The following is a 115343-nucleotide window of genomic DNA, read 5'->3' on the forward strand; positions in this document are numbered from 1 at the left end:
ACCTGGTGGTCACCACCTGGTGGTCACCGCGCCTGCCTGTGACCGCCGGGCTGTGACTGGACCTGGCTGTCCCCGCCCGCCTGTTACCAGCTGGCTGTCGCCGCGCCTGGCTGCTGTCGCCGGGCTGTGACTGGACCTGGCTGTCCCCGCCCGCCTGTCACCACTTGGCTGTGACCGCAGTTGCCTGTCACGACGCCTGGCTGTTATCACCTGCCTGTGACCACTTGCCTGTGACTGCCGGGCTGTGACTGCGCCTGGCTGTCACTACTTGCTTGTGACCGTGTTTGGCTGTTGCCATCTGCGTGTTACCACTTGGCTGTGTCCGTGTTTGGCTGTGACCAGTTGGTTGTTGCTGTGTCTGGTGTTACCAGACTTCGTCGGGCAGCCATTGTGGGTGGCGCCATACTCCGGCGAGGACGGGTCCGGTCTCGAGGAGGTCTGGTGGGGGTGCCGCCGGTAGCTGTGGTCCGATGTAGAGGGGGTCGATCCGTATGTCGTTGATTCCCAGGGGTGCCAGCAGCGCGGCCAGGGCGGGCCGGGACAGCCGGATCCAGTGCTGGGTGTTGCCCAGTGCGGCGCGGAGTGCTTCTGGGCCGGTGAAGGCGAGGCCGACTCGTTCCTGCCCGGCGCCCGGCCGGGCCGTGCGGACGGCGGTGAACGCGCCGCCGTGCGCGTTGACCCGTACCGGGACGAACAGGAGTTTGTCCACTATGTCACGTCTCGAGGCAGAACTCGTTGAGGGGGTAGCCGACGTGGCGGTCTTCGGTGGGCAGGAATCCCAGGACCTTGTCGCCGGGCTTGAGTTCGGTGCTGTTCAGGACGGTCCCGCCGGGGCCCAGCACCCGTACGTGCCAGTCGTCCTGGAGGATCAGGTTGACTTCGCGGCCGTCGGGGGAGACGGCGTTGACGGAGATCAGGGGCCTGGTTTCGATTTTGACGCGGCCGACGGTGACCAGGCGGGTGCGGCCCTGGACGTCGGCGGCGACGATTTTGCTGCCGGCTTTGAGTTCGCTGAGGTAGTTGGTGCGTCCGTTGTTGGCCAGGGTGTAGGAGTGGATGGCGCCGGCGTTGACCCGGAAGGGGCGGGTGGGCATGTAGGGCAGGGGGTGCGTTTCGCTGACGCACAGGATCATGCCCTTGGAGTGTGATCCGACCAGGATGCCTTCGTCTTTGCGGAAGTAGGTGCAGGTGTCCACGCACGCCCGCTCGCCCATGCCGACGTGTTCGGTGCTCACGATCTGGAGCTCGACCAGGTGCAGGTCGGGGGTTTCGGCTTCTACGACGGCTTTGAGGGCGGTGGCGTCGCCGACGTTGCGCGGTGCCATCATGACGCCGTCGGAGCCGTGTTCCAGGACCCCGAAGATGATCTCGGCTTCTTCGACGTCGGCGGCTACCGTGATCAGGCTGCCCTTGGATCCGGCGGACGCGGCGATGACGATCTCGAGGGGGATCTTGGTGGGGTCGCGGAACAGCAGCAGGCTGAAGCGTTCGGTGCGCGCGGACTGGCAGGCGTCTTCCAGTGATGCGGCGTCGGTGATCTCCACGAACCGGCCGAATTCCAGTTCGGGGTGTTCCAGGGCCAGTTCGGCGGTGGTTATCGCGTGGAAGGCGGGGTCCACGATGACGACGGTCGCCTCGCCGAAGTCTTCCGGGAGCGGCCTGCCGCGGGGGAAGAGGACTTTGGTGACGGTGGGGGGCAGGCCTGCCAGGGCGGCGGTGTCGGCGGCGACGACGCCGTCGATGCGCTGGTGCAGTGCCTCCTGGACGATGGCGTTCTTGGCCTCGGTCAGGTCCCGGATGTCCAGCCAACTGAGCTTCATGGTGTGAGGGCTCCTTCAGGTCACTGACTGTGGATGAGGTCGGCCAGTTTCGCGGCCATGGCACCGGGGTCGGGTGCCATAAAGACGTTGCGGCCCATGGCCACCCCGGCGATGCCCGAGCCGAGTGCTTCGGCGACGTAGGACAGGACCTGCCCCTCGTCGTCGTTGTGCGGGCCGCCGACGGTGATGATGGGGATGGGCGCGCAGGCGGCGATCTCTTTCATCTGCGCGACGGAGCCGGCGTAGGGGGTTTTCACCAGGTCGGCTCCCAGGTCGGCGGCCAGGCTCACCGCGTGCGCGATCAGGGCCGGGTCGTGGGGGTCGCTGATCCTTGGACCGCGGGGATACATCATCGCCAGCAGTGGCACGTTCCACCGGTCGCAGGCCTCGGCGACGTTCGCCAGGTCGGCGATCTGGCGCTGTTCGCCGTCCGATCCCAGGTTGACGTGGACGCTGACCGCGTCCGCGCCCAGCCGCAGGCTTTCCTCGACGCCGGCGACCAGGTACTTGGCGTCGGGGTCGGGGGCGTGCACGGTGCTGGCGCTGAGGTGGACGATGAGCGCGGTGCGGGTGAAGCAGGCGGGGTCGATGTGCCGCAGGCTGCCCTTGTGCAGGACGACGGCGTCGACTCTGTTGGCGGCCAGCTGTCCCACGAGCGCGTTGAGTCCCTGGCTGCCGGTGATCGGTCCCTGGCTCACCGAATGGTCCAGCGGCACGATCAGCAGCCGTTCACCATCGTTGCGGTACAGGCGCCGCAGGCGGAGCTGCCTGCCGAACGCGCCGTTGGAGATCATGGGGTTTCCTCATTCCTGCGTGCCGGTCCTTGGACCAACCCTGAGGAGGGCGGATATCTTCGGGATCTCGTCCGTATATCGCGGCCCCGGCGCACCGATATCGGCCAGAAACATCGGCGGACAAGACTCGTGGGCAACCCGGTGAGAAAGGTGTCCACACGTGACGACCATGAAGATTGACGGGCATGACCTGAGCATCGGCCAGACCGTGGCCGCCGCGTCCCGCGAAGGGTCCGTTTTCTCGGTCTCGAAGGACGCGTTGAACGCGATGAACGCATCGCGGGACCTGAAGCTTGAGATCCTGAAAACCGGCAAGCCCATTTACGGGGTGACCACGGGCTTCGGTGACAGCGTCAACCGGCAGATCTCGCCGGAGAAGACCGCGCGGCTGCAGAACGAACTGATCCGCTACCACCTCAACGGAACCGGCCCGCTGGCATCGGACGAGGTGGTGCGGGCCACGCTGCTGATCCGCGCCAACTGCCTGGCCCGGGGCAACTCCGGGGTCAGCACCCCGGTGGTGGAGCGGCTCCTGGACTTCCTCGAGCACGACATCCTCCCCGCGATTCCCGAGCGCGGCTCGGTCGGCGCCAGCGGAGACCTCGTCCCGCTGTGCTACCTGGCGTCCGCGCTGACCGGTGAGGGCAGGGTGCGCTACCGCGGCGAGGTGCGCCAGGCCGCCGACGTGCTGTCCCAGCTGGGACTCGAGCCGGTGCTGCTGGAGGCCAAGGACGGCCTCGCCCTGATCAACGGCACCTCCTTCAGCGCCGCGTTCGCGGTGCTGAACACCGAGGCGGCGGCCCAGCTCGCCGAGGTCGCCGACATCTGCACCGCCCTGGCCAGTGAGGGCATGCTCGGCAACCGCGGCCACTACGCCCCCTTCATCCACGACCACAAGCCGCACCGGGGCCAGCGCGCCAGCGCCGCACTGATCCACGACCTCCTTCAGGGCTCGGCCCTGGCGATGACCTACGACCAGGTCGTCGACCTCAACGGCCCGCTCGAGGGGCGCCACTACCAGAAGCTGACCCGCAGCATCCAGGACCGCTACTCGCTGCGCTGCGCCCCGCATGTCACCGGAGTGCTGCGGGACATGCTCGAGTGGGTCCGCACCTGGATGACGGTGGAGATCAACTCCTCCAGCGACAACCCGCTGTTCGAGCCGTCCACGGGCAACGTGTACAGCGGCGGCAACTTCTACGGCGGGCATGTGGTGACCGCGATGGACTCGCTGAAGACCGCTGTCGCCGGGATCGCGGACCTGCTGGACCGTCAGCTCGCGCTGCTGGTGGATGAGAAGTTCAACAACGGTCTCACCCCGAACCTGATCGCCCGGGTGGAGGACGATGACACCGAGGCCGGGCTGCAGCACGGTTTCAAGGGCATGCAGATCGCGTGCTCGGCGCTGACCGCGGAGGCGCTGAAGAACGCGGGCCCGGCCAGCACGTTCTCCCGCTCCACCGAGGCCCACAACCAGGACAAGGTCAGCATGGCCCCGATCGCGGCGCGTGATGCGCGCACCATCATCGAGCTGACCCGTGAGGTCGCGGCCATCCATCTCCTGGCCGCCTGCCAGGCGGTGGAGCTGCGCGGTGTGGAGGAGATGAGCCCGCGTACCAGGGCGGTGCACGCCCGTATCCGCAAGGAGGTTCCCTTCGCCGCGAAGGACCGCCAGATGGACGGCGACATCGCCGCGGTCGTGGAGATGATCTCCTCGGGCGCGCTCACCGAGGCCGCGGCGGGATCCGGCCTGTGACCCGCCCCCCGAACACCACCGCAGCACCGGCCACCGCGGCACAGGCCACCGGCGGGCCGGCCACCGGCGGACCGGCCGGGGCGGCGGGCAAGCTGACCACCGGCGGTCCCAGTGGCAGCGGGCTGCCGGCCATCGGTGACTGGAGCAGCTTCGACGAGCTGCGCGCCCGCCAGGACGAGCGGATCGCACCCGCGCTCCATCACGCCCGTAATTCGCCGTTCTACGACAAGCGCCTGGAGCCCGGGCAGGGCCTGGCCCAGCTGGGCCTGACCACCAAGGCGGACCTGCGCGAGAGTTACCCCTTCAACATGCTCGCCGTGCCCAGGGAGCGCCTGGCCACCTACCACGAGTCCAGCGGCAGCACCGGCAACCCCACCCCCGCCTACTTCACCGAGGCCGAGTGGGCGGATCTGGCCGACCGGTTCGTCCGCAAGACCGTCCCCATCGGCCCCACGGACACCCTGCTCGTACGCATCCCCTACGGGCTGGTCCTGGCCGGGCACATGGCCCACTGGGCGGCCATGCGCAGCGGCGCGACGGTGGTGCCCGGCGACTGCCGCTCACTGGCGGTGCCCTACTCGCGGGTGGTGCGCCTGCTGCACGATCTCGAGGTGACGCTGACCTGGTCGACGCCGAGCGAGAGCCTCATCTGGGTCGCGGCGGCCAAGGCCGCCGGCTACAGCCCCGGCTCCTTTCCCGCGCTGCGGGCGCTGTACGTGGCGGGCGAGCCGATCAGCAGCGCGCGGCGCCGCCGGATCGAGGAGATCTGGGGCGCCCTGGTCATCGAGGAGTACGGCTGCACCGAGGTCGGCCCGCTGGGCAGCGACTGCCCCTACGGGCGGATGCACTTCTGGGCCGACCGGGTGCTGCCGGAGATCTACGACCCCCAGTCCGGGCAGATCACCCCCGAGGGCACCGGGCAACTGGTCATCACCCCGCTGTACCGCGAGGCGATGCCGCTGCTGCGCTACAACCTCGAGGACGTGGTGGACCTGCGCTACGAGGACTGCCCGTGCGACTGGAAACTGCCGACGGTACGGGTTCTGGGCCGGCTCGGCCAGGGCTACACGGTCGGCGGGAGGCGGCTGGGGCAGATCCAGGTGGAGGAGCTCGTCTTCCGTCTCCCGGCGGCGCACGGTGTGCTGTTCTGGCGGGCCAGGGCCGAGCCGGAGCGTCTTGTCGTCCAGATCGAGGTACCCGGCCCGGGCAGCCAGGAGGCCTGCGCCACGCTTGCCGCCTCCATCGAGGCGGAGCTGGGGGTGCGCTGCGCGGTGAGCGCGGTGCCCGAGGGCACGCTCGTGCCCGGCGAGCTGCTGGCCGAACGGCTGGACGCCATGAAGCCGCGCAAGCTGTTCGGGCCCGGCGAAAACTGGGAGCAGGCCATTGTCCGGGGCTGACACCAGGGGGACCGTGAGGGCGCCGCGGGCCACGGCGCCGGCCCGGGCACGGTCCTCGCACCGGTGAACAGGACGGGCGGCCGGCCGTTCACCACCCGCGGTGCGCGCCGCACCCTCTTCCACCGGCCGGCGATCTCGGCCACTTCCCGGCGCTGAACCCCGCCCCGCGAACGCCAGGCCGCCCCCGCCACCCGGCGGGCGGGCGGGGTGGGCGCGGCGCCCACCGGCCCCGCCACCACACAGATCGCGGGGCCCTTGGGGGTTCACCGACACGGGAACAGAGGCTGCGGGCCGCCCCTGATGGCCCGGCCCGGGGGCGCGGAGCCTCCTGCGGACCGGCGCCTGTGCAGCCCCGGACCTCTCCTTACGCCCTCCCAGGGCCCTGGGGGAGAAAGGGGAGCGGCAAGGGCGCCCGGTGGCCCCGGACCTCTTCCCCTGCACCTTCCGGGGCTTGGGGCAGACGGGCAGACGGGCAGACGGGGAGTGAAGATCCCTGCCCGCCGCGGGCGGCGGGAGCGGGCCGGTACATCGCCGCCGTGGTCATCGGCGCCCACGGGCCGAACCGGTCGCCTCCTGCGCCGGCAGGCCGCGGATCCACGCCCGCGACCCGCACAGCTTCGCGCAGCCCGGCGGGCCGTTGGCGAGGCGGGCAAGCCCCTCATGCCGGAGCGCGGGGTGTGCGGGGTGCATCGACCGGTGGCCCGCCCCGCCCCCGCCTCGCCCGGCGCGGCAACCTGGGCATCGTGCTGCGCGAACACGGTCCGGGCCTACGAGGCGGCCACCCGCGACACCCGTGGGCATCACCGCCGTGCCCCCGCCCGGCCGCGCTCGCACCGCGCCGTCATCGCCGCCCCCGTTCCCCGGGGGCGGGCGGGCGGCCTTGTCCTGCCCCTCACCCGGCGGCGCCGGCCACCGGCCCCGCCCGGGGTGATCACCGGCGTGCATCCCGGCCCCGGGCCGCTCCGCGCACCACCCCCCGGACGCCCCTTGGAAGACCTGGAGGAGCCCGGGACGCTGTGCACAGCGTCCCGGCGTACCAGGGCCGGGCTGGGGCGGCCACGGCCGGCCGGCGCACCAGCCCCCTGGCCGCGCGCTGAGGCCGCCGGGTTCGAACCCGGCCGGCCGGGCCGGTCCTTCGGGGCGGGGCAGGGGGCTGCTCTTCGCCCGTCCCCCCGGGGGCGCGGTGCACCGGCTGCTCACGGACCCCGCCGACGCCCCCCCCTTTTTTTGGTGCGGGAAGCGTGCTGTGCGGGGGCCCGACGAACCGGACGGCCCGGGCCGCCGGACTCCGCCGGGCCCCGCCGGGCCCCGCCCCGTACCGCACCGCGTGAGTGGCCCGGCGCGGAATGTGGTGTTCCCCCCGGGCCTGTGGGCCTGATCGGATCATCCGCCTCAAACGGGGGATGGGCCCGGGCGCCCGCCGTTGGCAGAGTCCTTCGCATCCCGACAAACAACCGGGCCTGGGAGGACTGAGGATGACGACAGGCAAGAGCATCGCGAACCCAGCGGCGGCCGAACTCTCCGGACGGCTGCGCGGACGGGTCCTGCAGCCGGGAGAAGAGGACTTCGCCCTGGAGCGGGAGGGGTTCAATCTGATCACCGAGCACGACCCGGACCTGATCGCGGTCGTGGCCGATGCCGCGGACGTGCGCGAGGCCGTGGCGTTCGCCGCCGCCCGCAGGATGCCGATCTCGGTCCAGGCCACGGGCCACGGTCCCTCCACCGCCGCGGACGGCGGGCTGCTGATCAGCACCCGCCGGCTGCGGGGCGTGAGCATCGACCCCGTCACCAGGACCGCCAGGGTCCAGGGCGGCACCCAGTGGTACGAAGTGATCCAGGCGGCCGCGGAGTACGGCCTGGCCCCGCTCAGCGGGTCCTCCCCGCTCACCGGAGTGATCGGATACACCCTGGGCGGCGGGCTCGGGCTGATGGCGCGCGCGTACGGCTACGCCGCCGACAAGGTCACCGCCATCGACATCGTCACCGCCGACGGGCGCGCGCACCGGGCCACCGCGGACCACGAGAGGGACCTGTTCTGGGCCGTGCGCGGCGGCAAGGGCAACTTCGGCGTCGTCACCGCCCTGGAGTTCGAACTGGTACCGGTGTCGCGGCTGTACGGCGGCGGGCTGTTCTTCGCGGGCGAGGCAACCGCGGACGTACTGCACGCCTGGCGCCACTGGACGGCGTCCCTGCCCGAGGACATGACCTCCTCGCTGGCACTGCTGCGGTTACCGGACATCGAACGGGTCCCGGACTTCCTGCGCGGCCGGCTGACCGTGCACGTGCGCATCGCCTACCTGGGCTCCGCCAAGGACGGGGAGAAGCTGCTCGCGCCGCTGCGCGCGGCGGGCCCGCTGATCGTCGACACCCTGGCCGAGATCCCGTACACCAGGTCCGGGGAGATCCACAACGACCCCACCGAGCCGATTCCCTACAACGAGCGCTCCATGATGCTGCGCGTACTCGACGAGGCGGCGGTGGACAGGCTCCTGGAGCTGGCCGGGCCGGGGGCCGACTGCATCGATCTGACCGTCGAACTGCGGCAGCTGGGCGGCGCGGTGGGCCGCGCGCCCCGCCTGCCCAACGCTGTCGACCACCGGGACGCGGCGTTCGTGCTCTCCACCGTCTCGCTGCCCGACGACCGCCCCCCGCTGGTGGTGGACGGCATGGCGCCGTGGGGCACCGGGCGCCGCTACCTCAACTTTCTGGCCAGCCCCGACACCGCCTCTCTCGCCGAGAGCGGCTACGAGCCGGCCACCTACGCCCGCCTGGCCCGGATCAAGGCCCACGTCGACCCGCACAACCTCTTCCGCTTCAACCACAACATCGCGCCCGCTCCGCTCACAGCCTGACGTCCACACCACCACCCCAAGGGCCGTGACCGGGCCCGGGGCGCCCGCATCGCCGGGAGCGACAAGGGGGGCGGGCAGCTCCGCCGGCGCTCAGCAGCGGCGATATCCAGCCGATAGGCCGCCCTGGAAAGCTGGGCGGGGAGACTTCAACCTTTGACCCCCTTTGGGTCGAATCAGGAGGACGTCAATGAAACGACGCGATGTGATGAAGGGCATGGCGGGCGCCGCCGCGATCGCCGCCGTGCCGGTCGCCGCCATCCAGGCGGGCAACAGCTGGGTCGGCGCCCACGAGGGCGCGCAGGAGGCGGCGCACGAGCACGACCGGGCGGCCGCCGGGCAGCAGGACCTGTACACCGAGACGTACAAGGGCCGCACGATCGCCGTGTCCCAGACCGCCGGAACGGTGCATATCGACGACAAGCCGTTGCACCTCATGAAGCTGGGCGAGCACGGCTACCTCAGCGCGATGTGCCACTACCGGATCGAGCCGACCCCGCTGGCCGCCGGCCGGCGGGCCGTCGATGAGCTGCGCGGCGCGAACCTGCTCCCCGCCGCCACCCACCACGCCTGAGCCGGCCTCCGCAGAGCCCGAAGAGATAAGAGAGAAGAGATCTCATGGTTCCCGTCCGCAAGAACCATCTCAACATGACCGCCGAGGAGAAGAGACGTTTCATCCGCGCGGTGCGCCGGGTGAAGGATCTCGGCATCTACGACGAGCTGGTCCGGATCCACATCCAGATCAACTCGGGCGACTACCTCGACAAGGACGGGGGCGTCGGCAAGCGCTGGGGCCATATGGGCCCGGGCCTGTTCCCGTGGCACCGCCAGTACCTGCTGATCCTCGAAAGGGCGCTCCAGCGGGTCGACCCCACCGTCACCATCCCGTACTGGGACTGGACCAAGGACCAGTCCCTGGACTCGCCCTTGTGGGCCGACACGTTCATGGGCGGGAACGGACGGCCCGGTGACCGCAAGGTCATGACCGGACCTTTCGCCCGCTGCAACGGCTGGAAGCTCAACGTCAGCGTGGTGCCGGTCGGCGATGAGCACCCGGCGTTCAACGGCAACTACACCGCGGACGACCGGGACTTCCTGGTCCGCGACATAGGCACCGTGAACCCCGCCCTGCCCACGGTCAAGGAGCTCGAGGACACCCTCGCGCTCACCACCTACGACACTCCGCCCTACAACTACACCTCCGGCTACGGGAGTGAGACGCAGTCCCTGCGCAACCACCTGGAGGGATACGCGAAGTTCGACTGGGAGGCGAACCTCGGCAAGCTGCACGGCGCCGGCCACACGTGGATGGGCGGCCACATGCTGTACATCGGCTCGCCGAACGACCCCATCTTCTTCATGCACCACTGCTTCATCGACAAGCTCTGGACGATCTGGCAGAAGGCGCACCCCGACGTCCCGCAGTACCTCCCGGTGACCGAACACCCCGATGTTCCCTCACTGAACACCAAGCTCGCGCCCTGGTACTCGATGACACCCGCCGATCTGCTGGATCATTCAAAGTTCTACCGCTACGAATAAGAATTCCGTAGAGCAGAAAAGGCGACCGCTGTTCGAAGTCCTGCCGTAACGCAAATATAGTTGTGCCAGCATTTCCGTAGTGTCAACATAGTTGCCATCGGCATTTCCGTTAATGCCGATGGCAACTATATTGATGTAGCAAGTGGGTTTGTCCTTGCGTTTTTTGCGCACGTAATTGCCGGGGGTAATTAGATATGCGTGATGACTACGTTTTCCGGATACTTGGTCCGCTGCTCGTGACGAACGGCGACGAACAGATTGAAATCAGCGGGATCCGCAGGCAGAAGTTATTGGCCGCGCTGCTTCTCCAGGCGAACCAGGTCGTGCCCCTTGGCCGGCTCGTCGATGCGATGTGGGACGAAAAACCTCCCGAGTCCGCCGACGGACAGATCCGCATCTGCGTCTCCGGTCTTCGCCGCCTGCTGCGGGGGCGAGAACGGGACAGCGTGATCGAGACGCATCCCTCCTGCTACCGCATCAGGGTGCACGACGACGAGGCGCTGGACCTCTTCCAGTTCGAGAAGCTGGTCGCCCAGGGGCGGGCCATGGTCCGCGACAACCAGCTGGAGCGTGCCGAGGCTCTGCTGAAGTCCGCGCTCGCGTTATGGCGCGGCCCGGTCGCGGCGGGCCTGGACAGCAGGGCGCTTCTGTCCCTCGTCGTCAAACTCAACGAGGACCGCCTCACGGTGCGCGAGGAGTACTTCGACGTGGCACTGAAACTGGGCCGCCACCAGCAGATCATCGGTGACCTGACCGGCTTCGTCACCGAGAACCCTTTCCGGGAACGTGCCTGCGCCCAGCTGATGCTGGCGCTGTACCACTCGGGCCGCCAGGCTGACGCCCTGGAAACCTTCCGCGCCGTCAGGATGCGGTTCTCCGAGGACCTCGGCATCGAACCGGCGCAGGACCTGCACGTCCTGCACCAGTCGATCCTGGTCGGCGAACTCGCCTCGCTGACCTCCCTTCCCCGCGACGTCCCCGCGCCGCGGCCGGCTCGCTCACACGGGCACAAGGGCCGCCCCGCCAGCGTCGCCCTGCTCGCACGGACCTCACCGAGCACCGTCATGCCCGACCCGCTGGAGCAACTGCGCCTGGAGAACGACCTGCTGCGCATCGAACGCGACGGGCTCCGCAAGATCCTGTCGCTGTGGCTGAACTCGTAGCAGGACAATCCGCGACCATGAGCCTGTGGGGCCATTGGCCCTGAGGCATTGCCGGTGTCCTGACTGCTCCTGGCCCCTGCGGGCCAGGAGCACCAGGCACCGGTGCCGCCGGGCCCGGTGCCGCCGGGCCCGGGGCCGCCGGATCACCCCTTTGGCGTGTCCAGGATCTCCCCGGCGCCGGCGGCCGTGCCGCACCCGCAGCGCAGGGTTCCCCCGGGTCCTGAGGCCGCCGCTTCAGGGTGGCCGGCGGGGCCGGGGCCGCACGCAAGCGGAGGATCAGGACCGGCGGACCCGGCGGTCACCCGGCGCACCTGCGCGCCGGCAGCTGCGCCAGGTGCGCCCACAGCCAGGAAATGACCGGGCTCGTGGTGCCTGCCCGGACGGCGGGGTGGTGGAGTGCGGGCCGGGCTGGTCGATGCGCTCACGCCGCCCGGTTCGGCGCTCGAAGCGCTGCCCGTCTCCGGCGAGGCGAGCCTTTCCGCCTCGCACCCGGACCGCCTCGCGGTGTGAACCGGCCCGAGGTCAACTGGGCCGGCCGGCCCGGCCGGGGCTCTGGCCGGGGACCGACCGTACGCCCCCGGTCTTTGCCGGCACCGGTCCCGGCACCGGCCCCGGCCGGTGCCGGGACCGGGACCGGAGGGCCTTCCTCGCCTTGCACTTCAGTACTTTCATGGTCCGCCGGTGCTGCGGCACGCAGGGTCGCCGGCCCCGGCGGTACCCGCCCGGCCTCACCGGCCTGCACCGGGCCGGGCGGGTGGCCGGTGTGCTGTGTGCCGGTGTCGGCCTTGCCGCCGGTGGACCGGGGAGGGGGGAGCGGGGGAGGGGGGTCAGGCTTGTTGCTGTGCCTGGGCGGGCGGGAGCAGCAGAGCGAGCAGGCCCGCGAGGAGCGGGAGTATCGCGACGACGGCGAGCGCGCTGGTGAGGTCCATGTGCTCGGAGAGTGTTCCGGCGGTGGCGGAGCCGATGCCGCCGCCGACGAAGAAGAGGAGGTTGAGCACGCCCATCGCGCCGCCGCGCTGGAGGGGCTCCAGGCGGCTGGAGAGCACGGCGGTGGTGATCACCTGGGTGACGGCGAACGTCGCCATGCCCATGGAGGTGCCGACGAGCATGACGACGATGCCGCCCTCGACGATGCCGACGATTCCCAGGAACACCGCGGAGCTCAGGGCGGCCCCGGCCAGCAGTATGCTGCCGCCCTTGGTCACTGTGAGCTTGCTGGCCACCCGTGCGAACACCGCGCCGACGACCGCGCCGGGCAGCAGCCAGGCCCCGATCATGAAGACGCTCCAGCCGTACTTCACCGTGAGGATCTGCGGCACCGCGTACATCGCGGCGAACAGTCCGGCGTACCCGCCGAGGCCGACCAGGGCCGCGGTCAGGAACGTGCGGTCGGTGGCCAGTTGCCGCGGTACGAAACCATCGGGCCGCCTGCCGATGTGCATCACCAGGCCCGCCACCGACAGCACTCCCAGTGCCGCCAGTGTGATGACCAGGGGGGTGGCCAGGTCCAGTGAGGAGGCCTGGATGAGCAGGAGCAGCGAGGTCGCGCCGGTGCCCAGGAGTATCCCGCCGACCAGGTCGGTGGCTTTGCCGAAGCCGGGGCGGGTGGCGGCCAGTTCCAGGCAGAAGGGCACCAGCAGCAGGGAGAGCGCCGGCAGGACGAGGGTGAGCCGCCAGTGCATCCAGTCGGTGACCATCCCTCCCATGAGGGTGGCGATGGAGGAGAAGAGGGCCATGGAGGCCCCGAAGATGCCGAGGATTTTGGCGCGTTGGGCGGGGGCGGCCGCGGAGGCCAGGGTCAGGGCGCTGGAGGTGATGGCGCCGGAGCCCGCCGCCTGAACGAACCGGCCCGCGATCAGGGTGCCGAAGTTGGGGGCCAGGAGGCACAGCGCCGCGCCGACGGCCAGGAATATGGAGCCCACCAGGAGGGTGTTGCGTACACCCCATTTCTCGGAGAGCCGTCCGAAGAACGCGGTGCCCACGCCGAGCGCCAGGGCGTGGGCGGTCAGTACCCAGCCGGCGACGGCGGGGCGGACCTCCATCGCCTGGGCGACATCGGGCAGTGCCACGCCCGCGGCGGTCACTCCGAAGATCACGGGGCCGAACAGGGCTCCCAGCCTCAGCCCGGTCGCTCCCGCGCCCAGTGCGCTCTGCGGCGGGGCTTGCACCGCGGTGTTGGTCGTCATCGAGACTATGTCCTTCCAGATTCTGGATTGTGGCGGGCTCGGCTTCGCCGGGTGGTCACAAGCTCTTCGCGCGCGGCACGATGTTGTGGTTGAACCGGAAAAGGTTGTCCGGGTCGTACCGGGCCTTGATCTCGCCGAGGCGCGCATAGGTGGCGGGGCCGTAACCGTGCTCGGCCAGCTGGGCTGTGTGCGGGCCGGCGAGGAAGTTGAGATAGCGCCGGCCCGTTCCCCGGTGCGCCATCCCCTCCACGACAAGGTCCGGGCGCCCGCCGGGCAGTTGGAGTGTGGCCAGGCAGAACGCGGCCTCGCGGTGGTCGACCGCGCCGGCCACCGCGGGCGGCCGGCCCAGCGCGCCGCCCATGTGCCGCAGCTCGACCATGATGTCGGTGCAGTTGCTGGCGGGGCCCGCGAGGGCTAGCAGGTCCTTCGCGGCGTCCTGGCCCAGCTCACGCAGCATCAGGGAGCGCTCGTTGTAGGGGATGGGGAAGGCGGGGTCGTTGTGGATGTCCGCGAAGCGGGTGTAGGGCATCGGCGCGAGCGTGTCCACCATCGCCGGCGCGCTCGCCCGCAGGGGCGCCACCAGGCGTTCGCCTTCATCGCCCGGTCCCAGGTGGGCGATGCGGATGTGGACCACGAGCTTGCCCCGCAGGAACTGCGGGATGGGCTCCATGTCCGGCATCCGCAAAAAGGCCAGCGAGGAGCCCATCTCCTCGGGAACGGACGCGGTCCACGACCGCCAGGCGTCAAGGACCTCGGCGGCGAACTCGCCGGGGAAGAACAGCCCGCCGCCGTAGAAGTGGGGTACGGGCACGAGAGCGAACTCGATGGCGCTGACCACCCCGAAGTTGCCCTTGCCGCCGCGCAGCGCCCAGAACAGGTCCGTGTTGTGCTCCGCGGTGGCGGTGCGCGGCCGCCCGTCGGGGGTGACGACGTCGATGGCGGTGACCTGGTCGGCGGCGAAGCCGTGCTTGCGGGAGAGCAGGCCCAGCCCGCCGCCGAGGGTGTAGCCGACCACGCCCACCAGCGGCGAGGAACCGTTGAGCGGGGCGAGGCCGTGCGCGGCGGCCGCTTCGACGACGTGGTGCCACTGCGTGCCGGCCTCTGCCCGGGCGGTCCTGGTCAGGGGGTCGATCGTCACTTTGGTCATCCGGCGCGTGTTGATGAGCAGTCCGGTCCCCTCGGCGGCGGCCGAGGGGCCGTGACCGGTCGCCTGGACCGCGACGGGCATACCGGTTTCGGCCGCGAAGGTGACGGCTTTGCGTATCTCCGCGGCGTCCAGCACGCCGGCGACCATCTGGGGCCGGTGCTGCAGTACCTGGTTGAACCCGGCGGCCTCGGCCGCGTATCCCTCATCCCCGGGTCCAAGGACCGGGCCCGCGAGGCGTTGGGCGAGCTTGTGCACCGCTGCGGACGTGAACATGCATCAGCCCTCCAAGGCGGACCCACTCGGGTCGCTGATCACACTTCCAGTGCCGGGCCTTTCGACCAATCCCTCTATTGGGGGGAGGATGGGTCTCAGCGGTCGCGGTGTGCGCGAGCGGACCCACCGGACGCAGGACCGGACGCAGGACCGGGTGCAGGACCGGGTGCAGGACCGGACGCAGGACCGGACGCAGGACCGGGTGCAGGGCCGGGTGCAGGGCCGGGTGCAGGATTGGGTGCAGGATTGGGTGCAGGGTGCCCCGGCATGTCGCCCAGGACGCGCAGCAGTTCGACCAGTTGCCTCAGCCGGCGCTCGCCCAGCAGGTCCTCCACCCGCGCGTGCAGCTGACCGGCCTCCTCCAGGGCCGCGGCCAGATGATCGCGGCCACTGCCGGTGAGCGCGACGATGCGGCGCCTGCGATTGGCCGGGTCCATCTCCTTGGTCACCAGGCCACGCGCCTCCAGGCGGTCCAGCAGGGACGTGAGCGTGGAACGGTCGATCGCCGCCAGCGCCCCCAGCGCCGACTGGTCCATGCTGCCGTGGTCGTCCAGGGCGAGCAGCACCCCGAACTGAGGATTGGTCAGGTCGGGGAGGCGCTGCTGCCACAGTGCCGTCCACGCCTGAGCGGCCCGGCGCAGCTGATGCGGCAGCGCCTCTTCCAGTTGCGGCCGGGGGCGGGGGCTTGTGTTCGTCATGACACCCAGTATATTCAGTACAAGGATATTCCGTACACGGAAGGTGGTGGGTGGGGTGCGATGCGGCTGATCGTGGGAATGACCGGCGCCACAGGCGCGGTGCTGGGCGTACGGCTGCTCACCGAGCTGCGCGGGAACCCTCAGGTGGAGACACACCTGGTGCTCAGCCGCTGGGCGCGCGCCACAGTGGAACTGGAGACCGGGCTGAGCGCGCGCGAGGTGGCCGCGCTGGCGGACGTCACCTACTCGCCCGACGACCAGGGAGCGGCGATCTCCTCCGGCTCCTTCCCCACCGACGGCATGGTGATCATCCCGTGCAGCATGAAGACGCTGGCCGGCATCCGCGCCGGGTACGCCGAAGGGCTCATGGCCCGCGCCGCCGACGTCACGCTCAAGGAGCGGCGCCGCATGGTCCTGGTGCCACGGGAGACCCCGCTCAGTGAAATCCATCTGGAGAACATGCTCGCGCTGGCCCGCATGGGCGCCGCGATCGTGCCGCCGATGCCCGCCTTCTACAACCACCCCCACACGGTGGAGGACATCGTCGACCACATCGTCGCCCGGGTTCTGGACCAGTTCGGGATCCAGAGTGCCGCGGCCCGGCGCTGGGAGGGCTTCGCGCGGGCCACGGCCGCCCGGCCGGGCCCCCAGGCCGACATCACCCCGGTACATCACCACGGCATGGAACAAAGGAGCGCCCGTTCATGACCCGCCCCGCCACCCGCCCCGCCACCCGGTTCGGCGATCTTCGCAGCTACCTCGACGCGCTGGACGCTCTGGGCGACCTCAAGCGCATCCACCGCAGCGTGAGCGCCGACCTGGAGGCCGCCGCGATCAGCCGCCTCTCCTGTGAACGCCAGTCACCCGCCCCGCTGTTCGAGAACGTGGCGGGCGTCGCGCCCGGCTTCCGGCTGCTCGGCGCGCCCGCCGCGCTCAGTGCCGCGCCGGGCAGGCCGCTGGCCCGCGTCGCCCTGTCCGTGGGGCTGCCCGCCGAGACCACCGCCGCCGAGCTGGTCGACCATCTGGCCCGCACCCGCGACGTGGCGCCCGTACCACCCAAACTCATCGCGCGTCAGGATGCGGCCTGCAAAGAGAATGTGCTCCTGGGCGAGGATGCCACCCTCGATCTTTTCCCGGTGCCCCAGATCCACGAGTTCGACGGCGGACGCTATCCCAACACCTGGGGAATCATCGTCGCCAAGACCCCCGACGGCCGGTGGACCAACTGGTCCATCGCCCGGATCATGCTGATCGACGGCAAGCACATGACCGGCCTGGTGATACCGGCGCAGCACATCGGCATGATCTGGCAGGAGTGGGCCGAGCTGGGTCAGCCCATGCCCTACGCGCTGGTACAGGGCGGAGACCCGGCGATCCCCTTCGTCGGGGGCATCCCCCTGCCCAGGGGAGTCGACGAGGCCGGGTACATCGGGGCGCTGTACGGCCAGCCGCTCGAGGTCGTGCGCTGCGAGACGGTGGACCTGGACGTGCCGGCAAGCGCGGAGATCGTCATCGAGGGGCACCTGTCCGTGGGCCGCGACGCGCGGGAGGGGCCCTTCGGCGAGTTCGCCGGCTACGCCTCCACCCACACCTCGATGCAGCCGGTGTACACGGTCGAAGCCATCACCCACCGCAACGACCCCATCTGGCCGCTGGTGGCCGAGGGGCGGCCGGTGGATGAGTTCCACACCGTCACCGGTGTCGGCCAGGCGGCCGAGGTACTGGCGGAGCTGCGGGCCGCCGAACTGCCCGTCACCACCGCCTGGTCACCGCTGCGCGCGGCATCGCACTGGATGGTGGTCACCGTCCCCCGGGACTGGCGCCAGATGCTGCCCGGTGTCGACTCGGCCGAGCTCACGCACCGGATCGGCACCGTGCTCTCCCAGTCCCACTCGGGGCGTGCCACGGCGGCCACCTTCGTCCTGGACGATGACATCGACCCGGCCGACGACACGGACCTGTTGTGGGCTCTGGCCACCCGCATCCATCCCCTTGACCGTGCGGAGGCGTGGTACGGCTTCGTCCACCCCCTGCTGAACTGCTACACCGGGGAAGAACGCGCCGCCCAGAGCGGCCCCATCGTCTTCCACGACGGGCTGCTGCCCGTCTCGGGCGAGGGCCGCCTCGCGCACAGCTCCTTCGCCGAGGCCTACCCGGCGGCGATCCGCCGCCAGGTCCTTGACCACTGGGACGACTGAGCACTGCGCAGGCACCGCTCCTGCGGCCGGCCCGGCGCACGCGACGACGCGTGCGGGGCCGGCCCGGCCCCACAACCCCGCCCCCCCCCGGAGCGCATCGGGATCCGGGCGGCGCCGTGGCCGTGCCGTGCCCCCGCACCACCACCCGAGGCCCGGCGCGCACGCGGTGCGGGGCCCCTGCCGAACCTGGACGGAACACGTGAACACTGAGCAGCAGCACAAGAAGCACGAGGTGCCACCGGAAGCTGTCCGCGGGGCCCTTCGCCCGCAGCGCAAGGAGCCCGGACACCGGGACGAGCAGGTGGCCCCGCCGCTGAGCGCACAGGAACGGGGCATCAGCGGCGCCCCGCCCCGCGCCGTCCCCGTCCTGGCCCCCGTCGGGACCGACCTGCCCCGCCGCCGGATCGCGCGCCTGCCCCCCGGCGCCGCTCCTGCCCTGCGCAAGGACATCGCCCAGTGAGAACCGCCCTGGTCATCGGAGCCGGTCTGATCGGCACATCGGCCGCCCTGACCCTCGCCTCACGCGGCGTCAGTGTCCATCTGGCCGACCACAACCCGGACAGGGCCCGCACCGCGGCAGCCCTGGGCGCCGGCAGTGACGAGCCGCCGCCCGGCCGTGTCGACCTCGCGATCATCGCCGTACCGCCCGCGCACACCGCCACCGTCCTCGCCAAGGCCATGCGCGCCCACACCGCGCGCGGCTACCTCGACGTGGCCAGCGTCAAGGGCGGCCCCCGGCGCGAGCTGGAGGACCTGGGCCTCGATCTCCGTACGTACATCGGTACGCACCCGATGGCAGGCAAGGAGAGTTCGGGCCCGCTCGCGGCGACCGCCGATCTCTTCGAGGGCCGCCCCTGGGTGCTCACCCCGACGCCGGACACCGACACCGAAGTGCTCAACCTCGCCCTGGAACTTCTCGCGCTGTGCCGCGCCGTGCCGGTGGTCATGGACGCCGATGCCCACGACCGGGCCGTCGCCCTGGTCTCGCACACCCCCCAGCTCATCTCCTCGATGCTCGCCGCACGGCTGGAAACGGCGGACGAGACGGTCGTACGGCTCTGCGGCCAGGGCATCCGCGACGTCACCCGCATCGCGGCCTCCGAGCCCCGGATGTGGATCGAGATCCTGTCGGCCAACCCGGGCCCCGTCGCCGACGTACTGGCGGGCGTGGCCGCCGACCTGGAGGACACCGTCGAGTCACTGCGCGCCCTGCAGTCCGCGGACGAGGCCAAGCGGCGCGGCGGCGCCGCGGGCATCGAGGACGTCCTGCGCCGGGGCAACGCCGGCCGGGTGCGGGTGCCCGGCAAGCACGGCGAGGCCCCCGCCGCCTACGAGACGGTGGCGGTCCTCATCAGCGACCAGCCGGGCGAGCTGGCGCGGATCTTCGCGGACGCCGGACGTGCCGGGGTCAACATCGAAGACGTCCGCATCGACCACGCGACGGGGCAGCAGGCGGGTCTCGTGCAGCTCATGGTGGGGCCCGCGGCGGCCACCGCCCTGAGCGCAGCCCTGAGCGAACGCGGCTGGTCGATCCGCCGGTGACGGCACCGGCGACGCCGGCAACGGGACGCCTCCCGCCGGCCCGTGCTCCAGCCGGTGCTCCAGCCGGTGCTCACCCCTGCCGCACGCGCCCGCGCCCCGGTCATCGCGAGGGCGCATGACGCTCACGACGGGCGGCGCCCGGCAGGGGTGAGGAGGATTCATGGGTGAGGAACAGCTTGGTCAGCTTGACGCGGCTGTTGATGTCGAGCTTGGAGAACACGCGCCGCAGATGGCTGTCGACGGTGTGAGGCGACAAGAACAGCATGCTCGCCGCCGCCTTGTTGCTCCTGCCGTCGGCGATCGCCCGTACGACACGAAGCTCCGCACCGGTCAGGCTTGCCCAGCCGGAGGTGAGCCTCTCCGCGCCCGGCGCACGCACCTGGCTCTCGCCCGCAGGACGAAGCCTCTTCTGTACGCGGGTGATGTCGCCCCGCGCACCGCAGTCCACGTAGAGATCAAGAGCGGACTCCAGGAGCCAGATCGCCCGGTCCCTGTTCCCGCTGTCCTGCTCCAGTTGTGCCGCGTCCTCCAGGGCGATGCCCCGGGCCAGCGGACGCCCGGCGCGCCGGTAGTGCTCCACGGCGCGCAGCAGAGCAGCGGTATCGCGGCGCAGCAGCCCCTCGGCATGTTCGGCGCCCCCTGCCAGCGACGCCACACCCGGGTTGCGCCCGGCGATGTCGCGGGCGCACCGGGCCGCCCGTGCGGCCCGCGCATCATCTCCCGTCTGCCCGGCCAGGCGCACGACCATGGCCGCCGCCGTCGGCGCTTCGCTGAAGAGCAGAGCGTGGGGCGTGAGCGGCCCGTTGGCGTCGATCAGCCTCGAAGCCGCCTCGGCGCCGCGCCCGCAGGCTGCCTGGAACTGTGCAAGCGCCCAGTCCAGGCCGGTCTCATCGCCCACCGCGCCGTCGCCCACCGCGCTGTTGGCCACCGGCCGCCCGGCCAGGTGCAGGTGTTCGCCGGCGGCGGCGATGTCGCCGCGATGCAGGTCGATGCGGGCCAGCACCACGCGCGCCGCTACGCACTCCGCGCCGGCCGGCCGGCCGGGTGGCGCCAGCGCGGCCTGGGCCTGCGCCCGCGCTTCATCGAGGCGACCGGCCGCCATCAGGACCTCGGCGCGCTGAGCGTGCCACAGCGGTGGTGGCAGGGCCTCGCCGAGCCTGTGCGACTCCCGCTCGATCGCGGCGCACAGGGCTGTCGCCTCCTCACACCGGTCGGCTGCCACCAGAGCGCGGACCATCCACGTCCACAACGGACGCTCACCCGTGCCCGCCGCCCGGACATCGGAACCGGAGCCGGAGCCGGAGCCCGTGTGACGAGCGGTGAGGTGCCACGGCGCGGTGCCCGGCCGCTCATGTGCGGGCGCACCCGCGTGGGCGGCACCGTTCCTCCCCCGTGCCGTATCGGCGAGCATGTCCTTGAGCGCGGCACGGTCCGCCTCGCCGATGTCCTGGCGTGCCGGCGTCTGCTGAAGATGTGCCGCCGACAGGTCGTGGCGGCCGGCCTCACCCAGCCCCCGTGCGACCTCGAGCACCAGCTGCTCCCCGGCCCCGGCCCCGGTACCGGGGCGCACGGTAATGCCCGCGAGGCGACTGGCCTGAACGCCGCGCCCCGCCCCGGTGAGCAGGCGCAGGGCGCGGGCCAGCGTCCGCGGCGCCTGCTCGAACGTATCTCCCAGCGACGCGATGGCCCGGGCCAGGACAGTGTCCTGGCCGCCTGCCGGCTGCTGTGATCTCACCGGCGCGCAGAGAGCAGGTCGTGTGCCCGGCCGCTTCGCCGGGGCGCCGGCCGCGGCCACCGGCGCCGCCAACTGCGGACCCCGCGACGCGTCATGGCGCAGCGCTTCGCCGATCACCTCGTGGAGGAACGTCAGCTGCGCACCGTTCTTGCGCATCAGCCCTGCCCGCACCGCCTCCTCGACGCAGGCGGACAGGTGGGGGACCGGCTCGCCGAGCACCGCGGCCGCCTCCTCGACCGTGAACGTCGGGCCCCTCTTCCCGCCGAGCGCCAAAAGACGGCGCATCGCAGGCGGTACTTCCTCGAGCAGGCGCTCGACAGCGCCAAGGACGCCCCGGGGAAGGCTGTTGGCCACCACTGAGGCCCTGCCGTCGACGATGAGTACCGCTCCCGCTTCCCTGAGCGCGCCGAGCAGGCTCTTCACCAGCCACGGGTTGCCCCCGCAGCGAGCCGCCCAGCCGAGCACGGAGGAATCCGGCTCGGCCCCCAGCACGCCGGCACACAACTGGGCCACCGCCTCGTTGTCCAGCGGCCCCAGGTGAAGCCGCACCGCGCAATGGTCGATCAGCGAGCCGATGGCGTGCTGGGTGAGTGAGGGGGCGGGAGCCGGCCGGCGCGCGAGCAGCCACATGACCGGCGAGGAGACAAGCGAGTGCACCAGGCCCCGCAGAGCCAGAGCGCTGACCTCGTCGGCCTGGTGGACATCGTCCAGAACGATCAGCAGCGGGCGCCTGCGCGCCGCGTTGTCCACCAGCGGGCCAAGGCGGTCCACCAGCCAGAAAGGATTGCTGTCCGGGCGCATCAGCTCATCGCATGCGGATTCACCGGGCATCACGTGCCGCAGGAAACTGATCAGCAAGCCGATGGGGGCGGGCTGATCGATCCCGCCCGCCCGCCCCGCAACCACCGCAAGACCGCGTTCGGCCCCCTTCTGGGCCGTCGCCGTCAACAGCCGGGTCCTGCCGATGCCGATCGGCCCCTCAACCACGACACAGCCACCGGCGCCCCGCACGGTGGCGTCCAGATGACCGGCCAGCACCGACAGTGTCTGTTCACGCCCTACCAGCGCATTCATGATTACCCCCGTTTTTTGGCAGCGAATGCTCCACCGCGCGACAGGTGCATGGACCGGGCAGCGGGCAACGATCAGCGGTGTGATGGCGCAAGCGCGCCATATTCCGACGCGGTTGATCAACATTGCTCGGCGGATCAGCGGTGCACAGACGCCACAGCCTGGCCCGAACACGCTGTCGGACATAGAGAAGTGCGGAAGACTCACGCGGACGCCCGGTGCGGCGTGCCCCCAACACCGTGAAGACGTGGTGTGCGCGCACCGGCTGCCGGGTCAAGCTGTCGCACAAGCCCTGATCGGGCGGGGCCCCCTTGTGCGGCTCCGGGAGGCAGGCTCGCTGGTTTCTTGAAGGGGGAGTACAGATGCCGTCACCCGGCTCCACCGCGGACGTCGACCCACCCTGGCCGTGGGAGGCCATGCCCGCGGCGCAACAGCCGACGTGGCGAGAACACGCCGCCTACCAGGAGGCCCGTCGCACCCTGGCCCTCGCCCGGCCGCTGGTGAGCGCCGCGGAGACGCGGCATCTGCGAGGAGTGCTGTCGCACGTGACGAGGACGGATGCTCTCCTGCTGCAACTGGGCGACTGCGCGGAGAGCCTGGAGGAATGCTCCGCTTTCCACACGGCAAAGAAGCTGCGTGTCATCGACGTGCTGGCAGACCGGTTCAGCGACCTCACCGGCCGCAGCGTCATCCGCGTAGGGCGCATGGGCGGACAGTTCGCCAAACCCCGCTCCCAGGACACCGAGCGGCACGGCGAGTTCACTGTCCCTTCGTTCCGCGGGCACATGATAAATTCCGAAATCGCGACACCCACGGCCAGGGAACCCGACCCATCGCGCATGCTGTGGGCGTATGACGCCGGCGACACCGTGCAGCGGGCGATGCGAACGCACCGCCGGGGACACGAACGCGAACGCAATACTGCCGGTCAGGGACCGTGGTCCAGCCACGAAGCCCTGGTCATCGACTATGAAACCCCCTTGGTCCGCCGCGACGCGGACACCGGCGAGCTGTACCTGACCTCGACACACCTGCCATGGGTGGGGGAACGGACACGCCAGCCGGGCGGTGCGCATGTCGCCCTGCTTGCCTCGGTGGCCAATCCGGTCGGCTGCAAAATCGGCCCGGCAACGACCCCCGATGAAGTACTGACCCTGTGCCGGGCACTCGATCCCGGGCGCGAGCCCGGCCGCCTGGTGCTGATACCGCGCATGGGCCGGACCCGTATCCGTGAGGTCCTGGGGCCGATCGTGCGCCGTGTGGCCCATGCCGGACACCCCGTGATCTGGCTGTGCGACCCCATGCACGGCAACACGGTGACCTCTTCCTCCGGCAGGAAAACCCGCCGTCTGACCGACGTGATCGCAGAAGCCCTGAGCTTCCGCGACATCGTCGAGGAGAACAGGCAGTACGCCGCCGGACTCCACATCGAGGTCGCGGCGGAGGAGGTGACCGAGTGCATCGGCGGGTCGGTTGAGAGCGAGGCCGATCTGGGGCGTCACTACACCTCGCTGTGCGATCCCAGACTCAACGTCGAACAGGCCGGCGAACTCATCGAGGCATGGGCCAAGGGAGCGGCGACGGGCCGCCCCTGAGAAACCGGGCCCGGACGCGCCTGCCGCGCATCCGCAGCCGGTCCGGTCCCGGCTGCGCCGACGACGGCGTTGCGGCGACAAGGGCCCGCCGCGCGCCGGCGAGGGCTTCACGGGAACGAGGCCCGCCCCGGGCCAAGGGACGTTCGCCGCCGCGTTCCTCACCCGCCCTCGAACCGGGGGGCACGCGCACGATGTTCTCGGCGCCGTCGCCGGACCGGTGTCCGCGCGGACCGCGCCGAGCAAGGAGGCCGGCTGCCAGGACCGGCGGGCCGTGAAGGTCAGCGGTTGCGCGGGGCTACCAGGCCCGATTCGTAGGCCAGGACCACCAGTTGGGCGCGGTCGCGGGCGTGGAGCTTGGTCATGGCCCGGTTGATGTGGGTTTTCACGGTCAGGGGGCTGATCACCATATGGTCGGCGATCTGGTCGTTGGACAGGCCCTGCGCGACCAGGGCGACGGCCTCGCGTTCGCGGCTGGTCAGCTCTTCCAGCCCGGTGCCGGCGCCGGCGCCGGTGTGCAGCGGCTGGGTGACGTACCGGTTGATCAGCTTGCGGGTGATCGACGGTGCGAGCAGCGCGTCGCCGCGCGCGGCGACGCGCACGGCGTGCAGGAGGTCTTCCGGCACGATGTCCTTGACGAGGAATCCGGCGGCGCCGGCGCGCAGCGCGTTGAAGACGTATTCGTCAAAGCCGTAGTTGGTCAGGATGACGACGTGCACCCCGGCCAGGGCCGGGTCCGCGACGATGAGCCGGGTCGCCTCGATACCGTCGACGACCGGCATCTGGATGTCGATGAGCGCCACGTCGGGCAGATGTTTTTTGGCAAGCGCCAGGCCCTCCCTCCCGTCCCCGGCCTCGCCCACCACCTCGATGTCGGCTTCGATGTCCAGGAGCGCGCGGAATCCGCTGCGCAGGAGCGGCTGGTCATCGACCAGCAGGACACGGATCACGACGTCCGGTCCACGGGAAGTTCGGCCTGGACGCTGAAGCCGCCCTCACTGCGCGGCTCCGCGCGCAGGCGACCGCCCAGGATGGTGACGCGCTCGCGCATCCCGAGCAGCCCGACACCGGGCGTCGGGGCGCTGTCCGCGGTGGCCCTGCCGTCGTCGTCGACGCGTATGGCCAGGGCGTCCGGACGGTAGTCGATGCAGACCGACGCGGTGGCGGCGCCGGCGTGACGGGCGATGTTGGTGAGCGACTCCTGAACGATCCGGTAGACGGTCCGGCCCACCGCGGCCGGCACGTCGTGTCGTTGCCCCTCGATCGTCAGCGTCGCGTCCAGGCCGATCGAACGGGAGCGCTCCACCAGTTCCGCGACATGCTCGAGCCCGTGCGGCGGGGTCATGTCGTCGTCACGCAGCGCCTCCAGGGTCGCCCGCAGTTCCCGGGTCGCCTCCCGGCCCGCCTGCTGGATCGCCAGCAGGGTCTCCGGCACCTGTTCGCCACGCCTGCGCGCCAGGTGGACGGCGACTTCGGACTGCACCTTGATGATCGAGATCTGGTGGGTGAGCGAATCGTGCAACTCCCGCGCGATATGCAGCCGCTCCTCATCGGCGCGGCGCCGCGCGGTCTCCTCCCGGGTCCGCTCGGCCTCGTCCGCCCGCCGCTCCGCCTGCCGCAGCGCTTCCCCCGCCGCGCCGGCCGCGACCAGCCAGGCAATCTCCAGGGCGCCGCGGGCCTGCTCGAACGCCTCACCCATGTCGTGCAGGGAGGCCAGGGCCCCCAGCGGCAGAGTGGCCACCATGGTCACCGACGCCGCCACCGTGAGGGTGCGGTGTCCCGCCCGCACGGCGGCGTACACCGCGAACAGGAACGCGACGGCAGGCACGTCGAAACCGGCCGCCTGGTAGCCCACCGCGCACAGCCCGGTGACGGCCAGGACGGCAACCGGAGCCCGGCGCCCGGCACCCAGCGCCAGGCCGCCGGCCACCAGCAGCGGGTAGCCGAGCAGGTCGAGGCCCGTGGCGGAACGCTCCCCGGACAGCCCGGTGACCAGCAGCGTCGCCGCCACGCAGACGGCGATCGCCCAGTCTCTGACACCGGCCGGAACCCCGGTCCGTCCTGTGCTCATGCCCGCACCCTAGCCGGATGTCACGGCGGGCGAATCCCGCTCGCGGACGAGCAGTTGACTACCGCGCACGCAGTACCTTCGCGGCGCCTGCGGCATCCGCGGCAGCCGGGTGCGCCATCGGCGGCAGCGCCAAGTGCCCCCGTCCGCGGCAGGACCTCGGCGGCCGGCCGGCCACCACGGCCAGGGGGTGTCGGCGTCGATGACGACCTGCTGACGGGTGGAGTACCGAAACTTCCCGCACGCCCGGCGCCCTCCGGCGAAAGCTTCCACGGCTGATTCCGGCCGGGGACCTCGCCACTCCCGCGGCGCAGCGCGGTCACCGACTCGCCGAAGGCACACGGGATCAGCCCGGCGCACAGGGCCGTCCCGTCCAGGACGGCTGCGACGCCGTGATCACACCGGACGCAACCAGGATCACCCCACGGCAGGATCCTTTACGGGGCAGTCCCCGGAGAAACGCCCTCCGGGCGCGCTCAGCCACACCCGCCCAGGTCGAACCCCGGAACCCGGCCTTCCGGCCCACTGAATTACGCCGAATACGGGAAATCGAGGGAAGTTATAGTCCAGTCGTTTACTTTGTGCCTCGTCCGCACGGGGGGTTTAATGATCATTTGTGCTGTCTGTGAGAGCACGACCACTCCTCACGGCAGTAGACGCCGGCCTGGCGTTTCAAGCCGGGTTTCGCTCACGATCAAGGAGTGGTCCGAGGTGAATAATTCGCCCATGTACATCAAGCGGAGCGGACGTTCCTGTGGAATTGAACGGTTACAGGCGCTGAAAGATCCGCCGCCGGCCACGTGGCGGCCCACCCACCTGCCCGGCGGCACCCGGAGTCCGGCCGGCGCGGACCGGCATCCCGGCATCCGGTGCGTATGCGCGGTCCACCCCCGCACCGGCCCCTGGGCGCGAAGGGCGGTGCGATGACAGACCTCCAGGTCCGCGACGCTCTGCGTGCCGGGGCCTGTGGCCTGGTCCTGCGCGATGCCCCACCGGACCAGCTGCCGGCCGTGATTTCCGCCCTCGCGGCAGGTCACCTGATGCTGACGCCCCCCCGCGCCGGGCAGATGGGGCGGCGCGGCCCGGAGCCGGCGGCGGGCGCGGTCGAGGCGGAGCGGCTGCGGTTCGCGCGAGAAGTCCACGATGTGCTCGGCCGCACCCTTGCCGCGGTCAACCGCAAGAGCGAGCTGGTGGCGCAGCTGCTCCCCGACCAGCCGGAACGGGCCCGCGCCGAGCTGGAGGCCCTGTGCGTGTTCGCGCGCCGGTCCATCGCCGAGGTCCGTGCCCTGACCCGTGGGTACCGCCTGGGGGACCTGGCCGCCGAGATCGCGGCCGTGCGCTCGGACCTGCGGGTCATGGGGGTGCGGGTGGAGGTCACCGGCACCGGCGTCCTGGGCGCGCTGCCCCAGCCGGTCCAGGACGCGTTCGGCTGGGTGGCACGGGAAGCGGCCGCCAACATCATCCATCACAGCATCGCCGCGGCCTGCTCGATCGAGGTGTGGACCGGCAGGCAGACCGGCCATCTGCGGATCATCAACGACGGTGCGGGGCGGCGCGGCTCGAACGCCGGGAGCGGGCTCGCGGGTCTGGCGGAGCGGCTGGGCTCCATCGGCGGCACACTCGTGCACGGCCCCGGCCGCGATCTCACGTACCGCGTCGAAGCCACGGCTCCGCTGGGCGGGTAGACCAATGGGGGGAAGAGATCGTGATCAAGGTTGTCTTGGCCGAGGACGAAGCCATCACCAGGGAGGCTCTGGCGAAGCTTCTCGAACTGACGGAGGACATCGAGGTCGTCGCCGACACCGGGCGGGGAGACAGTGTGCTGGGACTGGTGGACCAGCACCAGGCCCAGCTCGCCGTTCTCGATGTGAACATGCCGGGGATGAACGGGATCGAGGTCGCCGAACAACTGCGCCAGGAACGCTCCGGCTTCCCGATCGTGATCCTGACCTGCGACGCCCGCCCCGGGCACGTGCACCGGGCGCTCAAGGCCGGGGTGCGCGGACTGCTCACCAAAGAGACCTCGATCGGGGAGCTGGTCGGGGTGATCCGCAAGGTCCACGCAGGTGGATGGCACTTCATGCCCGAACTGGTCGCCGAGATGCTGGACTCCGGGGAGAACCCGCTGACGGCCCGCGAGGCGGAGATCCTGATGGCGGCCCAGGACGGCCGCCCGCTCAGCGCCATCGCCTCGCAGCTGAACCTGAGCCCGGGCACCGTCCGTAACCATATTCACTCCGCCATCCACAAACTGGGTGCGGGCAACAGGATCAGTGCCGTTCACGCCGCGTCGCGGGCCGGGTGGATCTGAGCCACAGCCGGTGAGAGCCAGTGGTCACCGCCGCGGGCCACGCGGCCCGCACCACAGGGGCCCGGCCCGGCCAGGCCCTGCCGGCCGGTGCCGGCCAGGTCCGGCCGGGCCCGGCTGAGCGTCAGGTGGGCGTGCGCGAACATGACCAGGCTCATATGGCGGTACCACGCCCGCCAGTGCCGCGCCGCGTAGCGGTCCTTCCCGGCCTCACGGCGGGCGGAGTCGATGTAGTGCCTGCGGGTGGCGCCCTTGCGCGCCGCCTCCATGAGCTCCTCCTGGCGGGTTCCCCCTCTGGCGAAGGCCAGATGGCAACCGCCACCCGGGCGTGGCCGCCGCCACCGCACGAACCCCTCGACCTCCTCGCCCCGCACCGCCGTCAAGGATCCGGCGGCGGCGCTGCAGGCAAGCACATAGGGGATCCGGCGTGCCTCCAGCGCGGTGCGCAGTCGCGCGCTGTCGCCGTACCAGGGGGTGTCGGCGACCACCCAGCCGGCCGGGACGTGCGCCGCGAGGGCTCGGTCGATCATGGCGAGCACCAGGTCCTCCCTGTCCCGGGCACGGATGTCCGCGGGTATCTTGCTCGCCGCCCGGCGAAGGGCGTCCCCTGCCCAGGACGGCGGCAGCAACAGCTCCCGGTCGATCGCGGTGACCGATCCCGACTTGCCCGCGTAAAGGAGGAACAGGCCGATCTGGTAGTTGTCGACACGCTCCGCGGACGCGCAGTACTGCCGTTCCACTCCGGCGGATTTATGTCCATTCTTCACAAATCCCTCTTCGGTGATGACAAGTGCCGCGTCGGGAGAGCTCAGGTTCTCCACCACCATGTCGCGGATCCGGTCGCGGACCAGGTCCTCGTCCCAGCGTGCGGTGGTGAGCAGCCGGTTGCGTCCGTCCTCGGTGCACTTCTGGGCAGGCAGGGCAAGGAGATCGCACACGTAGCGAAATGCCTGGTCGCGCGGTTCCGTGCGATTGAAGAGGTTTTCAAGGCGGCGAAAGCGCCGGCGCAGCTCGGCGCTCCTCACCCCGTCATGGCCGGCCCGTGCGGCGCCGGCTTCCTTGTGCCGGAGCCCGCGTTGTACGTGACCGTGATTTCTCGTGGTCGATGCCATGCGGGTAGCGTAGATATCGCATATCGGAAATTTCCAGGGAAAATTTGTCACGACGTGGGAGGGTATTCCTCACGCATCCAGGCCTTACTTTTCATTGGCGCCACCCATGACATTCGTAAGGGGCCGACATGGCTCCGGCCGGCTCACGCCCATTCCGGGCGCGCGATGTCGCAAGGCCGGCCGGGGGATTGCGGGCAATGCGCAGCCGTGCCGGCCGGGGGACCCGCCGGGCCGGTGGCGCACGCGCTCACCGGGTTTTGTCCCACAGGCCGCGCCGGCTCCGCGGCCCGAGCGGTGGGGCGCCCATTGCCCGCGGCGGACGCGACAGAACCAGGCACCGCACCCACCCGCGAACTGTCACACCGTCACCAACCCGACGATGCCGGCGCCCTTGTGCGTGCTCACGGCAACCGCGGGCGTGCTCATCCGGCGCCTGCCGTGATGCGCCACGGTCCCCACCGGCCCCTCGCGCCCTGCCCGTGCTCCCGCTCCGCGCGAGCGTAGCGGGTCAGATCCCGGGCCGAGAACAGGGCCATGCCCGCGTTGAAGCCCGCCACCGCCACCGGAAGCCGCGCCCCGTACGCCAGATGGCCGTCGACGTACCACTCCACCTCCGAGGTCCGGGCCCGGTAGGTGATGGCGTAGCGGTGCTCACGCCCCGGCTCCGTCGCCGCCTCCACCACCACCCGGTGGATGTAGCGCTCGTGCGGCCGGGTCACACCCGGGATCACCAGTCGTTCGACCACCGCGTAAACGGTGTCATTGGTCGCGGCGGCATTCAGTACGACACCGGTTTGAAGGTCGAAGAGGTTCACCGTGCCGAAGGCGTCGAGCAGGTCATGGGGAACCTGGCCGTAGGTCCGCACCCCCATCTGCACCTCGAACGTCAGCTCTCCCGCCGCCGGCACACAAAAGCGCCGCACGGACTGGTACATCTGTTTGGCGTTGTTCTGCCGCGGGTCCGTGTCGTGGAAGCGACTGAACGGATTGACGGTCAGCTCGAAGTGCCCGTCACCGGTACGCACCCGCGCGTTGCGATCCCGGTACTGGTGCCTTTCACCGTTGGCCCCCTTCATCGCCATGATTCTCCAGCGGGCGGGATCGAGCTCGCCGCTGGTGAAGTCGTCGTACGTCCACGCGCTCAGCTCCGGCGCCCAGGTCATGGGAACACCATCAACCCCGCCGCCGCCGCTCGGACATCACACGTTCACGCGGTTCGGCCCAGGCTCACGCCATTTCCCCGACGCACGCCCAGAATCCCGTGAATGGGCCATGCCCGCGCGGAGGTGATGGCCGATGCTGCCGTACTAACCGCCACGTCACGACGCCATCATCGAAGGAGGTGTCATGGGCACGACGAACGTACCAGCGGACGGTGACCGCTATGCCGCCGTACATGACAGCGCCCGGTTCCAGGCCCTGCGTCGCCAATCCAATGCCTTCACCCTCTGGGCGAGCGTCACCTTTCTGGGGTGGTGGTTCCTCACCATCCTGCTCGCCGCCTTCGTGCCGGACTTCTTCCGCCACGGGCTCGGCGGCCCCCTGAACGTGGGCCTGCTGTTCGTACTTCTGTCGTTCGCCCTCGTGGTGGCGATCTCCGCGGTGTACCTGCGATACGCCCGTACCCGGCTGGATCCCCTCAGCGAGCAGATCCGGGCGGACCTGGAAGGAGACCGAGGATGACCAGCACTCTCGCGGCCCCCCCGCTGCCCCCGCCGCCACCCCTGATCAACACCTGGGCGGCGCCCGCCATCGCCATCCCCCTCGCGATCGCCATCACGGTCGTGGTGTTCGTCCTGGTCAACCGCACGCGCGCCCACATCCGCAACCCGACCGATTTCCTCCTCGCGGGCCGCGGGATCGGCCCTGTTCAAAACGCCCTCGCCATGGTCACCGGCCCCATCATGTACTCGACCATGTTCATCATCACCGGCCACGTCGCGCTCAGCGGCTTCGACGCCGTCCTGCTCCTGACGGCCTTCACGATGTCCATGCTGTTCGCGCTGCTGATATACGCCTCGCCGGTGCGCAACGTGGGCGCACACACGATGGGCGACCTGTTCGCGCTGCGCGCCCGCGAGCGCCCGGCACGGATCGCCTCGGCAGTGCTCACCCTGCTGATCTACGCCATGCTCATGATCATCATGCTGGACGCGGTCGGTATGGTCTCCAGCCGGATGCTCGAGATCGACTCCCGCACGGGAGAGGCCCTGGTGGTCGGCGTCGTCGGCCTGGTCGCCGTGGTGTACGTGTTCATGGGCGGGATCGCGGGAGTCACCCGGATGCTGGTGGTCAAGGCGGTGCTGGCGCTCGCCGTCGTGGCGGTGCTGACCCTGCTGGTACTGGCCAAGTACAACCTGAACCTCCTCAGCCTCCTCGACGACGCCCAGGCCAACGCGGCGCCGGACCCGCGCGGTTACGACCTGCTGGGCCCCGGCCGCCTGTTCGGCGAGGGCTCCGACCGGTGGATCCACCTGTCGAAGGTCTTCTCCATCGTCGTCGGCGTCGCGGGGATTCCCTACCTCTTCATGCGCAACGCCGCGGTGACCAGCGGACGGGACGCGCGGCGGTCGGCCGGCTGGGCAGCGATGATCATCGTGGGGTTCTACGCGTGCATCTCCGTCATCGGTCTCGGCGCCGTCGCGATACTCGGTCCGAAGAACATCGGCGTGTTCCCGCCCCACCGTGACATCACCCTGCCCAAACTCGCCGATGACCTCGGCGGGCAGTGGCTGGCCGGCACGCTCGGCGCGATCGCCCTGCTGGTGGTCGGCGCGGTCTTCGCCGCTCTGCTGATCAACGTGGTCACCTCCGCCACCAAGGACATCAACGCGGTGCGTGGCCACCGGCCCGACCCGGCCGCCGAACTGAAGGACACACGGCGCAACGTGGCCGTCATCGGAATCGTCTCCGTCGTCGTGGGTGTCGCGATGCTCTCCGAGCTGACCCACATCTTCATTCCCACCTCGATCGACCTGGGCGGTGCCGCGGTCCTGCCGGCGGTCCTCTACTCACTGTTCTGGCGGCGCTTCAACACCGCGGGACTGATGTGGACGGTCTACGGCGGCATCGCCGTGACCATGGTCATGGTCCTGTTCTCCAACGGGATATCGGGCGATCCCGCTGCCCTGTTCCCCGACGCCGACTTCAAGATCTTCGACATCGAACCCGGACTGGTCTCGGTGCCGGTCGCCTTCCTGCTCGGCGCCATCGGCACGCTCACCAGCAGCGAGCGCAACGACGCCGGCTTCGCCCAGATGCAGGTCCGTGCCCTCACGGGCGCCGCCGTTCCCGCTCCCCAGGACCCGGCCACCACCAGCGCGGACAACCGCGACCGACAAAGCCCCACACCCAGCCAAGCACACTGAACAACCGCGAACGGTGTGGGGCGGTCCCACCGCCCCACACCCCCCTCGGGAGGCAATCGTGGATCCGGTACCGGTTCTGGTCGTGGGCGCGGGCCCCGTCGGCATGGTCGCCGCTCTGGTGCTCGCCCGCCACGGCGTCGCCTGCACTCTCGCCGACCAGGGCTTCACGACGTCCGACCATCCCAAGCTCGACTACGTCAACTCCCGCAGCATGGAGTTCTTCCGCCAACTCGGCATCGCCGACGACGTCCGCTCCGCCGGCGTCGGGCCCGAGCACCCGGCCGACGTGATCTGGTCCACCGGCCTGGCCGGTGAACCGATCACCACGTGGCCACTTCCCTCGGTGTCCCAACAGTGGCGGCGCATCACCGAACACAACGACGGCACCCAGCCCGCCGAGCCCAGCCAGCGAATCTCCCAGATCGATCTGGAGCGGGTCCTGCGCGCCCACTGCCGGCGCAACCCCCTCATCGACCTGCGCTGCGGCCTGCGGTTCGACTCCCTCACCCAGGACGACGACGTGGTGACCAGCCACCTGGCCAATGTGGTGACCGGCGATCACATCCCGCTGCGATCCGGGTACGTGATCGGCTGCGACGGCGCCTCCAGCCAGGTCCGCACGGCGGTGGGCATCGGCCAGGTCAGCTTCGGCGTACCCGGGCTGCCGGGCGCCTTCATGGTGCACTTCAAGAGCCGCGATCTGGACACCCTGCACCGGCACGGGCGGTTCTGGCACTACTTCGCCTTCAGATACATCATCATCGCCCAGGACGAGGCGGACACCTGGACCGCGCATGTCAACGGCATGGAACCATCCGAATTCGACACACCACCAGCCGATCCGGCGGCATTCCTGCGCGAGACGATGCGCACGGACCTGAAGATCGACGAAGTGCTGCTGACCTCCCGCTGGCGCCCCGGCTTCATGATCGCAGACCATTACCGCGCCGGACGGGTCCTCCTCGCCGGCGACTCCGCGCACCGCATGTTCCCCACCGGCGCCTACGGAATGAATACGGGCATCGGCGACGCGGTCGACGCGGCCTGGAAGACCGCCGCCCTCGTGCGGGGCTTCGGCGGCCCCGCTCTGCTCGACAGCTACGAGGCCGAACGCCACCCGGTGGGCCTGCGCAACATGCACACCTCACACCGGCACCTCGGCGTGCACCTCAAGGCGGGGACACTGCTGCGCGAGGGCGCCCCGCTCCAGGCCGTCGCATCCCTCCTCGACGCCGAGCGGGGCGAGAACGAGTACACGGGAATCGAGCGGGACTACCGCTACCACGACTCACCCGTCATCTGCCACGAGGACGCACCCCAACCCCCGTGGAGCCCCCGGCACTACACACCGACGACCCGGCCCGGAAGCCGCCCGCCCAGCCTCCTCCTCGACGACGGCACACCCCTGTATGACCGCTTCGCCCCGTCCTTCACGCTCATCGACTTCGCCGGCGACCACAGCGCCGACGCGCTCCTCAAAGCGGCAGCCGCTCAAGGTCTGCCGGTCAGCCACAGCGTGGTCAGCGACGCCGGCGCCCGGCAGGCATGGGAACGCGACCTTGTCCTTCTCAGGCCCGACCATCATGTGGCCTGGCGCGGGAACACGGCCCCCGCCGACCCGGCCGCCGTGATCCAGCGCGTACGAGGCGCTGTGTGAACCGCCCCGGGCCCACTGAAGGCCCGGGTGTGCCCCGGGCCGGACGGAGCCGGACCCGGCTCTTCCCACGAAAGGAGAATTCCGGTGACGCATCTGAGGTGGCTGCGGAGTCGGCGCCTGAGGTACGCGGTGACCATCGCCACCGCGGCGGCCCTGGTGGGATCGCTGACCAGCGCCGCGCCGGCGCCCCCGCAAAAGACGGAAGGCTTCGACTTCGATCGCGGCAACGGCCTGATCGAAGTCGTCTTTCCAAAGTTCCAGCGAGTGTCGCGCGAGGAGAGCCTCGGCCGTCCCGTGTCGTTGACCGTGGAAACCGCCATGTTCATAGAAATGCCGTGGTTCGACGCCCTGGCTCCTTATCACCCGAAGGCGGTGGGCATCTTCTCGGACCTCGGCCGCCGCCCGGCAGAGGAACACACGACGCGCAACAAGAACATCGCCGTCATCTACTCCGCCTTCACCTCGCTCAACGTGGTCTACCCGCAATACAAGTCCAGATGGCTTGACATGATGGAATCGGCGGGTCTCGATCCTGACAACACCGAGGAAGACCCGGCCACTCCAAGCGGTATAGGCATTCTTGCCGCCAAGAACGCCATGGCGGCGAGAGAAAATGACGGTTCCAACCGGGAAGGTGATGAAGGCGGCCGTACGTACAACCGGCAGCCCTACGCCGACTACACGGGCTACCGGCCGGTCAACAGTGCATACCGCCTCCGTAACCCGTCCCGCTGGCAGCCGAACGTGACCTCGAACGCGACCTCAAAGGAAAAGGCCGTCTTCAGGGTCCAGCAGTTCGCGACTCCCCAGTTCGGCCGCGTGAAGCCGTTCTCCTACGACAGTCCCACACGGTTCGAGGTCTCTCCTCCGGCCAGGAGCAACCACCACGATCACCAGACCTACCAGCGTCAGGCCGACGAGGCGCTGAAAACATCGGCGAGCCTGAACGACCGCCAGAAGATGACCGCCGAGCTTTTCAATGACAAATCCTGGAGCCTCGGGAGCATCGCCGGTAATTCGGTGGTCAGAGAGCGCAACTACGATACCGAGAAGCTGGTTCACTACATCACCAGCTCCGACGTGGCCTTTGTCGATGTCACCATCGCCACATGGCACTTCAAACGCAAGTACGATTCGGTGCGGCCGTTCAGTGCGATCCGCCACCTGTACGGGAAGAAGAAGATAACGGCATGGGGCGGGCCCGGGAAGGGCACCGTCAGCGACATCACCGGAGACGAATGGCAGAGCTATCTGAACATGTACGCTGCCGACCACCCCGAATATCCTTCCGCCTCTTCCTCGCTCTGCCTTGCCTTCGCCCAGCAAGTACGACGTTTCACCGGCACTGACGAGATCGACATCTCCGCGCCCATCGCCAGGGGTTCCTCGCTCATTGAGCCGGGAGTGACCCCGGCCAGTGACATCACGCTGCGCTGGAGCAACTGGACTGATTTTGCCGGAGACTGCGGCAGGAGCAGGGTCTGGGGCGGCGAGAACTTCCCTTCCGCAATTGAGGCCTCGTCCCAGTACGCGCCGCAGATAGGCGACCTGAGCTACGAGTTCGTTCAGCGCAAGCTGAACGGCGGCTGATCCCAGTATTGTTCCGGCGCGACCGGGCGGTAGGAGCCGGTGCGCCATTTCCGTCCCCGGAAAGCAACACGCCTTTCCCCTCCGCGTTATTGCCGGAGGGCCTCACCCGTGAGCAGCATCCGCCAGGGCTCCAGGGTGGGTAGTGTCTGCTACTCGATCGAGTAGTGGATGAGGCGAAGCGAATCCGCTAATCTCATTTTGGCAGAGGCGCAACCCCTCCCTTGCGGCCATGATGAACAGCTCCTCGGGAGAGCGTACTTGCGCGCGGAATCATGCGATGAGCAGAGCGCGGCTGCACTGACAATACTTGGTGACACACGAGTGGCAGGGCCGGCCGGACCCGTTCCGTCAAAAGTGTTTGCTCGTCCGCGAAAGACCCTGATTCTTTCCGCTGTCATCGCTTCAGGACGTGGAAAGCCGATCGAAAGGAGAATTTTCGGTGACGAATTTCAGGCGGCCGCGGAATCGGCGCTCAGGGTACGCGGTGACCATCGCCACCGCGGCGGCCCTGGTGGGATCACTGACCAGTGCCGTGCCGGCGTCCTCGCAGCAGGCGGCAACCTTCGACCTCGACCGCGGGAACGCCCTGCTCGAAGTCATCTATCCAAGGTTCGACACCGTGTCGCGCACGGAGAGCCTGGGCCGGCTGACGCTGACCGTGGATCGCGCCATGCTGATAGAACTGCCGTGGTTCGACGCCCTGGCCGCGTACCACCCGAAGGCGGTGGGCATCTTTTCGAACCTCGGCCGCCGCCCGGCAGAGGAACGCACGGCGCGCAACAAGAACATCGCTGTCCTCTACTCCGCCTTCACCTCGCTCAACGCGATCCTCCCGGAATACAAGTCCAGGTGGCTTGAGATGATGGCAGCGGCGGGTCTCGACCCCGGCAACACGAAGGAAGACCCGGCCACTCCAAGCGGCATAGGCATTCTTGCCGCCAAGAACGCCATGGCGGCAAGAGAGAATGACGCCTCCAACCGGGAAGGTGATGAAGGCGGCCGCAAGTACAACCAGGAGCCCTACGCCGACTACACGGGCTACAAGCCGGTCAACAGTGCTGACGAGCTCCGTAACCCCTCCCGCTGGCAGCCGAACGTGGGCTCGAACACGACCTCAAAGGAAATGGCCGTCTTCAGGGCCCAGCAGTTCGCGACTCCCCAGTTCGGCCGCATGACGCCGTTCTCGTACAGGAGTCCCGCACAGTTCGAGGTCTCCCCTCCGGCCAGGAGCAACCACCGCAATCACAAGACCTACCAGCGTCAGGCCGACGAGGTCCTGAAAGCATCGGCGAGCCTGACCGACCGTCAGAAGATGACCGCGGAGTTCTTCAATGACAAGGTTCGGACCTACGGGGCCGTCGCCGTCAAGGTGAACGTAGGCGGCAACTACGACACCGAGAAGACCGTTCAGTACGTCACCAGGTCCGTCATGACCCTTTTTGATACCACCGTCGCCACGTGGCACTTCAAACGCAAGTACGACTCGGTGCGGCCGTTCAGTGCGATCCGTCACCTGTACGGAAAGAAGAACATAACGGCATGGGCGGGGCCCGGGAAGGGCACCGTCAGCGACATCACCGGAGACGAATGGCAGAGCTACCTGAACAGCAACGCTGCTGCCAACTACCCCGAGTACCCCTCTGCCACTTCCGCACTCTGCCTTGCCTTCGCCCAGCAGGCACGACGTTCCTTCGGCGACAAGGTCGACATCTCCGTTCCCGCTGCCAAGGGCTCCTCGCTCGTCGAACCGGGAGTCACCCCGGCCAGTGACATCACCCTGCACTGGAGCAACTTGACCGAATTCGCCGGAGACTGTGGGGAGAGCCGGGTCTGGGGCGGTGAGAATTTCCCGTCCTCGACAAAGGCCGCGGCCCAGTACGCGCCGCAGATCGGCGACCTGGTCTACGACCTCGTTCAGCGCAAGCTGAACGGCGGCTGATCCCCTTCGTTACCGGCTCCGGCTGCCGACGGTGCCCTCCGGCTCCGCCGGCAGCCGGCTGCTGTCTGCTGTCGGCCCAGCCTGGCGACGGAGCCGGTCATGGAACGACTCCTCCTCACGGATGAGCGGCCGCCTACCGCGCACGCAGTACTTTCGCGCCGCCTGCGGCGTCCGCAGCAACCGCATGCGCCACCTGCGGCAGCGCGAAGTGCATCCCTCTGCAGGACGACCGGCGGCGCGCCCGGCGGCATGATCAGGAGACATCCAAACCCCGGAAACCAGACGTACGAAAGAAGAGAGGGACATGAGCTCATCAGGAGCCCCGATGTCAGTCCGACGAGTGCTCGCCGTGGCCGGAGCCACCCTGCTCGGGGTGTTCGCGCTCGCCACACCGGCGGCCGCACACGTCTTTGTCGCCGCCGATGACACCGGCTCCGGGCGAGGCATGTCCACCGTGGCCCTGGTGGTGGGACTGATCGGCATCGTCCTCGGCGTGCTGGCTCTGCGCTCCGCCGGCCGCCGGGCCATCGCGGCCCTGGCGGTGGGGCTGATCGGCGTGGTCCTCGGCGGACTGGCTCTGGCCGGCTCCAGCGATGACGTCGGCACCGGCAACGGGCGAGGCGGGGCCATCGCCGCCCTGGTGGTGGGGCTGATCGGCGTGGTCCTCGGCGGACTGGCTCTGGCCCGCTCCCGCCGGACGGCTGACCGACTGCCCGGCTGACCCGGCTGACCCGGCCATGGTGCCGGGTCAGCGCCCCTGTTGTGGTTCCTGCCCCTCCTGGCCGTGTCCCGGCGGGCGCACGCCCGGACCGGATGGCCCGCCGCTGCTTCACCGTCGCCGGCGCGGTCGGCACGCCGCTCAACACGAAGCCCGGCCGGCACCCGACCCGCCGCTGGGGCCGCTGCATCGTGGGGCACACCGTCGGCGTCGACGGACGGCTGCCGGGCGTCCTGGTGACCAGAGCGGGAGATGGCCCGCCTCGTCCGTGTGTACTGCGGAAGGGGTACAGCAGCCGTGGTAGCGCATCGGCGTAGTGCCTTCATCTGCACGATGACGCAGGAGGGCCTGATCACGAGTATGGGGTGCCACGCTCAACGACTCGAGGAGAAGATGATGTCAACCGAGGCTCCCCCTACGGATGGAGTTCTGGCGGGACTAGCCCGGTTCTGTTACCGGCGCCGCCGCCTGGTCCTCCTGACCTGGATCGTCGGCGTGATCGCCGTGGCGTTCGCCGGCTTCGGCTTCGGCGCCGCCGCCGACAACGACTTCACCGGCGGAGACTCCGGGTCCGCCAAGACGCAGGTTCTGATCGAGAAGCACTTCCCCGAGCAGCAAGGGGACACGCTCACTCTCGCGATCAAGGCAGACAAGGGCATCGACGACCCCGCCGCCCGGCAGAAGATCGAGAAGGTCCTCGCCGACTTAGCCGCCTCACCCATCACCGGACCGGTGACCTCGCCGTATCAGGACAAGGCTCTGGTGACGCAGGACCGTCGTATCGCCCGTACGACCATCCCGCTGACCGACAAGGACGTGGAGAAGACCGCGGTCAAGCCCCTGGTGACCACGGTCAAGGAAGCCTCCGGCGACGGCGTGACGCTGGGGCTGGGCGGGGAGAAGGCGGAGAAGGCCGAGACACCCAAGCAGGGTCCGGCCGAGGGCGTGGGCGTCCTGGCGGCAGCGGTGATCCTGTTCATCGCCTTCGGGTCACTGGTGGCGATGGGCCTGCCGATCGTGACCGCACTGGTCGCGATCCTCGGCGGCATCGCCCTGATCAAGCTCGTCGGGCACGTGGTCCCCTCGCCGGACTTCACCGTGCTCGTCGCCGCGTTGATCGGGCTCGGAGTCGGTATCGACTACGCACTGTTCATCGTGACCCGCTACAAGGAGAGCCTGCAGGAGGGCGACGATCCCGAGAGCGCCACGGTCAAGGCCATCACCACCGCGGGCCACTCGGTGCTGTTCGCCGGCACGACCGTCGTCATCGCGCTGCTGGGCCTGGTCTTCATGGGACAGCGGCTGATGACCGGCGTGGCCATCGGCGCGTCGGTGACCGTGCTGGTGACGATGATCGCCGCGGTGACCCTGCTGCCGGCGTTCCTGGGCTTCACCGGCCACAAGATCAACTCGCTGCGCCTGCCCCGCCGCGCGTCCCGCCGGCACGAGCCCCTCAGTGCCCCGTCCCGGGAGCGCCGTAGCCCCGCGGAGCGCTGGGCGGGCGTGGTGCAGCGCAAGCCGCTGGTCGCCGCGGTACTGGCCGGCGCGGGCCTGCTGGCGCTGGCCGTCCCCGCGCTGTCGATGCGGCTGAGCCTGCCCGACGCCAGTGTCCAGCCCCACGACAGGAGCAGCTACACCTCATACAAGATCGTCTCCGAGGGCTTCGGTCCCGGCTACGGCGCACCCATGGTCTTCGCCACCCAGCTCGACTCCAAGGACGCCGATCTGCGTCCCGTCGTCGAAGCGGTCGGCAAGACCGAGGGCATCGCCTACGTCACGCAGCCCCGGGTCAGCAAGGACGGGCAGGCCGCCACCTTCATGGCCTTCCCCAGGACCGGATACCAGGACGAGGCGACCGCGGACCTGGTGAACGAGCTCCGCGACGACGTGCTGCCCAAGGCACCCGGCGGCGAAGACGTCTACCTCGGCGGCCCGAACGCCGGCGCGATCGACTTCGCCGAGGAGACCAGCTCGCGCCTGCCCCTGATGATCGGGGTCGTCATCGCGATGTCCCTGGTGCTGATGATCGCGCTGGTCCGGTCGGTCACGATCGCGCTGCAGGCCGCGGTGATGAACCTGCTGTCGATCGGCGCCGCCTACGGCGTGCTGGTCGCGGTCGTGCAGTGGGGATGGCTCGGCTCGGCCTTCGGTTTCCCCACCGAAATGCCGATCACGACCTGGGTGCCGATGATGATGTTCCCGATCCTGTTCGGCCTGTCCATGGACTACGAGGTCTTCCTGATCTCGCGGGTCCGTGAGGAGTACGAGCGCACCGGCGACACCCGGATGGCCGTCACCAGCGGGCTGGCGCGTACCGCCAAGGTCATCACGGCCGCGGCCGCCATCATGATCGCCGTCTTCACGACCTCACTGCTCGGTCCCGACGTCGCGGTCAAGCAGATAGGCCTGGGCATGGCCGTCGCCGTGCTCATCGACGCCACCATCATCCGGATGATCCTCGTTCCCGCGGTGATGGAACTGTGCGGCAAGGCCAACTGGTGGATGCCCGGACGCCGGACACCGAAGGCGATCTCGGCTTCCCGGGCCGGGGTCGGGGAAGAGGCCAGGGTCTGACCTTCGTCGAGTCGGAGTGCGGGGAACCCCGGGCGGGTTCCCCGCACTCTTTCGCGAAGCTTCGCCGAGCCGGACTGTTAAATGAAGTCCATCGCCCCGGAATTCCATTTGTAGTGCGACTCGAGTTTATAGTATTCCCCTTCGGGTGACGACGCGACGCCGTAGACGAACTTACGGTCGGCACCACCGAACGGAACACTTTTCACGAATTGCTCGATTTCTGGTTCAATCCGAACGGGAAGTGTCGTCAGATCCGTGGTTGTCACGGCAAAGCAGATCCGCTCGATCTTCGAAGAATCCCAGCTCAGGGTGACATACAGTCCGAAAGCCGCCCGGCCGAGCTGCAGCAGCTGCTCGCTCGGTTCCGCCATTCCGATTTCGCGGAGCATCGACAGGATGGTCTTCGGTTCAAAGCATTCGGCGGGTACCTCGTTGAAGTACACATTTACCGTTCTGTGCGGGTAGTCGATCCCGAACACACCGACTCTGTCGTCCAGGCCGTGGCGGGTGAAAAAATCAGCATTCTCGGCCAGACTGCGCGGCATGGACGGGATGCCGGCAAGCTTTGACAGCCCCTGCAGGTCATCCGGAGTGAAGAACGAATAGATCTTCTTGAAGCCGCCGACGACTCCGAAGTCAATGCCGTAACTGTCAATGGGGCATCGTCCCTGGACATCGAAGAGCAGGGCGCCGACGGGATGGTTCGTCTGCGTGGTGAGGCCGTTCGACAGAGCGAAGGCGTACGGATCCCGGTCCTTCGGATGCGTCGTGAAGCGGCAGTCGAGCTCTCCCACGTGGCGCACGCCGGTCGCCACCCGGAAAGCGACCACGGTCGCGGGATGCGCGAATGCGTCCTCGTACGCGCTCAGGACAGGCCAGACCTTGTCCCGCGAGCACGCCACATCCAGCAGCCGAGCTGATTCCTCGATGGCTGAGTAAAGTTCTGCCGCCTCAGCAGTTCCGGACATTTGTCCTCCAAGTGTTGGACTGAACCTGTACCTGCCCGGCGGTTTCCCTCGGCACGGGACAGTGTCCGCCGTCGGCCGGGAAGGACTGCTCGTGGATTTCGCGATACCTGACGCAGTCGATGACCTGTCGCCGGGTAATCGCAGAGCGATGCGTCGCGGATCGCAGGTGTGAGCGATATCCCGGGACGACGGCACCGGCAAAGAACTCGGCGACGCTGCCGGACCCGTAGCTGAGAAAGCCGATGGCCGGCCGCGCGCCGAAGCCGCTCACGTGGCCGCGAGCGAGGTCGCGCACACCCGCGTGGGTCAGGCCCGACACCCGGCCCACGAAGGCCGCCCGCGTTTGCGCGTTGTGCGTCGGCTCGCCCCGGGGGGTGCGGGGGGCCGTCCCCCGCCATGGCAATGGGCAGTTCCCGGGCGGTGCCGGAACGAAAGAGAAGGGGAGAGGCTGAACCGGTGGCGAGCGCGTCGATCCGCTCGCCCTGCCGTGTGCCACCTTCTGCGACGTGTGCACGGGAGCGAACACCGCCCTGGCGTCGAGCCGGCGGTCGAGGAGATCCGCGAACGCCAGAACGGCGGGCGCGTAGGGCACCGGGCCGGCCGGCTTCGGCGTCCGGATCACCCGCGGAGGCACCGCGGCCGGGGAAGGCAGGTGAAGGCGCCGATGACATCACACACCTCGCTGCGTCGCCTTGACCGCCATCGCGGCGAGCTGATCCTTCGCGGGGATGGTGGCGTTGCTCGCCTCCAGCACGGCCATGGCCTGCCCGGCACGGCGCGCGATCTGCCGTTCGATGTCGTCCACGGCGCCGGTATCGACGAATATGGCGCGTGCGGCGGCGAGTTCGTCGCCGGAGAGATCGGTGCCGATCTTCGCCCTGAGGAATCTCGCCGCGCCCGGATCGCGTTCATCCGCGCGCTTGAGCGCCGTCGCGAGCAGAACCGTTCGCTTGCCCTCGCGAAGATCATCGCCCGACGGCTTGCCCGTCACCGCCGGGTCGCCGAACACACCCAGCAGGTCGTCGCGGAGCTGGAACGCGATCCCGATGTCGGCGCCGAACGACCGGTAGGCCGCGACGAGCCCGGCATCCGCGCCGGCGATCGCGGCACCGAACTGCAGCGGGCGTTCCACCGTGTACGAGGCCGTCTTGTACTGATTGACACGCAGCGCCGCATCGATGTCCTCGGTATCGCTCGCCTGGTTGATCAGGTCGAGCAGCTGACCGTACAAAACCTCCGAGCGCACCGCGGACCACACCGGTCCCACCCGGGCCTGCGCGTCCGCCGGCAACCCGGACGCGCGGACCATGACGTCGGCCCAGGTCTGGGCCAGATCCCCGATCAGGATGGCGACGCCGGTGCCGAAGGCGTCGGGGTCACCGGAGAAGCGCCGCACCCGGTGCCGCTCGGCGAAGCTCACGTGCGCGGCGGGATGGCCGCGGCGGGTGCGGGACGCGTCGAGGATGTCGTCGTGAATCAGGGCCGAGGCGTGCAGCAGCTCAAGCCCCGCGCAGGCGCTCAGCACCGCCGTGGCGACCGGGTCGCGCTGGTCACCGCCGGCACCGATCCAGCCCAGCCAGGCGAAGACGGGCCGGATGCGCTTGCCGCCGCGCAGAACGTAGCTCTCCAGCTCGGCGATCGCTGCCGCGAAGTCCCGACCGAGCGCGTCGGCTCCGGCTCGGCGCCCGGCGAAGAAGTCCCTGAGCGCGGCATCGACAGCAGCCGTATCCGCGGCTGCCCCGAGATAGCTGACGGTCATGCTCTCATCTCCCCATCGAGGCGACGATCGCCCTCGTACTCACGCATCCAGGACTCCCGTGAATTCGCTGAGATCACGTCATTTCGAGCGCGGGATTTCCGGGCCCGTCACCGTGCCTTCGCGATATGCGGGGCGGTGTTACGAACACGGTCGGGCCTCTTCAGGAAAGCAACACCAATTCCCGGACGCATGGCACGACAGTAATCGCGATGTACCGCCCTGCCCACTACTCGCACGAGTAGTGCCAACGCGTCCACGTATTCACGCCATACCGCCACGGACCGCGTTGAACTGAAGGAGGTATTCAGGCTGTTCCGCAGTCGGTGATGACGGCCGGGTTCGGCGTCACACCAGCAACTCTCCGCCGTCGATGCCCAGGTTGACGCCGTTGACCGAGCGGTTCTCCAGAAGGAATGTGACCGCCTCGGTGCAGTCCTGCATCGTCACCGGACGCTTGGTCAGCGTACGTTCCCTGGCGGCCTCGCAGATGCCGGGCTTGTCACTCCAGAACGAGGTATCGGCGACAAGGCTCGGGTGCAGGGCGTTGAACCGGATCGGCGCGAGCTCCACTGCCAGCGTTCTGACCAGCGCGCTGATGCCACCGTTGGCGGTTGTCACGGTCGTGGAGCCGGGATAGGGCCGTTGCATGGCAAGGCCGCCGAGCAGTACGGCCGAGCTGTCGGCGGTCATCCGCGAGGCCAGTGTGTGGATGACAGCGGTATAGCCGACGAGTTTCATGGACAGCAGGCGCAGCGCGTCTGCCGGACTGTAATCGCGGACGCTGTTGTAGTCCCGCTCGACCGCCGCAAGCACCAGCCGGTCGACTTTACGCACATCGGCCAGCCCGGCCGTGATCTGTTCCGGGATGTTCAGATCCAGTCCGAGCCCGCGGGTCTGCCCGCCGATCTCGTCGGCGATACTTTTGGCCCGGTTATCGGTGCGGCCGGTGATGACCACGTCGCTTCCCCGCGCGGCGAACGACTTTGCGATGTGCCGCCCGATCCCCGAGGTCCCGCCGATGACGACCATATGAGTACGCTCGGACATTGATGTGTTCCTCCCCGCCGGCGAACGCTTCGGCCACCCGGCCGACGAGCACACCGTAGCCCCGACCCGGTAACCGGCGGTCCACGTATTCGCGGTATTCCGCGCGGAGCGGCGATGGCGTAGCTTCCCGGTGGGCTTTGTGCGGTGAACCACGTGAACAGGCGATGGTTCCGCGCGGCCGGCACCTGTGAGGCTCGATGCGGCCACACACAACGGTAGTGCTCACGGGGGATCGAGGCGCATGAACCAGGCATGCCAGGACAAGGCCGGCCGGCGTTGCCCCACCAGCCGCCGGCGGGCCGTCGGCGCCATGGGCCCCGCCGTTTCCCCGGCCCGGCCCGACATGAGCATCGCGACCGGCGTGGCCCCAAGCTCAGGCGCCCGTGCGGCGACGGATGAGCCGCGTGGATCGGAACACCGATGACTCACCAACTCCGGGGCCGCGAAGCGGAAGAGCGGCAGATCACGCACATGCTCCACACCGTCGCGGCGGGTGCCGGCGCCGTACTCCACGTCGAGGGCGGGTGGGGCAGCGGCCGTACGCGGTTGCTGCGGGAGGCGGCCGACGCCGCCCGCCGTCGCGGGTTCACCGTCCTGGACGACCACTGGCCTCCCGGCGCAGAGCCGGCCGCCCTCGTCGGCGCACGTGCCTGGCGGGGACCTGTCCTTGTCGTCCTGGACGACCTGCATCACGCCGATCCGGCGTTCGTGCGCAGCCTGTGCACGCTGGTGTCGCGGCTGCGCGACCGGCCCCTCGCCTGGGTGCTCAGCCGCCGCCGCCACGCCGGAGGACCGGCGGCCGACCGGCTGTTCGCACAGCGATACCCCACGGGTGGCCGCCTGGACCTGCGGCCGCTTTCCGCCCGGGCCGGCAGGCTGCTGGCAGCCGACTATGCAGCCGACTGTGCGACCGGCGCCGTCGGCGGCCCGGCGGACCTCCTGCGGGCGACCGGCGGAAACCCGTTGCTCACCGTCGAACTGGCACAGGCTGTGCCCGGCCGGGCCCCGCACAGCAGCACCGCCGGCCCGCCGTCTCGCGTACGGGCGTGCGTGCAGCGGTGCATGGAGGAACTGAGCGGAATCTGCCGCCAGCTCCTGCAGGTGGGCGCGGTGCTCGGCGTCAGCTTCGCCCTCAGCGATGTCACCAGGATGCTCGACCGCCCGGCGGCGGAGCTGCTCGTGCCGGTCGAGGAGGCGCTCGCCGCGGACATCCTCGCCTGCGTCGGCGACCGGCTCATCTTCCGCCAGGAGCTGTTCTGGCACTGCGTGCTGGCATCGATGCCGCAACCCGCGCGCACGGCCATGGAGCAGGAGGCCGCCCTGCTGTTCTCGGCGCGCGACGGCGCCGCCCTGCCCGGGCCCCCTTCGCGTGCCACGGCACCCCGCCAGAACGCGGTCGTACTGCGCCCCGTGGAGGGCGCCGTGGCACCACGATGGCCCCAGCCCCAGCCCCGGCCGGGCCCGCCGGACGCCGCCCAGGCGCGCGTGTCGGCGGCCGTACGCTCGATTCTCCAGGGGCGGCCACGGGAAGCCTGGGCGAGCGCCACCCAGCTGATGGGCGACTTTGCTCTCTCACCCGAGACGAAGGACACCGCGACGGCGGCAGCGCTCATCGCACTGTCCCTGCTCGACGCCGAGGAGGCGGCGCGCGAGGCGCAGGACATCCTGGGTGACGGGGGGCATCCTGCCGTGAGCGCCGCGGCCCTGATGGCCAGGACCGTGCTGGCCGACCAGGCCTGGAGCAACGGCGAACTGGAGGAGGGCCTGCGACTCGCGCACGCCGCCACGCAGCCCGTCCGCACGGCGACTCCGGCACTGTGGCGGCTCTACCCCCGCCTGGCGCTGGCGCAGAAACTCACCGACGTACGGGAGTTCGCGCACGCGCACAGCGTGCTCGAACAGGCCCGGCAGGACATGCACCAGGACATGCACCAGGACATGCAGCAGGACATGCACCAGCCCGTGCGGCAGCCCGTGCACCGGCCCGTGCGACCGGAGGCCGAAGCCGCTGTGGCCATCGTCGCCTCGCGCCTGCACCTGCACGAAGGCCGGCTCTCACCCGCGCGTCAGGAGGCCGAGCGTGCCCTGCAATGGGCACACCGCGCCCAGATGCAGCCGCTCCTGCCACCGGCCCTGTCGGTGCTGGCCATGATCGCGTTGCGCACGGACGATCTGCCGGCCGCGGCCGCCTACGTCCATCAATGCCGATCGCTCCTGGACGCCGGCGTGGCCGCGCCGCGTTCGGCGCAGTACGCGTGGGCGGAACTGCTGCTGGCAGCCGAACAGGAGGGACCAGAGGCCGCGCGGGCATTGTTCTCGCAGCGGTTCCCCTGCCAGAGCGTACGGCTGCTGTTCGCCGAAGAGGCCTGGGCGGGCGCATGGCTGGTCAGACAGGCGCTCGCGATGGAGGACCACAAAGGCGCCCGGACGCTGAGCGCACACGTCAGCCGGCTCGCCGCGGAGAATCCCGGTGCCGCCGTCCTGACGGCCGGCGCCCAGCATGCCCAGGCGCTCATCGACCAGGACACCGGCACCCTCACCCGCATCGCCGAGCAGCACCCGGACCCGTGGACCCGCGCGTGGGCGATGGAGGATCTGGGCAGCCTGCCGGCCCCGGGCAGCGGCGCCGACGACGCGCCCGCCCACAAGCATCTCACCCTCGCCCACGCCGCCTTCAACCGCCTCGGCGCCCGCCGGGACGCGGCACGGGTCCACGAGCGGATCCAGGCTCTGGGCACCCGGCCCGCCGCACCCGCCGCGCCTGCCGCGCCCGCCGGGCCAGCCGGACCGGCGGCGCCCGCCGGGCTTGTCCGGCGGGCATCAGGGTGGGAGGAACTGAGCGACACCGAACGCACCGTCGCCCATCTGGCCGGCCAGGGCCTGACGAACCGGCAGATCGCCACACACGTCTTCCGCTCACCCCACACCGTCAACTTCCACCTGCGCGGCATCTTCCGGAAGCTGGGAATCCGCTCGCGCATCGAACTGGCCAGGATGACCCCGCACTACCCACCTGAGCGAGCACCCGCCGAGGAAACGATGGACACGGCCGGCTGAGTCTCCAGCTCCGCCAGTGTGTCGGCCGTGGACAGCGGCACCGCGCAACGGTCCGCGGCGTACCGAAGCGCCATCAGGTGATCCTGAAGAGAGAAATCGGCCAGGGCATCGGCCACGAGGAAGGGCTGGATGTCACGGCTGAACGCGTCACACACCGTCATGAGGCACCCCACGTGCGCGTACACGCCGCAGACGATGAGCTGATCGCGCCCGGATCGCCGCAGCCGCTCTTCCAGGTCGCTGCGGCAGAACGCGCTGTAGCGCCATTTGGTCAGCACCGTATCGCCCGCCTCGGGAGCGACCTCGTCAATGATCCCGCGGTCCGCCTCCTCCACGCCCATGCCCGGACCCCAGAAGTCATGCAGCAGCCCGCGTTCATGGCGGGTCATACCGCCGGGCTGCGCCGTGTACATCACCGGCACACCGGCGCCGCGGGCCGCGGCCAGGAGCTTGGCCGTGTTCGCCACCAGCTCGGTCAGCGGGGACTGCCCCGCGGTGAGAAAACGCAGGAAATACCGCTGCATGTCGTGCACCAGCACGACGGCCCGGTCCGCACGGGGGCGCCAGGGCACCGCCGCGCTGGGCAGATCGCCCCCGCCGGGCATGCGGTAGGGCGCGATCCGGGTTACGGCCATGGCCTGCCTCCTCATGTGTGCGCTGCTGAGACCTTCTGTGATCGGCGTCCTGTGACGGCGTCATACGTGCAGGGCGGCGCCGCCGTCGACATACAGGTCATGCATGGTGATATGACCGGACTGATCGGATACGAGGAACGCGACGGCCTCGGCCACGTCCCGGGGCCGGGCCAGCTTCCTCAGCGGAATGCCGACGCGGTACTCGGCCGGCGAGCCCTCTATCGCGAAGGCCGGATCGAAGTGATCGCCGTGCATCGAGCGCAGCATGGGTGTGTCGGTCGAGCCGGGCGAGACGATGTTGCACCGGATGCCGTACTCGGCGAGTTCCAGGCCCAGACACCGGGTGAACTGGGCGGACGCCGCCTTGGACGCGGCGTAGGCGGCCATCTCCATACGCGGTACGCCGGCGGCGTTGGAGGCCACGGTCACGATCGTGCCGCGACGGCGGGGGATCATCCGGCGGGCCACCGCACGGCAGAGGTTGAACACGCCGCCCGCGTTGACCGACAGCGCCTCGCCCCAGTGCCGGTCCGACAGCTCGACCACCTTGGCCGTGTGCAGGACACCCGCCGCGTTGACCAGGATGCCGATGGGGCCCTGCTCGTCCTCGATGCGGTGAACGAGCGCGTCCACCGCCTGGCTGTCGCGAATGTCGAGGGGGTAGCCGCGGACCGACTGGCCCTCGGCCCCGAGTTTGGCCACCACACCGGCGAGCGCCTCAGCGTTGCGGTCCACCGCCGCGACATGGGCTCCGGCGCCCGCCAGCGCACCGGCGACCGCCGCGCCGATGCCTTGCGCCGCGCCGGTGACCAGCGCGACCTGCGACTCGATTCCGGACAGTTCCATCATGATCTCCCGCTTCTCGGTGACTCGATGCTCCGGACGGCGGTGGCCGACTCCACGGCGGCCTGCTCGGCGTCGTAGCCGAACAGCCACTGGTGCTGGTCAAGGCCCGTTGAGGTACGGGCAGCGGCGTCACGGCGCCGCTGCACCTCACCGTCGGCCAGATGGAAGGATTTCGCGTTCCGGCGGGACTGGGCCTGGATTTGGCCGGTACGGGAAAGACGTATCCGGTCATAGCGGTGCAGGGCCGTGCCCAGGTGGGCCGGGCCCGCCTGGGCCAGACACACGGCGAGCGCGACGGCGTCCTCGATCGCCTGATTCGCGCCCTGCGCCTGGAACGGCAGCATCGGATGCGCGGCATCGCCGATGACGGCCACCCGTCCGGAGCTGAGCCGCTCGATGCTCGCGCGATCGTGCAGCGCCCACCTGCTGACCGACGTAGCGGCCCCGATCAGCCGGGTGACGTCCTCGTGCCAACCCGCGTACGCCGCCGCCAGATCGGCCACACTGCCCCGCGCCGACCACGACTCCTCCCGCCAGTGGGACCCGGTGACCGTCGCACCGAAACTCACCTGCCGGCCCGAGGACACCGGGTAGCACACACAGTGCTGGTCCGGTCCCAGCCACAGCCGCACCCGCGGCCCGGTAAGCAGGTGGGGCACCCGTTCGGCCGCCACCAGACCCCGGTAGATCATCTGCCCGGAGTACCGGGGCGAATCGGCCACCAGCTGCTCCCGCACCGCCGAGTGAATGCCGTCGGCGCCCACGACCAGCTGCGCCACCACCGTCCTGCCGTCGGACAGACGCAGCCGCGCCGTGTCGGCGCTCTGCTCCACGGCGACGCAGCGGGCGCCCAGGTGTACCCGCCCGGGCGGGACGAGCGAGAGCAGAGCGCTGTGCAGGTCGGCACGGTGCAGCGTGTAATACGGTGCGCCGAACCTGTCGCGGCACACCTCGCCGAGCGTGGTGCTCTGCAGCAGTGTCCCGTCGTCCCAGCGGCTCATCTCGATCGCCTGCGGCACCACCGCGACGGCGCGCAGTTCCTCGCGCAGGCCCAGCCGGTGCAGCAGCCGGGTGGCGTTGGGCGCCAGCTGTACTCCGGCGCCCACCTCGGCCAGGCGCTCGGTCTGCTCATAGACGTGAAAGTCGATTCCGGCCCGGTCAAGGGCGGCGGCGAACGCGAGGCCGGCGATGCCTGCCCCGATGACGGCCACGCTCATCTGTTCCATGTCGGCCTCATCCTGGGAGGGTTCAGTAATAGAGGAGCGCCTTGCCCCAGTCCTCGCCGGGCCCGAACAGACTGCGCGGCTTGACCACGTCGGGCATGCTGGTCAGCGCCTCGGCCGGGATCAAAGTGCCCGGGGGCAGTGCGACGACGTCGCTGGGGACACCGAAGGTGTCCCCTACCGAAGCCGTCAGTTGCGCCCGGGCGGCTGCCCGGTGCTCCTGGGGCACCTCGATCTCGATGCGCAGGGCGCTCGGTTCGGCCTTCGCCCGCCAGAACAGCACCCCGTAGGAGTCCGGGAGGGAAAAGACGAGTTCCTCCAGCCGGTGCTGGGTGATCGTCGCGGAACCGACCCGGTAGCCGAATGCCGATCTGCCGAACACCTGGACCGTGGGCAGGTTCCACCCGCATGCGCAGTCGTCGTAGGACACCGACACGTCGTCCTCAAGGTTGTAGCGCAGCAGCGGCATCGCCTCGCGGTACAGCGGCGTGACCACGAGCTGGCCCTCGCCCTCCCTGCTGACGCTGCCGGTCCTGGGGTCATACACCTCGAACAACGCCCGGTCGGCCCACAGGTGCATCCGGCCGTTCGGGCACTCGCCGGCCAGACTGCCGGTTTCGGTGGAGCCGTACTCCTCGATCACCGGTACGCCCCACAGCCGGCTGATCCGGCCGCGGCGGGCGGACGTCAGCGGCTCCCCGCCGACGAACAGCGCCCGCAGCTGGGGGAAGTCGGCGCCGGGCCGGTGCCCGGCGGCAGCCGCCGCGGCGGCCCAGATGAGGCATTCGGTCGGCACCGACCACGTCAGCGTCACTCCGAGGTCGTGCATGACCCGCACCACGCGGGCGTAGGGCATGGCCAGCGACCGATTGTCGCCGGGCACCACGGTGGCCCCGGCCAGGCGCCCGGCGGCGTGGGCCAGATGCCCCGTCAGCAGCAGCGCGTACGGCGTGCGCACCAGGAAGATGTCCTCGTCGCTCATGCCGATCCACTTGCGGGCGAAGCGCTCGGCCAGGTCGGCCCAGTCCTGCGCCGTGTAGTACGACGGTGTGGGCCGCCCGGCGGTCCCGCTGGACTCGTGGTAGGTGGCCAGGCGTTTTTTCGGGACCGCGAGCATGCCGTAGGGATAGTTGTCCCGCAGGTCCTGCTTGGTGGTCAGCGCCAGGTCGGACAGGTCGGCGGCACTCGCGGGCAGTGCGCCCGCAGTCAGCCGCTGCCGGTAGAACGGCGAGTTCGCGGCCCACAAGAGGGTCTGCTGCAACTGCTTCTCCTGCAGGCTGTGCAGATCCTCCGGTCCGTGCCACTGGCCGAGCTGAGGCAGATGGGAGCCTGAGTCGTTCACTGCTTCTCCTCTCCTAGCAGTCGGTGGGCGTTGTCCCAGGCGATCTGCCGCCACTGCGCCGCCGCCAGCCGCAGCGCCTGGAACTTGGCCAGCTCCACGGCCGGATGCTGGAGCGGGTACTCGGAGCCGAAGACCACCCGGCCGGCGCCCAGGCGACGCAGCGCCGCCTGGGCCACGCAGGTGTAGCCGCCGGAGGTCTCCAGCACCATGTTGGGTTCGTCCTCGATCAGGGTGAGGGCGTAGAGGTCGATGTTGCCGATCCCGCTGTGCCCCAGCACGAAGCTCACGTGAGGGAAACGGCGGGCCAGGGCGACCAGGTCGGCCACGCCCGCGCCACGCCGGTCCAGGCACACCACATACACCGGGTGCGCGAAATCGGCCGCGACCTCGACGAGCGCCGCGACGCGCGGGTCGCCCAGTGCGACACCGTGCACGGCGGGCGATATCTCCAGACCGCGGAACGCCGCCGCCCTGGAGCGGTAGGGGCCGGGCGCCCGGTGCGGGTTGGCGAAGAAGAAGGGCACCAGGCGCCCCTCGGTGCCCTGGCAGGCGGCCAGCACCGCATCGTTGTCGGCGTCGCTCTTCACGTGCCCGCCCTCGACGATCTGGCGGGACAGGGCCTCGAGGTCCATGGTCCCGCCCGCGCACACCACCGCTCGCTGAAGCCCGCAGTCCTCAAGCGTCGACAGGAGCCGCTCACGGGCCCCGGCCCGCGGTGCCAGGCGCATATGGAAGTCCAGAACGGGTTGTGCGCTCATCGCGCGGTCACCGCTCATTTCTCGATGCAGAACTCATCGATCGGATACCCGACGTGGCGTTGCTTGGTGGGCAGATGGCCCAGCACCTTCATGCCCGGCGTCAGCTCCGTGACGTTCAGTACCGTGCCGCCCGGCCCCAGCACCCGTACATGCCAGTCGTCCTGAACGATGAGGTTGACGTCCACGCCCGACGGCGAGACCGCGTCGATCGACAGCAGCGGCCGCGTCTCGATCTTGACCCGGCCCACCGTGACGACACGCGCCTGCCCCTTGGCGTCGACGGCGAGGACCTTGCCGCCGGAGACGAGCTCGCTGAGGTAATTCGTGCGCCCGGCGTCCGACAGCGTGTAGGAGTGCAGTGCCCCGGCGTTCACCCGGAACGGCCGCGTCGGCATGTAGGGAAGCGGATGGGTTTCGCTGCAGGACAGGATCATGCCGGTGGAGTGCGAGCCGACGAGAATGCCCTCGTCGGGCCGGAAGTGCGAGCAGGTGTCCACGCACGCCCGCTCTCCCATGCCGGCCCGCCGGATTCCCGTGATCTCCAGCTCCACCAGCGCCAGTTCGCCCGGCCCGCCCACCGCGGCGCTCTTCAGGCTGGTGGCCTCACCCAGTGCGCCGGGTGCCAGCATCACACCGTCGGAGCCGTGCTCCAGCACGCCGAAGACGATCTGTGCTTCCTCGACGTCGGCCACCTGGGTGATGGTGCTGCCGTCCGCCCCGGCCGCTGCCGCCAGCACGATTTCCAGCGGGATCTTCGTGGGGTCCTTGAAGGCCAGCACACTCCACTGGTCCAGGCGCGCCGCGCGGCAGGCGTCCTCGAGGCTGTCCGCGTCGGTGATGTGCACGAACCGGCCGAACTCCACGTCGGGGTGGACAAGGGCCAGCTCGGCCGGCTCCCCGTGCCGGGCCGGGTCGACGATGACCAGGTCGGCGAGTTCCAGCTGGTCGGGCAACGGCTGGTTCTGCGGGAAGAGAACCTTCTTCACCGTCGGGGGAAGCGGCTCCAGATCGGCCGTGTTCGCCGCCACGATGGCGTCCACACGCTGGTGCAGGGCCTCCTCGACGATGGCTTTCTTGGCTCCGTCCGCGTTGCGGATGTCCAGCCAGCACAGTTTCATGGGTCTCCTTGGCGAAAGTCAGGTGGTCAGGGCGAGTCGGCCGTCCAGGGCGCCGCGGTCCGCGCCGGGCAGGGAATCGTGGATCAGCCGCGCGATGGAGGCCGCCGTCCGGCCGGGCTGGTCGGCCTGGAATACGTTGCGGCCCATGGCGACCCCCGCGGCACCGCCACGCAGCGCATCGGAGACATGGGCCAGCACGGCGTGGGTGTCGGCCATGCGCGGGCCGCCGGCCACGATGACCGGTATCGGGCAGGCCCGCACGACCTCGGCCATGTCCGCCGGCGAGCCGGCATAGTCGGTCTTGACGATGTCCGCGCCGAGATCGGCGGCCAGCGACGCGGCGTGCGCCACCAGCTCCGGTACCCGCGAGTCGGTGATCCGCGGCCCCCGGACGTACACCATGGCGAGCAGCGGCACGTTCCAGCGGTCGCAGTCCTCCGACACGGCCGCCAGATCGGCGATCTGACGTACCTCCTGGTCCGAGCCGATGTTGACGTGCACGCTGACCGCGTCGGCGCCGATGCGCAGCGCCTCCTCCACATGGGCGACCAGATACTTCGCGTCCGGATCCGGAGCGTGCCGGGTGCTCGCACTCAGATGCACGATCAGGGACATGTCACTGAACGAGCCGTGATCGACATGGCGGAGACTGCCCTTGTGCAGCACCACGGCATCGACACCGGTGCCGGCGAGCTCACCGACCAGGGAATTCAGATCGCGCCGGCCCAGTGGTCCGTCGCTGACCGAGTGATCGAGCGGTACGACGAGCAGGCGCCCGTCGCCGTGGCGGAACAGGCGTCGCACGCGAAGGCTCCGGGCGAACGAGGCGTTGTGTACAGCCATGGTGTCCTGCCTCTCAAACGGTGACCGAAGGGCCGGGGGTCGCGGACCTGGGCGGCGTGGCGCCGCCAGGGGACTGCTCGTGCCGGCCGAGGCGGAACTCGCGGTGCAGCGTCTCGACGGTCTCCACGGTGCGCTCCAGCGGCACGATCACCGACAGCCGCAACTGGGAGGTGGAGATCCAGCTCGTGGGGATCCGGGCATGAGCGAGCGCCGCCATGAGCCTGGCCGTGTATTCCGGGCGGCTGAGCAGTCCCATCCCGACCACCGAGACCTTGCCGACGTTCTCGTCGAAACGCACACCCCCGCCGAAAGGGGCCACCACCTCATCCAGGGCGGCCCGCACCTGCCCGGCCTGGCTGCGCCGGATCGTGAAACCCATGCGGAATTCGTCTTCGTAGGGCCCCGACCTCGCCACCAGGTCCACCACCGTGCCCTGGGCGGCCAGCGCCCCGAACACGTCGGGAGCCAGATCCCGGCGGACGCCGCGGCAGTGCACCAGCACCCGCGCGACGTCCGTGTCGTGGGTCACCGCCACGACGGCCCGCCGGGTCTCCAGCGCACCATCGTCCCCCCGCTCGACGATGGTTGTTCCCGGTGCCTGCGACAACGCATTGCGAACACACACCTCGACCCCTTCCATGGCGGCCAGTTCGATGCAACGGGTATGCAGAATCCGTGCGCCCGCGAACGCCATCTCCGCCATGACGCCCGGCTGGACCCACGAAAGACACCGAGCCGCGGGCAGTACGCGCGGATCGGCGCTGAAGACGCCGTCGACGTCGGTGTAGATCTCGCACGCCGACGCGCCAAGGCGCGCCGCCAGCGCCACAGCCGTCGTGTCGGAGCCGCCGCGCCCGAGCGTGGCGATGTCGCCGGCCTGGTCGATCCCCTGGAATCCGGTGACGACAGCGACCCTGCCCTCCTCCAGAGCCGCACGCACACGGGCTGTCGCGATCCTTGAGATGAGCGCATCGCCATGCCGCTCCGTCGTGCGTATACCGGCCTGGTGACCCGTCAGCGAGATCGCCGGCACCCCCAGCCCGTTCAGGGCGATGGCCATCAGCGCCGCCGACTCGGCCTCGCCGACGGCCAGCAACTGGTCCAGCTCCCGGGAGGGATACGCCGGGCCGATGTCGGCGGCAAGCCGCAGCAGATCATCGGTTCTGCTTCCGCGTGCGGAGACGACCACGGCCAACGCCCCCGAGCGGCGCCGCGCCTTCGCGATACGAAGGGCAGCGTGACGAACACGGTCGAGCGTCCCCAGGGAGGTACCGCCATATTTCTGCACGAGAACATCCACCGCCGAACTCACCTCCAGCATCGTCGGCCGGGCACGACATTAATCGCGAAATACCGCGCTGCCCACTACTCGTGCGAGTAGTGCCAGGACATGGGACCGGGCGGTTCGAGGGCCTCGGATAGCGGATTTACGCCACCGTTCGCGTATTTACGGCGGCGCGGAAGTTGCTCGCACAGGTAGTTGTTCAGAACCACGCACCCGGCGCAGGATCGATGAAGAACCCGAGCTGACGCGAAAGGGTCCTCATATGCTCTGGACGAACTCGAACCCGGCCGGCTCACCGCGTGATGTGGCCGGTCTCGGCGCGGACGGACGCGACTTCGCCTTACTTTACCGACCCGGCTCGGATCCAAAAGCACCGGTAGAGGTCCTGGTGGGCGAGGCCTCCCGCGTGGAGCGCCTCGCCGACCTGCCGCTGCCCGATCTGCCAACGGCCGGTGCACGACAGACCGGTGGCAGGCACGACCTTCTGGTGGCGGTTCCCTACCGGCAGATCGTCGAGCGCGGGTTCGCCTGCCGCGACGATCACGCTCCGCTGCTGGCCCTGCAAGTCCACGAGCAGTACGAACTGACGCAGGCCGAGGCCCTGGCGGGTCTGCCCGACGAGACCGCGCGGGTGTCCGGTGCCGGATTCGACATCGACGACCAGGACTACGCGCGGATCGTACGGCGGGTCCTGAGCGAGGAGATCGGACAGGGCGCCGGATCCAACTTCGTCATCAGACGTTCCTTTGTCGCGCGACTGCATGATTACTCGATCCGCACGGAGCTCAGTATCTTCCGCCGCCTTCTCACCGGCGAGCTCGGCTCGTACTGGACATTCCTTTTCCACACCGGCGCCGGAACATTCATCGGCGCATCGCCGGAACGCCACATCAGCCTGGCCGACAGCACAGTGGTGATGAACCCGGTCAGCGGAACCTACCGGCACCCTGCGGGCGGCCCGGACACAGCAGGGCTCCTGGAATTCCTGGACGACCGCAAGGAGGCAAATGAACTCTATATGGTGGTCGATGAAGAACTGAAAATGATGACTCGCATGTGCACCTCGGACGTTCAGATCCACGGCCCATTTCTCAAAGAAATGGCCCATCTGACCCACTCCGAATACCTCCTGAGCGGCCGCAGCGACCTCGACGTACGCGACGTGCTGAGAGAATCCCTGCTCGCCCCCACCGTCACGGGCAGTCCTCTTCAGAACGCCTTCAGGGTCATCAGCCGGCATGAGGAGACGGGCCGCAGATACTACGGCGGCGTCCTGGCGCTCATCGGCAGCGACGGCCGGGGCAGCCGCACACTCGACTCGTCGATCATGATCCGGACCGGCGAGTTCCGCGACGACGGCCGGCTGAGCCTGGGCGTCGGCGCCACCCTGGTCCGCGACTCGGACCCCGACTCCGAGGTGGCCGAAACCCGGGCCAAGGCCGCGGGCATGCTCCGAGCGATCGGGCTCGCCCAGCACAGCGCCCGCCCACAAACAGCCCCCCTGGCAGAACAAGCGCACGCGCCGTCGGCCACCGACACCCGGGTACTTCAGGCACTCAAGGCCCGCAACAACACCCTGTCCCGGTTCTGGCTCGACACGGCGCACCAGTCCCACCCGGATCCGGAACTGCGCGGAAGGAGCGTGCTCGTCATCGACGGCGAGGACACCTTCACCGCGATGCTCGGCTATCAACTGCGCGCCCTCGGGCTGCAGACCACGATCACGCGGTTCGACGCCCCCCTGACCCCGCAGGCGTACGACTTCGTCGTGGTCGGCCCCGGCCCCGGCGACCCGTGCGACACATCCGACCCACGGATCAGCGCACTGCGTACGGTCATCCGCCGGCTGCTCACCGGCCCCGTCCCCTTCCTGGCCATCTGCCTGGGCCATCAGGTGCTCGCCGACGAGCTCGGTTTCAAGGTCGTCCGGCGCACCGTGCCCAACCAGGGGGTTCAGCAGCCGATCGATCTGTTCGGCCGATCCGAACGAGTGGGCTTCTACAACGCCTACAGCGCCCGCTGCGAACAGGATGTCGTCTCCTGCACGGGACTGAGCCAGCCCGTACACGTCAGCCGTGACCGCCCATCGGGCGAGGTTCACGCGCTGCACGGTCCGGGGTTCCGCTCGCTGCAGTTCCACCCCGAATCGGTGCTCACCCAGCACGGGCCGCGGATCCTGAGCGAACTGCTCGCCTCGCTGCTTCCCGCGGTTTTGATCCCTCAGCCGTGAGGGCCGCCCCGGCATCGTGGAAGTATCAGGCTTTTCAATCCGCCTGGTGATCAGACCGGGTGCGTGGAGGGACGTGTGATGACAGCTCCACCACCGCCGACCGCACGGGCCGTGGTGCTCGGTTTCGTCCATGCACTGGACGCGGCGAGCGCGACGCTGCGGGAGGCCCTGCCCCAGCTGGAGCAGCTGGCGGACATGCTCGGGCTCGCGCGCTCGAAGCAGATCAGCCGCAGAGGTCATGCCGGAGGCTACGAGTACCTGGTACACGGATTCGGATGCCGGCTGACCGACGCGGACGGGATCACCGTCGACGTGGACTTCGCCGGCGGGGCGGAGGTGTTCGACCTCTGGCGGCTTCGCCACTACGGGCAGAGCCTGCCGGCACCCCTCGACCCGCCGCAGGAGGAGCTTCTCGCGGCGATCAGCGGGCTCAACGACCTGCTGACCGAGGTGAGTCCGGGATGGTTCGCGGTGTCCGGCCGTCAAGCGGCCACGGCCGTCCGGGACTGAGCCGGCCCGCACCCGGCTCGCCGGGGTTCCTCCGGCGACGGTGAGCGCTGCTATCGCGCCGCCGCGTCCCGCAGCGCGTCGATCAGCCCGCGCAGCGCGGGCTGCGGCAGCGACGTTTCCCGTACTGCCGCGTAGATGCCCCGGACCGGCTCGGGGCCGCGGACCTTGCGTACGACAACGCCGGGGTGCCGGGTGCGCAGCCCGATGAGGGGCATCAGGCTGATGCCGAGGCCCGCGGCGACAAAACCCTGCGCCGTGGCGTAGTCCTCGCTCTCCACCGCGAAGTCCGGGCTGAAACCCGCCGCCCCACAGGCATCGAGCACGATCTCCAGGCACGGGCCACCTCTCACCCCTCCAGATCACCCTCACCCGCTGCGCCCTGGGCGCGCTGGTCCTGCTCGGCCTGAGCTTCATGGCGGGGCAGCGCCTGCCGCGCGACCGCGGGACGTGGGGCCACCTGATCGTGGCGGCCTTCTTCTGCAACGCGCTGCCGTTCGCCCTGTTCAGCATCGGCCAGCAGACCGTCGACTCCTCAGTGGCGGGCGTCCTGAACGCGACCACTCCGCTGTGGTCCTTGCTGGTCGGCCTCGCCATCGGCACCGAACGCGGGATCCGTCCGGTACGCCTGGGCGGACTCCTCCTGGGGTTCGCGGGCACCATGCTGATCTTCGCGCCGTGGCAGCAGGGCGGACTGGCCGGCCGGGGCGCGCCGGCCATCCTCGGCGCGGCGGCCAGCTACGCGGTCGCCTTCGCCTCCATGGGACGCAACCTCACCGGGAAGGGCACGGCTCCCACCGCCCTCTCCGCGGCCCAGCTCCTGTGCGCGACGGCACTGTCCACGGTGGCCCTGCCCGTGGGCGGCGTGGAACCGGTACACGTCAACGCGGTCGGCGTGGTCGCCGTCGTCGTCCTGGGGATCTTCGGCACCGGCTTCACCTTTGCCCTCAACTACCGGCTCATCGCGGATGAAGGAGCGACCGGCGCGGCCACGGTGGGCTACCCGCTGCCGGTGGTCTCGATAGCGCTGGGGGCGATCGTGCTCAACGAGGAACTCACGATCCGGATCGTGGTGGGAATGGTGGTCGTGCTCGTCGGCGTCGGCCTCACACGGGTGCGGGCGCGGGTAGGCCCGGCCGAGGCAACGACAGCGGCAGCGGCTGCCGGCCGGCCGGGAGGCATCGGGGCGGCGTCTTCGGACAGTCCGTGTCCGGTGATCCGGTAGCTCGTTGTCCATCTGGATCACTTCCCATTTCTGACCCACAGGGAGAACACATGAGCAGCCCACCGCAGAGCAGATCAGCCAGTTCCAGGAGATCGACGCCGACGGCGACGGCTACATCACGGCCGGGGAGCTGAAGGAGTCGCTCGAGCGGACAGACGGCATCACCCCCCAGGCAGGCCGAGGCGATCGTCCGGTGGGCCGACGAGAACGGCGACCGCCGCATCGACCTGGAGGAGTACGCGAAGCTCAGCCGGAACGACCTCTAGCACTCCGGTCCGGATTCGGGATCCTGTGCCAGACCCCGTCGGGAACGGGAACGGTCACCGCGTGATCACCAGAGGTTGTGCGGGCTCCTGAAGATGCCGCGGTGGCCGCTGACCACCACCCCCGTACGCCCGCCCGCGCCCTCACGCCACGCGGCCGCCTTGCCTATGCGGCAGGTAATTCCTTGCCGCAGAGGGTGCCTTGGCCGCTGGGGACGACGGGGCCGGAAAGCTGGATGCTGAACACCTCATGGCCATCCTGCTGCCCCGTCACCCGGACGCTGAGCGTGCCGGGTTGCTGTGCGGGCAGCGCGACGACCTTGACCCAGCAGGGGCTGCCGAACTCGACGTACCGCTGGAACCGGGTGACTGTCGTGGTGGGGAGCACGGAGGTTCCCGGCCCGAGCAGGGCGCATGCGCCCTGGCGTGCCGCCTCGAGCAGGACCATGCCCGGGATGTGATCGCCGTCGTGGTCGAACATCACGGGGTGGGTGGGGTCGGGGTTCAGCCGCCACAGACCCGGCCGGCCGGCCGGGGCGAGCACCATGTCGCCGGGCAGTGTCCGGCCGAAGTCGGACGGCGCCAGGCCGGTGGGGCGGTAGTCGATCACCTTCGCGGGGACAGTGCCGCGCAGCCGGCGGTAGGCGGCGGGCGAGACGCAGGTGAAATGCCCTTCGCCGACGGCCACGACGTGCTCCTTGCGGCGGATGGTGATGCTCACGTCGAACGCGGAGGCACGCCGTGGCACGGCACTCACCGCCTCTATCGTCAGGTCGCTGGGCGTGTGCTCTATCCCGAGGTGCTCCGGCCTGGCGGTGACGGATATGTCCCGCATCACGAAGTGATGGCCCAGGGGGATCCCGAACTCGGAGTGGGCGAGACACAGGCCGACCTGACGGATCGTTTCTCCGGCCTGCAGGGGGTCGTGGCTCCGGCCGTCGGAGCTGTTGAAAAAGGTGTGGGCGCGCGGCCACTGCCCGGTGAGCGCGAAGGTGTTCTCACCCGTCTTCACACAGCCGGTGAGGAACACCTCCGCGAGCGAGGCGCGGTGCACGTACTCCCTGGGCACGGTGGTGGTGAGCTGAGGAAGCTCGCTCAGCCTCTCCCGGCCGCCACTGTTCCCGGTGACGCCGTCGCCCTGGAGATCTCTCTTGTGGGCCAGTCCCAACCTGTTCATGGCTCTCCCCCCGGAGGTGCATTGGAATAGCCATAAGATACGTACCAACCGGTTTGATGTTCAAGGGATCTCTTCAAGGATCGCGATCCTGTGACAACTCGACAGTCGCGCGCCGTGTGTCACAGCAACGACGACTCCAAGCGGAGGCATTCCATCCGAAAGATGAACATTGCGAAAACCGGCTGGCCGGTTCATTATGTGCTTCTCGGTCGGGCCCTGGTCGTCATGGACGGGCATGCTCGCTGACTCAATGGGGGAGACACCTTGCTTCGTCAGCAGCGCCCCGACAGGGCCGACCCGGCCACCGCTCACCCACAAGGACACACCGAACCGTTGCGACACCTGCGCCTGGTCGCGGTGAACATCGACGGCGTGCTCCTGAGCGACACGTTCAGCCCCGTCATCCGCCGCATCGTCCTGGCGCGCGGGGGCCGCTACACCGCCCGACTGGAGCACGCGCTGCTGTCGCAGCCGCAGCTCGTCGCGGCCCGGACGGCCGCGGCGGCCCTGGGCGGCACCCCCGAGGAGTTGCTGAAGGCCTACTTCGAGGAACGGGAGCACTACCTGCGGGACCATCCGGTGCGGGTGCTCGACGGCGCCGCCGCGCTGTTGGCGACGCTGCGTTCGCTGGGCGTACGCACGGTCTGCTACGGAGGCCTCGACCGGTCGCACTTCGACCGTCACCTGGGTGAGTTCGCCGGGTACTTCGACGAACCCGGCTACGTGTGCACCAACGACTTCCGCCCCGGCATCCGGGAGATCACCACCGGCCTCTTCGGGCTCCGCTGCGACCAGGCGCTCTTCATCGACGACGTGGCGCGCGTGGCGCAGGCGGCCGGCGAACTCGGGGCGGCCTTCATCGGACACCCCAGCGACTACGAACACGGCTTCCAGCCACAGCTGATGCGGCAGGCCGGCGCCCGGCACGTCGTCCGCACGCTGGAGGCGATCGATGAGGCGCTGCTGCGGACCGTGGACGCCGAGGCCGCCGCCGCGTACAGCCGGCGGGAAGACCTTTCGCAGGCCTGACGGGTTCCCGGGGTGAGGCAGCAACCCGGAATCCACGGCTCCACCTGGTAGTCATTCATTGTCGACGTGGGTAAGGTCCGTCCGAGACGGTTTCTTTTTCTGGTCCGCTGCATACTCGACACGGGCACTGAGCACAAGGGAAGATCTCGTGGCGCAACAAGAACGTGCGGTCCGAACCCGCCGTGCGGTGCTGGAGGCAGCAGCGACAGTGTTTGCCGAGCACGGCTATTCGGCAGCCACCGTTTCGGACATCCTCAAGGCCGCCGGCGTGACCAAGGGCGCCCTGTACTTCCACTTCGACTCCAAGGAAGCCCTCGCACGGGGGGTTCTCCAGGCGCAGGTCGCACAGACCCTGCCGCCCCAGGAGTTCAAGGTCCAGGACTGGGTGGACACCGGCCTGCTGCTCGCCCACCGGCTGCCGCGCGACGCGGTGGTGCGCGCCGGCGCGGTGCTCTCGTCCGACCCCCGGGGCAGGGAGCACTACGGCAGCGCCTGGCCCGCCTTGATCGAGCTCTCCACCCAGACGCTCACCGAGGCCAAGGAGCGGGGAGAGATCCTGTCCCACGTCGTACCGCAGCAGACCACGGAACTCATGGTCAGCGCCTTCCACGGGGTCCAGCTCTTCTCCCAGCTCGAGCACGGCCTGGCGGATGTCGAGCGGCGGGTCTCCGTGCTCTTCGAGCATGTGATGCCGGCGATCACCGTGCCCGCCGTCCTGGCCCACCTCGACCTCGCCGCGGACCGCGGGGCCCGCCTCTACGCACAGTGCACGCAGCAGCCCGACCTCGTCGGGGCACAGCGCGCCGAGTGAAGGGGCCGGCCCGGTACGCGGAGCTCACGCTCCGCGCCGCGCGGGCAGCGGCCGGGGTTGTCACCAGGTGGTGGCACCGCCGTCCACGGCCAGGGTGGTCCCGGTGACGAATGAGGCGCGGTCGCTGCACAGCCATGCGGCAGCCTCGGCGACTTCCTCCGGCGCGGCCATGCGGTTCTGCGGCGCCGATGCCTTGCTCTTCGCCTCCTGCCCGGGGAACCGGGTGAACCACTCCTCGACCATCTCCGACCTGGTCAGGCCCGGAGCTATGGCGTTGACGCGGATGCCGCTGGGCGCGCACTCGACCGCGGCCGCCTTGGTCAGGCCGATCACGGCGTGCTTGGCGGCGATATAGGGTGCCGCGACGGAAGTCGCCACCAGGCCGGCCACACTGCTCGTGTTCACGATCGAGCCGCCGCCGCCTTCGGTCATCGCACCGATCTCGTGGCGCAGGCAGTTCCACACGCCGCGCACGTTGGTGTCCATGACCAGGTCGTAGGCCTTGTCGTCGAGGAACTGCAGCGGGGCCGGCTCCACCGCGGCCCCCGCGTTGTTGAACGCCGCGTCCAGGCGCCCGTAGGTCTCCACCGCATAGGAAACGGCCCGCGCCATGTCGGCGGAGACCTGCACGTCCCCCGTGTAGTACGAGGCCTGCGCGCCGCCTGCGCGCAGCTCGGCCGAGAGTGCCGCAAGGCGGTCCTCGCGCCGGGCGACCAGTACCACATGCGCGCCCTCCCGTGCGAACACCCGGGCCGCTGCCGCGCCGATGCCGCTGCTCGCACCGGTGATGAGGGCGACCTTCCCCGCGAGCGAACCCTGACCCTGTGTCATTGCGCGCGATCCCCTTGTCTATGGCGGAGCGTTCCGCTTCAGGTGGTGTGTCTCGGTGAGCCGTTACGATTTCCCGGTAGCGTAGCGTGTGTGTTCGATAACGGAGGCTGATTCCTTCGGCTTTGTGTGCGCACTGCCTCCCGGCCGATGGGCCGTGCCTGTCGGTGCCCCCAGGGCGTGTTTGAGAAGTAGCGCCGTCCGCCCGTGGGGCGGGCCCTGCGGCGTCTGGTGCGTGCAGTCGCAAGGCGGTGGGGGCACTCCCCCTCGCTCCGCTGGGGGGACCCCCACCAGGCGGAGCTCTGGGGGGAGTGCTTGGGCGACTCCGACAACACCGCGAGTGTGCGTGCCAGGCGTCGCGGGGCCGGGGGTCCTCCCCCTGGTTTCTCCCCCGTGGCTTCGCACGGGAGGTGTCCCCGGGGGACCCCCACCGGACGAAGTCCGGGGGGAGGGACTTCTCAAACACGCCCTAGGTGGGCCACCCGGCTGTGCCGGGGTGGATCTGGCGGCGGGAGCGGGTGTCGTGGGCGTGCGAGAACGGGCCCGGCAGGTGCTCCGAGCCGTTGGGAGGTGAGCCGGTTCCGCCCGGATTCAGCCCGGCGACCGTCCGCGGGTCGGCCACCGAGGGCAGCAGCAGCTGCCAGAAGCTCGTGAGTGAGTAGGTGGCCGGCCACCCCCTGTTGGCGCGGCTCAGTACTTCGAGACCGACGGTCGTGGCCACCACGGTGGCTACGAGGCCTTCCTGCGACACGCCCGCCGCGAGTGACTTCTCCTGCGCGGCCCGGGCCACGAGTCCGTGCACGCAGGTGTGCCACTCCTGGCGGAGGTCGAAGTGGGTGCGCGGCCCCGCATCGCAGTTCAGCCGGAAGCCGGCCCGTACCACCACGTCGGAGAACAGCAGCCGGGCCAGGTGGTGCGAAAGGTCCGTCAGGCTCTGCAGGGCGCTCACGTGGCCCGGCGGCACACTGCCCACCGCGTGGCGCAGGGAGCGCGCGGCGGCACTCTCGACGGCGTCGGCCACCGCGGCCTTGTTCTCGAAGTGGAAGTGCAGAGCGCCACGGCTCACCCCGGCGCCCGAACTGATCTCGTCCAGGCTGGCCTTCACATAGCCGTGCCGCTCGAACAGCTCGGCCGCCGAGAGGATGAGTGCGTTGCGGGTACGGGTGGCCCGTTCCTGTTTGCTCACTGTTGGCTCTCCCACGGGGGATAGGAGGGGTTTCCTTCGACATATAAAACCAACTTGCCGGTTTGATAGCCAGTGGGGGTTCCGGCGCGGCCGCGTTGTCCGCCGCGTGCGACTCATTCCGCGTATGAGGTCAGGACGCCGGGAAAGGGCGGCCACCTCGGCGGGTCGGCCGGGTGCGGAGCCCGCGGCCATTCCGGTCCTTTGGCCGGAAGGCGGGGGTTGCGGGCCGCTCGGTGGACTGCGGGTGTACAGGGTGGCTGCGGGGGAGGACGAGCGGACCGCACGGCTCCGGCGAAGCGTGCCCGCCGGTTTGTTGGTGGAGCTCCCTGGTGCTCCAGGCAAACCCGAGCCTGTTTTGAGCCCCGCCGTCGACCGTGGGCCACAGGGGAGGAGAGGCCGTGGACGGTGCTGAAGACAAGGCCGCCCTGCTCAGGATCGAGCGCGGTCAGGCCACTGAAGAAGAGCTCGCCGCGGTCGCCGTGACACTGTTCTCGCTGGTCGCCGGGCAAAGGGACACCCAGGCGCAGGACGAAGGGGACACCGAGGGCCGGTCCGTCGCGTTCTGGCACCAGCAGGAACGGACCAGGGTCTACCAGGCGCCGCACAGCTGGAGATGACGCGCCCGGGGCGGGCGGGCGGCGATGACCGGCCCCGTCCGCGCCGACCAACAGGAAGGGGACCGTCATGGCGACGGTGATGGAGCCCTCTGCGCCCGAAGCGGGGTCGGCCGATGTGCGGGGCCGGGTGGCGGAGCTGGCGGCGATCCGGGCGCTGGCGCTGTCCGGGCCCAGTGAGCAGGCGACGAAGGCGCAGCACGCCAAGGGCAAACTGACCGCGCGTGAGCGGATCGGGTTACTGCTCGACGCGGGTTCCTTCCAGGAGGTCGGGCAGCTGCGGCGGCACCGGGCGACCGGGTTCGGCCTGGAGGCGAAGAAGCCGTACACGGATGGTGTGATCACCGGGTGGGGCACGGTCGGGGGCCGTACGGTCTTCCTCTACGCCCATGACTTCCGGATCTTCGGCGGCGCGCTGGGCGAGGCGCATGCCGCCAAGATCCACAAGATCATGGACATGGCGATCGCGGCCGGTGCTCCGCTGGTGTCGCTCAACGACGGTGCCGGCGCGCGGATCCAGGAGGGTGTCAGCGCCCTTGCCGGTTACGGCGGCATCTTCCAGCGCAACGCCAGGGCGTCGGGCGTGATTCCGCAGATCAGCGTCATGCTCGGGCCGTGCGCGGGGGGTGCGGCCTACAGTCCCGCGCTGACGGACTTCGTGTTCATGGTGCGCGACACCTCGCAGATGTTCATCACCGGCCCCGATGTCGTCAAGGCGGTCACCGGTGAGGAGATCACCCAGAACGGGCTCGGCGGTGCCGATGTGCACGCCGAGACCTCGGGTGTCGCGCACTTCGCGTACGACGACGAGGAGACCTGCATCGCCGAGGTCTGCTATCTGATCTCGATGCTGCCCTCCAACAACCGGGTGACTCCGCCCCTCGCGCGGTCCGGAGATCCGGCCGGCCGCCGCTCGCACACGCTGCTCGATCTGGTGCCGGCCGACGGCAACCGGCCCTACGACATGCACAAGGTGATCGAGGAGCTCGTCGACGACGGCGACTACCTGGAGATCCACGAGCGCTGGGCCCGCAACATCGTGTGCGCGCTGGCGCGGCTGGACGGTCAGGTCGTGGGCGTGGTGGCCAACCAGCCGCAGTCGCTCGCCGGTGTTCTGAACATCGAGGCCTCCGAGAAGGCCGCGCGGTTCGTGCAGATGTGCGATGCCTTCAACATCCCGATCGTCACCCTGCTGGATGTTCCCGGGTTCCTGCCGGGCGTCGAGCAGGAGCACGGCGGGATCATCCGCCACGGCGCCAAGCTGCTGTACGCCTACTGCAACGCCACCGTCCCGCGGATCTCCCTCATCCTGCGCAAGGCGTACGGAGGCGCGTACATCGTCATGGACAGCCAGTCCATCGGCGCGGACGTCACCTATGCCTGGCCGACCAACGAGATCGCCGTGATGGGCGCGGAGGGCGCCGCCAATGTCATCTTCCGCAAGCAGATCGCCGCGGCCAAGGACCCCCAGGCCATGCGGGCGCGCATGGTCAAGGAGTACAAGGCCGAGCTGATGCACCCGTACTACGCCGCCGAGCGCGGCCTCGTCGACGACGTCATCGACCCGACCCAGACCCGCGAAGTACTCGTCCGCGCCCTCGCGATGCTGCGCGGCAAGCACGCCGACCTGCCGTCCCGCAAACACGGCAACCCACCGCAGTAGCCGAACCCACCGCAGGCACGCAGGAGTTGACGCGGAGCCGCCACCATGGCCCTCCTGGCGGCCGGGGGCCGCGGGGACCCCCTCAGCCAGGAGATGGATCCACGATGGTGCAGCAGGAGCGTGCCGTGCGCACGAGGGAGTCATTGGTGCGGGCGGCGGCCGAGGTGTTCGCCGAGGCAGGCTTCGCGCCGGCGACGATCAGCAGCATCTGCGGCAGGGCCGGGGTCAGCAACGGAGCGCTGCACTTCCACTTCGAGAGCAAGCGCGCCCTGGCCCAGGCCGTGGAAGCGGCGGCCCTCGACACCGTCCGGCGCGTCACCCGGGAGGCCGACGAACGCCGGGGCGGTCCGCTGCAGCGGCTCATCGACGCGACGCACGGGCTGATGAGCAGCCTCGAGGAGGACGTGATGGTCCGGGCCGGCCTGGCGCTGGCCGATACCGCTCCGCGGCCCACGGGGGCCGTGGAGCTGCGGGGGGAGTGGCTGCGGTGGGTCGACGCGGTGCTGCGCACCGCGGAGCGGGAGGGCAGGCTCGCCGAGGGCGTCCGGCCCGCCCAGGTGTCGAACGCCGTCGTCGCGGCGACCGTGGGCTTCGCGGTTCTGGGCTGCGGGAACCCCACGTGGGTGTCGCGGCGCACCCTGTGCCGGTACTGGGAACTGATGCTGCCGCGGCTCGCCCCGCCGGACGCCCTGGCGCAGCTGGTGCCCCAGGGCACCGGCCCGGGCGTCCCCGGCCAGGTCCAACACCACCCCCACCACCGCGCGTCAACACGGCTCCGGCCGGGCCTCCGTCCTCGAGCCGCGCTCAAGGATGGGTAGCTGGATCGCCTTGAGTGACTGGTGCGCCGCTAGAAACCAGCTACCCGGTTTTGTATTGACAGGGCGTTCGGAATCTAATTGAATCTGTGTGCGGTAGGGATCGCCCCCGCGAGCGGCATCATCCACGTTCAGGGAGACGCTGTGGACATCGAGGTACTCGGCGCGGTGGCGGTGAGGGTGAACGGAGTCTCCATCACGCCTACGGCCCCCAAGCCGCGGCAGGTTCTGGCTCTGCTGGCGCTGCACGCCGACCGGGTGGTGCCCGTCTCCGCCTTGATAGAGGAGCTCTGGGACACCACCCCGCCGCGCAGTGCCCGTACCACCCTGCAGACGTACATCCTTCAGCTGCGCGAACTCATCTCCGTGGCCCTGGAGAAGGACGAGCGCGAGGGCCCGCAGGGGGAGAGCGAGCGGCGCGTCGCCAAGAACGTGCTGGTGACAATGCCCGGTGGCTATCTGCTGTCCAGCGCCGACGGCCGCAGCGACGTCCGCACCTTCGAGCGCCTCGCGGGCACGGGATACCGGGCCATGGACGCGGGCGACTTCGCCGGTGCCGCGCGGCAGTTGCGCGAAGCGCTGGCGCTGTGGTCCGGGACCGCCTTCGCGGACGTGCAGGCCGGGGCACAGCTGGAGATGGAGATCAAGCGCCTCGAAGAGAGCCGGCTGTGTGCTCTCGACCAGCGTATCGAGGCCGATCTGCGGCTGGGGCGGCACCGCGAGCTGCTGGCCGAGCTCACCGTTCTGGTGAACCGCTACCGCACGCACGAGAGTCTGCACGCCCAGTTCATGCTCGCGCTGCGCCGCTCGGGGCGGCGCGGTGAGGCCCTGGACGTCTATCAGCGGCTGCGCACCACGCTCGTACGCGACCTCGGCCTGGAGCCGTCCGCGGGGCTGCGGCGGCTGCAGCAGTCCATCCTCACGGCCGGCCACGAGTCCGCGGCGGAGGCACCCGATGCCGCCAAGGGGCGGCTCGCTCCCACGAGTTGAGTGATCACGCCCCTTTTGGCCGGGCGCCGGCTCGCTCATCGCTCCGCAGATCCGCCGCAGGCCGGTCAAAAACCGGGCCCCGGTAGGCATACCGGACGGAGCCGTATGTTCCGATGCGCGAATTCCGGGTCGTACGTTCCGTAATTCAGTTGCCCGTAACGGAATTCGCTGGGAAGGATAACCGAGAAGAGCGTTCCGCGATACGCCGCGGGAGCTTTGCTTCCGTCGTCGTTCACATATTCGTGAGTGATCAATTCCCGGGCAGCGGCGCCCAGTTGAGACCTCCTCAAGCCCTGGTCGATGAAAAGGGTGGGTGCCGCACAATTCCGGCTAGTGTGCTCGCGGCGACGGAAATCAGTCACTGAGAGGAACTCGACGAGGTGCGGGGGGAATACTGTGAAGATTCAGGTTCTGGGTCCGTTGAGTGCCGAGGTCAACGGGGGATCGATTGTTCCGACGGCCGGTAAGCCGAGGCAGATTTTGTCCTTGTTCGCCCTCTATCCCGGACGGGTGATGCCCGTCTCCATGCTCATGGAGGAACTCTGGGGAACCGAGCCGCCGCAGAGCGCGCCCACCACCCTGCAGACCTACATCCTCCACCTGCGCCGGCACCTCGGCACCGCGATGGGGCCCGACGCCCCCGGTGCGGCCAAGGAGGTGCTCGCCACCCGGCATGGGGGCTATCTGATGCAGATACCGGCCGAGAGCGTCGATGTGCACCAGTACGAACGCATGGTCACCGAAGGGCGGTCGGCCTTCGAGACCGGGGACGACGTCACCGCGGCCGACCGTTTCCGCCAGGCGCTCAAGCTGTGGCGCGGACCCGCGCTCGTCGACGTACGGGGCGGACCGATCCTCGAGATCGAGGTCATGCGCCTGGAGGAGAGCCGCCTGGGCACCGTCGAGCGGCGCATCGACGCCGACCTGCGGCTGGGCCGGCACTCCGAACTCATCGCGGAGCTGTACGAGCTGACGGCGCGCTACCCCCAGCACGAAGGTCTGTACTCGCAGGCCATGGTGGCGCTGTACCGGTCGGGGCGGCAGGCATCGGCCCTGGAGATCTACCGCAAGCTGCGCATCCGGCTGATCGAGGGGCTGGGCGTCGAGCCCTCGCCGCAGGTGCAGCGGCTGCACCAGGCCATGCTGGCCGTCGACCCCCAGCTGGATGTCGTCGCCGGACCACGGCGCGGCTCGACCTTCGACCTCTACGCCGCCTGAAGCCCGCCGGACCGGTATCCCCTGTGCGCCGCGCCCACCGGGGGATGCCGGTCCGAGGCGGACTCGAGCCGTACCCGGGCAGGTGTCGAGGCACTGTGCGCAGACTCCGTTGACTGCCGCCGTCCACAAGGCATGCCGATTGCGCATCGCTGTCAGGAGGTACACGTTGTCTCTGGCCGAGCAGTTGACGTACCCGCCCGGCGATCTTGGCGAGAGCGAGCCGTCGGCGAGCTGGACCCCGGTGCAGCCGATCACCCGCGTACGGACCGACTCGCCGGCCTGTGACCACTCTCCCCGCCCGCACGGGCAGGACCGGGACCAGGTACGGGTGCGCGCCGGGGCCGGGGACTGTCTGCCGCCCTCACCGCGCGCCGCCGCACCCCGCGCGTCATTGCCGCGCGGCTGCTGGACCGCGACACGGCCGCCGCCTTCGTGGCACGCATTACCCTGACCCACCCGCAGTGGCCGGACCGCGCGGTCGCCGCCGCCACCGGGATCTGCGACACGACTGCCTCCCGCATCCCTTCGCGGTCATCAACCGCGCAATGAGCGCGGTCCCGCACGAGGCCCGGCCGCAGCGGCCGGGCCCCGGCAGCGGTCGGCGCCGCCGCCGCACCGCCGCGATCTTCCTCCACCGGCCCGACACCGGCCCGGCACCGGCCCGACACCGGTCCGGGCGAGGCCGCCCGCGCCACCGGGCCCTGCCCGGCCACGGTGCGGCACGTACGCCGGCGCACCGGCCGTGGCCAGGACCCGTCTGGGCCGCCTGCCGCACCACCCGCACCACCCGCGGCGCCGGGCGCACCCCCGCCGTCGCCAACCGGCAGCGCACCCCTGCCGACTCCACCCGCCGGCCAAGGGCCACCGAGACCGGCCCGGTCCCCGGGCCGCTGCCGCCCCTTGGGCACCCCCGCCTGTCAGAACCGACGCACTTCAGGAGGCCTTTCGTGTCCGAGCACGCCAAGACGCCCGGCACCCCCACCGGACCCGAGAGCGGTCCCGGCACGGGCGTGTGGTTCATCGGGGCCCGCGGCTCCGTCGCCACGACCGCGGTCGCCGGGTGCGCCGCGCTCGCCGCGGGGCTGTGCCCGCCGACGGGAATGGTCACCGAGACCGAGGCCTTCGCCGCCGCCGGGCTGCCCGCCCTGTCCTCCTTCGTCTTCGGCGGCCACGACACCCTCGACTGGCCGCTGCCCAAGCGCGCCGAAGCACTCGCCGAACAGGGCGTCCTGCCGCACGGGCTCGCCCGGGCGGTCCACGCCGAACTCACCGCCGCCGACCGGGAGATCCGCACCGGCGGACCCATGGCCGGCGACACCCGCACCGACGAGGAGCTGATCGCGGCCTTCGCCGCCGACATCGAGGACTTCACCCGCCGCACCTCGGCCGCCCGGACCGTTGTGGTCAACCTCGCCTCCACCGAACCCGCCCCGGCCCAGGGCGAGGCCCGGCTGCCCGCCAGCTCGCTGTACGCCGCGGCCGCCCTGCGCGCGGGCTGCGCGTACGTCAACTTCACCCCCTCGACCGGTGAACGCCACCCGGCACTTCAGGAACTGTCCCGGACCGCCCGGGTGCCCTACGCGGGCCGGGACGGAAAGACCGGGCAGACCCTGCTGCGGGCGGTGCTCGCGCCCATGTTCCGCCAGCGGGCCCTTGCGGTACGGGCCTGGTCCGGCACCAACCTGCTGGGCGGCGGCGACGGGGCGGCGCTCGCCGACTCCGCGGCCGCCGCGGCCAAGAACGCGGGCAAGAACCGGGTTCTTCAGGACAACCTCGGCACGCTGCCCGAGGGCCAGGTGCACATCGACGACGTGCCCGCGCTCGGCGAGTGGAAGACCGCCTGGGACCACGTGGCCTTCGAGGGCTTCCTCGGTTCGCGGATGATCCTGCAGACCATCTGGCAGGGCTGCGACTCGGCACTGGCCGCACCCCTCGTGCTCGACCTGGCCCGGCTCACCGCCCGCGCCCACCAGGCGGGGATCACCGGGAGCCTGCCGGAGCTGGGCTTCTACTTCAAGGACCCCGACGGCACCTCCTCGGCACTTGCCGAGCAGTACGACGCCCTCCTCGGCTTCGCCGCGCGACTGGGGGAGTTGCGGTGAGCACCGTCCGCGACGGGGCCGAACTCCTGCGTGCCCCCGCCCTGTTCACCCTCCCCGGCGCCTACCCGCGCCTGTACGGGGCGGGCACGGCACTCAACGACCGGGCGGACCGGGAGGAGAACGCCGCCGAGCGACCCCACCGCCCCATCCCCCCGGGCCGTATCGCCCCCGCACAGGCACAGGCGGCAGCGGCCGGCCCGACCGCCGCCGCCCTGCCCCGCCACCCGCACGCCGGGCCCGAACCCGCCCGCTCCTGCCTCACGCTCCTGCGCGCACAGCGCCCAGCGCCCAGCGTCCCGCCCCGGCCGCGGGCCCACCTCCCGGCCCGCCCACCCGCACCCCCACACCCCCCTCGCCCCGGCACCGTCCGCGTAAGGAAACCCGCATGCTGATCACCCGAGAGGACCTGCTGGACCGCCTCGGTCCCCAGGGCGCCGCCTGGCTCGACGCCGCCCTCGCCGACGCGCACGACGCCGCACACCCCGACCCGCACGCCCCGCCGCGCCGGGCCATACCGGTGTGGGAACTGCGGTTCGCGGCAGCCGGCCGGGAGTGCGGCATCCCGGAGGCGGCGGAGGCGGCCCGGGTACTCCTGCTGCACACCGCCCGCCCCGGCGCGGCCACCGTGACCCGGCTCTACGAGCGGGGCACCGGCGCCGAACGCCGCGCTGTCCTGCTCGCCCTGCCCCACCTCCCGCTCACCCCGGGCCAGGGCGTGCCGCTGATCGAGGACGCGCTGCGCACCAACGACCCCCGGCTTCTCGCCGCAGCCCTCGCAACCCGCGCCGCCGCACACCTGGACGCCCACGCCTGGCGCCACGCCGTCCTGAAGTGCCTGTTCACCGCAGTGCCCCTGACCGCCGTCGCCGACCTCGCCGGCCGGGCCCGCAGTGACGGCGAACTCGCCCGTATGCTCCGGGACTTCGCCGCGGAACGTACCGCCGCGGGGCGCCCCGTCCCGATGGACCTGCCGCACGTACTCGCCCTGACCGCCAAGGAAGCCTGATGCGCATCTTCGACCCGCACATCCACATGACCTCGCGCACCACCGACGACTACCAGGCGATGTACGCGGCCGGGGTGCGCGCGCTGGTCGAACCCTCCTTCTGGCTCGGTCAGCCGCGCACCTCGCCGGAGAGCTTCTTCGACTACTTCGACGCGCTGCTCGGCTGGGAGCCGTTCCGGGCCGCGCAGTACGGCATCACACACCACTGCACCATCGCCCTGAACCCCAAGGAGGCCAACGACCCGCGCTGTGTGCCCGTCCTGGAGGAGCTGCCGCGCTACCTGGCCAAGGACGGCGTGGTCGCGGTCGGCGAGATCGGCTACGACTCGATGACCCCGGCCGAGGACACCGCACTGGCCGCGCAGCTTCACCTCGCCGCCGAGCACGGGCTGCCCGCCCTGGTGCACACCCCGCACCGCGACAAACTCGTGGGCCTGCGCCGCACCCTGGACGTCGTGACCGAGTCCAGGCTCCCCGTCGACCGGGTCCTGGTCGACCACCTCAACGAGACCACAGTCCAGGAAGCCAAGGACTCCGGCGCCTGGCTCGGCTTCTCCGTCTACCCGGACACCAAGATGGACGAGCACCGCATGGTCGCCGTCCTGAAGGAGTACGGACCCGAGCGGGTCCTGGTCAACTCCGCCGCCGACTGGGGCAGAAGCGACCCGCTCAAGACCCGCAAGGTCGGCGAGGCGATGCTCGCCGCGGGCTTCGGCGAGGACGACGTGGACCGGGTGCTGTGGCGCAACCCCGTCGCCTTCTACCAACTGAGCGGCCGCCTCGTCCTGGAGCCCGCGAAACCCCAGGCGCTGCACGAGGGCAACTCCATTGTGCGCGGGGGGCAATGAGCCGTGCGCTTCCAGCACCCCGACGGCTCGGCCGTTCACCTCGCGTACTGCACCAACGTCCACCCGGCCGAGACCCTCGACGGTGTCATCGCCCAGTTCGCCGCCCACTGCGAACCGGTCCGCCGCCGCCTGGGCACCGAGCGCCTGGGCATAGGACTGTGGCTGGCCCGCGACGCGGTCCGCGCCCTGAACACCGACCCCGCCCAACCGCGCCGGCTGCGCACCGAACTGGACCGGCGCGGCCTCGAAGTGGTCACCCTCAACGGCTTCCCCTACCAGGGCTTCGGTGCCGAGGTGGTCAAGTACCGGGTCTACCGGCCCGACTGGACCGACCCCGAGCGCCTGGAGCACACCACCGACCTGGCCCGGCTCCTCACCCAGCTGCTGCCGCCGGACGTCACCGAGGGCACCATCTCCACACTGCCGCTGGCCTGGCGCACCGGCTTCGACGAGAGGGCGGCCCAGTCGGCACACACGGCACTGAGCGAACTGGCCCGGCGGCTGGACGAACTGGAGGATTCCTCCGGCCGCTCGATCCGCCTCGCCCTGGAGCCGGAGCCCGGCTGCGCCGTCGAGACCACCGCCGACGCGCTCGCCCCGCTCGCCGCCCTGCCCGCACGCCGCATCGGCCTGTGCCTGGACACCTGCCACCTCGCGACCAGCTTCGAGGAGCCCGCGGCGGCACTCGCCGCCCTGGAGCGGGCGGGCATCACGGTGCCCAAGGTGCAGCTCTCCGCGGCCCTGCACGCCCAGAACCCCCAGGACCCGGCGGTCCGTGCGGCGCTCGCCGCCTTCGACGAGCCGCGTTTCCTGCACCAGACCCGCGCCAGGGCGGACGGGATCCTGTACGGCACCGACGACCTCGGCCAGGCACTGGCCACCAACGCGCTGCCGGACACCGTGCCCTGGCGCGCCCACTTCCACGTACCCCTGCACGCCCCGCCCGCCCCGCCGCTGACCTCCACCCTCGACGTGCTGCGCGAGACGCTCGCCGCCCTGGTCGGCGGGCCCGTGCCGCGCAGCCATCACTTCGAGGTCGAGACCTACACCTGGCAGGCCCTGCCGGCCGAGGCGCGTCCGGCCACAGACGCCCGGCTCGCCGACGGCATCGCCGCCGAACTGTCCCTCGCCCGCGACCTGTTGACCGATCTTGGACTCAAGGAGCAGCAGTGACGACGAAGACCCCCACGCCCCTGCTCGTCCTGGACGTGGTCGGCCTGACGCCCACGCTGCTGGACCACATGCCCCGCCTGAAGGCGCTCGGCAGCCGCGGCTCGCGCACCGAGCTCGGCACCGTACTGCCCGCCGTCACCTGCGCCGCCCAGTCCACCTTCCTGACCGGCACGATGCCCGCCGAGCACGGCATCGTCGGCAACGGCTGGTACTTCCGCGACCTCGGCGAAGTCCTGCTGTGGCGCCAGCACAACGGGCTCGTGGAGGGCGACAAGCTCTGGGACGCCGCCCGCCGCCTGCACCCCGGCTACACGGTCGCCAACGTCTGCTGGTGGTACGCGATGGGCGCGGACACCGACTGGACGGTCACCCCGCGCCCCATCTACTACGCCGACGGCCGCAAGGAGCCCGACTGCTACACCCGGCCCGCCGGCCTGCACGACGAACTCCACGCCGAGCTGGGCACGTTCCCGCTGTTCAACTTCTGGGGCCCCACCGCCAACCTGGTATCCAGCAAGTGGATCATCGACGCGACCCGCTACCTCAACCGCACCCGCCACCCCGACCTGACGCTGTGCTACGTCCCGCACCTGGACTACGACCTCCAGCGCTTCGGCCCCCACGACCCGCGCTCGCTGCGGGCCGCCGCCGACCTCGACGCGGCGCTCGCTCCGCTGCTCGATGAGGCCGCCGCCGAGGGCCGCACCGTGGTCGTCCTGTCCGAGTACGGCATCACCCAGGTCAGCAGGCCCATCGACATCAACCGGGCCCTGCGCCGCGCCGGTTACCTCCAGGTGCACACCCAGGACGGCATGGAGTACCTGGACACCATGGCCTCGCGCGCCTTCGCGGTCGCCGACCACCAGCTCGCGCATGTGTATGTGCGGCGGCCCGAGGACCTGGCCGGTGTGCGGGAGGTACTCGAAGGCATCGACGGTGTCGGTGAACTCCTCGGCGACGAGGGCAAGAAGGAACACGGCCTGGACCACCCGCGCTCCGGCGAACTGGTGGCCATCGCCGAGCCGGATGCCTGGTTCACGTACTACTACTGGCTCGACGACGACCTCGCCCCCGACTTCGCGCAGCTCGTGGAGATCCACCGCAAGCCCGGATACGACCCCGCCGAGCTGTTCATGGACCCGCTCGACCCGTACGTGAAGCTCAAGGCGGCCAAGGCGCTGGCCCGCAAGAAGCTGGGCATGCGCTACCGGCTGGCCGTCGTCCCGCTGGACCCCGCCCCGGTGCGCGGCAGCCACGGCAGGCTCCCGGACCGCCCCGAGGACGGACCGGTCCTGCTCTGCTCCCGCCCCGGCGAGGTCTTTGGCACACTCGCCGCCACGCAGGTGAAGCCGCTGCTGTTGCGGCTGGCGGGGATCGGCTGACCTCACCCACCGGGGCGGTTCGCCGGGAATCTGTGCCCCCGTGCAACAACACGCCCGGGAATTCGCCGACGTGCACACCTGCGCAAGCGGGAAAGCGGTTCCCCGGAGCCGCTCGCGGAATCCTTTCGTCCGCACGGTGCCCTCGCCCTGCCTCCGCGGCCGGTGCGCACTCACCCAATTTCCGGTGCCGCACACCGCTTTGGGGCCAACACCGTTTGAACAGAGGTCACTTCCCCGGGCGACGGATGAGGCATTCAGGCGGAGGACACCAGAGCCGGCCGCCGGGCCGCGGCACCCAGCGCACGGGCCAGGTCCTCCACCCTGCTCCCACCTGCGCCGCGGCCCGCACCGAGTACCACGAGCGGCGCTGTGCCGCAGTGTGCCGCGATGTGCCGGGCGAGCTCGCAGGCCAGGGCCCCGGCCCCGGAGAACCCGCCCAGGACCAGGCGTTCGCCGTCGGCGAGCAGCGGCCGCAGCGCCGCCAGGCGCTCCCGCACCCCGGCCGTGTCCGCCCGCAGCGCGGTGAGCGCCTCCGGCCCCTGGTAGCACCGGGCCAGCTCGGCATGCCGGCTGTCGGGGGTCCAGGGCGGGGCGATCAGGCAGATGGTTCCGGCGCCGGGCCGCGCCGCGCCGCGCAGCCGCACCAGGCGCCGGGCCGCCGGGCCCGCGGGGTGGTCGTGGATGCGCGGCGCATCGGCACCGGCCAGCCCCGACAGCGCCTCGGCGACGGTGGTCGACTCCCGTGCGCCGCCGGGCAGTTCACGCAGCAGCCGGGCACTGTGGGCGAGCATCTTGGCCACCTGGTCGTCGTGCAGCCGCCCCCGGTCGTGGACCGAGGTCAGGACGAGCCCGCCCCTGCTGTCGTGGCGGGCCACGACACCGATCGGGAACACGCCCGGCGCTCCCGCCGGACCGGTGTCCTCCACGTGGATGCCCTGCGCGGCGAGTTGCGGCCCCAGTGCCTCCGGGGGAGTGGGCCGGTGCTCGAAGGAGAGCAGCGTCTCGGTGACGTCCGCGCCGGCGTCGCAGCCGAGCCACTCCCTGATCTGTCCGGCGGAGACCCATTCGTAGGAGGCCATGTCCAGGACCCGGTCGCGTACGTCCCGCAGCAACCCGGGCACCGTGCCCGCCGGGTCCACCTCGAGGGTCATCGGCAGCGGGTTGTCGAAGGGCCCGGGAACGCCCGCGATGCCCTCCATCGGGATGCCGCGGCCCGAGACCGTGACGCTGAAACTCACCGGGGCCGGGCCGTGGACCGCGCCGCCCGCCCGGAACAGGATCATCGCCCAGACGGCCTGCAGCGCACTGCTCTCCGTGGCCCCCCAGCGCGCCGCCCACTCCGCGAGGCGCGCCGCCTCGCCGCGGGTGAGCCGGGCCACGGTGCGCCCCGTGCCGTGCCGGCCGGTGACGGCCCCGGGGCGGGCACGGGGCAGCCCCGCACCCAGGCCGCCGCCCGCCCGGGTCCAGAAGTCCCGGGCCGGCGCCGGGTCCTGTGTGGCCAGCCAGCGCCGGTAGTCGCGCAGGTCGGGGCGGCGCTCGCCGCCGTGCGGGGCGCCCGCGCCGAGATAGGCGCGGTAGAACTCCCGCAGCAGCAGCCGCACGCTGCGGCCATCCAGCACACCGCGGTGGTAGGTGAGTACGACATCGGTGGGCGCGATCCGGCCGGCGTGCGGCTGCTGCGGTTCACCGTCGAGCAGGGCGGCCCGCAGCAGCCCCGGCCGGCCCGGCTCGAAGCCGCGCTCCCGCTCCTGTTCGATGAGGGCCTGCCGGGTGAGGGTGCCGTGTTCATGGCGTACGACGTCGGGGTGTGCGCGGGCGTGCAGCGCGAGCCGGGGCTGGGGGTCCCACACGAACGCCGCGCGCAGCACGCTCTCGTGGTCGAAGACGCACTGCCAGGCGGCGGTGAACCGGCCGGTGTCCAGCGGCCCGTGCCAGCGCCACAAGAGCTGCGCGACCTGCTGGTGGGGGCACTTCGCGGTGTCGGCGAGCAGTTCTTGCTGGAGCGGGGTGAGCGCGAGCGGCTCCGGCACCGCCACGGCCGGCTGCCGCTGCGCGGGCCCGCCGTGGGGCCGGGTGCCCTCGCCGCGCCCGCAGCCCGGTTTCGGTGCGGGTGCGGGTGCGGGCGGGGCGGCGGTGAGCAGGTCGGCGAGCACGCCGACGGGGTAGGGCGCATCGAGCTCCAGGACGTGGTGGCCCGGGCCGTGCCGCACGGTGCGGGGCCGCATCTCGCGCAGCTCGGGCCGGTCGGCGGCGACGCGGGCCAGGGCCGCTTCGAGGAGGGAGGCATCGAGCGGGCCGCGCAGTTCGAGGGTGCAGGGGGCTTGTCGCGCAGGGCTGTTGAGGGCTAACACCGCGGTCAGCGACACCTTCACGTTCCCTTCGACGGTCATCGGCTCTGCGGGGCCCGTGCGCCCGCCCGCGAAGCGAGGCGAAGGCCCCTCCTGCTCTCCTTGGAGCACCGGGACCCGAGTATGGTCCGCCGCTCTCGCGGCACGCGGGCACACCGCCGGCACGGGGGCGCCCCGGTGGCCCCGGGACGCCGCGGCGGCGACGGCGGGCCCCGCCGGGAAGCGGGCCCGGGCGTATGGCGGGCGGGGTGGCGCCCCTGGTCCGGCCTGCGTCCTGCCGTGCCCGGTGCCCTGCGCTCCCGCCTGGCTGCGCCCGTTGTCCCAGGTCAGCACGGGGCCGGTGAAGATCCCCTCCCGGTGGCCGTCCCGTGCGGGAGGCAGCCACCGGCGGGCCCGGCCGCCTCGCCCGGGGCCGGGGCGGCCGGGCCGGGCTCTCAAGTCGCCTTCAGGAGCGCATGGCCGCGTTCTCGACCAGATCTCCGGCGGCCCGCACGGGACGCACCGCGCGCCGCAGGGGGCCGCGCCTCTCACAGCACCCGTACGGCCGTCTCGGCGTGCTTCTGGGCCAGGCGCAGCGTCTGCAGACTCTGGTGGCCGAGCTCCTCGCGTACCCGGCGGCGGGCGTCCTGCAGGGTGGCGCCCGCGCCGAGCACCTGCTCGACGTCCTTCTCGCACAGGATGACGTGGTGCTTGGACACCACGGTGACGCCCCTCTCGTCGGGGACGACGGACCACTCGCCGCAGTGCGCCGCGAGCAGCCTGCGGGGCACCGTCTCCTTGTGGACGATGCGTCCGGCGTGCGGGAAGCACACCCGCACGGACGTGACGGTGTGGACGGTGCCGTCGGCCGCGGCGAGGTCCATGGTGACCTTCTGGATGCCGTCCTGGGGCTCGCTCAGGGCGGCCCGGCGCACGTGCGGGACCTGCCCCGGCCAGTCCGCCACGTCGTAGAGGAAGCCGTAGACGAGCTCGGCGGGCCCTTTGACCCGCACCGATTCCTCGAACGACAGGACCAGCTGGTCCAGCCGTGCCCACCGCTCCGCCAGGTACAGCAGACTCCGCAGGTCGGAGAGGGTGTTGGCGTCCGTGGCCTGCTCCAGCCACGCCACGTCCTCGGGCCGGTCGCCCACGGCGGTGAACTCGTGGTCCACGGTCAGCCGGCAGCGGCCGGGGCCCAGGGACTGCACGGAACACGTACCGTCCATCGACTTCGCGGGGTCCATGGTCAGGTCCTGGTGGAAGGAGACCGAGCGCCGCGCGGAGTCCTGGATCCGGTCGGACGTCCAGGACTTCACCTGCCCGCCGGCGACGACCCACATCCGCAGCCGCTCGCGGACGCCGCAGAAATCGAGCCGCTCCACATGCACGCTCGTCGGGAAGTACAGCGGCCGGCGCTCGGCATCGGCGATCAACGTGTAGAGGACTTCCGCGGGCGCGGCCACATCGACGGTGTGCGAAAGACGGCGTACACGTTCACCCGGCACCGGGACCACCTTTTTCTCTCGTCGCGACATTAGAGGCGGGGCAGCAGAGCAGTGTCAACAGCCCGAAAAATAAACGACCCCCGGCACCAGCTGATCATCCGCCGCACCGGCCGTCCCCTCGCGCTCCCCGGCCCCGGTGATCACAGAATCGGACGCCAGGTGGCCGATTCGAAGCCTTGAAGGAACCTCGAGTCCCCCTGCAGAAATGAGGAATCTAGAGTTCCCCTGCAGCGGCGATCGACTACCAAAAGAAAAAGTTACGCACTGCTAGATTATGGCTCTCGCCCCGGTCGGGTGAACGTTGACACTCCCCACCGCCCGTGGAACTCTCCCAGTGCCCCCGCAGACACGCATGGGCGGCATCGGGGAGATCGGGGCAACATCGGGGGAATTGAACGCGCGTGACAGCCGTATCCACTGAACACGTTGTGGTGACTCGGCGACGTCTTTCAGTGGTCTCGACACGTGGATCCGGCCAACGACTGCGGGGCGAGCCACCTCATGAAGGAGATTCGATGGAGTTTCACTCATGCTCCAGGAGCCATGCTCAGGAAAGCCGCACCGCCACCGGGTCCCTCCTCTGTGCCCCGTGCGTCAGGCAGGTGGAACGCAACCTGCGCGCACTTCCCGGTCTCCACCGGGAATGCCTGCACCAGATGTCATCGACATCCAGACGCATGAACAACCCGACGAAAGTGTCCGGGAGCCGCAAGCGGGATCACCTGGATATTTCCACGCTCGACACCCGGCATAAAATCCTCGCCATCCTGGAGTCCTGGTCGGGAATCATCGTGGAAGAACTCAAAACCATTGCCCCGGCCCACTCCGTTCCCCATGTGGCGCGCTTCCTGATAATCAACCTGGAGTGGCTCACCGCCCAGCCTCCTGCTGCCGACTTCGCAGACGAAATCGAGAACCTCCACGCCGAACTGCTGCGCACCATCGACCCTGAACCCGGCAATCTCCACACACTCATCAGAGAGTGTGTCGTGGACAACTGCACGGGGAAAATCAGCGCCTCACCGCAGAACACCGGGAACGCGGGGAAGAGCAGCATCAGCTGCGACTCCGGACATTCATGGGAAATGCGCGAATGGCTTATTCTGCGACAGCTCATGAATCGGCAACGAAAGGACGCCGCATGAACAAACCGCCACGCCACAGGCTCGTTCCGACAAAAGTTGCCGCCCTCGCCGCGGGTGTGTCCGAAGCGACCATCCGCAAGTGGGTGAGCCGGGGAAAGATAACCCGCTACGGCACACCGGGCCGCTCGGAGTTCGACATAGAAGAACTCACCCAGATCGCTCTGCAGCATCGGCACTGACCCGGCCGGCACATGCTCCGATGCCGTTCAAGGGCAACACCGTCGCGTCCAGTGGCTGCCCCGCCCACCGGTCCCCGGCCTACTGCCCGCCCTTCGACGGCAGTGACCGCGACAGCGCGCGCTCCGTCAGCGCCGCCGCGGCCCCGGTGTACGCCTGCGGCGCGAACAGGTCGGTGAACCGGGCGTCCGCCAGGACGGCCGACACCCGCTCGTCCTGGCGCAGGATGTCGGCCAGCGACTCGCCGGTGCGCGCCGACCGTAGGGACGCTTCGTTCAGCAGCTGGCGCGCCGGGGCCTTGCCGAGCAGCGGAGCCAGTACGGCGGCGACCCTCTCGGAGACGATCTGCCCCCCGGTGATCTGGGCATTGGCCCGCATGCGCCCGGTGTCCACCGACAGCTGGGAGACAAGCTCCACCGCCTGGTGCGCCGCTCCGCCGGTGAGCCGCAAAAGGGCCCGCAGCGGCTCCCATTCGGCGTGCCAGGCGCCGGCGGACCGCTCGTCCTCGCTCAGCATGCAGCCCAGCACGGTCGCCGCGAGCTGCGGCGTCTGCAGGGCGGCGGATCTGATGGCCGTCGCCAGCACAGGGTTGCGCTTGTGCGGCATCGCCGAGGACGCGCCACGGCCCGTGGGCGCCGGCTCGTGCACCTCACCCACCTCGGTGCGGGTCAGTGACAGCACATCGACCGCGATCTTGCCCAGGGCACCGCAGGTGAACGCCGCGGCCGCGGCCAGATCCACCATGGGCGTGCGCAGGACATGCCACGGCAGCAGCGGAGCGGACAGCCCCAGTTCGGCCGCGAACGCCTCCGTGAGCTCCTGGACGTAAGCGGCGGGCTCGGCACCCGGCGCGTGCTGGAGATATCCGGCCAGCGTGCCCGCGGCTCCGCCGAGCTGAACGGGAAGCCCCTCCGCGCTCAGCCGGTCCAGCTTCTGCGCCGCGTCCAGGACGAGGTGACGCCAGCCCGCCGCCTTCAGACCGAAGGTCGTCGGCACCGCGTGCAGCGCCAGGGTACGGCCCGCCATGAGGGTGTCGCGGTGCGCCCGGGCGAGTGCGGCCAGCGCTTGTTCGATACGTTCCAGATCGGCGCGGATCACCCGCAGTGCCCGGTGGGCCACCAGGACGGTCGCCGTGTCGAGGATGTCCTGGCTGGTCGACCCGCGGTGCACATACGCGGCCGCGTCCGCATCCCGCCCCGCCACCAGCGCGGTGAACTCCCGTACCAGCGCCACCACCGGGTTGGCGGACTGGCGTGCCTGCCCGGCCAGGGCCATCAGGTCCAGGCGCTCGGCCCGCGCCGACTGGGTGATCACCTGTGCGGCCGCCGCGGGCACCGTGCCGAGCCGGGCCTGCGCCCGGCTCAGCGCCGCCTCGGCGTCCAGCATGGCCTGGAGCCACGCACCGTCGGACACCACGGCAACGATGGGCGCGTCCGCCCAGACCGGCGAGAGCAGACCGCAGTCCAGCTGCACCGCGGCCGGGCCGGCAGCGGTATCCGCGGTGAGGGGGGTGTCACTGGGCATGGGTGAGTCCTTGTCCTGTGTGAACGTCCTGACCGGGTGCGGTACCGCAGGCCAGGGCCGCGCGGGCGATGGCGTCGGCGTCCGTGAGCGTCACCGAATTGACGCCGGGGCGGATGCCCGCGGCCGTCACCCAGTGCACCGACTCCGTGGGCACCCCGAAGGCGAAGCGGCGCGGATGCGCACGCCCCGCCGCGTCGATCATACGGAACGGCCGTTCGGTGACGGCCAGTCCGTCGGTCTGGTAGGCGCCCGCGGAACGGGTGCGGATGCGGTAGGCGGTGCACTGGCCGGTGGCCAGCAGATGACGCAGCAGCGCGTCGTCGGTGCGGCTCAGCGTGATCGCGGGCAGACGCGCCTCGACGAGCGCGTCCACCCGGACCGCCGAGCCGGGCACCAGCGGTGAACTGACGGTGTATCCGGCGGCATCGACGCCCACCCGCATGCCCGGCCCGACGACCTGCAGCACGTCGGACTCGATCAGCGCGATCATCTCCTCGACGCGCCGCGCCGGCGGGCCGATCGACAGGTGCGCGTTGAGCGGGGTGTACCAGTCGTCCAGATCGGCACGGTAGGAATCGGCGTGCAGACCACCGTGGTCGACCGCCAGGCGGATCTCGTTGCGCAGGTCCCGCAGGACGTCCAGGGCCGCCTTGAGCGGACCGCTGACATTCCCCGACCGGGCCTCCGCGACATCCTGGCGCATGTAGTCCAGGAGCCAGCCGGTGAAATCCCGCGGACCGGCGAACTCCCGGTTGCGGTAGGGACGGGCGAGCAGTCCCCAGTCCCACCGGTCCTTGTCACCGATGCCGTACTCCTCCAGGACCGCATCGGTGTGCCGCTCTCCCCAACCCGCTCCCCGGTAGTCGGCCTGGAGCTGCTGCGCCTGGAGGGTGTACCCGCGTGAGCGGAGCAGCGTCCCGTAGTAGACGGCCTCGGCCTCCCGGGAGATCAGCGGCCACAGATCGTCCTTGAAGTCGATTCCGGAGTGCCCGTGGGTCCGGCGCAGCTCCGCGATGCGCTCCAGGGTGAGCAGCAGCGGCTCGTGACGGCCGTGGGGGCCCTTCTCGTTCTCGCCACGGGCCTGATACGGAATGCCGCGCCGGGACCCCGCGTAGAGGCGGGGCTCCTGCCCGGAGGGGTGATAGACGAGCCGGCCGCCGATCCGCGAGAAGGAGCCCCCGCGGCCGGCGGTGAGCTGGGCCATGTAGTCGAAGAAGTTCAGCCCCAGCCCGCGCAGCAGCACCTTCGTGCCCGGGGCCAGCACGCCCAGGTCCACGTCCGCGGGGTTGGCCGGCGCGATGTGGCACAGCCCCCACTCCCGTACCCGGGAAAGGAATTTTTCCTCGGCGGCGTCCGCCCGGGCCGGCAGGTGCCCCTGGCACAGGATCACCGCGTCCAGCCCCTCCAGCACGGATCCGTCACTGAGCACCACGCGCTGGCGGGGCCCGTCCACGGCATCCGGCTCGTCGTCCAGGGCCACGGCGAGGCAGGGGTGTGCGCCGACCGTCAGCCCGGCGGGCGCGCCATCGATGACGCGCTGATACGCCCACCGCAGGTAGCGGCCGTAGAACGCACGGTTGGGGTAGGTGTCGGGACCCAGCTCGCGGGCTTCCTCAAGGACGGCCGCCGGATGCTCGCCCTCGATCTCACCCGAGGCGAGCGCCACGGCCCACTCGTGCAGGCTCGGTCCTGGCTCCAGGGGGCCCCGCAGGTCGACGGTGGCATCGGTGAACACCGATATCTGTCCGGCCACGGTGTTCATGAGCAGGTGAGGGGACTGGTCGGTCCGCCACACCTTGCCGGGCCCCGGCGGGTAGGGGTCGACCACATGGACGTGAACGGTGCTGCCCTCGGGCATCGAGCGGGCGTTGGCGCAGAGGCGCTCGAGCACGGAGAGCCCCCGCGGCCCGGCACCCACCACGCACAGCGTGCGATGTCTTGCTGTCATGTCTACCGTTTCTGCCGATGTCGGGCAACGGAGCGAGGCCACACCCCAGGAGCTGCCGTGGACGGCGCCACCGGCACCCGGCCGGGGAAGGCGGCGCCGCCCACCCCCATAGGTACGAGCGTGCGGATGACGATGCTCACGTCACCCGCCCCGGTGGCCCCCAAAAGTCCCTCAACCACACGGCGGCGCAGCCCGTTGCGCGCGACGTGCGGGGAGGTGAGCACACGCAAGGTCGGGAAGAACGACATGACGAACTACGGGGCCGGCGCGCTCCGTACGCGCGGCTCGCGCGAACGTACGCTGTCCTGGCGGCCGCCGGCCGCGGCGGGGCCGTACCGCCCCCTCACCATTCGACCAGCGCGAAACCCGCCGCCATGCCACCGCCGAAGGCGGCCAGCAGGATCAGCTCACCCGGACCGAAGGCACCCGCGCGGGCGGCCACGTCCAGGGTGATCGGAATGGAGGCGGCTCCCGTGTTGCCGTAGTGCGTCAGCGTGAGATGCGTGGTGGCATTCGCCAGGGCCAGGTCCGCGATGACGGTGTCGAGCATGACGCCGTTGGCCTGATGCGGCACGAAGTGGCGGATGTCATCGGGTACGACCCCGGCCTCGTGGAGGAACTGCTTGGTCAGCCGCGGCAGGTTGTCCACGACGAAGCGGCGCACCTCCCGCCCGTCCATCGCGAAGTACTGCAGACCGGCATCGAGGGCGGGCTGGTCGCAGGGCAGCCGGCTGCCACCCGCGGGCACCTCTATCAGGCCCGCCAGCTCGCTGAACGTGTGCAGCGCGATGTGCCGCACGCGCGCCCCCCGGCCCGCGCCCAGGACCAGCGCGCCGGCGCCGTCCCCGAACAGGACGACCGTCTTGCGGTCGGCCGGGTTCAGGATGCGCGAGTACACATCCGCACCGATGACCAGCGCGTGGCCGCCCCGCCGCGCGAGCACGCTCTCCACCGCGGAGAGCGCGAACACACTGCCGGAACACACCGCGTTCACATCGAACGCCGCCGCACCGGCCGCCCCGAGACGGTGCTGCACATAGGCCGCGGTGGGCGGCTGCGGCCGGTCCGGCGTGGACGTGGCGACCACGATCACCGACAGCTGGTCGGCGGTGATGCCGGCCGACTCCAGCGCGGCACGCCCCGCGGCCGTGGCCAGATCCGAGGTGGCCTGGTCAGCGGCGGCCCAACGCCGCTCATAGATCGCGGTCTTGAGGACGATCCAGGCGTCATCGACACCGGCTGCCGCACCGACTTCGTCATTGGAGACAACACGGTCCGGCACATAGGCACCCGTACCGAGGATCCCGATGTCGCTCATGCGCGTGCCCTCCCCTCATGTGGTGGTGAATTGGCTGTGCGAAAGGCCGGGCGGGCGCGTCTCGTAGATGCGCTTGTGGCCGCGGACCGCGGCCAGCCGGAAGGGCCCGGTGGTCTGCGCCGGGGCGGGGTGGTCGCCGCCGTCGCCCGGGAAGAACCGCTCGTGCAGCTCGCGGTACCCGGCGTAGTCGACCGGCCTGCGCCGGGCGATCGCCTCGCGGTGCTCCGCGGTCCGCAGGTGCTCCCGGTACCCGGGAACAACGGTCCCGGCGAAGAACTCGGCGACGCTGCCGGAGCCATAGCTGAGAAAGCCGATGGGCCGGCCACCCAGGTCGTCCGCCTGGTCCAGCAACGCGGCCAGGGCCAGATACACCGACGCGGTGTAGCTGTTGCCGACGACGGCGTTGTAGGCCGTGGTCTGCCCGATGCCCCGCGCGATCTCGTCCTTGCCGGTGTCGTGCCCGCAGGAGTTCAGCAGGTGGGTGTGCGCCTTGTAGGCCATCTTGGTAAAGGGCTGGTGGTAGCAGAACGCGGCGAACTCATCCAGCTTGCGGCCGCCCCGCTCCGTGTAGTCCTTCCAGGTGCCTTCCACCGCCTGCAAGTACGCGGTGATGGACTCCTGCCCGTCGACCAGCGCCGCTTCACGGTAGTTCGGCCGCCAGAAATCCATGACATCGGCCGTGAACAGGCCCGACGGATCCTCGATACGCACCAGCGCGGGATCCGCGCCGACCAGCATGGCCACCGCGGCCGCGCCCTGGGTCGCCTCACCGGGGCTGTCCAGCTCGTACTTGGAGACATCGCTCGCGATCACCAGGACCCGCTGCGTGGGGTCACGGTGCACCAGGCCGATGGCGAACTGCAGGGCCGCCGTCGCCCCGTAACAGGCCTGCTTCAGCTCCACGACCCTGGCCGCCGACGGCAGCCCCAGCAGCGAATGGACATACACACCGGCCGCCTTCGCCTGGTCGATGGAGGACTCCGTCGCGAACACGACCGTACGGATCTGATCGGAGCCGTGCCGGGCGACGATCGGCGCGGCGGCGGCCGCGCCCAGGGTCACGATGTCCTCATCCGCGGCGGGCACGCTCATCGACTGCTGGCCGATGCCCACATGGTATTTGCCGATCTGGGTGCCGTTGTGATCGGCGAGTGCCGTGTGCGGCAGGACGAACTCGGTTGTCGCGAACGACAGATCGTGAATTCCTATAGGGGAATCGCTGGCCATGCCCTATACACCGACCTTTACCGTGTTGGTGTCACGTTCAAGCTGGAGGTGTGCCCGCATGAGTTCACCCGGGTTCGTCTGTGCCGCCAGGAGCGAGAGCTCACCGCACAGCACCGTCGCCGCCGCGATGACAGCGAGCCGGCGCGCGTTCCCTCCGGGTGCGCGCTCCGCCCGGCAGCCCAGCCGGGCCAGGTTGGTCTCCACGAACCCGAGCCCCTTGCCGTTGCCCACCGTGCCCACGATCAGGTTCGGCAGCGTGCAGGAGAAATAGAGGTCACCGTCCCGGTCCTCGGCCATGGTGACGCCCTGCGAGCCCTCGACGATATTGGCCGCGTCCTGGCCCGTCGCCAGATAGAACCCGAGCAGCATGTTCGCGTAGTGGGCGTTCGCCGAGCGGATACCACCGGCGAGCAGGGTGCCGAGCAGGTTCTTGCGTATGTTCAGCTGGACTATTTTGGCGGCCGTCGTGTGCAGTACGCCGGTGACCACCTCACGCGGCACGAGCAGCTCCGTGATCACGTTCTTACCGCGGCCCAGGATGCCGTTGATCGCGGTTGCTTTCTTGTCCGTGCAGTAATTCCCCGAGATCGATCCGTAGGAAATTCCCGGAATGGTCTGCAGCAGGTGCCCCAGAAGCGCATCGGACGCCAGCGTGGCCATGTTGTGCCCGGACGCGTCGCCGGTGGTGAACTCGAAGCGGATGAACAGCAGGTTGGACGTGATCTCGTGCCGGATGCCGATCAGTTCGGCGAACCTGCTGCAGGTGCGCACCACCTCGCGCAGCTCCTCGATCCGCGCCTCGATCGTCCGCGCGGCCGTGTACGCGGTCTGCGCGTTTGCCGCCTCGACGAGCACCGAACGCGTCATCCGTTCATCGACCAGGGTGGCAACGATGCCGTCCTCGGCCAGCATGGACACCTTCGCCCCACGGCCCACGGAGGGCCACAGCGGCGACTCGTAGGTGGCCAGCGGGACATGGGTCTCGGTGGTGGCGGTGTTCCCCGAGATACGCAAGGGGCCCACCCACTTCATCGGGACCCCCGCTGTCGCGTGCGTATCAGTCATCGCGGGCTCCCCGTCGGCTCATGAGCGGCCTTGGCCGAGCGGGAACGCACGGCGAGCCGCCCCGTCTCGATGCCCCGGTCGGCGCAGAAGGAGCGAAGGCCGCCGTGGATCAGCAGATCGCGACCCGCCAGCTCGGCCGGCGTACGCGCGCCGAGCATGGTCTGCAGCGCCGCCAGCTGGTCCAGCCACGTCGAGATCTGCGCGATCAGCGCCGCCACACCCTCATCGAGCAGCGTGCGCAGGAATCCCCCGGACACCCCGACACCCGATGCGCCGAGCGCCAGTGCGCGGGCGACGTCGAGCGGATTACGGACGCCGCCCGAGGCCAGTACGGGGATGCCGACATCCTGCGCGTCCAGCAGACAGGCGGGAGTGGACAGACCCCAGCCGTCAAGGAACGCGTAGTCGGCCAGATCCCGCCTGCCGTTCTCGATCCGGGCGAAGTCCGTACCGCCCCGGCCCCCGAGATCCGCCACCCGCACGCCCAGGTCCCGCAGCGTCAGGACGGTCTCACGGCTCAGCCCGAAACCGACCTCCTTGACGATCACCGGGACATCGACGTTCGCCGCGATCTTCTCGATCTGCGGCACCCAGGACGAGAACGACCGGTCTCCCTCCGGCATCACCGTTTCCTGCACCGTGTTGATATGGATCTGCAGGGCGTTGGCCCGCAGCAGGCCAATCGCCCGCTGCGCCTTCTCCACCGAGGCCGTCGCGTTGATGTTCGCCATGACGAACCCGTCCGGGTTCTCCGTGCGCAGCACGCTGAACGTGTCGGCGCACGAGGGGTCCTTGAAGTACGCGCTCATGGACCCGGACGCCAGGGGCACACCGGTCTCACGGGCGGCGATGGCCAGGTTCCGGTTGATGACACCGGTCTTCGTGCTGCCGCCGGTCATCGCGTTGATGTACAGCGGCACCTGCCAGGCGATGCCGGCGAAGCTCGTGGCCAGAGACACGTCCGGCCGGTCGATGGCCGCCAGGCCATGGTGGACGAACGACACCTCGTCGAACTGATTGCGTCCACTGTGCTCACGCTGGTGCTCGACAGCGAGCCGGACATGGTCGTCCTTGCGTTGACCGATCATTCCTCGTTCCTTTCCATGGTGGGACGGATCGGCAGGTGCCGTACCCCTGCCGTGGCCCACCGCTGCCGCAGGTGGGCGATGGCCGGCGACGCCTCGGCGTCCAGCAGGGCGATGCCGCAGTCGCCACCGCCCGCCCCGGAGGGCTTGGCCGCGCCACCGACGGCTTCGGCGGCGTCGCACAGCGCCGTCAGCTCGGTCGTGAAGATGCCCAGGCCGACCGCGTCGTCCAGCCGCGCCAGCTCCCGCCGGGCGCACCGGATCTGCTCCAGCAGGGCCTGAGGGTCTGCCTGTTCCAGTGCCGCGATCGCAGCGCGCACACAGTCGGTGGTGCTCTTGACGAACCTCTGGTGGGACGCGCCGCCCCGCCAGGCCCGCCGGTCCAGACCGGCCACCAGGGACGCGGTGGAGGCGGGCGTTCCGGTCCAGCCGACCTCCAGCGAGAGGCCCTGGGGCGGCGGCAGCCTGCGCACCTCGAAACCCGGCCAGGGCACGCGCAGCGCCTCCTCGACGCCCCGGCGCCGGGCCAGGTCCAGCACGGCGGCCCGGTCGGGCGCCTGATACGCGATCCAGCCACCCCACGTACTGGCGGCGAGGTCACCGCCGGAGGCTCTGGCATCGATCTCCGCCGTCGCGAGCACGGCCAGGCGGAAGCGGGTGTCGGGCGACAGCTCCAGGCCGCAGAAGGACGCCACGGCCGCGACGGTCGCCACCGTCACCGCGCCACTGGAACCCAGGCCGAACTTGGTGCCGTGCTCGTGCAGACGGCTGCTGACCGAGACGCTCAGCGCGGGCGTCGCCAGGCCGCGTTCGGCCAGCAGCCGCCCCACGACCTCGATCGCCGACACCACGTGTGGCAGACCGCCGCGGCCACGCTGCTCGCCGTCTTCGCCGTATTGGCCGTCTTCACCGAGGCGGCCGTCGTGCCATTGCCGGCGCACCCGTTGCGGACCGAGGTCGGAGGAGATCACGACGCCCGCTCCGCCCGAGCCGGAGCCGGAGCCGGAGCCGGACACGGTGACGGTGACATGCCGGTCGACCGCCACCAGGATCGCCGGGTTGCCCGCCTCCACCACCGCGTACTCGCCCGCGACGAACAACTTGCCCGGCGCCCGCCGGACAACCGTCCGCTGAGGGGTCATCATCCGCGCTCGTCCAGCAGACGGGCGCCCTGCCCCGGCCCGGCTATGTGCACCGAGCTCCCGGGGGCGGCACCGCGCACGGCCGCGGCCACCCGGTCCGCATCCGCGCGATGGCAGAGCACCTTGACGTTCGGCCCGGCGTCCATGGTCGCGTAGGCCGGTACACCGTCCCGCCGCAGCCGCAGCACACTGTCGAGCACGGTGAGCGTGGCCGGCGACAGATAGCGCACCGCGGGGCGCGCCGCCAGCATGGTCGCGTGCATACCGAGCGCGTTGCGTTCCGCGATCTCCCCCATCGCGTCGAGGTCGCCGCGGCGCAGCGCCCCCCGCATGCCGAGGAGGTCCTCCTTGCTCGAGGCGGCCCACGGCCCGTACAGCGGCGAGGTGTCGACGGTCCGCCGCATGGCCTCACGGCTGGACACCGCCTTGGGCCCCGCGTCGACCACCGCGATGACCAGTGCGGGGTCGAGTTCTCCCGCGGGCACCGGCTCGGCGTACGAGCTGAGGTCCGCGTCCGTGGCCGTGCCGGTGTCCCGGCCGGCGTGCCAGATCGCGAAGCCGCCGAAGACCGACCGCGACGCCGACCCGGATCCGCGCCGGGCCAGGCGCGACAGCGCGGTGGCATCCAGACCGAGCCCGTACGCGGCACCGGCGGCGACGGCGAGGGCGGCGAACCCACTCGCGGACGACGCCAGGCCCGCCCCGGTGGGGACGGTGTTCCCGGTGTCCACGACGGCCCGCTGGGGGAGCCCGGCTTGTTCCCGCACCAGCTCCAGGAACGCGACAACGCGTCGCTGTGCCTCGCCCGTCGCGGGCACGCCGTTGAGCGTCACCTCGTCGTGCTCAGCCCCGGGATCGAGCCGCACGCGGGTGGTCGTGGGGAAGATGTCCAGGGTCATCGACAGGCTGTCGGTGACGGGAAGGACAAGCCGCTCATCGCGCTTGCCCCAGTACTTGATGAGCGCGATGTTCGGGTACGCGACAGCGGTGGCACTGCCCGCGGTGCCCCGCGCCGGCGGTCGCACCAGAGTGGTGCGGTGTTCAGCGTTCATGGTTGGCGAGCCCCTTCAGCGGTACGACCCAGGTCTGCACGGCGCCGGCTTTGTGCAGCTGCCGGGTGACCTCCCTGGCCTGCCCCGGCCGGGTCAGTGCGATCACACAGCCGCCCAGGCCACCCCCGGTGATCTTGGCTCCGAGGCTGCCTGCCGTAAGCGCGGCCCTGACCAGCGCGTCGATCCGGTCGGTACTGAGGCCGGCCGCACGCAGCAGCTCGTGGTAGTCGGTGAGCCGCGAGCCGACTTCCTCCGGCCTGCCCTCCGCGAGGGCACGCCTGGCCTCGTCGGTCAGCTCCGAGGCACGGCGCACGAATCTCTCCTGCGCCCCGGCGTGGCGCTCAAATTCCGCGCGCAGCAGCTCAACCGCGTCTTTGGTGCTGCCCGCGACGCCACTGTCCGCGATGATGAACAGGCCCTCGCAGCCGATACTCAGCTCCTGGACCTCGCCCGCCCGGAACCACAGCGGGGCGGACGCGCCGACGGTCATGGCATCGACGCCGCTGGCCCGGCCGTGCGCCACATTCTCGGACGCCTGCACCAGGTCGAACACCGCGCTCTCCGCCATTTCCCGGCCGAAGAGATCGGCGAGGGCGAAGACGACCGCACGCGCACACGCCGCGCTGGAGCCGAGTCCCCGCCCGGGCGGAATCGCACAGTCCATGATCATGTCCAGGGGCTGGCTGTCGGCCACACCCATGGTCGTCCTGAATTCGGTGGTCAGCCGGCGCAGACCGTCGGAGGCTTGCGTCACCACCGGCCTCGACGCGGAACCGGTCATCGTGAACGACACATCGACCAGGTCGTCAGGGGCGTGGGAAGACCACACGGCGCTGGCCGTGACCGTCAGTTGTGGAATCGGAAGAGCGAGCGCCGGAGCTCCGTAAACGACCGCGTGCTCCCCCAGCAAAATGGCCTTGGCGTGAGACTGGCCGATTCCGACTGAGCGAGCCCGGTGGTTTTCTGATACCCCCTCCACCGAGGTGGGTAGAGTCAACGAACTCAGCTCCCCTTGTCGTTTCCGCATTGAGATCGCATCTTCCAGAGTTCTGGAAAGGAATGAAGCAGGACGTCGGATTCACGGTCCGGGTGAGACAGCACGCCGTCACGCGGCGCCGCCTTCGCGATCGCACGGAGCGTCAACCACCGCACACAGCAAGGAACGGAGAACCGGATCGGCACCCGAAGGAGGAAAGCGGGGTTGCCTGGAGGTCCCGGCCGACACTGCATGGCGCTACGTCAGCGACGGCGAGCACACGGTTGACCGGCTGCGGAAGGAGGCCGTTGCCGTACGCGCATGGACCCGGTCCCACTGGTGCGGACTGGCGGATACGACACGCAATCCACTACCGTGCAGCAACTTTTGGGCAGGCTAGACGTACGTGAATAGTGACACGGGGCGCGCCTGCACACCAAGAGCGTGCCGAAGTGACGTGGGTCACTTCCGGTGGGGTTGAGCCGCGCATGGCGCAGCCTGATGTGCGGTCCCCACACCCGTTCTGCCGGCCGGCAGTGGGCGTCGCGGGCATCGGGCCCGGCCCGGCCGGGGGTGGGGATCGGTAGTCCGCCGCATCGTCAGCCCGGGCAGATGCCCCTTGGCACCCCGCAGCCCGCGGAGTTCGGATTCAGGTTCGCTGTGGGGCCGACATCCAGGCTGCGGGAGGCGCCGATGCCACCGGTGCCGATCACGTCGCCCTTCGGGTGTGCTCGCCGTCTCGGCCCGGCGGTTCGGGCACTTCGGGCTCCGGCGCCCGGCCGGGGCCATCACGGTGCGGTGGGCAGTCCCGCAGGAGCGGAGCGCCGCCCACATGCCACGTGCCACCGGGCCGCCGGCGCCGGCGGCACAACGGTTCGCCGATGCCGCGCTCCTCAAGATCAGGCCACGCGGCCGCCGAACAACACCGGCCGGTTGTCCGCGGTACGCGGGGGAGGGGCGCCGATCCCGAGGGCCCCGGCCGCCCCCGTACTGCCAACGGCACGCCTGCGCACATCCGCCGCCGCCCCGTAGGCCGCGCCCGCCCACACGGCCCGGGCCCCGGCAGGATCACCGCGGACGTGCCGGCGCACACCCGTACCCACACCGAGAGCGGCGAAGCTGCCGAGCCCGCGGTCGCCGGGCGCGGCGCCTTTTCGGCGCCCGCCGGCAGGACGCTCCGCCGACACCATCAGGGCGACGGATCAGGGCCATCCGCACAACCCCCGCCTCACCCACCACGACCGGGCGTACCGTTCCACGAGGTGTCGCCGGAGCATCCAGGCGCGGTCCCGGCACCGGCGGCCTGAGCAGGCCCGGTCCCCGCCGTTCCCGGCGCTCCGCGCGCGGCGCCGCTCGAGCCCTCCTCGCGAACGCCTCGACGGCCACTCAAGACTCCGCCCCCGGCCGGCCAAACCCCGCCGCACGGACGGCCGTGCCCCGCATGATGCAATCACAACACACAGGAGGGGCAGCCGAGTTGAGTCTGGACGCACGTGTTGTCGACGGGAGTGGCGGCCATGGCCACGCCGTGGTGATCGGCTCGAGCCTCGCCGGCCTCACCGCGGCACGGGCCCTGGCCAACTTCATGGACCGGGTCACCGTGATCGAGCGCGACCGGGTGCCACGCGGACCCGGGCGGCGCCGAGGCCTGCCCCAGGCGCGGCACACACACAGCCTCATGACCGCCGCCCACCAGGGCCTGGAGCAGCTCTTCCCCGGCATCGGCCAGGACCTGACCCGCGCCGGAGCGGTCCGCGTCCGCATGCCCCAGGACATGCTGCTGCTCGGCCCCGGCGGCTGGCTGCCCCGGTTCGACTCCGACCTGTCGATGCTCAGCGCCGGCCGCGACCTGATCGACTCGGTGGTACGCGACCGGCTGCGCGCCGACCCCAAAGTGACCTTCCTGCAGGAACACGAGGTGCTCTGCCTGCAACCCGGCCGCCACGACACCGTCACCGGCGTATGGGCGCGCGGCCGGGACCGGCAGGCACCCGGCGGCTGGACCCCCAGGCGCCTGATATCCGCCGAATTCGTGGTGGACGCCTCCGGGCACGGCTCGCGCGCCCCCCAATGGCTGGCCGAACTCGGCTACACACCGCCCAGGGAAACGGTGGCCGACGCCCGAACCTCCCACGCAACCACCGTATTCGCGCCACCCGTCGGCCATGTCGCCGACTGGAAAAGCCTCTTACTCATGGCCTCACCCGGCAATCCGCACCAAGGCACGCTCAACCCCATCGAGGGCGGCCGCTGGTCGGTGTCACTCAGCACCACCGACAGCACACGACCACCCACCGACCACGAAGGCCTGCTGCGCGCCGCGGGCGCCCTGCGCCACCCCCTGCTGCGCGACGTCATCGAGGCCGCCACACCGCTCGGCCCCGTCTACGGCTGCCGCACCGAGAACCGCTGGCGCCACTACGAGAAGCTGCGCCGCTGGCCCGACCAGTTCCTCGTCGTCGGCGACGCCCTCGCCGCCCTCGACCCGGCCCACGGCCAGGGCATGACCCTCGCCGTGCAGTGCGCCCTCGTCCTGGACCACATGCTGACCAGCAACGGCACAGCGGTCGGACTCAGCTACCGGCTGCGCCGGGCCCTCGCCCACCACGTGGCCCCCGCCTGGCAGCTGAGCACCCGCAACCTGAGCGCGGCGCGGGTGGACCAGGACCGGCCGGCCGCACTGCGCGCCCGGCTCGGCAGCCGGCACACGGCCCGGATCGCGGCCGCCGCGACCACCGACCAGTACGCGGCGACGCTGCTGCTCGAACGCCTTCAGACGCTCGCCCCGCCCACCGCCGTGCTGCGGCCGCGCGTGCTGCGCGCCGCACTGCGCGGCCCGCGCGCCCCGGCCCCGGCGACGCCGCCCAGCGCCACCCACGGCCCGGACGCGCGGCTGCGCCGCTCCGCCGCGCCGACCGTACCCGCCATCGGCATCTCCGCCGGCTCCGCCCGGTCGCGGCCCACGGGCTCGTCGGCGCAGTGGCCGGCCGCGGCACCGGCCGGGGAGCGGCGGCCGTAAGCGCCCCCTCTTCGGGCCGCATGGCAAGCCGGACCCGGTCGCGAGCCGGGAGGAGTGCGGTCATACCCTTCCGCCTATGAAAAGAGTGGAGCAACCAGCCGCTGTAGAAGTCGACTTGAGTGACCGTGAGCGGGCGCGCACCGGCAACTCAGTCGGATATCCCGGCCTGTTACGTACAAAGGAGGCCACCGTGCCCCCGAGCGGCTCGAAACTCGCTCAAGAATCAGTCCAGTTGAGACAGGGCTCCAGCTCAAGCTTGGTTGCCCGGCCGCATCGCGCGTCGATAGCGTTCCAGGGCACGGGCCCGCTTGCGCCGCGGCAGGCCGCCCCCACCACCGACCTCACACCGGCTGGAACGGGTGTGCCTGGGACGGCCGAGCGGCGAGGGAAGGGCACGCGGGTATGAGCACGATCGAAGAGGCGCCGCCGAGCGAGCGCACCAAGGCGCCGCAGAGCGGCGAGCGCATCGCCGACTGGGCGGACGGGCGGCTTGGGATCTACAAGTGGCGGTTCCTGGTCCGCAAAGTCTTTCCCGAGCACTGGTCGTTCATGTTCGGCGAGATGGCGCTCTACAGCTTCATCATCCTGATCCTCACCGGGCTCTGGCTCACCATGTTCTTCACACCGAGCATGGGCGAGGTCGTCTACGACGGCCCGCACGTCCCGCTGCAGGGCGTCAGGATGTCCGAGGCCTACGCCTCCACAGTCAAAATCAGCTTCGAGGTGCGCGGCGGCCTGTTCATCCGCCAACTGCACCACTGGTCGGCCCTGACCATGATCGGCGCGCTCTGCCTGCACACGCTGCGCCACTTCCTCACCGCCTCGTTCCGCAAGCCGCGCGAGGTCAACTGGCTGATCGGCATCGTGCTCATCATCCTGGTCACCCTGGAGGGCTTCCTCGGGTACTCACTCCCCGACGACCTGCTCTCCGGCACCGGCCTGCGCATCGCACAGGGCATCATCCTGGCCATCCCGCTCGTCGGCACGTATGTGCAGATGTTCCTGTTCGGCAGCGAATACCCGGGAACCGACATCGTGACCCGGTTCTACAGCTTCCACATCCTGCTGGTCCCAGGAATCATGCTGGCCCTGCTCACCGTCCACCTGATCCTGGTCTTCTACCACAAGCACACCCAGTTCCGCGGCCCGGGCCGCACCGAGGCGAACGTCGTCGGCCAGCCCCTGATGCCGCACTACTCCGCCAAGGCCGGCGGCTTCTTCTTCCTGGTCTTCGGAGTCCTCTCGCTGATGGCGGCCATCGCCACCATCAACCCGATCTGGAAGTACGGGCCCTACCGCACCGACCAGATCTCCCAGGGCTCCCAGCCCGACTGGTACATGGGCTTCCTCGAAGGCGCCCTGCGCGCCATGCCCGCCTGGGAGCTCACCGTCTGGGGCGGCTACACCATCAACTTCAGCGTGCTGATACCCGCCGTCATCCTGCCCGGGGTGATGATCGGCGTGATCGCCCTCTGGCCGTTCCTGGAAGCCTGGGTCACCGGCGACAAACGCGAGCACCACCTCCTGGACCGGCCCCGCGAACACCCCACGCGAACCGGATTCGGCTGCGCCTTCGTCGCCCTCTACCTGGTGCTGTTCTTCGGCGGCGCCAACGACGTCCTGGCCGAGAAATTCCATCTGTCCCTGAACTTCATCACCTATGCGGTACGGATCGGCGTCTTCCTCGTCCCGGCACTGACGTACTTCATCACCAGGCGGATCTGCCTGGGCCTGCAGCAGCGCGAGCGCGACAAGCTCCTGCACGGCCGCGAGACCGGAAAGATCAAGAGGCTGCCGCACGGCGAGTTCGTCGAGGTGCACGCGCGCCTGGACCGCGGGCGGGAGTACACGCTGCTCTCCGGGGAGACGCCCCAGCCGCTGCCGGCACCCGCGCCGGAACGCGACGGCGTGCCCAACCCGCAGGCCCGCAAAGAGGCGCTGCGCTACCGGCTCAGCCGCTGGCTGTACGGCGGGCAGGTCGCGAAACCGACACCGCAGGAGATGCGGCGGGCCCTGGAACACATCGGTCACCCGCCCACCGAGCACGCCTCCTCCAACGGGCACCTGGAAACCGCCGCCCAGAGCCCCGTCGAGGGACGGGAGCCGGACCAGCAACTGCACTGACCCGGCGGCACCTCGCAGGACACCGGGCCAGGAACAGCGGCGCGGGTGATCAAGGAACGGTCACCCGCGCCGCCGTCGTTCATCGAGCCACCCCCGCAGCGTGCGGCCGCGGGACAGGCGAACGTCCGCACAGCGCGGGATCCGGCGCCCAGGCCGGCAGGTCCCGCTCCCTTCCCGGTTTTCCGGCGCCCATGCAGGAGCCCCACGGAGGCCCGATGAGCAAAACGCCATGGCACCGGAACACACCCCGGGCCGAGTCCATCACCCGGGCGCGCACAGGCCTGACACAGGACATACGCGGCCGCCAGCGCCGCTACATCGTCGCCATGATGGTGCGCACCGCCTGCGTGGTCGTGATGGCCGCCACCTGGAACCGCTGGCCCGCCCTCGCCGTCTGCGCCCTGGTCGGCGGGGTTGTCATCCCCTACGTCGCCGTGGTGGCCGCCCAGGCCGGATGGCGCCAGCAGGGTGGCGCCCGCCCCGCGCCGGCGTGGGTCCGCGAAGAGCCCGCCACCCGCGTCGTCCTGGAACCCACCCTGATCCTGCCGCCGGAACGGAACACGGCAGGCTGACCCGGCACGCCACGTCCCACCGCGCACCACCGCCATCGCGGCTCCGCTGTGTGCGACCTTGTTCGGGGTGACCCGGGTCACTTCGAGGCGCCCTTGGCGGGGAGCCGCCAACCGTGTCACTATCTCAGCACGCCTACCCTGCCCAAAAGTTGCTGCGGGGCAGGTTTCCCTCTCGCATCCCCCGCGCCACGGCTCTGCGCGCAGGCGGTCGAGAAGCCGCAGCGTGTGACGGTGCCCTGCTGCGCCATGTCGGGGCGCGGCCGTCGGGACGCTCGCAGAACACCGCGCATACGAGATCTCCTCACCACCTCGGGCCGGCCTGCTCGTTGCGCGGTTCTGGCGTGAGCGAGCCTGGCCGGCGCTGCCCCAACCGCCCCTGAGTCACGCGCAGATGACGGCAGGCAGCCTGTCGCGCCGTGACCGAGGTGCGCCGCTTCGGCGCCACCGGCCGGGACGAACGAGATCACACCCTTCGAGCCGTCTCCCGACGAGAGTAATCCGACGGGCACGGCTCCGGGTTGGTGCGCAGCTTCTTCACGTACAGAAGGCAGACTCTAGAGAAAGAAGATCCCGGATATGCCGAGGCTATGCAAGCCCGCGGTGAGCGTGCCGGAATATGTCATCACGATGGAAGAGACTCTGGATTTTGCCGAAAGAGTCCACGGTGGAAAGCCGCAGCTTCCTTTGGCGCTTCGACTGATTCGGAACACGGGAGTGCAGAAGCGGCATATTGTACAGCCCATTGAAAAAACACTCCGCCACCCGGGCCTCGAGGAACGCAACCGTATCTATGAGGTCGAATCCAAGAAGCGGTGCCCCGAGGTCATCGAACAAGCCCTGGGCAACGCCGATGTAACGGCACGTGAAATCGACGCGATCATATACGTGTCATGCACAGGGTTTCTGATGCCGTCGCTGACCGCATGGCTGATCAACCACATGGGACTTCGATACGATACTAGACAGATACCCATCGCACAGCTGGGGTGCGCGGCGGGTGGCGCGGCGGTCAACCGGGCCCACGATTTCTGCCTGGCCCACCCCGGTAGCAATGTCCTGATCGTATCGTGCGAGCTGTGCTCGCTGTGTTACCAGCCCGACGACGACGGTATCGGTTCGCTGTTGTCCGACGGGTTGTTCGGTGACGCGGTCGCGGCAGCCGTGGTACGGGGCAACGGTAACGGTGGAGTCGGCATAGATCTGGAGCGCAATGCTTCGTATCTCATCCCGAACACCGAGGACTGGATCTCCTACGCCGTGCGCGACACCGGCTTCCACTTCCAGCTGGATCGCCGGGTCCCCGGGACGATGGAACCACTGGCACCGGTACTACGAGAGTTCGCCAAGGACCACAGCTGGGACGCCGGCAAGCTCGACTTCTACATCGTCCACGCCGGCGGCCCACGGATTCTGGACGATCTCGCCAAGTTCCTCGACGTCGACCGTCAGGTGTTCCGCCACAGCTGGGCGACCCTGACCGAGTACGGAAACATCGCCAGCGCCGTCGTATTCGACGCGGCGCGCAGGCTGTTCGAAGAGGACAACCTGCTGCCTGACGCCACCGGTCTGATCGCGGGTTTCGGTCCCGGAATCACCGCGGAAATGGCGCTGGGCCGATGGGGCGTCGACGCACTGGGCGACCTGGAAACCCTCGCATGACGGGCCTCATCCTTCCACCCGGTCAGGGGAGAAAACTGATCACAAAGGCGCAGGAAGTGACCTTCAAGGCCACCAAGGCGCAAGGCTCCTCCGTATCGATCTTCGAGGTGGTTGTGCCGCCCGGATTCGATGTCGGGGCGCATGTCCACAACGATTCGCAGGAGTTCTTCTACGTCTTGGAAGGGGAACTGCAGCTCCTGGCGTTCGAGCCGGCCAAGCGTACCGAGGAATCCTGGCACGACTGGGAGTCTCCCGACGGAGACCGGGTCGTCCGGGCAACCGAGGGTGCCTGCATGTTTGTCCCACCTGGAATCCCGCACGCGTTCAGGAACGCCACGGACAAGCCGGCACGCATGCTGTTCCAAAGCTACCCGTCACCCGATCACGAACGTTACTTCGAGGAGATCGCGGAGATCTGGGCGGCCGGCGGCGGGTCGGTGGACGCCGACGCCGTGGAGCGGATGCGTCAGCGTTACGACGTCAGCCAGCTCACGCCGCTTCGCTACGAACCCCCCACCCTCCTTCGTCCCCAGTCGGCAACAGAGCGTGGAGCGTAACGGAGATGAGCACGATGGACACGATTCCCCTCGTTCACGCGAGCCTGGGTGAGCAGGAGCTGGCAGCCGTCGCGGAGGTGTTCGCCTCGGGCTGGCCGGCCGGCCAGGGCCCCAGGGGCACAGCCCTGGAAGCCCAGCTGAAGCAGCGTTACGGCGCCGGTGGTGCGGTCGCGGTGAGCAACTGCGGCGCCGCGCTCCACCTGGCCATGCTCGCGCTCGGCGTCAAGCCGGGCGACGAAGTGATCGTCGCCGACTACACCTTCCCGGCACCCGCCCACGCGGTGCGATACGTCGGCGCGGTCCCGGTCTTCGCCGACGTGCGCGCCGACACCGGCACCGTGAACCCGCAGGCCGTGGCGGACCTGATCGGTCCGCGGACCGTAGGTGTGATCGCGGTGGACACGGTCGGTCTGCCCGCGGACTATGCGGAGCTGCAGGAGACCGCGGACCGCCATGGCCTGTTCCTGGTCGAGGACGCCGCCTGCGCGGTGGGCGCGACGTACCAGGGGCGCGAGGCGGGTGCGCTGGCACAGGTGGCCTGCCTGTCCTTCCACGGCCGCAAGGGAGCCACCAGCGGTGAGGGCGGGGCCCTGATCGCCACCGACCCGGCGATCGCGGCGGATGCCAGGCTGCGGTCGTCCTTCGGTATCGGAAGCATCTTCGACCAGGCGCAGATCGTCGGCCTGCCGATCCCGGAGTTCACCGAGATCGGCTACAACTTCAAGCTCTCCGACATCGCCGCGGCGATCCTGCAGGTGCAGATAGGCCGGATCGACGAGCTCCTTGAGCGTCGCAGCGCCGTCGCGGCGCGCTACGCCGAACTGCTCGCCGACGAGGAACTCCTCACGCTGCCGCACGTACCCGCCGACCGTACCCACGCCTGGCAGTCCTACATGGTGACGCTGGACCAGAGCGTGGACCGCGCCGGGGTCGCCACCGACCTGCGCGCTCAGGGCATCGGCTGCGGGCACGGCACATGGGCCACCCACCTGCAGCCCGTGTTCGAGACGAAGCAGGCATGCCCGGTCTCGGCGGATCTCTTCCAGCGCAATCTCGCCATACCCATGCACGCCGAGCTGAGCATGAACCAGGTCGAACGGGTCGCGCAGGCCCTGCGTAGCGCACTGCGGACCCACGCGGCACCCGCGCGGGTCCTGCGCGCGGCCCTCTGAGGAGCAACCTTTGGCGCACGAGCACGGGCACGGGCACGTCCGAGGTGCGCGCCCGTGCCCGGCCCGTTCGCCTGTGCCACCCACGCCGCAAAGGAGACAGTCCCCATGAAGGGCTCCACCGCCTACAAATCGATACAGAAGCGCGGTCTTCACATCGGCCTGCTGCCGGAGATGGCCGCGGCCGTGAACGGGTCGACGCCGATCACCCTGGACCACGACCTGGACGTCCTGCCCGAGGCAGGACGCCACCTGACCGTCACTCAGTTCGCCGACCACGTGGACGACCTCGCGGCCCGCCTGTGGGCGGCCGGCGTCCGCCGCGACGAACACGTCGTGATCCACAAGAGCGCCAACGCCGACATCTGGTTCCTCGCCGCCGCGGCATCCCGCATCGGAGCGGTCGTCGTGATGCTGTCGCCCGCCCTGGACGCCGCGACCGTCGGCGCCCTCCTCGAACGGGTGGACCAGCCGAACCTGCTCACCGACGTACACAAGCTCGACAAACTGGCCGAGATGCCGCTCGCGGACCTCACCAAGCGAGTGATCACCGTGGGCGGCGACCGGCCCGGGGCGATCTCACTCGCCGAACTCGCCGGTGCGCCGCGGGTCAAGCCCGTGGTCCGGCCGATCGACGAGGCCGCCGTGATCACCCACACCTCCGGCACCACCGGGATTCCCAAGCTCGTGGTGCACACACCCCGCACCCAGGGCCTGCGCCTCGTACCGCAGTGGCGACTGCTCGCACTGATGCGGAAGAAGGAGACCGTCGCGATCAACATCCCCTTCGTGCACTCAAGGATGGTCGCGGCGATGTCCCTGGCACTCCTCAAGGAGTTCCCGGTCCTGCTCATGAGGGAGTCGGATCCCGCCGACGTCGCCAAGCAGTTCCTCCAGCACCGGCCGGTATTCGTCGAGGCGCTTCCCAACTCGCTGATGGAGTGGGAGGACCTCACCGAAGACCCACGAAAGCCGTTTGGGTCGGTGAAGGTCTTCAGCAGCACGTTCGACGCGATCCACCCCCGCACGATGAGCCAGCTGCTCAAGTCCTCCGACCGGCGGGGGGCCCTGTTCTTCCAGATCTACGGGCAGAGCGAGGTCGGCCCGGCCGTGGGCCGCGCCTACTTCCGCAACTCCGCCCACAAGGCGAACGGGCGCTGTGTCGGCTGGGCCATGCCCAGGGGCGCCGCGAAGGTCCGCGTGGTGAGCCGGGACGGCAGGCCCCCCTCGGAGAAGGACCCCGGCTTCATCGAGGTCGCGTGGGACGGCCTGGCGAAGACCTACTTCGCCGAGCAGGAGCGATACGACACCAACCGCAACGGCGACTGGTGGCGCACCGGCGACGTCGGGTACCGCACCAAACTCGGCTGCCTGCACATGCTCGACCGGGAGGTCGACATGATTCCCGGGGTGCGCAGCTCCCTGGAGGTCGAGGATGTCGTGCTGAGCAAGCTGGACGAGCTGATCGAGCTGGTCGTGGTCCAGGGCCCGAACTCCGAGCCGGTCCCGGTGGTCTGCACCGTCGACGACAAGCCGCTGGACCGCGACCGCTGGCGCGCGGCCGTCGCCGGTTTCCCCCAGCTGGCCGACCCGATCCAGATCCCGCAGGCCGAACTGCCCCGGACCGCCACCCTGAAGGTGCAGCGGCTCGCGCTGGCCCGCCAGCTCCGGGACCAGCTGGCGGACCGGGCGTGACCTGTCATCTGACCGGCTGAGTCCGGGCACCTTCCGCGGACCCGTTGCGACCGTCGCCGTGTGAGGCAGTGCCCTGTGGCCGGCACTTCGGCGGACACCGGCTTCGAGAGCCTCGACCTCGACTCCCTGGTCCTGATCGAGCTGGCGGTCATCCCGACGAAGCAGTACGGCATCGACGTGGCCGGGGACGAGCTGGCCGGCGCCGGCACCGTCGCCAAGGTCGCCGAGCTGCTGTCCGCGAGGGGCGCGAACGGCTGATCCCACGTCAGGGTGTGGGGCCGCGCAGCCTATTGCGGGTCTGGCGTTCGGCCGTGTGGTGCGTGACCGCGGCTCGTCGGCCGCCCGGCAATCACGGACCGGCGCACCCTCAACAGGGGCGGTCACAGCAGTGAGCCCGGGCAATAGCCGACCGAATGGTCTGTTTATTGATCACCGCTTGTCATCGTCGCCTCTCTCGCCGGCCTTCGGGATGCCGCACAGGGCGACCCCGGAATCCTTGAACTGTACGGGAAAATAAGGGGTATTGGGCCTTGGCGGCTTCTGCGGCCTCGCGGCCTCCCGCTCCCGGGCAAGTAAACGCAGCGTATATGGGTGCGGTGTTGACAGACCAGTTGTGCTGTTTTTAGTGTTGTCGCTGCCGGGGCCAGCAGGGGAGGCATGCGTAGCAACCAACCGACGCCCGAGCGGATCATCCAGCTCGTCAACGGCTACTGAGCCACCGGCAGCCTCGGCGTGGCTACGCACCCGTCACATCTGACAGACCACGCAGCCAAAGGAGCTCACGGTGACCCACATGATGCTGCTGCCGGACGGAATGCGCCGATGGTCCCAGGCGCACGGCGTTTCCCTCGACGACGGCTACACGGCGATGGCGGACAAGCTTGTCGAGTTCATGGGCTGGGCCAGGGAGGGGGGCGTCACGACCCTCTACATCACGACCTCCTCCGCCGCGAACTTCAGCCGTCCCGAGTCCGCGGTGACAACGTTCTTGGTCGCGTTCAACGACGTGGTGCGACAGTGTCACGGCGACTTCAACTTCGATTTCTCCGGGTCGCTCGACCTTGTGCCCGACCGTTACCTCACCGAGCTGGAGGAACTGCGGGACGAGTCGAACAAGGACTCGGAGTTCACTCTGCACTACATCCTGGGAATGTCCCTCTCCCGCGAGGTCATCGGCATCTTCAACAAGTTCAACGGAAAAGTCCCGGCCATGACCGAGGACATCCTGACCAGCAACGCGTACGTCCCGAAACAGGTCGACTTCATCATCCGCACCGGCGGCGCGATCCGCATGTCGTCCTTCTTTCCGCTGATGTCCCCGTACGCCGAGCTGTACTTCTCTCCGGTCCTGTTCCCCGACATGACGCGAGCCGACTTCGACAGCGCGCTCAAGGACCTTCGGGGACGGGACCGGCGCTTCGGTGGCTACCCGGCATGAGCCACCATCGAACCGCACCCTCAGCGGCACGCCCACGACGCATGTGATGCGCCTGTGCCGTGATCGTTGTGATCTGATCGCTGAGCGACGAAGCGTGCCCTGAGCTGCAGGGGTGTGGGTGTCGAAGGCCATGGCGTGCCGGGTGGAATCGGCGGTTGTCCGTGACCCGGGGCGCCACCCTCGCCACCCTCGCCACCCTCACCACCCGCACCTGGGCCCACCACCGCACCGGAACGCACGAGCTGGTTGAGCACGTCTCCTGGCTCATCCGCGACCGAAGGCGTGAACTGAATTCGCCGCGGCGGAAGTTGGGCTGCTTCAAGCAAGCTCCCCTGCCCCTCGCGTGGCGCAGGTGGGCGCGGGATTTCGGGGTGCCGGAGGCGACGCGATCGAGGCCGGTGGACTCCAGAAACCCACCCCGACCGGAAAGATAGCGAAACTCCACTGGATCACGAGGGGCCGCAAGTTATCTTCCGGGGAAGATGGAGTGTGGGATTCCCTGTGAAAACAATTGCTAACGTCGACTGCGTGGAGGGTGGATGTCCGTAGGCACTGCGACAGAAGAGTTGTATTCGGCCATTGAGGAATCGGCTCGATTGGTGGGTGCAGCCTGTTCACGGGACAAGGTCTGGCCGATTCTGACCGCGTACGGGAACCCACTCACGGAGGGCAGGATTGTTTTCAGCGCCCAGACCGGCGAGGGCCGCGCAGGAGAGCTTGAATACACCTTCGAGGTGTCTCCAGGGATCGATGATCCATATGCCCATGCTCTGTCGAACGGCTTTATTGCGGGGACGGACCATCCCGTCGGCTCCCTGATCTCGGACATCCAGGCGAAAATCCCCGTCAACGAATACCTTGTTGACTGTGGAGTCACCGGCGGCTTCAAGAAAATCTACCCGCACTTCCCGCAGGACCTGCAGGCCGTCGCCAAGCTCGCCGAGATCCCGTCCATGCCACCGGCTGTGGCCGAGAATCTTGATTTCTTCACCCGCTACGGCCTGAACGACGTGGCACTGATCGGGATCGACTACCGGCGCAAAACAATGAATGTGTACTTCCAGCTCCCCCCCGCAGGCAACCTCGAACCAAAGACCATCCTGGCCATGCTTCGCGAAATCGGGCTGCCCGAACCGGACGAGCGAATGCTGGAGTACGCAAGTAAATCGTACAGAATCTATACCACCTTCAGCTGGGATTCTTCGAAAACCCAGCGGATCTCCTTCGCCCCTTCGCCGCGTCGCAGCCTGGATCTGTCGGCACTTCCCGCTCGACCGGAACCAGAAATCGAGCAATTTATGAGAAGTGCTCCGTACACGTACGCCGGCGAACGTATATGCGTTTCGGTTGTCAAGTGGTCACCCGACGGGGAAGCACTTGATTTTGGGGCGTACTATCAGCTTTCACCTCCGCAGTTGAAGGCAATGATGGGAACCCGGGAAGAACCGGTATAACGGCCGCACCCACTCGAATTGCTGGAACGTATGGCCGGCCGGTGAGTTCCGATTCCCCGGTCGGCGCAGAACGAGTGCAGAGCGCCGTGGTTCAGCACGTCGCACGGAGCCAGCGGGGGTTCGTGCGCAATGGACCTGGACCAACGCCGTGTGGCGCGAGAGCACTCACAGCGGCAACAACGGTGGTGACAGCGTCGAGACCGCCGATCCCGACGATCTGATCGGCGTCCGGGACCGCAAGGCCCCGGACGGCGGCCGGGGTTCACGACTCAGGTGAAGAGCAACCGACTCGATCTCCTCCAAGGCATGGTCTGTCTCCAGACCTCGCCCTGGACTGCAGAGCCCTCTTTTTTGAGAAAGGGACACACCCCATGACGACGTCCAGGCATTCTCCCGTCTCAGGCTCCTCACCGCGGCGCAGGTCGCTGTTGGTCGGCGGTGCCTCCACCGCGGCACTGGTCACCCTGGGGCACACCGGAACGGCCGCCGCCGGCCAGCCCACCCGCCCCGCGGCGGAGCCGGCCGCCGACATCGACTTCGACCTGGACAACGGCAACTTCATCCGGGACCTGATCACCACCAACGCCGGCGGTGCCTTGCCTGCGGAAAACGGCATCGGCCCCATGGACGCGTCCGTCTATATCTGGATCACCCACCTGTTTCAGATGTCGTGGTTCGACGCGCTGGCGCCCTACCACCCGACCGCGGTCGGCGTGTACTCCCGGATCGGCCGCCGCCCCTCCAGCGAATCCGCCACCAACAGAAACAAGAACATCGCCGCCCTGCACGCCGGGTATCAGGTGGCGAAAGCCGTGTACGAGGAGCGGGCGCTGGTCATGCGGCAAGCGATGACCCTGATCGGCCTGGACCCCGACGACGAGTCGAAGGACCCCACCACTCCGGTGGGCATCGGCAACATAGCGGGCAAGGCCATCGTCAAGGCCCGCCTGCGCGACGGCATGAACCACCTTGGCGACGAGGGCCGCACGTACAACGGCCAGCCCTACGACGACTACACCGGCTACAAGCCCGTGAACACTGCCTACAAACTGGTCAACCCCTCACGCTGGCAGCCGGCGATGGGCCCCCACGCCCGCCGCGTCGGCGGAGGGCGGGGCGACAAGGGCATCTTCATCATCCAACGGTTCGTCACCCCGTACTTCGGGCTGGTCAAGGCCCACACCTACCGGGACCCGAGCCAGTTCAAGCTTGCCCCGCCCAATCACCTCGACCACACCAACCCCAGCCGTTACAAGCGCTCGGTGGACGAGATCCTGAAGGCCTCGGCCGCGCTCACCGACGAGCAGAAGGTGAAGGCGGAGTTCTTCGACAACAAGTGGGTGGGCATCACCCTGGCGCCGCGCGCCGCGGCTCTGAGCCACGATCTGGACTTGGACGGCTGGTGCCACCTGTTCATGGTGACCTCCTTGGCGCGGTTCGACGACCTGATCGCCGCCTGGCACCAGAAGCGCAAGTACGAAGCCCCGCGGCCCTACAGCGCGGTCCGGCACGTGTACGGCAACTCCAAGGTGACCGCCTGGGGCGGACCCGGCAAGGGGACGGTCAACGACATCCCCGCCGACGAGTGGGCCAGCTTCATACCCGTAGGGGACCACCCCGACTACCCGTCCGGCTCCACGACACTCTGCGCCGCCGAGGCGCAGGCGGCGCGGCGCTTCCTCGGCGATGACGTCCTGGACTGGACGTATCCCGTTGCTGCCGGCTCGACGCTGACGGAGCCGGGGCTCGTCCCCGCCAAGGACATCGAGCTGCACTACGCCACCTGGGCCGACTTCGAGAAGGACTGCGCCATGAGCCGGGTGTGGGCGGGCGTGCACTTCAAGACGACGGTCGAGAGGTCCCTCGAGTGGGGCGCGCAGTTCGGCGACCGGGCCCACGAGTTCGTGCAGCGCCACATCAACGGCGACGTCCAGAACTGACCCTACCGCGGCGGCGGGCACCGGAACACGGCCCGTCGCCGCCCCGCGTTGACGGGGCTGCGGGGCCATGGTTCGGGTCTCGGTCACCGCGCCGGTCCCCGCCCCACCAAGCCCTACCAGATGGTTGATGTGCAATTCGGCAGCAGCCTGGCCAGCGCGTTTGCTGTCGAGTGCCGCCCAACAGGCGCGCCGACTCAGGCATTTCCGCCCCCTCCCGGGGTGCTCCCGCGGCCTGACGAGACCAGAAGAGCACCTCAACCATCCAGATCCGCAGGGCCTGGAGAAGGGGTGCCACCGGAAGTGATGTCACCCCGTCAGCTTGCCGCCGGCGGTGCCAGGCGGACCAGTAGAGCCCGTGGCGTTGCGCCTTGTGGGCTCCTCCGGCCGGTCCCGCTCGGCCGTCGTGTCACAAACCAGCCGCCGTGCCCGTCCTGGGGTGGACGCCTGAAGTCAGTCCGATGAAACAAGGAGATGTTCATGGCAACACAGAGCGCAGCCCCGGCGGCCGGGCCGGGCTCGGGGGCGACTGGGGACCCCAAGCGGTGGTTGATCCTCGCCGTCATCTGTACCGCCTACCTCATGGTCGGCCTCGACCTGACCGTGATGAACCTCGCGCTGCCGTCGGCGCAGGAAGCGCTGGAGTTCACAAACGCCGACAGGCAGTGGATCGTGACCGCGTACGCGCTGCCGTTCGGGGGCCTGCTGCTGTTCTTCGGGCGGCTGTCCGACCTGATCGGCCGTAAGGAGACCTTCCTCATCGGGCTGACCGGCTTCGCGGTCGCCTCCGCTGTCGGCGGCGCCTCGACCAACTTCGAGATGCTGGTGACGACCCGCGCCTGCCAGGGCGCCTTCGCCGCGATGCTGGCACCGGCCTGCCTGACCCTGCTGGCCACCACGTTCACCGACCCGAAGGAAAAGGGCAAGGCCTTCGCCATCTTCGGCGCGGTCGTGGCCAGCGGCGCGGGCCTGGGACTCATCATCGGTGGTGTGCTGACCTCCGGCCTGAGCTGGCGTTGGTGCATGTACGTCAACCTGATCTTCGCTGGAATCGCGCTCGTCGGCGGCATGTTGCTGCTGCACAGGCAGCCCAAGACGGGTGCCCGGATGGACGTCCCAGGGGTGCTGCTGGCGTCGGGCGGGATGTTCTGTGTGGTCTACGGCTTCGCCAACGCCGCAGACGACAGCTGGAGCACACCCTCGACGTGGGGCGTCCTCACACTCGGCGGCGCGCTGCTGATCGTATTCGCGTTCTGGCAGACACGCGCCGCACATCCGCTGCTGCCGCCCCGGGTCGTTCTCGACCGCAACCGCGGCGGCGCGTACCTCACCATGCTGTTCGTCGGGACCGGCCTGTTCGGCGTCGTGCTGTTCCTCGTCTACTACATGCAGAACGACCTGGGCTACTCGGCTGTCACCTCGGGCGTCGCGCTGCTGCCGATGATCGTGTTCACCACCGTAGGGGCCGGGGTGGGCGCCACTAAGCTGATGCCGCGGTACGGCCCCAGGCCGCTGGTCGTCGCAGGCCTGCTGATCAGCGCGGCCGGCATGACCTGGCTGACCGGGATCGGCGTGGACTCCAGCTACGCGGCGCACCTGCTCGGGCCGACCATCCTGGTCGGTCTGGGCATGGGCTTCGTCTTCGCCGCGGTGATGAACACCGGCACCTCCGGCGTGGCACCCCAGGACGCGGGGATGGCCTCGGCGTGCATCAGCACCGGCCAGCAGCTCGGCGGCGCCATCGGCACCGCACTGCTCAACACGATCGCCGCCACCGCCACCGCCGGCTGGCTGGACAGCCAGGTACAAGGGCAGCCGTCACCGGAGCAGCTGCACCTCGCATCGATCGACGGCTACACCACGGTGTTCTGGTGGTGCACCGCCATCTTCGTTGCCGGCGCCGTCGTCGCCGGCCTGCTGCTGCGCCGCGGCCCACTGCCCGCGCCCCCGGACGCCGCCGCCGAGAACCCGTCTGAGCAGACCGAAACAGCACAATCCTGACGCGCGTCAAACCCGGACCTGCGGGTCGGGCGGCCGGGGGAGGAGGGCGGTCAGCGGTCGAACCCCACTGACGGATTGAGGCCGGCCGGTGGACTCCAGAAATCTATCCCGACCGGGAAAGACAGCGAAATTCCACTGGGTCTCTAGCGGCTGCAAGATACCTTCCAGGAGATCGACGACCTCTGTGCCGGAGTAAACCCGTGTCTCCGGCCAGTGACGCTCCTGGCGTACTGCCAATGATTTGCCCTGATCACATAGACGCTAAGACTGACACTGGAGGATGAATGACCAGGACAGGTGAGTTGGAAGGTCTTTACTCCGTCATCGAGGAATCAGCTGGACTAGTGGATATAGTCCCCTCGCATGACAAGGTCTGGCCTATCCTCACCGCGTACGGAGATGTCCTCCCTCAGGCCGTGATCGCTTTCAGGGTGGGGACGCGCGACGCAGGAGACCTCGACTGCCGCTTCACGGCGCTTCCCAAGGACGTTAATCCGTATGCCTTCGCGCTGTCGAACGGCCTCGCCACGGAGGCGGACCATCCCGGCGGCGCTCTGCTCTCGGACGTCCAGGAACGATTCCCTGTTCGCTCTCACGGTATTGACTTCGGAGTCGTCGGCGGCTTCAAGAAGACCTGGACGTTCTTCCCTATGGATAACCTCCAGAAGCTGTCGAGGCTTGCCGACATCCCCTCCATGCCGCGCAGTCTGGCCGATAATATCGAGTTTTATACCCGCCACGGCCTGGACGACAAAGTGAGCATGATCGGGATCGACTACCCGAGCAGAACGGTGAATGTCTACTTCCTCGGGGCACCCGCTGAGTGCCGCGAACCGGAGACCATCCGATCGATAGTGCGCGAATTGGGGCTGCCGGATCCAAGTGAGCAGATGCTCCAGCTCGCCCAGCAAGCGACCGGCATCTATACCACCCTGAGCTGGGATTCTCCGAAAGTCGAACGGATCACCTTTGCCGCGCTGATCTCGGATCTGATGGCGCTTCCCACTCGCGTTGAAGTCGAACCAATAATCGAGAAATTCGCGAGAAGCGTTTCGTACACGTACGACGCCGACCCCAAGGGCGTCTACGCTGTTACGTCGTATAGCGGCGGGGAATACTATAAACTCCAGTCCTACTATCAATTGAGCGACGGCTCCGTGGAGGCGAAGGGCCTGCTCGGCTCCGGCGCGGGCCCCGCCGCGTCGTCGTCCCCTGACTCCAGCCAGTAGTGTTTCGCCGATTTCCTGTGCAGTGAATGGTCCTTCCGGGGCCGCCGACGGAACGGCGTCTGGGGGTGCGACCCTTGACCAGATTTGGTTGCCATGGGTGTGGTGCGGCTTCTATGGCTGCGGCTGGTGGTTGCAGGGGCACGGTTCCGGCGGGACCGGAATCATCTCCAAGGAGCAGTCGACCGCCATGGACGACGTGCCCTCGCAGTTGTGTCTGCCGTCGTAGATCTCGGCGGTGAGGCAGGGGCCGCAGGGCAGGAGTGCTGTGGCGATGTGTGGCCCGGTCGTAGCTTCGATCTCTGCCGCGAGGGCGGTGTGCAGCCGTTGGGGGTCGGTGAGGTAGCAGGTGCGGGCGAGCGGCACGATCCACCGCAGGTGGTGGTGCTCCTCGGTGCGGTCGACGGGCGGCACCCACACGTAGCCGTCGTCTTGGATGTGCATGAAGGGCTGCGGCAGTTTCCACGCAGCAGCGGCTCCCGGGCGCACGAGCCAGACGAGGCCACCTGCGGCCGCGTCGTGGATGACGGCGCCGCTGTTCGTCGCCGAGACGGGCGAGGGCAGGCAGGCCGATACGGGAGGGCACGCGTACCGCCTCTCACGCGCGGCCTGCCGGGATGAGTTCGACGGTGTCACCGCTCGGCGGCGACCAGGCCTCGACATCGCGCATCACCGTGGCACCTCCAGGTTTTCCAGAAGCGCGTTCACGGAGCGAGCCAGGCGCTGCGCATGGGCGATCCGTGCGGGCAGACCAGGCCCCGGGGTGAAGTTCAGACGGATGCGCGCCTCGCCGATGCACGCCATCGCGCAGGCCCTGGGCGCGTCATCCTTGGACAGCCCCTTGGTGGCCTTCTCAACTTCCGGGTTCAGCACCATCATGTTGCCCCGGTACAGCAGCGTCAGTGTCTCCAGCTCGTCGTACGAAGGCGGCTCCGCGTCCGGCGCGAGCAGCCGCGCTGCGGCGGCGGGGTCTGGACGCGGCACAGCGCTTCCTCGATGAGCACCAGGACGTCTTCGACGAGGTCGAAGACGGCGGCCGTCAGGCTCCCAAGGCGCACGCCGCGTAATGGACCTGTACATCGACGTCCCCTGGATCCTGCAGGTCGCGGAGATCGCGGGCGCGGGGATCCCGCCCCCGACGACTACGGGTGCCGGTGGCAGGGGTCGCCTGCCACCGTGCCGAACTGCTGGAGAACCTGTCTACGACGGCCCCTACGCCCGCGCCGCCGCCCTGGTACACATCCTGAGCCGCTGCCGCTGGCTGGAGCGCTCCAACATGGCCGTCGCCGCCGCGACGGGCGTGATGTACCTGGAGGCCTCCGGGATCCAGATCAAGCCCACCCGCGAGGACGCCGTTGTCCTGCGCGACCTACTGCGTGATCCTGCCTGCACCGCCGCGAGGATCGCCGCGCTGCTGCGCGGCTGGCCGCAGGCCACCTGAGAACCCGTGAGCCTGTGGCACACCCCCAGACCTTTCCGCAACGGTTGGCCCTGTTGGGCCCAACAGGGCCAACCGGGCGCTGGATCAGGCGGGCAGGGCTCGATTGCGGTCTGCCACGGGCAGCAGCTCGGTCAGGGCCGCTTTGTCGGCCAGGAGCTCGCGTACGGCGGCGTGGTGGCGTTGCCAGTTGACTGGCGACGTGGAACCGGGTCATCCATAGGGCGGGCCGTGTTCACCAGCGCATGCCGAGTTGGTCGAGGTCTGTGCGGCGTTGTTGGGTGAGGTTGTCGGCCCTGCGTCTGGTGTTGTCGAGGATCATGCCGAGTTTGACCTCCACGAGCCTGTCAGTGCCGTCCTGAGGAGCCGCCGGGCCGTCTTCGGGCTGCAGGTGCTCGATGTGTTTTCTGGGTACGCGCAGGTGGCCCTCACGGGCGTGGAACTGGCGTGCGGCGCGCAGGTTGAGGGTCCACTTGTCGTCCTGTGTGCGCTTCACGGGCCGCTCATCCTCCCCGGCCGCCTCAAGGCCAAGGACGTTCTCCAGGAGCCATTGCTGGGCGGCCATGAGCGTGTCCCAGCCCAGGCGGCACGTCTGGACCCAGCGGCCCAAGTCTTCGCCCTGCACGATCACTGCTCCCGGAGCCGTGGGAACTGTCCCGCCGCCTTTCACGTGGGTTTGGGTGAGGCGGAAGCAGCGTTGCCAGCTGGTGTCCCATGCGGGGCACCAGGCGGGGTCGATTTCCTCCAGTGCTTCGCGTCGCGTCTGGGTGAGGGCTCCGGTGCTGGATGTGACCGGGAGGCCGGCCTCGCGGCGCTGGGCGATGCTGTTGGCGTGCCGTGCTGCGGTGCGCTGGTTTTTGGCCCAGGTCCCGACCGGGTAGCCGTCCCAGACGGCTGTGGCGGGTGGCAGGAAGTGTCCGTGGGCGCCGGCCCAGTTGCGGGCGGCGGTGAGCCCTTCCTCGAAGGCGATGTCCTGGTGTGACCAGACCATGCCCAACTGGTCGAGCTCGGTGACCCGCGCGGCCGCCAAGTGTCCGGCCTTGTGGAAGCGCCGCTGATCCGCGAGCCACGTCCCGAGCGGGAAGCCCGCGGGTGTCCAGTCGCCCGGGGTGATGAAGTCGTAGGGCACCTTCAGCTGCTCCTCGCTGGTCTCCTTCCCGTACCGCACGGCGGCTTCGATGCCGCGCCGCCAGTAGGTGTTTTCCGGCTCGATCACCCGCAGTTTCACGAACCGGGCGAGCTGTGCCGGATCCCGGGGTGTGCTGAACTTCAGCAGCTCCCGCGCCGGGCCGCTGGGCTGTGCCCGGCCGGCCGCCTCACCGCCGGGCTGCTCCTGGCCGTCGTCCTCGCCCGGCTCTCCCTCTCCCTCTCCCTCTCCTTCTCGCTCGTCTTCGTCGGGTTGGTGAGTGCTGTTGCGGATACGGGGGTCGGTGAGGGCTTCGATGGTGTCGGTGTCGTGCGCGCGGAGCGCGCCGAGGATCTTCGCGAGGGTGCTGTAGGCGTCGGAGGTGAGCATGT

Annotated in this window: 93 protein-coding genes and 2 pseudogenes (1 of these 95 only partly in view); 55 read left to right on the top strand and 40 right to left on the bottom strand. The window is 69.8% G+C overall.

The features are described from left to right. Positions 1-364 precede the first annotated feature (364 nt). The 3 genes from ACIHCQ_RS17705 to bagB are packed head-to-tail and all read right to left on the bottom strand — an operon-like array spanning position 365 to position 2614. Positions 365-709 (bottom strand): SAV_915 family protein, encoded by a 345-nt coding sequence (locus tag ACIHCQ_RS17705; protein WP_399662900.1) that lies wholly within the window; start codon positions 707-709, stop codon positions 365-367. A 4-nt stretch (positions 710-713) separates the two neighbouring features. Continuing rightward, a complete protein-coding gene (gene bagC / locus ACIHCQ_RS17710) occupies positions 714-1820 on the bottom strand; it encodes a bagremycin/ferroverdin biosynthesis 3,4-AHBA synthase BagC/FevH (protein ID WP_399662902.1) in 1107 nt (368 codons plus the stop codon). Between the two features lie 20 nt (positions 1821-1840). Next, a complete protein-coding gene (bagB, locus tag ACIHCQ_RS17715) occupies positions 1841-2614 on the bottom strand; it encodes a bagremycin/ferroverdin biosynthesis DhnA-type aldolase BagB/FevI (RefSeq protein ID WP_399662904.1) in 774 nt (257 codons plus the stop codon). Between the two features lie 169 nt (positions 2615-2783). Between bagB and bagA the strand changes: the two genes are divergently transcribed. From bagA to bagI, 6 genes are all read left to right on the top strand, one after another. Next, positions 2784-4370 carry a bagremycin/ferroverdin biosynthesis tyrosine ammonia-lyase BagA/FevW gene (gene bagA / locus ACIHCQ_RS17720; protein ID WP_399663090.1) on the top strand — a complete coding sequence of 529 codons (1587 nt, stop codon included), beginning with the start codon at positions 2784-2786 and terminating at the stop codon, positions 4368-4370. Beyond that, the gene (bagE, locus tag ACIHCQ_RS17725) at positions 4367-5767 is read left to right on the top strand and encodes a bagremycin/ferroverdin synthetase BagE/FevW (RefSeq protein ID WP_399662906.1); all 1401 of its coding nucleotides are present in this window, start codon (positions 4367-4369) and stop codon (positions 5765-5767) included. The genes bagA and bagE overlap by 4 nt, the downstream gene beginning before the upstream one ends. A gap of 1475 nt (positions 5768-7242) precedes the next feature. Then, positions 7243-8619 carry a bagremycin/ferroverdin biosynthesis FAD-dependent oxygenase BagG/FevA2 gene (gene bagG, locus ACIHCQ_RS17730; protein ID WP_399662908.1) on the top strand — a complete coding sequence of 459 codons (1377 nt, stop codon included), beginning with the start codon at positions 7243-7245 and terminating at the stop codon, positions 8617-8619. Between the two features lie 187 nt (positions 8620-8806). Continuing rightward, positions 8807-9190 carry a bagremycin/ferroverdin biosynthesis copper chaperon BagZ/FevE gene (bagZ, locus tag ACIHCQ_RS17735; RefSeq protein ID WP_399662910.1) on the top strand — a complete coding sequence of 128 codons (384 nt, stop codon included), beginning with the start codon at positions 8807-8809 and terminating at the stop codon, positions 9188-9190. A gap of 44 nt (positions 9191-9234) precedes the next feature. After that, positions 9235-10158 (top strand): bagremycin/ferroverdin biosynthesis o-aminophenol oxidase BagH/FevF, encoded by a 924-nt coding sequence (bagH, locus tag ACIHCQ_RS17740; RefSeq protein WP_399662912.1) that lies wholly within the window; start codon positions 9235-9237, stop codon positions 10156-10158. Positions 10159-10352: 194 nt separating this feature from the next. Then, entirely contained in the window at positions 10353-11321 is a 969-nt protein-coding gene (gene bagI / locus ACIHCQ_RS17745; protein ID WP_399662914.1) for an AfsR/SARP family transcriptional regulator BagI/FevR, read from the top strand. Positions 11322-12148: 827 nt separating this feature from the next. Here bagI and bagJ read toward each other — a convergent pair. The 3 genes from bagJ to bagL form a co-directional block, all read right to left on the bottom strand. Further along, positions 12149-13507, bottom strand: a complete 1359-nt coding sequence (gene bagJ, locus ACIHCQ_RS17750) for a bagremycin/ferroverdin transporter BagJ/FevB (protein ID WP_399662916.1) — start codon at positions 13505-13507, stop codon at positions 12149-12151. A 55-nt stretch (positions 13508-13562) separates the two neighbouring features. Continuing rightward, a complete protein-coding gene (gene bagK / locus ACIHCQ_RS17755; protein ID WP_399662918.1) occupies positions 13563-14927 on the bottom strand; it encodes a bagremycin/ferroverdin biosynthesis FAD-dependent oxygenase BagK/FevA1 in 1365 nt (454 codons plus the stop codon). Between the two features lie 95 nt (positions 14928-15022). After that, the gene (gene bagL / locus ACIHCQ_RS17760) at positions 15023-15625 is read right to left on the bottom strand and encodes a MarR family transcriptional regulator BagL/FevM (protein ID WP_399662920.1); all 603 of its coding nucleotides are present in this window, start codon (positions 15623-15625) and stop codon (positions 15023-15025) included. 60 nt (positions 15626-15685) lie between these two features. Between bagL and bagM the strand changes: the two genes are divergently transcribed. The 4 genes from bagM (at position 15686) to ACIHCQ_RS17780 (ending at position 19365) form a co-directional block, all read left to right on the top strand. Next, a complete protein-coding gene (gene bagM, locus ACIHCQ_RS17765) occupies positions 15686-16333 on the top strand; it encodes a bagremycin/ferroverdin biosynthesis UbiX family decarboxylase BagM/FevK (RefSeq protein ID WP_399662922.1) in 648 nt (215 codons plus the stop codon). After that, on the top strand, positions 16330-17823 hold the full coding sequence (gene bagN / locus ACIHCQ_RS17770) for a bagremycin/ferroverdin biosynthesis UbiD family decarboxylase BagN/FevL (protein ID WP_399662924.1): 1494 nt from the start codon (positions 16330-16332) through the stop codon (positions 17821-17823). Before bagM ends, bagN begins: the two co-directional genes overlap by 4 nt. A 199-nt stretch (positions 17824-18022) precedes the next feature. Beyond that, entirely contained in the window at positions 18023-18283 is a 261-nt protein-coding gene (locus ACIHCQ_RS17775) for a hypothetical protein (protein ID WP_399662926.1), read from the top strand. After that, positions 18280-19365 (top strand): prephenate dehydrogenase, encoded by a 1086-nt coding sequence (locus ACIHCQ_RS17780; RefSeq protein WP_399662928.1) that lies wholly within the window; start codon positions 18280-18282, stop codon positions 19363-19365. The genes ACIHCQ_RS17775 and ACIHCQ_RS17780 overlap by 4 nt, the downstream gene beginning before the upstream one ends. A gap of 100 nt (positions 19366-19465) precedes the next feature. Here ACIHCQ_RS17780 and ACIHCQ_RS17785 read toward each other — a convergent pair whose 3' ends face one another. After that, positions 19466-22357, bottom strand: a complete 2892-nt coding sequence (locus ACIHCQ_RS17785; protein WP_399662929.1) for an AAA family ATPase — start codon at positions 22355-22357, stop codon at positions 19466-19468. Positions 22358-22533: 176 nt separating this feature from the next. On the opposite strand from ACIHCQ_RS17785, the gene ACIHCQ_RS17790 reads away from it, so the two are divergent. After that, positions 22534-23766 (top strand): 3-deoxy-7-phosphoheptulonate synthase, encoded by a 1233-nt coding sequence (locus ACIHCQ_RS17790; protein ID WP_399662930.1) that lies wholly within the window; start codon positions 22534-22536, stop codon positions 23764-23766. A 278-nt stretch (positions 23767-24044) separates the two neighbouring features. Here ACIHCQ_RS17790 and ACIHCQ_RS17795 read toward each other — a convergent pair whose 3' ends face one another. Next, positions 24045-24713 carry a response regulator gene (locus ACIHCQ_RS17795; RefSeq protein WP_399662932.1) on the bottom strand — a complete coding sequence of 223 codons (669 nt, stop codon included), beginning with the start codon at positions 24711-24713 and terminating at the stop codon, positions 24045-24047. Beyond that, complete coding sequence (locus tag ACIHCQ_RS17800; protein ID WP_399662934.1) at positions 24710-25834, bottom strand: sensor histidine kinase; 1125 nt, start codon at positions 25832-25834, stop codon at positions 24710-24712. The genes ACIHCQ_RS17795 and ACIHCQ_RS17800 overlap by 4 nt, the downstream gene beginning before the upstream one ends. A gap of 920 nt (positions 25835-26754) precedes the next feature. On the opposite strand from ACIHCQ_RS17800, the gene ACIHCQ_RS17805 reads away from it, so the two are divergent. Beyond that, complete coding sequence (locus tag ACIHCQ_RS17805) at positions 26755-27516, top strand: sensor histidine kinase (protein WP_399662936.1); 762 nt, start codon at positions 26755-26757, stop codon at positions 27514-27516. A 20-nt stretch (positions 27517-27536) separates the two neighbouring features. Further along, positions 27537-28142, top strand: a complete 606-nt coding sequence (locus ACIHCQ_RS17810) for a response regulator (RefSeq protein ID WP_399662938.1) — start codon at positions 27537-27539, stop codon at positions 28140-28142. On the opposite strand, the gene ACIHCQ_RS17815 is transcribed toward ACIHCQ_RS17810, so the two are convergent. Both ACIHCQ_RS17815 and ACIHCQ_RS17820 read right to left on the bottom strand, forming a co-directional pair. Then, positions 28112-29251 (bottom strand): IS701 family transposase, encoded by a 1140-nt coding sequence (locus ACIHCQ_RS17815; protein ID WP_399662940.1) that lies wholly within the window; start codon positions 29249-29251, stop codon positions 28112-28114. The two genes, ACIHCQ_RS17810 and ACIHCQ_RS17815, sit on opposite strands and share 31 nt — an antisense overlap. A gap of 422 nt (positions 29252-29673) precedes the next feature. Then, complete coding sequence (locus ACIHCQ_RS17820) at positions 29674-30414, bottom strand: DUF6081 family protein (protein ID WP_399662942.1); 741 nt, start codon at positions 30412-30414, stop codon at positions 29674-29676. 184 nt (positions 30415-30598) lie between these two features. Between ACIHCQ_RS17820 and ACIHCQ_RS17825 the strand changes: the two genes are divergently transcribed. The 7 genes from ACIHCQ_RS17825 (at position 30599) to ACIHCQ_RS17855 (ending at position 41097) form a co-directional block, all read left to right on the top strand. Then, positions 30599-30934 carry a DUF485 domain-containing protein gene (locus tag ACIHCQ_RS17825; protein WP_399662944.1) on the top strand — a complete coding sequence of 112 codons (336 nt, stop codon included), beginning with the start codon at positions 30599-30601 and terminating at the stop codon, positions 30932-30934. Then, positions 30931-32619, top strand: a complete 1689-nt coding sequence (locus ACIHCQ_RS17830) for a Na+:solute symporter (protein ID WP_399662946.1) — start codon at positions 30931-30933, stop codon at positions 32617-32619. The genes ACIHCQ_RS17825 and ACIHCQ_RS17830 overlap by 4 nt, the downstream gene beginning before the upstream one ends. A 58-nt stretch (positions 32620-32677) precedes the next feature. Beyond that, positions 32678-34276, top strand: coding sequence for an FAD-dependent monooxygenase (locus ACIHCQ_RS17835; RefSeq protein ID WP_399662948.1), 1599 nt, complete (start codon positions 32678-32680; stop codon positions 34274-34276). A 129-nt stretch (positions 34277-34405) separates the two neighbouring features. After that, entirely contained in the window at positions 34406-35866 is a 1461-nt protein-coding gene (locus tag ACIHCQ_RS17840; protein WP_399662950.1) for a DUF6851 domain-containing protein, read from the top strand. A gap of 484 nt (positions 35867-36350) precedes the next feature. Then, positions 36351-37805 carry a DUF6851 domain-containing protein gene (locus ACIHCQ_RS17845; protein WP_399662952.1) on the top strand — a complete coding sequence of 485 codons (1455 nt, stop codon included), beginning with the start codon at positions 36351-36353 and terminating at the stop codon, positions 37803-37805. Between the two features lie 325 nt (positions 37806-38130). After that, on the top strand, positions 38131-38526 hold the full coding sequence (locus tag ACIHCQ_RS17850) for a DUF6223 family protein (RefSeq protein ID WP_399662954.1): 396 nt from the start codon (positions 38131-38133) through the stop codon (positions 38524-38526). Between the two features lie 393 nt (positions 38527-38919). Next, positions 38920-41097 (top strand): MMPL family transporter, encoded by a 2178-nt coding sequence (locus ACIHCQ_RS17855; RefSeq protein ID WP_399662956.1) that lies wholly within the window; start codon positions 38920-38922, stop codon positions 41095-41097. A 77-nt stretch (positions 41098-41174) separates the two neighbouring features. Here ACIHCQ_RS17855 and ACIHCQ_RS17860 read toward each other — a convergent pair whose 3' ends face one another. The 3 genes from ACIHCQ_RS17860 to ACIHCQ_RS17870 all read right to left on the bottom strand — a co-directional run bounded on the left by ACIHCQ_RS17860 (position 41175) and on the right by ACIHCQ_RS17870 (position 44871). Continuing rightward, positions 41175-42065 carry an aromatic prenyltransferase gene (locus ACIHCQ_RS17860; protein ID WP_399662958.1) on the bottom strand — a complete coding sequence of 297 codons (891 nt, stop codon included), beginning with the start codon at positions 42063-42065 and terminating at the stop codon, positions 41175-41177. Positions 42066-42735: 670 nt separating this feature from the next. Further along, complete coding sequence (locus tag ACIHCQ_RS17865; protein WP_399662960.1) at positions 42736-43824, bottom strand: polyprenyl synthetase family protein; 1089 nt, start codon at positions 43822-43824, stop codon at positions 42736-42738. Positions 43825-44169: 345 nt separating this feature from the next. Continuing rightward, the gene (locus ACIHCQ_RS17870) at positions 44170-44871 is read right to left on the bottom strand and encodes an SDR family NAD(P)-dependent oxidoreductase (RefSeq protein ID WP_399662963.1); all 702 of its coding nucleotides are present in this window, start codon (positions 44869-44871) and stop codon (positions 44170-44172) included. A 420-nt stretch (positions 44872-45291) separates the two neighbouring features. Between ACIHCQ_RS17870 and ACIHCQ_RS17875 the strand changes: the two genes are divergently transcribed. Continuing rightward, a complete protein-coding gene (locus ACIHCQ_RS17875; protein ID WP_399662965.1) occupies positions 45292-47928 on the top strand; it encodes a BREX system ATP-binding domain-containing protein in 2637 nt (878 codons plus the stop codon). On the opposite strand, the gene ACIHCQ_RS17880 is transcribed toward ACIHCQ_RS17875, so the two are convergent. The 8 genes from ACIHCQ_RS17880 to ACIHCQ_RS17915 are packed head-to-tail and all read right to left on the bottom strand — an operon-like array spanning position 47877 to position 56005. After that, on the bottom strand, positions 47877-48563 hold the full coding sequence (locus ACIHCQ_RS17880) for an isochorismatase family protein (RefSeq protein ID WP_399662967.1): 687 nt from the start codon (positions 48561-48563) through the stop codon (positions 47877-47879). The two genes, ACIHCQ_RS17875 and ACIHCQ_RS17880, sit on opposite strands and share 52 nt — an antisense overlap. Positions 48564-48623: 60 nt before the next feature. Further along, positions 48624-49409 carry a 2,3-dihydro-2,3-dihydroxybenzoate dehydrogenase gene (locus ACIHCQ_RS17885; RefSeq protein WP_399663092.1) on the bottom strand — a complete coding sequence of 262 codons (786 nt, stop codon included), beginning with the start codon at positions 49407-49409 and terminating at the stop codon, positions 48624-48626. Then, on the bottom strand, positions 49409-50635 hold the full coding sequence (locus tag ACIHCQ_RS17890; RefSeq protein ID WP_399662969.1) for an FAD-dependent monooxygenase: 1227 nt from the start codon (positions 50633-50635) through the stop codon (positions 49409-49411). Before ACIHCQ_RS17890 ends, ACIHCQ_RS17885 begins: the two co-directional genes overlap by 1 nt. 22 nt (positions 50636-50657) lie before the next feature. Continuing rightward, positions 50658-51974, bottom strand: a complete 1317-nt coding sequence (locus ACIHCQ_RS17895) for a phenylacetate--CoA ligase family protein (RefSeq protein ID WP_399662971.1) — start codon at positions 51972-51974, stop codon at positions 50658-50660. Next, positions 51971-52732 (bottom strand): amidohydrolase family protein, encoded by a 762-nt coding sequence (locus ACIHCQ_RS17900; RefSeq protein ID WP_399662973.1) that lies wholly within the window; start codon positions 52730-52732, stop codon positions 51971-51973. Before ACIHCQ_RS17900 ends, ACIHCQ_RS17895 begins: the two co-directional genes overlap by 4 nt. A gap of 14 nt (positions 52733-52746) precedes the next feature. Next, the gene (locus ACIHCQ_RS17905; protein WP_399662975.1) at positions 52747-53850 is read right to left on the bottom strand and encodes a 3-dehydroquinate synthase II family protein; all 1104 of its coding nucleotides are present in this window, start codon (positions 53848-53850) and stop codon (positions 52747-52749) included. 18 nt (positions 53851-53868) lie between these two features. Next, positions 53869-54693 carry a 2-amino-3,7-dideoxy-D-threo-hept-6-ulosonate synthase gene (locus tag ACIHCQ_RS17910; protein ID WP_399662977.1) on the bottom strand — a complete coding sequence of 275 codons (825 nt, stop codon included), beginning with the start codon at positions 54691-54693 and terminating at the stop codon, positions 53869-53871. A 13-nt stretch (positions 54694-54706) separates the two neighbouring features. Beyond that, complete coding sequence (locus tag ACIHCQ_RS17915) at positions 54707-56005, bottom strand: aspartate kinase (RefSeq protein WP_399662979.1); 1299 nt, start codon at positions 56003-56005, stop codon at positions 54707-54709. 235 nt (positions 56006-56240) lie between these two features. Between ACIHCQ_RS17915 and ACIHCQ_RS17920 the strand changes: the two genes are divergently transcribed. Further along, the gene (locus ACIHCQ_RS17920; protein WP_399662981.1) at positions 56241-58208 is read left to right on the top strand and encodes an anthranilate synthase family protein; all 1968 of its coding nucleotides are present in this window, start codon (positions 56241-56243) and stop codon (positions 58206-58208) included. A gap of 78 nt (positions 58209-58286) precedes the next feature. Then, positions 58287-58718, top strand: coding sequence for a DUF6896 domain-containing protein (locus ACIHCQ_RS17925; RefSeq protein WP_399662983.1), 432 nt, complete (start codon positions 58287-58289; stop codon positions 58716-58718). Between the two features lie 50 nt (positions 58719-58768). Here ACIHCQ_RS17925 and ACIHCQ_RS17930 read toward each other — a convergent pair. Beyond that, positions 58769-59059, bottom strand: a pseudogene (locus ACIHCQ_RS17930) (LysR substrate-binding domain-containing protein); the annotation flags it as partial. A 53-nt stretch (positions 59060-59112) separates the two neighbouring features. Between ACIHCQ_RS17930 and ACIHCQ_RS17935 the strand changes: the two are divergent. Then, positions 59113-59940 carry a DMT family transporter gene (locus ACIHCQ_RS17935; protein ID WP_399663094.1) on the top strand — a complete coding sequence of 276 codons (828 nt, stop codon included), beginning with the start codon at positions 59113-59115 and terminating at the stop codon, positions 59938-59940. A 73-nt stretch (positions 59941-60013) separates the two neighbouring features. Continuing rightward, entirely contained in the window at positions 60014-60271 is a 258-nt protein-coding gene (locus ACIHCQ_RS17940; protein ID WP_399663096.1) for a hypothetical protein, read from the top strand. A gap of 98 nt (positions 60272-60369) precedes the next feature. On the opposite strand, the gene ACIHCQ_RS17945 is transcribed toward ACIHCQ_RS17940, so the two are convergent. Further along, positions 60370-61380, bottom strand: coding sequence for a ScbA/BarX family gamma-butyrolactone biosynthesis protein (locus tag ACIHCQ_RS17945; RefSeq protein ID WP_399662985.1), 1011 nt, complete (start codon positions 61378-61380; stop codon positions 60370-60372). A 342-nt stretch (positions 61381-61722) separates the two neighbouring features. Between ACIHCQ_RS17945 and ACIHCQ_RS17950 the strand changes: the two genes are divergently transcribed. Together ACIHCQ_RS17950 and ACIHCQ_RS17955 are read left to right on the top strand one after the other, a co-directional pair. Continuing rightward, positions 61723-62409 carry an HAD family hydrolase gene (locus tag ACIHCQ_RS17950; protein ID WP_399663098.1) on the top strand — a complete coding sequence of 229 codons (687 nt, stop codon included), beginning with the start codon at positions 61723-61725 and terminating at the stop codon, positions 62407-62409. A gap of 148 nt (positions 62410-62557) precedes the next feature. Then, positions 62558-63220 (top strand): ScbR family autoregulator-binding transcription factor, encoded by a 663-nt coding sequence (locus ACIHCQ_RS17955; RefSeq protein ID WP_399662987.1) that lies wholly within the window; start codon positions 62558-62560, stop codon positions 63218-63220. Between the two features lie 60 nt (positions 63221-63280). Here ACIHCQ_RS17955 and ACIHCQ_RS17960 read toward each other — a convergent pair whose 3' ends face one another. Next, positions 63281-64051, bottom strand: coding sequence for an SDR family NAD(P)-dependent oxidoreductase (locus tag ACIHCQ_RS17960; protein ID WP_399662989.1), 771 nt, complete (start codon positions 64049-64051; stop codon positions 63281-63283). 466 nt (positions 64052-64517) lie between these two features. Beyond that, entirely contained in the window at positions 64518-65234 is a 717-nt protein-coding gene (locus ACIHCQ_RS17965) for a ScbR family autoregulator-binding transcription factor (RefSeq protein ID WP_399662991.1), read from the bottom strand. Between the two features lie 398 nt (positions 65235-65632). On the opposite strand from ACIHCQ_RS17965, the gene ACIHCQ_RS17970 reads away from it, so the two are divergent. The 11 genes from ACIHCQ_RS17970 to ACIHCQ_RS18020 all read left to right on the top strand — a co-directional run bounded on the left by ACIHCQ_RS17970 (position 65633) and on the right by ACIHCQ_RS18020 (position 77045). Further along, on the top strand, positions 65633-65851 hold the full coding sequence (locus ACIHCQ_RS17970; protein ID WP_399662993.1) for an acyl-CoA carboxylase subunit epsilon: 219 nt from the start codon (positions 65633-65635) through the stop codon (positions 65849-65851). A gap of 67 nt (positions 65852-65918) precedes the next feature. Then, a complete protein-coding gene (locus tag ACIHCQ_RS17975) occupies positions 65919-67511 on the top strand; it encodes an acyl-CoA carboxylase subunit beta (RefSeq protein ID WP_399662995.1) in 1593 nt (530 codons plus the stop codon). 125 nt (positions 67512-67636) lie between these two features. Beyond that, positions 67637-68329 (top strand): ScbR family autoregulator-binding transcription factor, encoded by a 693-nt coding sequence (locus tag ACIHCQ_RS17980; protein WP_399662997.1) that lies wholly within the window; start codon positions 67637-67639, stop codon positions 68327-68329. Between the two features lie 141 nt (positions 68330-68470). Beyond that, a complete protein-coding gene (locus ACIHCQ_RS17985; RefSeq protein ID WP_399662999.1) occupies positions 68471-69316 on the top strand; it encodes a BTAD domain-containing putative transcriptional regulator in 846 nt (281 codons plus the stop codon). A gap of 396 nt (positions 69317-69712) precedes the next feature. Beyond that, positions 69713-70534 (top strand): BTAD domain-containing putative transcriptional regulator, encoded by an 822-nt coding sequence (locus ACIHCQ_RS17990; protein ID WP_399663001.1) that lies wholly within the window; start codon positions 69713-69715, stop codon positions 70532-70534. 947 nt (positions 70535-71481) lie between these two features. Then, positions 71482-72636 carry an inositol-3-phosphate synthase gene (locus tag ACIHCQ_RS17995; protein ID WP_399663100.1) on the top strand — a complete coding sequence of 385 codons (1155 nt, stop codon included), beginning with the start codon at positions 71482-71484 and terminating at the stop codon, positions 72634-72636. Then, positions 72633-73028 (top strand): hypothetical protein, encoded by a 396-nt coding sequence (locus tag ACIHCQ_RS18000; protein ID WP_399663003.1) that lies wholly within the window; start codon positions 72633-72635, stop codon positions 73026-73028. The genes ACIHCQ_RS17995 and ACIHCQ_RS18000 overlap by 4 nt, the downstream gene beginning before the upstream one ends. Beyond that, on the top strand, positions 73022-73642 hold the full coding sequence (locus ACIHCQ_RS18005) for an EboA domain-containing protein (RefSeq protein WP_399663004.1): 621 nt from the start codon (positions 73022-73024) through the stop codon (positions 73640-73642). Before ACIHCQ_RS18000 ends, ACIHCQ_RS18005 begins: the two co-directional genes overlap by 7 nt. Further along, the gene (locus tag ACIHCQ_RS18010) at positions 73642-74490 is read left to right on the top strand and encodes a TatD family hydrolase (protein WP_399663006.1); all 849 of its coding nucleotides are present in this window, start codon (positions 73642-73644) and stop codon (positions 74488-74490) included. The genes ACIHCQ_RS18005 and ACIHCQ_RS18010 overlap by 1 nt, the downstream gene beginning before the upstream one ends. Before the next feature lie 3 nt (positions 74491-74493). Continuing rightward, a complete protein-coding gene (gene eboE, locus ACIHCQ_RS18015) occupies positions 74494-75663 on the top strand; it encodes a metabolite traffic protein EboE (RefSeq protein ID WP_399663007.1) in 1170 nt (389 codons plus the stop codon). Next, positions 75660-77045 (top strand): nucleotide pyrophosphatase/phosphodiesterase family protein, encoded by a 1386-nt coding sequence (locus ACIHCQ_RS18020; RefSeq protein ID WP_399663009.1) that lies wholly within the window; start codon positions 75660-75662, stop codon positions 77043-77045. Before eboE ends, ACIHCQ_RS18020 begins: the two co-directional genes overlap by 4 nt. A 254-nt stretch (positions 77046-77299) precedes the next feature. Here the strand turns inward: ACIHCQ_RS18020 and ACIHCQ_RS18025 are convergent, their stop codons facing one another. After that, positions 77300-79435: a condensation domain-containing protein gene (locus ACIHCQ_RS18025; RefSeq protein ID WP_399663011.1), complete on the bottom strand. Its 2136-nt coding sequence runs from the start codon at positions 79433-79435 to the stop codon at positions 77300-77302. A gap of 485 nt (positions 79436-79920) precedes the next feature. Further along, positions 79921-80877 (bottom strand): aromatase/cyclase, encoded by a 957-nt coding sequence (locus ACIHCQ_RS18030; RefSeq protein WP_399663013.1) that lies wholly within the window; start codon positions 80875-80877, stop codon positions 79921-79923. Positions 80878-81479: 602 nt separating this feature from the next. Between ACIHCQ_RS18030 and ACIHCQ_RS18035 the strand changes: the two genes are divergently transcribed. After that, complete coding sequence (locus tag ACIHCQ_RS18035) at positions 81480-82022, top strand: hypothetical protein (RefSeq protein WP_399663015.1); 543 nt, start codon at positions 81480-81482, stop codon at positions 82020-82022. Continuing rightward, the gene (locus tag ACIHCQ_RS18040; RefSeq protein WP_399663017.1) at positions 82019-82201 is read left to right on the top strand and encodes a hypothetical protein; all 183 of its coding nucleotides are present in this window, start codon (positions 82019-82021) and stop codon (positions 82199-82201) included. The genes ACIHCQ_RS18035 and ACIHCQ_RS18040 overlap by 4 nt, the downstream gene beginning before the upstream one ends. Before the next feature lie 79 nt (positions 82202-82280). Here the strand turns inward: ACIHCQ_RS18040 and pcaB are convergent, their stop codons facing one another. From pcaB to mvk, 9 genes are all read right to left on the bottom strand, one after another. Next, positions 82281-83723 (bottom strand): 3-carboxy-cis,cis-muconate cycloisomerase, encoded by a 1443-nt coding sequence (pcaB, locus tag ACIHCQ_RS18045; RefSeq protein ID WP_399663019.1) that lies wholly within the window; start codon positions 83721-83723, stop codon positions 82281-82283. Further along, the gene (locus ACIHCQ_RS18050) at positions 83713-85671 is read right to left on the bottom strand and encodes an FAD/NAD(P)-binding protein (RefSeq protein ID WP_399663021.1); all 1959 of its coding nucleotides are present in this window, start codon (positions 85669-85671) and stop codon (positions 83713-83715) included. The genes pcaB and ACIHCQ_RS18050 overlap by 11 nt, the downstream gene beginning before the upstream one ends. A gap of 343 nt (positions 85672-86014) precedes the next feature. Then, entirely contained in the window at positions 86015-86989 is a 975-nt protein-coding gene (locus tag ACIHCQ_RS18055; protein WP_399663022.1) for a 3-oxoacyl-ACP synthase III family protein, read from the bottom strand. 15 nt (positions 86990-87004) lie between these two features. Continuing rightward, the gene (locus tag ACIHCQ_RS18060) at positions 87005-88216 is read right to left on the bottom strand and encodes a hydroxymethylglutaryl-CoA synthase (RefSeq protein ID WP_399663023.1); all 1212 of its coding nucleotides are present in this window, start codon (positions 88214-88216) and stop codon (positions 87005-87007) included. Between the two features lie 3 nt (positions 88217-88219). Next, positions 88220-89281 (bottom strand): hydroxymethylglutaryl-CoA reductase, encoded by a 1062-nt coding sequence (locus tag ACIHCQ_RS18065; protein ID WP_399663025.1) that lies wholly within the window; start codon positions 89279-89281, stop codon positions 88220-88222. Continuing rightward, positions 89278-90369: a type 2 isopentenyl-diphosphate Delta-isomerase gene (fni, locus tag ACIHCQ_RS18070; protein ID WP_399663027.1), complete on the bottom strand. Its 1092-nt coding sequence runs from the start codon at positions 90367-90369 to the stop codon at positions 89278-89280. Before fni ends, ACIHCQ_RS18065 begins: the two co-directional genes overlap by 4 nt. Continuing rightward, complete coding sequence (locus ACIHCQ_RS18075; RefSeq protein WP_399663029.1) at positions 90366-91511, bottom strand: phosphomevalonate kinase; 1146 nt, start codon at positions 91509-91511, stop codon at positions 90366-90368. The genes fni and ACIHCQ_RS18075 overlap by 4 nt, the downstream gene beginning before the upstream one ends. Beyond that, on the bottom strand, positions 91508-92560 hold the full coding sequence (mvaD, locus tag ACIHCQ_RS18080; protein ID WP_399663031.1) for a diphosphomevalonate decarboxylase: 1053 nt from the start codon (positions 92558-92560) through the stop codon (positions 91508-91510). The genes ACIHCQ_RS18075 and mvaD overlap by 4 nt, the downstream gene beginning before the upstream one ends. Further along, a complete protein-coding gene (gene mvk / locus ACIHCQ_RS18085) occupies positions 92550-93587 on the bottom strand; it encodes a mevalonate kinase (protein WP_399663033.1) in 1038 nt (345 codons plus the stop codon). The genes mvaD and mvk overlap by 11 nt, the downstream gene beginning before the upstream one ends. 1426 nt (positions 93588-95013) lie before the next feature. Between mvk and ACIHCQ_RS18090 the strand changes: the two genes are divergently transcribed. From ACIHCQ_RS18090 to ACIHCQ_RS18155, 14 genes are all read left to right on the top strand, one after another. Next, on the top strand, positions 95014-96555 hold the full coding sequence (locus ACIHCQ_RS18090) for an FAD-dependent oxidoreductase (protein ID WP_399663035.1): 1542 nt from the start codon (positions 95014-95016) through the stop codon (positions 96553-96555). Between the two features lie 402 nt (positions 96556-96957). Then, positions 96958-98679: a cytochrome bc complex cytochrome b subunit gene (locus ACIHCQ_RS18095; protein WP_399663037.1), complete on the top strand. Its 1722-nt coding sequence runs from the start codon at positions 96958-96960 to the stop codon at positions 98677-98679. A gap of 215 nt (positions 98680-98894) precedes the next feature. Continuing rightward, positions 98895-99251, top strand: a complete 357-nt coding sequence (locus ACIHCQ_RS18100) for a DUF3099 domain-containing protein (protein ID WP_399663039.1) — start codon at positions 98895-98897, stop codon at positions 99249-99251. 576 nt (positions 99252-99827) lie between these two features. Continuing rightward, positions 99828-100910 carry a type III polyketide synthase gene (locus tag ACIHCQ_RS18105; protein WP_399663041.1) on the top strand — a complete coding sequence of 361 codons (1083 nt, stop codon included), beginning with the start codon at positions 99828-99830 and terminating at the stop codon, positions 100908-100910. Further along, the gene (locus ACIHCQ_RS18110; protein WP_399663043.1) at positions 100907-101467 is read left to right on the top strand and encodes a cupin domain-containing protein; all 561 of its coding nucleotides are present in this window, start codon (positions 100907-100909) and stop codon (positions 101465-101467) included. Before ACIHCQ_RS18105 ends, ACIHCQ_RS18110 begins: the two co-directional genes overlap by 4 nt. A 14-nt stretch (positions 101468-101481) precedes the next feature. Further along, positions 101482-102639: a DegT/DnrJ/EryC1/StrS family aminotransferase gene (locus ACIHCQ_RS18115; protein WP_399663102.1), complete on the top strand. Its 1158-nt coding sequence runs from the start codon at positions 101482-101484 to the stop codon at positions 102637-102639. 105 nt (positions 102640-102744) lie between these two features. Next, positions 102745-104331 carry a class I adenylate-forming enzyme family protein gene (locus ACIHCQ_RS18120; protein WP_399663045.1) on the top strand — a complete coding sequence of 529 codons (1587 nt, stop codon included), beginning with the start codon at positions 102745-102747 and terminating at the stop codon, positions 104329-104331. A gap of 75 nt (positions 104332-104406) precedes the next feature. Then, the gene (locus tag ACIHCQ_RS18125) at positions 104407-104589 is read left to right on the top strand and encodes a phosphopantetheine-binding protein (protein WP_399663047.1); all 183 of its coding nucleotides are present in this window, start codon (positions 104407-104409) and stop codon (positions 104587-104589) included. Positions 104590-105124: 535 nt separating this feature from the next. Then, positions 105125-105769 (top strand): undecaprenyl diphosphate synthase family protein, encoded by a 645-nt coding sequence (locus ACIHCQ_RS18130; protein WP_399663104.1) that lies wholly within the window; start codon positions 105125-105127, stop codon positions 105767-105769. A 539-nt stretch (positions 105770-106308) separates the two neighbouring features. After that, the gene (locus ACIHCQ_RS18135; RefSeq protein WP_399663049.1) at positions 106309-107223 is read left to right on the top strand and encodes an aromatic prenyltransferase; all 915 of its coding nucleotides are present in this window, start codon (positions 106309-106311) and stop codon (positions 107221-107223) included. A gap of 148 nt (positions 107224-107371) precedes the next feature. Beyond that, positions 107372-107500, top strand: coding sequence for a DUF397 domain-containing protein (locus ACIHCQ_RS18140; protein ID WP_399663050.1), 129 nt, complete (start codon positions 107372-107374; stop codon positions 107498-107500). Positions 107501-107594: 94 nt separating this feature from the next. Continuing rightward, positions 107595-109163 carry a vanadium-dependent haloperoxidase gene (locus ACIHCQ_RS18145; RefSeq protein WP_399663052.1) on the top strand — a complete coding sequence of 523 codons (1569 nt, stop codon included), beginning with the start codon at positions 107595-107597 and terminating at the stop codon, positions 109161-109163. Between the two features lie 477 nt (positions 109164-109640). After that, a complete protein-coding gene (locus tag ACIHCQ_RS18150) occupies positions 109641-111161 on the top strand; it encodes an MFS transporter (RefSeq protein WP_399663054.1) in 1521 nt (506 codons plus the stop codon). 284 nt (positions 111162-111445) lie between these two features. Continuing rightward, positions 111446-112390: an aromatic prenyltransferase gene (locus ACIHCQ_RS18155; protein WP_399663056.1), complete on the top strand. Its 945-nt coding sequence runs from the start codon at positions 111446-111448 to the stop codon at positions 112388-112390. A 111-nt stretch (positions 112391-112501) separates the two neighbouring features. Here the strand turns inward: ACIHCQ_RS18155 and ACIHCQ_RS18160 are convergent, their stop codons facing one another. Together ACIHCQ_RS18160 and ACIHCQ_RS18165 are read right to left on the bottom strand one after the other, a co-directional pair. Continuing rightward, positions 112502-112831, bottom strand: coding sequence for a hypothetical protein (locus tag ACIHCQ_RS18160; protein WP_399663058.1), 330 nt, complete (start codon positions 112829-112831; stop codon positions 112502-112504). Positions 112832-113056: 225 nt separating this feature from the next. Next, complete coding sequence (locus ACIHCQ_RS18165; protein ID WP_399663059.1) at positions 113057-113371, bottom strand: DUF6415 family natural product biosynthesis protein; 315 nt, start codon at positions 113369-113371, stop codon at positions 113057-113059. An 82-nt stretch (positions 113372-113453) separates the two neighbouring features. On the opposite strand from ACIHCQ_RS18165, the pseudogene ACIHCQ_RS18170 reads away from it, so the two are divergent. Then, positions 113454-113828: pseudogene (locus ACIHCQ_RS18170) on the top strand (fic family toxin-antitoxin system, toxin component). 232 nt (positions 113829-114060) lie between these two features. Here the strand turns inward: ACIHCQ_RS18170 and ACIHCQ_RS18175 are convergent. Beyond that, positions 114061-115343 carry the end of a Helicase associated domain protein gene (locus ACIHCQ_RS18175; protein WP_399663061.1) on the bottom strand. 1333 nt of this gene lie beyond the right edge of the window, so the window shows 1283 of its 2616 coding nt (coding positions 1334-2616); its start codon lies off the right edge, out of view; the stop codon is at positions 114061-114063.

Source organism: Streptomyces sp. NPDC052236, from assembly GCF_044548015.1.
In the GTDB taxonomy this organism is placed as follows: domain Bacteria; phylum Actinomycetota; class Actinomycetes; order Streptomycetales; family Streptomycetaceae; genus Streptomyces.

Excerpts from the sequence above, each read along its gene's own strand:
- bagC (WP_399662902.1), bottom strand. The coding sequence starts at position 1,820 with ATGAAGCTCAGTTGGCTGGACATCCGGGACCTGACCGAGGCCAAGAAC.
- bagB (WP_399662904.1), bottom strand. The coding sequence starts at position 2,614 with ATGATCTCCAACGGCGCGTTCGGCAGGCAGCTCCGCCTGCGGCGCCTG.
- bagA (WP_399663090.1), top strand. The coding sequence starts at position 2,784 with ATGAAGATTGACGGGCATGACCTGAGCATCGGCCAGACCGTGGCCGCC.
- bagG (WP_399662908.1), top strand. The coding sequence starts at position 7,243 with ATGACGACAGGCAAGAGCATCGCGAACCCAGCGGCGGCCGAACTCTCC.
- bagZ (WP_399662910.1), top strand. The coding sequence starts at position 8,807 with ATGAAACGACGCGATGTGATGAAGGGCATGGCGGGCGCCGCCGCGATC.
- bagH (WP_399662912.1), top strand. The coding sequence starts at position 9,235 with ATGGTTCCCGTCCGCAAGAACCATCTCAACATGACCGCCGAGGAGAAG.
- bagI (WP_399662914.1), top strand. The coding sequence starts at position 10,353 with ATGCGTGATGACTACGTTTTCCGGATACTTGGTCCGCTGCTCGTGACG.
- bagJ (WP_399662916.1), bottom strand. The coding sequence starts at position 13,507 with ATGACGACCAACACCGCGGTGCAAGCCCCGCCGCAGAGCGCACTGGGC.
- bagK (WP_399662918.1), bottom strand. The coding sequence starts at position 14,927 with ATGTTCACGTCCGCAGCGGTGCACAAGCTCGCCCAACGCCTCGCGGGC.
- bagL (WP_399662920.1), bottom strand. The coding sequence starts at position 15,625 with ATGACGAACACAAGCCCCCGCCCCCGGCCGCAACTGGAAGAGGCGCTG.
- bagM (WP_399662922.1), top strand. The coding sequence starts at position 15,686 with ATGCGGCTGATCGTGGGAATGACCGGCGCCACAGGCGCGGTGCTGGGC.
- bagN (WP_399662924.1), top strand. The coding sequence starts at position 16,330 with ATGACCCGCCCCGCCACCCGCCCCGCCACCCGGTTCGGCGATCTTCGC.
- ACIHCQ_RS17785 (WP_399662929.1), bottom strand. The coding sequence starts at position 22,357 with ATGTCCGACAGCGTGTTCGGGCCAGGCTGTGGCGTCTGTGCACCGCTG.
- ACIHCQ_RS17790 (WP_399662930.1), top strand. The coding sequence starts at position 22,534 with ATGCCGTCACCCGGCTCCACCGCGGACGTCGACCCACCCTGGCCGTGG.
- ACIHCQ_RS17800 (WP_399662934.1), bottom strand. The coding sequence starts at position 25,834 with ATGAGCACAGGACGGACCGGGGTTCCGGCCGGTGTCAGAGACTGGGCG.
- ACIHCQ_RS17805 (WP_399662936.1), top strand. The coding sequence starts at position 26,755 with ATGACAGACCTCCAGGTCCGCGACGCTCTGCGTGCCGGGGCCTGTGGC.
- ACIHCQ_RS17815 (WP_399662940.1), bottom strand. The coding sequence starts at position 29,251 with ATGGCATCGACCACGAGAAATCACGGTCACGTACAACGCGGGCTCCGG.
- ACIHCQ_RS17820 (WP_399662942.1), bottom strand. The coding sequence starts at position 30,414 with ATGACCTGGGCGCCGGAGCTGAGCGCGTGGACGTACGACGACTTCACC.
- ACIHCQ_RS17825 (WP_399662944.1), top strand. The coding sequence starts at position 30,599 with ATGGGCACGACGAACGTACCAGCGGACGGTGACCGCTATGCCGCCGTA.
- ACIHCQ_RS17830 (WP_399662946.1), top strand. The coding sequence starts at position 30,931 with ATGACCAGCACTCTCGCGGCCCCCCCGCTGCCCCCGCCGCCACCCCTG.
- ACIHCQ_RS17850 (WP_399662954.1), top strand. The coding sequence starts at position 38,131 with ATGTCAGTCCGACGAGTGCTCGCCGTGGCCGGAGCCACCCTGCTCGGG.
- ACIHCQ_RS17855 (WP_399662956.1), top strand. The coding sequence starts at position 38,920 with ATGTCAACCGAGGCTCCCCCTACGGATGGAGTTCTGGCGGGACTAGCC.
- ACIHCQ_RS17860 (WP_399662958.1), bottom strand. The coding sequence starts at position 42,065 with ATGTCCGGAACTGCTGAGGCGGCAGAACTTTACTCAGCCATCGAGGAA.
- ACIHCQ_RS17865 (WP_399662960.1), bottom strand. The coding sequence starts at position 43,824 with ATGACCGTCAGCTATCTCGGGGCAGCCGCGGATACGGCTGCTGTCGAT.
- ACIHCQ_RS17870 (WP_399662963.1), bottom strand. The coding sequence starts at position 44,871 with ATGTCCGAGCGTACTCATATGGTCGTCATCGGCGGGACCTCGGGGATC.
- ACIHCQ_RS17875 (WP_399662965.1), top strand. The coding sequence starts at position 45,292 with ATGACTCACCAACTCCGGGGCCGCGAAGCGGAAGAGCGGCAGATCACG.
- ACIHCQ_RS17880 (WP_399662967.1), bottom strand. The coding sequence starts at position 48,563 with ATGGCCGTAACCCGGATCGCGCCCTACCGCATGCCCGGCGGGGGCGAT.
- ACIHCQ_RS17885 (WP_399663092.1), bottom strand. The coding sequence starts at position 49,409 with ATGGAACTGTCCGGAATCGAGTCGCAGGTCGCGCTGGTCACCGGCGCG.
- ACIHCQ_RS17890 (WP_399662969.1), bottom strand. The coding sequence starts at position 50,635 with ATGGAACAGATGAGCGTGGCCGTCATCGGGGCAGGCATCGCCGGCCTC.
- ACIHCQ_RS17900 (WP_399662973.1), bottom strand. The coding sequence starts at position 52,732 with ATGAGCGCACAACCCGTTCTGGACTTCCATATGCGCCTGGCACCGCGG.
- ACIHCQ_RS17905 (WP_399662975.1), bottom strand. The coding sequence starts at position 53,850 with ATGAAACTGTGCTGGCTGGACATCCGCAACGCGGACGGAGCCAAGAAA.
- ACIHCQ_RS17910 (WP_399662977.1), bottom strand. The coding sequence starts at position 54,693 with ATGGCTGTACACAACGCCTCGTTCGCCCGGAGCCTTCGCGTGCGACGC.
- ACIHCQ_RS17920 (WP_399662981.1), top strand. The coding sequence starts at position 56,241 with ATGCTCTGGACGAACTCGAACCCGGCCGGCTCACCGCGTGATGTGGCC.
- ACIHCQ_RS17925 (WP_399662983.1), top strand. The coding sequence starts at position 58,287 with ATGACAGCTCCACCACCGCCGACCGCACGGGCCGTGGTGCTCGGTTTC.
- ACIHCQ_RS17945 (WP_399662985.1), bottom strand. The coding sequence starts at position 61,380 with ATGAACAGGTTGGGACTGGCCCACAAGAGAGATCTCCAGGGCGACGGC.
- ACIHCQ_RS17960 (WP_399662989.1), bottom strand. The coding sequence starts at position 64,051 with ATGACACAGGGTCAGGGTTCGCTCGCGGGGAAGGTCGCCCTCATCACC.
- ACIHCQ_RS17975 (WP_399662995.1), top strand. The coding sequence starts at position 65,919 with ATGGCGACGGTGATGGAGCCCTCTGCGCCCGAAGCGGGGTCGGCCGAT.
- ACIHCQ_RS18005 (WP_399663004.1), top strand. The coding sequence starts at position 73,022 with ATGCTGATCACCCGAGAGGACCTGCTGGACCGCCTCGGTCCCCAGGGC.
- ACIHCQ_RS18010 (WP_399663006.1), top strand. The coding sequence starts at position 73,642 with ATGCGCATCTTCGACCCGCACATCCACATGACCTCGCGCACCACCGAC.
- ACIHCQ_RS18025 (WP_399663011.1), bottom strand. The coding sequence starts at position 79,435 with ATGACCGTCGAAGGGAACGTGAAGGTGTCGCTGACCGCGGTGTTAGCC.
- ACIHCQ_RS18040 (WP_399663017.1), top strand. The coding sequence starts at position 82,019 with ATGAACAAACCGCCACGCCACAGGCTCGTTCCGACAAAAGTTGCCGCC.
- pcaB (WP_399663019.1), bottom strand. The coding sequence starts at position 83,723 with ATGCCCAGTGACACCCCCCTCACCGCGGATACCGCTGCCGGCCCGGCC.
- ACIHCQ_RS18050 (WP_399663021.1), bottom strand. The coding sequence starts at position 85,671 with ATGACAGCAAGACATCGCACGCTGTGCGTGGTGGGTGCCGGGCCGCGG.
- ACIHCQ_RS18055 (WP_399663022.1), bottom strand. The coding sequence starts at position 86,989 with ATGAGCGACATCGGGATCCTCGGTACGGGTGCCTATGTGCCGGACCGT.
- ACIHCQ_RS18060 (WP_399663023.1), bottom strand. The coding sequence starts at position 88,216 with ATGGCCAGCGATTCCCCTATAGGAATTCACGATCTGTCGTTCGCGACA.
- ACIHCQ_RS18065 (WP_399663025.1), bottom strand. The coding sequence starts at position 89,281 with ATGACTGATACGCACGCGACAGCGGGGGTCCCGATGAAGTGGGTGGGC.
- fni (WP_399663027.1), bottom strand. The coding sequence starts at position 90,369 with ATGATCGGTCAACGCAAGGACGACCATGTCCGGCTCGCTGTCGAGCAC.
- ACIHCQ_RS18075 (WP_399663029.1), bottom strand. The coding sequence starts at position 91,511 with ATGATGACCCCTCAGCGGACGGTTGTCCGGCGGGCGCCGGGCAAGTTG.
- mvaD (WP_399663031.1), bottom strand. The coding sequence starts at position 92,560 with ATGAACGCTGAACACCGCACCACTCTGGTGCGACCGCCGGCGCGGGGC.
- mvk (WP_399663033.1), bottom strand. The coding sequence starts at position 93,587 with ATGCGGAAACGACAAGGGGAGCTGAGTTCGTTGACTCTACCCACCTCG.
- ACIHCQ_RS18095 (WP_399663037.1), top strand. The coding sequence starts at position 96,958 with ATGAGCACGATCGAAGAGGCGCCGCCGAGCGAGCGCACCAAGGCGCCG.
- ACIHCQ_RS18100 (WP_399663039.1), top strand. The coding sequence starts at position 98,895 with ATGAGCAAAACGCCATGGCACCGGAACACACCCCGGGCCGAGTCCATC.
- ACIHCQ_RS18105 (WP_399663041.1), top strand. The coding sequence starts at position 99,828 with ATGCCGAGGCTATGCAAGCCCGCGGTGAGCGTGCCGGAATATGTCATC.
- ACIHCQ_RS18110 (WP_399663043.1), top strand. The coding sequence starts at position 100,907 with ATGACGGGCCTCATCCTTCCACCCGGTCAGGGGAGAAAACTGATCACA.
- ACIHCQ_RS18115 (WP_399663102.1), top strand. The coding sequence starts at position 101,482 with ATGGACACGATTCCCCTCGTTCACGCGAGCCTGGGTGAGCAGGAGCTG.
- ACIHCQ_RS18120 (WP_399663045.1), top strand. The coding sequence starts at position 102,745 with ATGAAGGGCTCCACCGCCTACAAATCGATACAGAAGCGCGGTCTTCAC.
- ACIHCQ_RS18130 (WP_399663104.1), top strand. The coding sequence starts at position 105,125 with ATGATGCTGCTGCCGGACGGAATGCGCCGATGGTCCCAGGCGCACGGC.
- ACIHCQ_RS18135 (WP_399663049.1), top strand. The coding sequence starts at position 106,309 with ATGTCCGTAGGCACTGCGACAGAAGAGTTGTATTCGGCCATTGAGGAA.
- ACIHCQ_RS18145 (WP_399663052.1), top strand. The coding sequence starts at position 107,595 with ATGACGACGTCCAGGCATTCTCCCGTCTCAGGCTCCTCACCGCGGCGC.
- ACIHCQ_RS18150 (WP_399663054.1), top strand. The coding sequence starts at position 109,641 with ATGGCAACACAGAGCGCAGCCCCGGCGGCCGGGCCGGGCTCGGGGGCG.
- ACIHCQ_RS18155 (WP_399663056.1), top strand. The coding sequence starts at position 111,446 with ATGACCAGGACAGGTGAGTTGGAAGGTCTTTACTCCGTCATCGAGGAA.
- ACIHCQ_RS18160 (WP_399663058.1), bottom strand. The coding sequence starts at position 112,831 with ATGCACATCCAAGACGACGGCTACGTGTGGGTGCCGCCCGTCGACCGC.